We start from the raw sequence: 112903 nt of genomic DNA, 5'->3' as shown, positions 1-112903 counted from the left end.
GTGGTGCGGCCCGGAAAAGGAAAGGCCCATGACTGGAAATCCAGAGGCTCCGCGGTTTCCGGGAACTCGGTGCGACCACCGCTTCCGGGATCGGCTCGACGCGCTGGGCTTCCGCCGATTCCGTTGACCCACCATAAGAGCCGACGTATCGTGATTATGAGGAAAGCAGACAATTCGATCAGGGAAAAACGTGCCGGAACGTCGCGCCTTGCCCTGATTTGCGCGGAAACGCCGGATGTTTCTCCCGTCGCCCCCCGGCACTTGCCGAACAGCTTGCCGGCGGCGGGCCGCTCGCCATGCACGGCGTGCAGATCACGCCGACGGCGCTGGTCAGGCCGGCCAACATCCCGCCCTTCGGCTCATGGTTCGTCGACTTCGACGGCTATTTCGAAGACCCCGAGGTTGAAGCTCATGTCGGCGACGTCGAGGTCTGGCATCCCTGCGAGGGCCGTGCCGGCTATTACGAGCAGATACCGGGCGGCGGTTACCTGCCGCCTTTCTATCCGCCCGACTTTCCGCCCCCGGCGGCGTGCCTGCCGAGCAAAAGCAACGGATTCCTCGACAGCAGAATCCGGCGCGCAACAGCATATTTAACTAACCATTCGCACACCAAGACCCCGCCGGAGCAATCCGGCGGGGTCTTGGTGCCGACATCTGACGCCATCGCGCCAGGAACAACCGGCTTCCCCTTTTCGGGATCATGGTCTAGCAGTCGACCCAGACGATGCGCCCGCAACCACGGGCGCCTGGAAAGGCCGGATCATGAGCAAAAAAACCCTGATCGCGCCATCGGTGCTTGCGTCGGATTTTTCGAAGCTCGGCGACGAGGTCGAGGCGGTGGCGGCGGCCGGCGCCGACTGGATCCATCTCGACGTCATGGACGGGCATTTCGTGCCCAACATCACTTTCGGCCCACCGGTGATCAAGGCGATTCGCAACCGCACCAAGGCCTTCTTCGACTGCCATCTGATGATAGCGCCGGCCGACCCCTATCTGGGGGCTTTCGCCGAAGCCGGCTGCGACGGCATGACAGTGCATGCCGAGGCCGGGCCGCATCTCGACCGTTCGCTGCAGACGATCAGGAACCTCGGCAAGAAGGCCGGCGTGTCGCTCAATCCGGCGACGCCGGAATCGGCGGTCGAATATGTGCTCGACCGGCTCGATCTGATCCTGATCATGACCGTCAATCCGGGTTTTGGCGGCCAAGCCTTCATTCCGGGAGTCGTCGACAAGGTGAAGCGGGTGAAGGCGCTGATCGGCAATCGGCCGATCCGGATCGAGATCGACGGCGGCATCTCGCCGCAAACGGCACCTTTGGTCACCGCCGCCGGCGCCAGCGTGCTGGTCGCCGGTGCAGCCATCTTCAAGGGCGGCAGCGTTGAAGCCTATCGGGGGAACATCGAGGCGATCAGGACAGCGGCCGACCGGGCGGCCCGCTGACGCTGCCGGCGTCATTACCAGAACGCGTCGTCTCGTCAGCCGGTCAGGAATTCGTTGGCCGACGCCGGTGCGCTTGTGCTCGTGACATACGGTCCCCCAGTCAAAAATGTCTTTGTCCATTTTTGGGCAAGTTTATTGGCATAACAGAAACTACATCCATATTCTCTGTCTCACCCTGATGCCTCTTCGGACCTTCCCGCAGGGCTCCTCTCCGACGGTCGGATCGATGAACCGCAGCCCTTTCTTCGCTGACCTGCTGAACACCATCGCCGATCGCGGCCGGATGATGCTGAACCTCGTTCGCGGTGACGAGCCGGTCTCGGCCGACAGCCTGGGGCGTCTGTGCGCCCGTCTGCTTTCCAGCCAGGGCGAGGCATCGGGCGTCGCCTATGCCCGGGAAATCCTTGAGCGCTGGCGCACCCTCGGCGCCGACGGAAGGCTGGCTTTCCTGCATGTGCTGCGCGATCGCTTCGGCACCGATCATGCCAAGCTTGCCGCCGCGGTGGATGCCTATCGCGCCGCGCCCGACGATCGCTCGGCACTTACCCTGCATGATGCCGCCGAACCGGCAAGACAGGAGCTTCTGCGCCGCCTGAACCTGGCGCCCGGCGGCATCGAGACGCTGGTGCGCATGCGCCAGGATCTGCTTGCCCGGCTGCCCACATCGCCCGATCTCGCCATCGTCGATGCCGACTTCACGCACCTCCTGTCGTCATGGTTCAACCGCGGCTTCCTGGTGCTGCGGCGGATCGACTGGTCGACGCCAGCCAACATTCTGGAAAAAATCATCCGCTACGAGGCGGTGCACGCCATCCACACCTGGGACGATCTGCGCCGTCGGATCGAACCCGACGACCGGCTCTGCTATGCGTTCTTTCATCCACAGCTCGGTGACGAGCCGCTGATCTTCGTCGAGGTCGCGCTCACCCGGGCGATGCCGACGACAATCGCCGAGCTGCTTGCCGACGAGCGGCCGCTGGTGCAGCCACGGCAGGCCACGACGGCAGTGTTCTATTCCATCTCCAACTGCCAGGAGGGCTTGCGCGGCATCTCGTTCGGCAACTTCCTGATCAAGCAGGTGGTCGAGGACCTGCGCCGCGACCTTCCCGGCCTGACCGATTTCGTCACACTGTCCCCGGTGCCGGGCTTTGCCCGCTGGCTGGCCGAGCAGGCCGAAACCATCCCCTCCGCCGCCGAAGTGCTGGACCTCGTCGCCAACCAGGGTTGGCACGCGGATGCTGCCATGCGCGACCGCGTGGGCCAGGCCCTGCTTCCTCTTGCGGCACAGTATTTCCTCGAAGCCCGCACCGCCTCCGGCAAGGTGATCGATCCGGTCGCCCGGTTTCATCTCGGCAATGGCGCGCGGCTGGAGCGCATCGACCTTTTCGGCGACCTGTCGCCCCGCGCCTTACGTCAGGCGCATGGCCTGATGGTCAATTATCGCTACAAGCTCGACGATATCGAGAAGAACCACGAGCTGTACGCCGCCAGGAACGATGTGGCGGCCGCGCCCGCTGTGCGCCGCCTGCTGCCGAAACCGGCGAGACCGGCCGCACCGCCGCTTCCGGCGGCTGCCCAGACTCGGAGGGATGCATGACCAACCATTTGTTCGACGCTTTCCGCGCCGGGATGCCGGCGCCCGAGCGTCTGTTGATGGAGACGGATGACGGGCGCTCGATCTCCTATGGCGATATGCTGGCGCAGTCCGCGCAACTGGCACATGCGCTTCTGCAATTGGGCGTCGAACCCGGCGACCGCGTCGCCGTCCAGGTCGAGAAGAGCGCCGAGGCCATTCTCCTCTATCTCGCTTGCCTGCGCGCCGGCACGGTCTTCCTGCCGCTCAACACCGCCTACACGCTGACCGAGCTCGACTACTTCTTCGGCGATGCCGAGCCGCGGCTGGTCGTCTGCGATCCGGCACGGGCAGCCGATATCGGGGCCTTGGCGGAGAGATCGGGCGCTATCGCAGTCACGCTCGGTGGCAATGGCGAAGGCTCGCTGATGGATCAGGCCTCGCGGCGGTCTTCGGACTTTTGCGACGTGGTGCGCGGGCCGGACGATCTTGCGGCGATCCTGTACACGTCGGGGACCACCGGCCGCTCGAAAGGCGCCATGCTCAGCCATGAGAACCTCGCCTCGAATGCGCGGGTTCTGGTCGACCAGTGGCGCTTCACTGCCGCAGACGTCTTGATCCACGCGCTGCCGATCTTCCACACGCATGGCCTCTTCGTCGCCACCAACGTCATCCTGATGGCCGGCGCCTCGATGCTGTTCGAAACCAGGTTCGACCCGGCCCGCATCGTCTCGCTGCTGCCGCGAGCCACGGCGCTGATGGGCGTGCCGACCTTGTATGTGCGCCTGTTGCAGCAGGACGGCTTGAACCGGCAAGCGGCGAAAAACATCCGCCTGTTCGTTTCCGGATCGGCGCCGCTGCTGGCCGAGACGCACAAGGCCTGGCGCGAGCGCACCGGCCATTCGATCATCGAGCGCTACGGCATGACCGAGACCAACATGAACACGTCGAACCCCTATGATGGCGAGCGGCGCGCCGGCACGGTCGGCTTCCCCTTACCCGGCGTCGCGCTGCGCATCGCCGACCCCGACAGCGGCGAAACACTTGCCCAGGGCGAGGTCGGCATGATCGAGGTGAAGGGCCCCAATGTCTTCGGCGGCTATTGGCGCATGCCGGAAAAGACCAAGGCGGAATTCCGTGATGACGGCTTCTTCATCACCGGGGATCTCGGCCTGATCGACGCCGACGGCTATGTCCACATCGTCGGGCGCGGCAAGGATCTGATCATTTCCGGCGGCTACAACATCTATCCGAAGGAGGTCGAGAGCGAGATCGACGCGCTGCCCGGCGTCGCCGAAAGCGCTGTCATCGGCGTTGCCCATCCGGATTTCGGCGAGGGCGTCACCGCGATCGTGGTGCGGACGCCGGCCTCGACCATCACCGCTGCCGAGATCGTCGGCGCCATCGCCGGGCGGCTGGCGAAATTCAAGCACCCGAAGCAGGTGATCTTCGTCGACGAACTGCCGCGCAACACGATGGGCAAGGTGCAGAAGAACCTGCTGCGCGAAACCTACAAGGACCTCTACGCTCCGGCCAAAGCCGGCTGACGTTAAGGTTACACCCAGTTGGCGCCGACCCCGAAAACCCTGTCGCCTTCTATCCAGACGCCCCTGACGTCCAACTCGTCCGACAGCGCAACGATATCGGCGGCGGTGCCGTTGGCGAACCGCCCGAGCCGGTGCGACTGACCGATCGCCTGCGCCGGATAGAACGAAGCCATGCGCAGCGCTTCCGAAAGGTCCAGTCCGACAATGCGGTGGACGAAGCGCACGGCGGAGATCATGTCGAGATCGGCGCCGGCCAGCGTCCCGTCGCCAAGCCGCAGGCTGCCGTCCTTGCGGTAGACGGTGCGGCCGTTCAGCGTGAACGAGGTCATGTCGGTGCCGATCGTCGCCATGGCGTCGGTGACCAGGAAAATTTTTGCCGGACCCTGCTTGGCGCGCAGCGCGATGGCCATGGTGGCGGGATCGACATGGATGCCGTCGGCGATGATGCCGGCAAACAACGTGTCCGTATCGATGGCAGCACCCGCCAACCCCGGCTCACGATTGCCGATCTGGCTCATCGCGTTAAACAGATGGGTGACCATTGTTGCGCCGGCATCGGCGAACGCGCGCGCCTTGGCATAGCCGGTGTCGGAATGGCCGAGGCTGACGACGATGCCGGCCTCGGCGAGCGCCGAAACGCGTACGGTGTCGACGGATTCCGGCGCGATCGTGGTCAACAGTACCGGCAGAGTTTTCCGCGTCGCAATCAGCATCGCCTGGTCGGAATCCAGCATCGGCCGGATCAGCGCCGGATCATGCGCGCCCTTGCGGGCGATCGACAAATGCGGGCCTTCGAGATGCAGGCCCAAAAAGCCAGGCACCTTTTGCTTTCCGGCCTCCGCTCCGGCGGCAACCGCCGCCGCGGTGATCTCAGGCGTGTCGGTGATCAGCGTCGGCAACAGCGCGGTCGTGCCGAACGGCGCGTGCGCCCGGCAGATGGTTTCGATCGAGGCGACATCAGGATGGTCGTTGAGCATGACCCCGCCGCCGCCATTAACCTGCAGGTCGACGAAGCCCGGCGCAAGCATGCCGCCGCCGGTTTCGATACGCTCGACACCGGATGGAACGGCGCCGACGGCAACGATGGCTTCGACGAGGCCGTCACGCACGACAAGCGCGGCATTGTCGTGCCAGTCGTCGCCGTCGAAGATCCGGGCCCCAGTCAGGGCAAAACGGTCGCTCATATGGTTTCCGTCACCTTGCGCAGATTGGGCGGCGTGTCCGGATCGAGGCCGCGATGGCGGGCAAAGGCCTCGACGAAGCCATAGAAGGACACGATCAGCGCCAGCGGGTCGGTCAGCGGATGGCCGGTGGCGACATGCGGCAGGTGCTGAGCGCTTTTCGCCTTGTCCGAGGTCACAAAGACGGCCGCGCCCTTGGCCGCCAGGCTGTCGGCGGCCTCGGCAACCGACGGCTCGGAAGCATCGCGGGCGGCGAGCGCCAGCACCGGGAAATCAGGCCCGACCAGTGCCAGCGGGCCATGCATCACTTCGGCAGCACTATAGGCCTCGGCGTGCATGGCACAGGTTTCCTTGAACTTAAGCGCTGCTTCATTGGCGATCGCAGCGGACGGACCGCGACCTAGGATGAACAGCGATTTCGGCGTCTCAAGGGCGCTGGCCAGCGCCATCCAGTCGCAGGCGATCGCCTTGCGGAAATGTTCCGGCAAATGGGCGAGCGCCGCCAGCAACTTGTCGTCGCCGGTGCTATGCGCCATCAAAGCGAGGCCGGCGACGGCCGAATTGACGAAGGTCTTCGTCGCGGCGACGCTGCGTTCCGGGCCGGCCAGAATGTCGATCGCATAATCGGAGGCCCGCGCCAGCGGCGAATCGGCGGTGTTGGTGATGGCGACGGTCAGCGAACCGCCGGCTCTCGCGGCCTGCGCCATGGCGACGATGTCCGGGCTCTTGCCCGACTGCGAGATCGCCAGGCAAGCCGAGCCGCCGAGCTTGAGCTTGGCGCCATAGATCGAGGCGATCGATGGGCCGACCGAAGCGACGGCGAGGCTGGCGGTCAGCTCCACCGCATACTTCATGAAGGTGGCGGCATGGTCGGAGGAGCCGCGCGCCACGGTGACGACGAACTGCGGATCGCGCTCGCGAATGCCGCGCCCGGCCTCCGTCAGCACCGCTGCCGAGCCGTCGAGCAGGCGCGCGGTGGCCTCCGGGATCTCCTCGATCTCGCGCCGCATATGGGTGTCACCCTTTTGGCTGCTCGTCGCGCTCATGGCCGGCCCTCTTCGCCCGGCCCGCTCAGCCGGAGTTCGGCGACGAAATCATAGGCGTCGCCTCTGTAGATGGAGCGGGTGAATTCGATAACCTTGCCGCTCGCCAGATAGGAAATACGCTCGATGTGCAGCCCGGCAATGCCTGGCGGCACTTCGAGCAGGCGCGCGTCGTCGTCGCCGAGATTGGCCGCGGAGATGCGCTGCACCGCCCGCACCGGCCGGAAGCCGGTCGTTTCCAGCGCCGCATAGAGCGACGACCCAATTCCCGCCGGGTCCGGCAGCACGCTGGCCGACAGTGCGGCGCGTTCGATCGCCAGCGGCGTATCGTTGGCGATGCGCAGGCGCGCTACGCGTGCCACCAGCTCGTTCGACGACAGGCCAAGCACCATCATCTCGTCCGGCGAGGGCGCATAGAGGCCGCGATCGAGCCAGGCTGAACGGACAGCCATGCCGCGCCGCGCCATGTCCTCGGTGAAGGACGTCAGCCGCGACAGCGACTGCTCGACGCGCTCCATACGCGGCGCGACGAAGGTGCCGGAGCCGTGGCGCTGGACGAGGATGCCGCCCTTGACTAGGTCCTGAACCGCCTTGCGCACGGTGACGCGCGAAATGTCCGCCATGCTGGCGATGTCGCGCTCGGAAGGCAGCGCGTCGCCCGGTCCGATCAGGCCGCGATTGACCGCGTCCTCGATGCTCTTCCTGAGCTGCAGATAAAGCGGTGCGCCGCTTTGCGCCGAGTGTTTCAGGGTCGCGAAGATCTGGTCGGCGGCTTCGCTCATCGTGCCCCCTCCGCAGTCATCGAGAAGACACGAACCGCCATCTGCACCGCGCCGCCCAGCGCATCGTCGAGCGGCGGCTTCAGCAGCGCCCGGTAGCGCGCCGACAGGCGTGGTGCATAGAGCGGCGCCAGTCCGCCGAGCAAGCAGAGCGGATCGTTGCTGCCGAGATCGAGCACGCCAAGTGCGGCCTCGACATCGGCGACCGCCTTGTCGAGGATCCAGTTGGCGACGACATCGCCCTTTTCGGCATGCTCGAAGACCTTGGGCGCGAAGCCGCCGAAATCGCCCGGCTTGGCGTTGGTGGTGAACTCGACCAAATCCTCGGGATTGTTGCGGAAGATGGTGAGTATGGCCTGTGTCAGCCGCGATCCCTGGCGAATGCCGTCATAGGCGAGCAGCGTCTGTTCGAGCAGGTCGCGGCCGATGCGGGCGCCGCTGCCCTGGTCGCCGACCTGGAATCCCCACCCGCCGATGGCGCGCGACTTGCCTTGTCTGCGCGCCATGTAGGCGGTGCCGGTGCCGAGGATGGCCATGGCGCCGTCACCGGAGCCGACCGCGCCTTCCAGGGCGATCTCGGCGTCGGTCTCGACACGGCTGATGCTGAACGGCAGGATTGCTTCGAGCTGCTGCCTGTAGGTGCCGACATTGGCGCCGGCGAGGCCGAGGATGGCCGGGGTTTGCGGGATCATTTCGGGGTCTTGTCCGGCGGCGACAAAGGCCTGTTTTGCCGCCTCGACGATGTTGGCCCTGGCGCCGGTTAGATCGGTGCGGATGTTGGCCGCACCACTCTTGGCGCGGCCGACGACGGTGCCGTCCACTGTTGCAAGGGCCGCCCTGCAGCTGGTGCCGCCGCCATCGATGCCAAGCACGAAATTCACGCGATTTCTCCTCCCGGCGGATAATACCAATAAAATACCAATAGCCAAGGATTAATTTCCGTTTCAAAAAGATTAAGCCGCATCTGGTTGAAAAACCTGCGTATTTTGCCCGAAAGCCAATTCCGAGGCAGGGAAATCGCTAATGCGTGTGGACAAGTGGTATTTTTTTGGTATGGTTTTCTGGATTGGAGGAAAGCGGATGGCCGAAACGCGCACCGAAGCGCTTCACCAGAATGCCGAGGGGCTGGACATCCAGGCCCCGGACGCCATCCTTTCCTCTTTGGCCAATGCGCAGATCGAGGCCGCCAAGGCGGTGCACGGCGCCATTTCTGCCATCGCCAAAGCAGCCGAAATCATCGCCAGCCGGCTGAACAACGGCGGCAAGCTCGCTTACGCGGCAGCCGGCAGCTCGGGCCTGATGGCGCTGGCCGATGCGCTGGAGCTGCCGGGTACATTCGGCATTCAGCGCGACCGTATCGCCATCCTGATTGCCGGTGGCGACGATGCCTTCAAGACACTGGCCGGCGGACCGGAGGACGACACCGACGACGCCTCGGCAGCGGTTGCCGCTGCCGGCATCGGCGACGGCGACTGCCTGATCGCGGTCTCGGCCAGCGGCTCGACACCCTATGCGGTCAGAGCGATCGAGGACGCCAGGCGCCGCGGCGCGGCAACCATCGCCATCGCCAATAACAAGGATGCGCCGCTGCTTCGGCTGGCCGATATCGCCATATTGCTCGAGACACCGCCGGAGCTGATCGCCGGCTCGACGCGCATGGGCGCCGGCACTGCCCAGAAGGTCGCGCTCAACATGCTGTCGACGCTGGCCGCCATCCATCTTGGCCATGTGCATGACGGCTACATGGTCAACCTCATGGCCGACAACATCAAGCTGCGCGACCGCGCCGCACGCATCGTCGCCGCCATCAGCGGGCGCGACAGGGACGATGCGGCGCGCCTGCTCGAGGAGAGCGGCGGCGGCGTCAAGACCGCCATTCTGCTCGCCGCCGGCGCCGCCAGCGCCGATGCGGCCGAGAAGATACTGGAAGGGACCGGCCAGAAGCTGCGCCCGGCGCTTTCCGCGATCGAGGGGAGCATGGGGCAGAAAGCCTCTGTTCTCAAAGCCGAACCTGAAAAAGGTCAACAGGGAGACTGAGCATGACAACGAAACTACTGACGGCACTTCTTCTCGGCACCAGCATTCTCGGCTCCGCCGGAATGGGTTATGCCCAAGACGTAACGCTCAATATCGAAAGCTGGCGCGGCGACGACCTCGCCATCTGGAAGGACAAGTTGATCCCGGCTTTTGAGGCCAAGAACCCGGGCATCAAGGTGGTGTTCGCGCCTTCGGCGCCGACCGAATATGACGCCGCGCTCGGCGCCAAGCTCGCCGCCGGCTCGGCGGGCGACCTGATCACCTGCCGCCCGTTCGACAAGTCCCTGGAACTCTTCAAGAAGGGCAACCTCGCCGATATTTCGACGCTGCCCGGCATGGAGAATTTTTCCGACGTCGCCAAGGCCGCCTGGCAGACCGACGACGGCAAGGCCAGCTTCTGCGTGCCGATGGCTTCCGTCATCCACGGCTTCATCTACAACAAGGACGCCTTCGACCAGCTCGGCATCAAGGTGCCGACGACGAACGAGGAGTTCTACGCCGCGCTCGACAAGATCAAGGCCGACGGCACCTACATCCCGATGGCGATGGGCACCAAGGATCTCTGGGAAGCCGCGACCATGGGCTACCAGAACATCGGCCCGAACTACTGGAAGGGCGAAGAAGGCCGTTTGGCGCTGATCAAGGGCGAGCAGAAGCTGACCGACCCGCAGTGGGTAGCGCCGTTTGCCGAACTCGCCAAGTGGAAGCCCTATCTCGGCGACGGCTTCGAGGCGCAGACCTATCCTGACAGCCAGAACCTATTCACGCTCGGCCGTGCCGCCATCTACCCGGCCGGCTCTTGGGAGATCGCGCTGTTCAACACCCAGGCTCAGTTCAAGATGGGCGCATTCCCGCCGCCGGTGCAGAAGGCCGGCGACACCTGCTACATCTCCGACCATACCGACATCGGCATGGGCCTCAATGCGGCCTCGAAGAACGCGGATGCGGCCAAGACCTTCCTGACATGGGTCGCCTCGCCGGATTTCGCCACCATCTACGCCAACGCGCTGCCGGGCTTCTTCAGCCTGAACAACACCCCGGTGAAGATGGAAGACCCACTGGCCCAGGAATTCGTTTCCTGGCGCGACAAGTGCAAGCCGACGATCCGTTCGACCTACCAGATCCTGGGGCGCGGTACGCCGAACCTCGAGAACGAGACGTGGGTTGAATCGGCCAACGTCATCAACGGCACGGTCACGCCGGAAGCTGCCGCCAAGAAGCTGCAGGACGGCCTGGACAGCTGGTACAAGCCGGCGAAGTAAGAGCCAAGGCAGAGCGCTGCGATCTCCCCCCTTGAGGGGGAGATGTCGCCGAAAGCGACAGAGGGGGTTGGTGGAGGCAGGCTGCGACCTGATCGTTGCTGGAAAGCACGGTCGATACCACGATGGCGCACTGCCTTGGCCGACCCCACCCGCCTCGCTCCGCGAGGCACCCTCCCCTCAAGGGGGAGGGATGCGCCGCGCACCTTGGCGGCAATTGCAAGAACCTGATCGGCGGGGACCGAACGCATGGCCGCAGCACCGAAACGACCGTTCCGCTGGCATATCGTCGTCTTCCTGGCGCCGGCGGTGCTGGTCTATACGGCGATCATGATCCTGCCTCTGGCCGGCACGCTGCAGCTCGCGCTGTTCCGCAACATCAACCAGTCCCAGCTTTTCGTCGGGCTGGACAACTTCCGCACGCTGTTCGGCGACCCTAACTGGTCCGTGGGCTTCTGGAATGCGCTGAGGAACAATGTCTGGTTCTTCATCATCCACATGGTAGTGCAGAACCCGATCGGTGTGCTTCTGGCGGCGCTGCTGTCCAGCCCGAGGCTGAGATTCTCGGCGTTCTACCGTACGGCGATCTTCGTCCCCACGATCCTGTCCTTCGTCATCGTTGGCTTCGCCTGGAAGCTGATCCTGTCGCCGCTGTGGGGCGTGGCGCCGAATCTGATGGATCTTGTCGGCCTGAAAAGCCTGTTCACGCCGTGGCTGGGCAAGGAGCAATATGCGCTAACCACGCTCAGCCTGATCTCCGTGTGGCAGTTCGTCGGCATCCCGATGATGCTGATCTATGCGGCATTGCTGTCCATTCCCGACGAGGTGATCGAAGCGGCCGAATGCGACGGCGTCACCGGCATGTCTCAGTTCTGGAAGATCAAGCTGCCGCTGATCCTGCCGTCGATCGGCATCATCTCGATCCTGACCTTCGTCGGCAATTTCAACGCCTTCGACCTGATCTACACGGCGCAAGGCGCGCTGGCCGGGCCGAACTATTCGACCGATATCCTCGGCACCTTCCTCTACCGCGCCTTCTTCGGTTTCCAGCTGCAGGTCGGCGATCCCAATATGGGCGCGGCGATCGCCACGATGATGTTCCTGATCATCCTTGGCGGCGTCTGCGTCTACCTGTTCCTCGTCCAGACGCGCCTGCGTCGCTACCAGTTCTGAGGCGCCAGACATGAGCACGGCAACCAGCTCCCTGCCCCGCACCATCGGCGCCCATGCGGTGCTGTTGACCTACACGGTGATCGCGCTGTTTCCGGTGATCATCGTCATCGTCAATTCGTTCAAGTCGCGCGCGGCGATCTTCGGCGCGCCGCTGGCGCCGCCGACCCCGAAAACCTTCGACCTCATCGGCTACACCACCGTGATCGGCCAGGGCGATTTCATCCACTATTTCCAGAACAGCCTTGTCGTCACCGTCGCTTCGCTGTTCTTCGTGCTGCTGTTCGGCGCGATGGCCGCGTTCGCGCTGTCGGAATACCGCTTCCGCGGCAATTCGCTGATGGGACTCTACCTGGCGCTCGGCATCATGATCCCGATCCGCCTCGGCACCGTCGCCATCCTGCAGCTGATGGTGGCGAGCGGGCTGGTCAACACGCTGACGGCGCTGATCCTGGTTTATACGGCGCAAGGCCTGCCACTCGCCGTCTTCATCCTGTCGGAATTCATGAAGCAGGTGTCCGACGATCTGAAGAATGCCGGGCGCATCGACGGCCTGTCAGAATACACCATCTTCTTCCGGCTGGTGCTGCCGCTGGTCCGGCCATCGATGGCGACGGTCGCGGTCTTCACCATGATCCCGATCTGGAACGATCTGTGGTTCCCGTTGATCCTGGCGCCGTCGGAGGAGACCAAGACGGTGACGCTCGGCGCCCAGCTATTTCTCGGCCAGTTCGTCACCAACTGGAACGCTATCTTGGCCGCACTGTCGCTGGCGATCATGCCGGTGCTGATCCTCTACGTCATCTTCTCGCGGCAACTGATCCGCGGCATTACTTCGGGAGCGGTCAAGTGAGCGCCGAAAAACCTCTTCGCGTCGTCGTTGCCGGGCTTGGCAATATGGGCCGCAGCCATGCGCTGGCCTATCACACCAATCCGGGGTTTGAGATCGCGGCGATGATCAACCGTTCGGACGTGCCGCTGCCGGCCGGGCTTTCCGCGTATGATATCAGGCGTTCCTTTGACGAGGCGTTGCGCGACGAGAGGCCCGACGTCGCCTGCATCGCCACCTATTCCGACAGCCATGCCGACTATGCGGTGAAGGCGTTCGAGGCGGGCTGCCATGTCTTCGTCGAAAAGCCGCTGGCGACGACAGTGGCGGATGCGAAACGCGTGGTCGGGGCAGCCAAGGCCAACGGCAAAAAGCTGGTGATCGGCTACATCCTGCGCCATCACCCGTCCTGGATCAGGCTGATCGCCGAGGCGCGCAAGCTGGGTGGTCCTTACGTGTTCCGCATGAACCTCAACCAGCAATCCTCAGGCCATAGCTGGGAGACGCACAAGCAGTTGATGCAGACGACGTCGCCGATCGTCGATTGCGGCGTCCACTATCTCGACGTGATGCTGCAGATCACCGACGCCAGGCCGGTCGAGGTGCGCGGCATGGGGCTGAGGCTGACCGACGAGATTGCGCCCTCGATGTATAATTACGGTCATCTGCAGGTGCTGTTCGACGACGGTTCGGTCGGCTGGTACGAGGCCGGCTGGGGGCCGATGATCTCGGAAACCGCGTTCTTCGTGAAGGATGTGATCTCGCCCAATGGCTGCGTGTCGATCGTCATGAAAGAGGGTGTCAAATCCGACGACATCGACACCCACACCAAGACCTCGACCATCCGCCTGCACAGCGCGGCGACCGGCGCGGACGGCAAGTTCGCCAAAGCGGATGAGCTGCTGTCGATGGAGGGCGAACCCGGCCATCAGGATCTCTGCGACCGCGAACAGGCTTTTCTGCTCAAGGCGATCCGCCAGGATCTGGATCTGACCCGCCATATGGACGACGCAGTGAAGTCGCTCGCCGTCTGCCTTGCCGCCGACGAGAGCGTGCGCGGCGGCACCCCAATCAGACTCTAGACCAGTCAAACTCTAGAACAGGGACGAAGCCGTGGGCTCGCTGAATATCGAGAATGTGAAGAAGGCCTTTGGGCCGGTCGAGGTGCTGAAGGGCATCAACCTCGAAGTGACCGATGGCGAATTCGTCGTCTTCGTCGGCCCCTCCGGCTGTGGCAAGTCGACGCTGCTCAGGGTCATCGCCGGGCTGGAGGATTCGACCTCGGGCCGCGTGGTCATCGACGGCGCGGACGTCTCCGCAACCCCGCCGGCCAAACGCGGCATCGCCATGGTGTTCCAGACCTACGCGCTCTACCCGCACCTGACGGTGAAGAACAATATGGGCCTCGGCCTCAAGCAGGCGGGCACGCCGGCGGCCGAGATCGACCGCCGCATTGGCATCGCCTCCTCGATGCTGTCGCTGGAACCCTATCTCTCGAGGCGTCCGGCCGAGCTGTCAGGCGGCCAGCGCCAGCGCGTCGCCATCGGCCGCGCCGTGGTGCGCGAGCCCAAGCTTTTCCTGTTCGACGAGCCTTTGTCGAACCTCGATGCAGCACTGCGCGTCAACACCAGGCTGGAGATCGCGCAATTGCACCGCCGGCTGAAGGCGACGATGATCTATGTCACCCACGACCAGGTCGAGGCGATGACGCTGGCCGACAAGATCGTCGTGCTCAACGCCGGAAAAATCGAGCAGATCGGCGGGCCGATGGAGCTTTATAATTCGCCGGCAAATGAATTCGTCGCCGGCTTCATCGGCTCACCAAAGATGAATTTCGTCGACGGCGCCAGGCTTGGCGAGACGGCCAAGACCATCGGCGTCCGTCCAGAGCACCTGACGGTCGATGCGAAATCTGGCGCCTGGAAAGGCACGGTCGTCCATGCCGAGCATCTTGGCGCCGACACCAACCTCTATCTCGACTGCGAGAAGGCCGGGCTGATCACCGTGCGCATCTTCGGCGTCTACAACGCCGAAACGGGAGCCACGCTTTATGCGACGCCGGATCCGGCAAAGACGTACCGGTTCGGGGCGGATGGGAAGGTGTTGAAGTAGCTGGTGCCGACTCCCCTTCTCCCCTTGTGGGAGAAGGTGGCCGAGCGAAGCTCGGTCGGATGAGGGGTGTTGGAAGGATCGCTACGCTGAAGGCGTAAGCGACTAAAATCCTTCGGTGTTCTCGCCACGTATCTTCCAGCACCCCTCATCCGTCTCGGCGCTGCGCGCCGATCTTCCTTCTCCCACAAGGGGAGAAGGAAGACCCCTATACGTCCGCCTTGAACGTCTGCCTCTGCATGCCCAGCCCTTCGATGCCGAGCTCGACGACGTCGCCGGGCTTCAGGAACACTGGCGGCTTCATGCCGAGGCCGACGCCGGGCGGCGTGCCGGTCGAGATGATGTCGCCCGGATGCAGCGACATGAACTGGCTGAGATAGGAAACCAGATAGGCGACGCCATAGACCATGGTCTTGGTCGAGCCGTTCTGCATCGTCTTGCCGTTGACTTTCAGCCACATCGGGATGTTCTGCGGGTCTTTCACTTCGTCCTTGGTCACCAGCCACGGGCCGATCGGCCCGAAGGTGTCGCAGGACTTGCCCTTAGTCCATTGGCCCTGACGCTCGGCCTGGAAGGCGCGTTCGGAAACGTCGTGCGCGACGCAGTAGCCGGCGACATAGTCCAGCGCCTCGGCCTCGGTGACATATTTCGCGGTCTTGCCGATAACCACGCCTAGCTCGACCTCCCAATCGGTCTTCACAGAGCCGCGCGGGATCAGCACGTCGTCGTCCGGTCCAACGATGGCCGAGCTCGCCTTCATGAAGATGATCGGCTCCGGCGGCACCGTGGCGCCGGTCTCGGCGGCATGGTCGGAATAGTTCAGGCCGATGCAGATGAACTTGCCGGTCCCGGCGACGCAGGCGCCGATCCGCGGCTTGCCGGGAACCGCCGGCAGCGATTTCGGATCGAGCTTCGACAATGTCTCAAGCGATGCCGGGTCGAGCGCCTTGCCGGCAATGTCGGTGACATGGGCGGAGAGGTCACGGATCGTCCCATCCGCATCGAGCAGGCCGGGGCGTTCGCTCCCCGCCTCGCCATAGCGCAGCAGTTTCATTACAATTTCTCTCCTTGATTGAGGTGAGCTTAAATCGACCAGCCACCGTCGATATTATAAGCCTGCCCCGACGTATAGGTGGCGCCGGCCAGATAGACGGCGAGATCGGCGATTTCCTCGGGCGTGCCAAGGCGGCCCATCGGCTGGCGGGCGATGAAGGCAGCGCGGGCCGCCTCGTAGTCGCCCTGCGCATGCATGCGGTCCTGCAGCGACGGGCTTTCGACCGTGCCGGGGCAGATGGCGTTGCAGCGAATGCCCTTGCCGACATAATCGGCGGCAATCGATTTGGTCAGGCCGATGACGGCCGCCTTGGTCAGGCCGTAGACGAAGCGGTTGGGCACGCCCTTGGTCGAGCCCGCCAACGACGCCATGTTGATGATCGAGCCGTCGCCGCGCTCCAGCATGCCGGGCAGCACGGCGCGGATGGTGCGGACCATCGAGCGGACATTGAGATCCAAAGCAAAGTCGAGATCGGCGTCCTTCATCTCGAGGATCGAGCCCGAATGGACGAAGCCGGCGCAGTTGAACAGCACGTCGACGGCGCCGATCTCGGCGAAGGCCGAGGTCACGGCCTCGTCGTTCAGCACGTCGAGCTTGCGGGTCCTGATGCCAGCCGTCTTGCCGAGTTCGGCGAGCATCACCTCGTTGATGTCGGTGGCGTGGACAACAGCGCCCGCCCTGGCGAAAGCCAGCGCGCTCGCCCGGCCGATGCCCTGTGCCGCCGCCGTGACGACAACGATCTTGCCTGCCAGATCCGCCATGCTTTTCTCCTCTGTGGCCGCCAGGGTTTTACCGGCACGCGGCCAAGGCGCAATGTGCCAGATAGGCACTCCCATGCCGCCTGTATTCCTGTTCGCTTAGGGGCAAATGTTTTTTCTCGGTAAAGAACATCATTTCTGTCGTCAAGCCCGAACGCTTCTCGTCCGACGCCGCGCGAATGGCGACCGTTCAGTCGCCGTAGGGCACCCAGACGTTCTTGACCTCGACGGCACGGCGCAGGAAGGCATCGCCGGCGGCCTCGGTCGACGCCCAGTCGAGGCTGCGGCCGTTGCCGGTCCAGACGCGCTTGAGATTGCCGACAGAGTCGGCTTCGGTCTTGGCGCAGGTCTCGGCATCGGCGAACACCCAGAGCCCGTCGACATCGTCGTGCCTGGCCAGCACGCCGGTGAGCTCGGCGGTGCGGCCGGTGACGATGTTGATGGCGCCGGCCGGAACGTCGGAATATTCGATGATCTGATAGAGATCGGTGGTAAGCAGCGGATATTTTTCGGATGGCACCGCGACGACGGTGTTGCCCATGGCGAGCGCCGGCGCCGCCAGCGAGATCAGGCCGAGCAGGGGCGCATTGTCGGGTGCCACGATGCCGACGACGCCGACCGGCTCATGCAGTGCCAAAGTGACGGCGCGGGCCGGCGGCTGGTGGACGCGGCCCTCGAACTTGTCGGCCAAGCCGGCATAGAGGAACAGCCGCTCGATCGACTGGTCGACCTCTTCGCGCGCCGCCTTGGCGGTGGCGCCGGTGAGCTCAGTGAGACGCGCCGCAAACTCGTCGGCACGGCCGGACAGGTTTTCGGCCAGATAGTAAAGCACCTGGCTGCGATTGTAGGCGGTCGCCTCCGGCCAGCCCTTGCAGGCACGTGCAGCCGCGACGGCGTCGCGGATATCCTTGCGGCTGCCGAGACCGACCTCGCCGGCAAGCTTGCCCTTGGCGGTGGCGACGGCAAGCGAATAATTGCCGTCCGGCCTGACCTGCTTGCCGCCGATGAACAGCTTTGCCGTGCGATCGATAGTGTCGCCATTCGACCGCTCGACCGACTGGGCAGCAGCCACTGCCGGCTTGATGGCCGGGCCGAGCGGCAGTTTTGCCGAGAGATATTCGAACATGCCCTCGCGCCCGCCTTCGCGGCCAAAACCGCTCTCGCGGTAGCCGCCGAAGCCGCAGGCGGCGTCGAACATGTTGGTGCCGTTGACCCAGACGACGCCGGCCTTCAATTGCGGCGCGACGTGCAGCGCAAGGTTGACATTGTCGCTCCACACCGAGGCGGCCAGGCCGTAGCGCGTGTTGTTGGCGAGCTCGATCGCTTCCTCGGTGTTGCGGAAGGTCATGGTCGCCAGCACCGGGCCGAACACCTCCTCCTGCGCCAGGATGTTGGCCGGCGAAACGCCTGTCGCCAGCGTCGGCAGGTGATAATAGCCGGAAGTCGGCAGCGCCACGTCCGGCTGCCAGCAGACGGCGCCCTGTTTGGCGCCTTCGGCGACCAGGCCCTTGACGCGATGGAGCTGGGTCAGGTCGACCAGCGGGCCGATATCGGTGTTCTTGTCGAGCGGGCTGCCGACGCGCAGCCGGCTCATCCGCGTCTTGACCTTGGCGATGAAGGCTTCGGCGACGCCTTCCTGCACCAAAAGGCGCGAGCCGGCACAGCAGACCTGGCCCTGGTTGAACCAGATGCCGTCGACCAGTCCCTCGACGGCGCTGTCGAGATCGGCGTCCTCGAAGACGACGAAGGCCGACTTGCCGCCAAGTTCCAGCGACAATTTCTTGCCCGACCCGGCAGTGGCTTTGCGGATGATCTTGCCGACCTCGGACGAGCCGGTGAAGGCGATCTTCTGGATGCCGGGATGATTAACGATTGCCGCACCCGCCTCCGGCCCGCCGTGGACGATGTTGACGACGCCCTTCGGCACGCCTGATCGTTCGCAGATCTCGGCGAACAGGATGGCGGTGAGCGGGGTGAACTCGGCCGGCTTGAGCACCACGGTGCAGCCGGCGGCCAGCGCCGGCGCGATCTTCCAGGCCAGCATCAAGAGCGGGAAATTCCACGGGATGATCTGGCCGACGACGCCGACGCCCTTCTGATCCGGAAAATCCTTGTCCAGCGCCTGCGCCCAGCCGGCATGGTGGATGAAATGGCGGATGGCCAGCGGCACGTCGATGTCGCGGCTTTCGCGGATCGGTTTGCCGTTGTCGATCGATTCCAGCACCGCGAACAGCCGCTGGTGGCGCTGCATGGCGCGACCGATGGCGTAGAGCGCTTTGGCTCGGCTGTAGCCGGAGCTGGCGCTCCATCTAGGCAGCGCTTTTGTGGCGGCCGAAACCGCCGCACCGATATCGGCAGCACCGGCATCCGAGACCTTGGCCAGCAATTTGCCGGACGCGGGATCGCTGGTGTCGAAGGTCTTGCCGCCGCCGGCCGCCTTCCAGTCGCCGTCGATGAACAGCGCTTTGGAAAAATCGCGCGCGGCGAGCCACGCGTCGGCCTCGTAGCGGGCCTCCGGCGCCGGGCCGTAGTCCATGGCGTGATAGCGTTCGAGAATGTTCATGGAGCGCTCCTCTTCAGCGAGGCAGGCGATCCTTCGCGCCCCCCTCTGTCCTGCCGGACATCTCCCCCACAAGGAGGGAGATCGGACTTCATGTTTGGCTTCGGCCATCCTGCAACGTCAGCAGTTGGCGAAATCGCCGATGACAGCCAATCTCCCCACAAGTGGGGGAGATGTCCGGCAGGACAGAGGGGGGCGCGAAGGAACTCGACATTCAAAGCTAGGTCCGCCTCACGCCATCGCGTGGCGATGATTGGCCGAATAGTGGCCGGTCAGATGGTGTTCGAGCTGGCGCTCGATGTCGGTCAAAAGGCTCGACGCGCCGAAGCGGAACAGGTCCGGCTCCAGCCATCGCCGTCCCAGCTCTTCCTTCATCAGCACCAGCCAATCGAGCGACGCCTTTGCCGTGGATATGCCGCCGGCCGGCTTGAAGCCGATGAGATAGCCGGTCTCCTCGAAATAGGCGCGGATGGCGCGCACCATGGCAAGGCCGACGGGCAATGTCGCGTTTACGCTTTCCTTGCCGGTCGAGGTTTTGATGAAATCGGCGCCCGCCATCATCGCCACCATCGACGCCAGCATGACGTTGCGCAGCGTGGCAAGATCGCCGGTACCGAGAATGACCTTGAGATGCGCCTCGCCGCAGGCGGCGCGCATCGCAACGATCTCGTTATAGAGTTCCTGCCATTTCGCTCCGAATACCAGGCCGCGCGGAATGACGACGTCGATCTCGTCGGCGCCATCGCTCACCGAAGCTTCGATCTCCTGCAGGCGCGTCGACAGCGGGGTGAGGCCGTGCGGGAAAGCGGTAGATACGGCGGCGACATGGATACCGCTGCCGCGCAGCGCATCGACGGCGGTGGCGACGAACGGATGATAGACGCAGACCGCCGCCGGGCGGATCTTTTCACCTGTAATGCCGAGGCCTTCGACGATGTCGCGGCGGAACGGATTGACCGCCTTGGCGCAGAGCCGGCGCACCCGCTCGTCGGTGTCGTTCGAATTCAGCGTGGTCAGGTCCATGCAGGCGACGGCGCGCAGCAGCCAGGCGGCCTGGTTGTCGGCCTTGATCGAGCGTCGTTTGGTCAGACTGGCGACACGCCGTTCCAGCGCCGAGCGGTTGACGCTGCGCATCGATTCCATGAAGCCGAGATCGAGCTTCATGCCGGGGTTGCGGACAATGCCGTGCGCTTGCGACACCGGCGCGTTGGCGGCAGTGCGCGCCGGCAGCGGCGTGACCTTGGGCGCGCCCAACCTGTCGGCACCGAGACCGGCCTCGCGGATTGTGCTGCTCATCTCCTGCCCCTTTGTTCAGCGACGTCCACCGAGAATAGCCCGCGAAGCAGCGCTTCACGAGTCCTTCAAGCGGTCATAGTTGAAAAAGGCCGCGAAAGCAGCAGATTTTTGACCGTATGGTCAAACCCGCTTGAGGCGGGCGCCGAAGCGCCCCGCCGTCTCAGCCGACAAACGCGCGCTCGACGACGAAGCTTGCCGGATGATGCAGCGAGCCTTCCTGGAAGCCGAGGCTTTCGGCCAGCTCCTTGACATCCCTAAGCATATGCATCGAGCCGCAGATCATGATGCGGTCGGTCTCCGGATCGAGCTTGTCGATGCCGAGATCGGCATAGAACTTTCCCGAGCCGATCAGCGCGGTGATGCGGCCCATGCGCTCGGAGCTTTCACGCGTCGTCGAATTGTAGAGCGTGACGCGGCCGCCGGTCAGCTCGCCGATCAGCGGATCGTTCTCCAGCTCTGCAACCAGCTGCTGGCCGTAGGTGAGTTCGGCATTGTCGCGGCAGGTGTGGGTCAGGATCACCTGCTCGAATTTTTCATAGGTGTCGGGATCGCGCAGCAGGCTGGCGAAGGGCGCGATGCCGGTGCCGGTCGAGATCATGAACAGGCGCTTGGCCGGGGTCAGCGCGTCGACCACCAGCGTGCCGGTCGATTTTTGCCGCATGATGACGGTGTCGCCGACCGCGATTTTTTGCAGCTGCGAGGTCAGCGGGCCGTCCGGCACCTTGATCGAAAAAAATTCCAGCTCGTCGTCCCAGGCAGGGCTGGCGATCGAATAGGCGCGGAACACCGGCTTCTCGGCGTTGGGCAGGCCGATCATGACGAACTCGCCGGAGCGGAAACGCAGCGACTGCGACCGGGTGATGCGGAACGAAAACAGCCGGTCGGTGTAGTGCTTCACCGAGACGACGGTTTCGGCATAGACATTGGCCGGAATTGGGAACTGCTGCGGCCGGGCGCCGGCGGTGTTGAGCGTTGATATGGTGTTCATCAAACCTAACCTTCTGGCCAACCCGAGGGCGCTGACGCCAAACCTTCTCCTGCGCGCCCGAACCGATCAGGTCCCGGCGTGCCCGTTTGCACGGTAAGCTCTTGTGTCCCGAATTTATTAGTATACAAATGATATTTGCGTCAAGACGCCAGCGTGAAACACCTTTCCAAACTGACACATATCGGTAGTCCTGATATTTCGGGTTTCGACAATGAAAGAGAATTTTTCGGCGCAGACGCTGGATTCCCTCGGCAGCGTCGTCGCCGGCATCGATGTCGGCGGAACCTTTACCGACCTGCTTCTGATCGACGGCCGGGGCGGCGGCAAGGTGCATATCGCCAAGACCCCGACCACTACCGACAACCAGGCCTTCGGCGTCGTTTCGGCGCTCGGTGCCACCGGTTTCCCCATCCGCGGCATCGACCTCATCGTGCACGGCACGACGACCACCACCAATGCGGTGCTGGAACGCCGGCTGGCCAAGACCGGCATGGTCACCACGCGCGGCTTTCGCGACGTGATCGAGCTTGGCCGGCGGACACGGCCGCAGCCCTATGGCATGACAGGCAGCTTCGTCCCGATCATTCCGCGCAATCTGCGGCTTGAAGTGTCGGAGCGCGTCGAAGCCTCGGGCGCAGTGCGCATCCCGCTCGACGAAGCCGAGATGCGCGCGGCGATTTCCCAGTTGATCGAGGCCGGCTGCGAATCCCTCGTCATCCATTTCCTGCATTCCTACGCCAACCCGGCGCATGAGCGGCGCGCCGCCGAGATCGCCGCCGAGCTTTGGCCGAATAGCTACATCACGACAGGCCATGCGCTGCTGTCGGAAGCGCGCGAATTCGAGCGCGGTGTCACCGCTTCGGTCAACGCCTCGGTGCAGCCGATCCTCGAACGCTATGTCGAACGGCTGCGCAAGGAATTGGGATCAAAAGGCTACGCCCGCGACTTCCTGATCATGAACGGCAATGGCGGCATGATCTCGGCCCGCTTTGTCACACGCGAGTCAGCCAAGACCGTCATGTCCGGCCCGGCCTCCGGTGTCATCGCCGCCGCCTATACGGGAAAACGCGCCGGCTTCAAAAACCTGGTCACCTACGACATGGGCGGCACCTCGACCGACGTGGCGCTGATCCGCAATGCCGAACCGGCGGTGTCGAACGAGATCGAGATCGAATATGCGATGCCGATCCATGTGCCGATGGTGGCGGTGCATACGGTCGGCGCCGGCGGCGGCTCGATCGCCCGCGTCGATGCGGCCGGCCTGATCCAGATCGGCCCGGAAAGCGCCGGCGCCAATCCCGGCCCGATCTGCTACGGGCGCGGCGGCAGCGAGCCAACCATCACCGACGCCAATCTGGTGCTCGGCCGGCTGGCGCCGAAAAAGCTGCTCGCCGTCGAAAATCCGGTCACCGTCGAACACGTCACCAGCATATTCGAGGACAGGATCGGCCGACCCACCGGCCTGTCCGGCGTCGAGGCGGCGGGCGCGGTGCTGCGGCTCGGCAACATCAAGATGGCCGGCGCCATCCGCATGGTCTCGGTGTCGCGCGGCCACGACCCTCGCGATTTCGCGCTGTTCGCCTTCGGCGGCGCCGGGCCCCTGCATGCGACGGCGCTGGCGCGCGAGCTCGGTCTGCCCAAAGTGCTGGTGCCGGCGCGGCCGGGCATCACCAATGCGCTCGGTTGCGTCGTCGCCGATCTCAGGCACGATTTCGTCAACACGGTCAACCAGCCGGTGGCCGGTCTTGATGAAACCCAGATTCACACTATATTGGAACGGCACCGAAACGAAGGCGAAGAGCTGATCGGCAAGGAAGCGGTGAAGCCGGAGACGATCCGCGTCACGCATTCCGCCGACATGCAGTTCGTCGGCCAGACCCACATCATCAACGTGCCGCTGCCTTCGTCCGCGGTGACACGTGAAACATTGCAGCAACTGTTTGAAAAGGCCTATTTCGGCCGCTTCAAGGTCGAGCTGCCGGAAATCCGCGCCAATCTGGTCAACCTCAACACCTCGGTGACCGGCGTGCGGCCGGCGATCGATCTGTCGCGATTGATCGACCCGGCAGGGCGCGCCGAAACGCTGGCCGACGCGCGGCGCGAAATCCGGCCGGTTTGGTATGGCGGGCGCTGGCACGACACGCCGGTCTACAGCAGGGAGAAGCTGCCGCTCGACGCGGTCATCGAGGGGCCAGCGATCCTCGAACAGATGGACGCGACCACCGTGCTCGAGCCCGGCGACCGGGCGCGCTCGGACGCCGACGGCAACATCATCATCGACATCGGTGAGGCCTGAAATGGCAAAACTCGACACCATTACGCTTTCGGTCATCCAGGCGGCGCTGCAGCAGGTCTGCGACGAGATGGACCTGACCTTTTCGCGCGCCGCTTTTTCGCCCGTCATCGCCGAGGCCAATGACCGCTCCGACGGCATCTATTCGGCGGTCGATGGTTCGCTGATCGCGCAAGGCAGCCAGGGCCTGCCGGTGTTCGTCGGCGTCATGCAGTATTCGACCAAAACGGTAATCGAGATGATCGCCGACGGACGCTGCCTGCCGCCCGAGCCAGGCGATATCTACATCGTCAACGATCCCTATCTCGGCGGCACCCATCTGATGGATGTGCGCTTCGCCATGCCAGTCTACAGGGACGGCAGAATTTTCTGCTGGCTGTCGAACACCGGCCACTGGCCCGACATCGGCGGCTCGGTGCCGGGCGGCTTTTCCGCCTCGGCAACGGCGGTCGAACAGGAAGGCTTGCGGCTGCCGCCGGTGAAATTGTTCAAGAAGGGCGTGCTCGACCCTGAGATCTACGCCATCATCTGCTCGAACATCAGGGTTGCCGACCAGCGCATCGGCGACATCCGTGCACAGGCGGCGGCACTGCTGATCGGCCAGGACCGGCTGAACGGAATCCTGGATCGTTACGGAGATGAAACAGTCGTCGAGGCGATCGCCGAACTGCGGCGCCGCGCCGCCGAGCAGATGCGCGCCAACATATCGGCCATTCCCGACGGCATTTATCGCTCAAAAGCTTTCGTCGATTCCGACGGGGTGGTCAATGAGCCGCTGACCATCGCGCTTGCGGTGGAGAAACAGGGCGACACGCTCACTTTCGACTTCTCCGGCTCGTCAAAACCCTGCGCCGGGCCGATGAACAGCGTTCTGGCGACGACGTTGTCCTCGGTCTATCTCGCCATGCGCCATATTTTCCCTGACGTGCCGATCAGTGCCGGCGCCTTCGAGCCGCTGATCGTCAAGCGGCCGGAAGGCACTTTCCTCGACGCCAAATATCCGCGCCCGGTATCGGGCTGCGCGGCCGAGGTTTCGCAGCGCATCGCCGAGGCGGTGTTCGCGGCCATGGTGCAGGCACTGCCCGACAAGGTGACGGCGGCTCCGGCCGGCTCCAGCGGCAATTTCGCGCTCGGCGGCAACGACCCGGCCCGCGGCCGCGATTACGTCATGTACCAGATCTCCGGCGGCGGCTATGGCGGCAACGCCGATCATGACGGCCTGAGCAACGGCTGCTCGACCATCGGCATCTCCAAATCGCCGCCGGTCGAGATCATGGAGCAGGCGTTTCCGGTGCTCTATCGTCATTATGCCCTGCGCGAAGGCTCGGGCGGCGCCGGCAGGCATCGCGGCGGTTTCGGGCTCGCCTATGAGGTCGAGATCCTGCGCGGCGACGCCCGCGCCTCCTTCGTCATGGACCATGGCCGTTTCGGCCCGCAGGGCGCGCTCGGCGGCAAGGACGGCGCGGTCAACACGGTGACCGTTTTTCGCGACGGCAGAGAACATGTGCCGCCGCACCTCTCCAAGGAGCAGGACATCGCCCTGAAGGCCGGCGACCGCGTGCGCGTCGGCACGCCGGGCGGCGGCGGCTATGGCGATCCCCTGGCGCGCGACCCGGAACTGGTGCTGAGGGATATCAGGCTGGGGTACTATACGCCCGAGGACGCTGGCGAAAAATTTGGTGTCTCCCTGTCGACGGATGGGCTGGCGATCGACCGGGCGGCGACGGACGAGAAACGCGCCCACCGCTGAGATAGGACGAATTCTCGGCGAGGCCCCTCGCGCAACCAGACGCAACCAGGGCACTTTCCCGACCCTCACTTTCCCGCTTGACTGACCCGCCGTACCGAATACGCTAATGGAGAAAATACCGGCACTGATCGCCGGGCGGCAAAAATGCCTCGTATGCCTCGCCTTCCGCGGCGGCGGCTGCGGGGCATTGTTATTTTGGGGATCTGCTTGGGACGGCGTATCGAAATCGGCATCCTTTACTCGCGGTCGGGCAACTACCAACTGCTGTCCGAATCCTGCCGTTCGGGTGCGATGACGGCCATCGCCGATGTCAACGCCGATCCCGCCATCCCGATCGAATTCGTTCCGGTGGAGCGCGACCCTCAAGGCAACATCGACGGCTACGCGACGGGCTGCGCCGACATTCTCGCCAACAGCGGCGCGCGCCACATCATTGGCTGCATCACGTCATGGAGCCGCAAGGAGGTCATTCCGATCCTCGAGCGCGCCGGCGGCACGCTCTGGTACGCCTGCCCCTATGAGGGCTTCGAAGCGAACGAGCATGTCGTCTACATGCACGCTTGCCCGAACCAGCATCTCGTCCCGCTGCTGGCTCATGTCGTGCCGCGCTTCGGCGCTAATGGCTTCCTGCTCGGCTCCAACTATATCTGGGGCTGGGAGACCAACCGTGTCGCCCGCGACCTGATCGCCGACGCCGGCGGCAAGGTTTTGGGCGAGCGCTATCTGCCGCTCGGCGAGGCCGATGTCTCCAGGCTGATCGCCGAGATCCAGGCGACCCGGCCGGATTTCGTCCTGAACAACCTGATCGGCTCCTCGTCCTACGCCTTCATCGCTGCCTATGCCGAACTTGCCGCACGCGACCCGCACTTCAGCCCGGAGCGCTGCCCGATCCTGTCCTGCAATCTGACCGAATGCGAGTTGCCGGCGCTCAACGAGGCGGGCAATGGCCACCTTTCCGTCGGACCGTATTTTCACGACATCTCGGCTGCGGATCGCCAGGGCAATTCGGCACCGTCCATCATGCCTGCCTCGTCCTTCGAGGCGGCGGCCTATGCCTCGGTGCGGACGCTTGCCGAAATCCTCGCCCGCAATCCGAGCGCACAATGGCCGGACCTTCCCCAGGCTTTTGCCGGAACCTCGTTTCGAACGCCGCTGGGCGACATCTCCATCGATCCGCAAACCCAGCACGCCGCCTTGCCAGTGCAGATCGGGCGCATCGAGGGGACCGCGTTCAAGACTGTCACGGTGACCAAGGGTGTCGCGCCCGATCCCTATCTGTCCCGCTATGACCGGACCGAGACGTTCGGCCGCTCACGTTTGAGGGTGGTGTCGTGAGCAAGGTCCCGCGCATCCCGAATCTCGGCGGCGCCAGGGCCTTTGTCCTGCATCGCCCGCATCCGACCGTGCAGGCGATCACGCGGCAATTGTCGGCCATCGGCCTCGAGACGATCGGCTGCTGGCCGGAACTGCCGGCCGAGGCGCTGGCGGCGGATTTCGTCTTCTTCGATGCCGATCTCGGCTTCGACGAACAATTCCCGTGGACGCCAGGCGAAGCGCCGATGCCGCTGGTCGCGCTGATCGGCTCCGAAGCGCCAGGCCGTATCGAGTGGGCGCTGTCGCACAAGGCCGACGCCCAGTTGCTGAAGCCCGTCGGCAATGCCGGCGTCTACAGCGCCCTTTTGATCGCACGGCAGAGTTTCGAGGCCCGCAAGCATTTGGCAAGCGAGATCGCCTCGCTGCGCCAACGCGTCGCCGAGCGGCAGACCATCGTGCGTGCCGTGGAAGCCCTGTCGAAGGGCGCCGAGGACGGCCGCGCCTATGCGCAACTGCGGTCGCTGGCGATGAGCTGGCAGATCAGCGTCGAGGAGGCCGCGCGCAGGATCGTGGCGATGACGGAAGAAGCCGGCGATGACCAGTCCCATCGCGCCTGATCTCCAAGCAACCGGGCGCATGCCGGTCAAGCCACGCGCCGGCGTCTGGCGGCGGCTGATAAAACGCCCTCTGGCATCGATCGGCCTGGTGATCGTTGCCGTCGTCGTGGCCGGCGCCATTTTGGCGCCGTGGCTGACGGGCTACGATCCGAACGAGCAGATGTTCGACGGGCTGACGCTTGAAGGCGCGCCCTTGCCGCCGAATGCCAGCTTCTGGCTGGGCACGGATCTGCTCGGCCGCGATCTGCTGACCCGCATTCTTTTCGGCGCGCGCACCTCGCTGATCATCGGCATCGTCGCCAACGGCGTGGCGCTTGTGATCGGCACGCTGGTCGGCGTCACCGCGGGCTATTTCCGTGGCTGGATCGGCAGCGCGCTGATGCGCTTCACCGATCTGATGATGGCCTTTCCGGCGCTGCTGCTCGCCATCTGCCTGGCGGCGGTGCTCCAGCCGAGCCTGTGGATCGTCGCCATGGTGATCGCACTGGTGAACTGGGTGCAGACCGCGCGGGTCATCTACACCGAGACCAGCTCGCTGGCCGAGCGCGAGTTCATCGATGCCGAGCGCTCCATCGGGGCCAGCGCGCCACGCATTCTGTTTCGCCATATCCTTCCGCATCTGCTGCCGACTATCATCGTCTGGGGGACGCTCGGCATCTCGACCACCGTGCTGCTCGAAGCGACGCTCAGCTATCTCGGCATCGGCGTGCAGCCGCCGACCGCATCCTGGGGCAACATCATTTTCGAGAACCAGACCTATTTCCAGGCAGCGCCCTGGCTGGTCTTCTTTCCGGGTGCGGCGATCCTGGCGCTGGCGCTGGCCTTCAACCTCATCGGCGATGCGCTGCGCGACATCCTCGATCCGACGCAAAGGGGCCGGGAATGATCGCCTATCTCGGCCGCCGCGTTATCCAGTCCGTGCTCATCCTGCTCGGCGTCTCGCTGATCACCTTTGCGCTGCTCTATCTGCTGCCCGCCGACCCCGTCCGCCAGATCGCCGGGCGCAGCGCCACACCCGAGACAGTCGAGAGCATCCGCCGGCAACTCGGTCTCGATCAGCCCTTCTTCATCCAGTACTGGCACTATCTGACAAGCCTGCTCAGCGGCGATCTCGGGCGCTCCTACATCCAACGTTCCGAGGTCACGGAGCTCATCGTCTCGCGGCTGCCGGCAAGCCTGCTGCTGATGGTCGGCGCCATCCTTTGCGAGCTGGCGATCGGCCTGACGATGGGCCTGCTTGCCGCCGTCAGGCGCGGCACCGCCACCGACCAGACACTGATGGTCGCGTCCTTTGTCGGCGTCTCGGCGCCGCAATTCGTCGTCGGCCTGCTGCTCCTCTATGTGTTCGCCGTGCGGCTCGGCTGGTTTCCGATCGGCGGCTACGGCACCTGGCGCCATTTGGTGCTGCCCTCGCTGACCATGGGGATCCTCGGCGCCGGCTGGTACGCCCGCATGATGCGCTCGTCGATGATTGACGTGCTGTGCCAGGACTATATGCGGACCGCCCGCGCCAAGGGTCTTGCGCGCGGCGCCATCATATTCCGCCATGCACTGCCCAACGCCATCCTGCCGGTCATCGCCATGATCGGCATCGACATCGGCATCTTCATGGGCGGCATCGTGGTGGTTGAAAGCGTGTTCGGCTGGCCCGGCATCGGCCAGCTTGCGTGGCAGGCCATCCAGCGCGTCGACATTCCGATCATCATGGGTGTCACCCTGGTTTCGGCCTTCGCCATCGTGCTCGGCAATCTCCTGGCCGACACCGTCGCACCGTTCATCGATCCGCGCATCAAGCTCAGATGAAAACCAAAAAAGACCGATAACAACCAGAGAAAGGGAACATGAGATGAAGAAATTATTGACCTCCACCGTTGCGGTATCGGCACTCGCGCTGATGCTCGGCATGACAAGCGTACGCGCCGAAGACGCCGTCGATCCGAACGCCAAGCAGGGTGGCGCGATCACCATCACCTACAAGGACGACGTCGCCACGCTCGATCCGGCCATCGGCTATGACTGGCAGAACTGGTCGATGATCAAGAGCCTGTTTGACGGGCTGATGGACTACGAGCCGGGCACCACCAATCTGCGGCCCGACCTCGCCGAGAGCTACGAGATTGCGCCCGACGGCAAGACCGTCACCTTCAAGCTGCGCCAAGGGGTGAAGTTCCACAATGGCCGCGAGATGACCGCCGACGACGTGAAATATTCGCTCGACCGCGTCACCAATCCGAAGACCCAGAGCCCGGGCGCCGGCTTCTTCGGCTCGATCAAGGGCCATGACGATGTCGCTGCCGGCAAGGCGGAAAGCTTGTCGGGCGTCACCGTCGTCGATCCCTACACGATCAAGTTCGAACTGACCCGGCCCGACGCCACCTTCCTGCATGTCATGGCCATCAATTTCTCGCATGTCGTGCCGAAGGAGGAGGTCGAGAAATACGGCGCGGATTTTGGCAAGCATCCGGTCGGCACCGGGGCTTTCAAGTTCGCCGAATGGACGCTCGGCCAGCGCGTCGTCTTCGAGCGCAACCCGGATTACTGGCACAAGGGCCTGCCGTATCTCGACAAGATCAGCTTCGAGATCGGCCAGGAGCCGATCGTGGCGCTGCTGCGGCTGCAGAAGGGCGAGATCGACGTGCTCGGCGACGTTATTCCGCCGGCCAAGTTCCAGGAGGTGATGGCCGATCCCGAGCAGAAGGCCCGTGTCGTCGAGGGCGGCCAGTTGCACACCGGCTACATCACCATGAACACCACCATGGCGCCCTTCGACAATGTGAAGGTGCGGCAAGCGGTCAACATGGCGATCAACAAGGACCGTATCGTCCAGCTGATCAACAACCGCGCGGTGCCGGCCAACCAGCCGCTGCCGCCGTCGATGCCCGGCTATGACAAGGAATTCAAGGGCTATCCCTATGACGTGGCCAAGGCCAAGGCTTTGCTTGCCGAGGCCGGTCATCCCGATGGTTTCGACACGCAGCTGTTCGCCATGAACACCGATCCCAACCCGCGCATCGCCCAGGCAATCCAGCAGGACCTGGCGGCAGTCGGCATCAAGGCCAGCATCCAGTCGCTCGCGCAGGCCAATGTCATCGCAGCCGGCGGCGACAAGGCCGGCGCGCCGATGATCTGGTCCGGCGGCATGGCCTGGATCGCCGATTTCCCCGATCCGTCGAACTTCTACGGGCCGATCCTCGGCTGCGCCGGCGCGGTTCCGGGCGGCTGGAACTGGTCGTGGTACTGCAACAAGGATCTCGACGCCAAGGCGGCGGAGGCCGACTCGATCGTCGATCCGGCCAAATCAGGCGAACGTGCCAAGATGTGGAGCGCGATCTACCGCAAGATCATGGAAGACGCGCCCTGGGCGCCGGTCTTCAACGAGCAGCGCTTCACCATGAAATCGGCTCGGATGGGCGGCGCCGACAATCTCTACGTCGACCCCGTCCATATCCCGATCAACTACGACAATGTGTATGTGACCGATGTGCAATAACTGCGACTACACCATCCACGGGCGCCATCACCATTTCGGCTGGGACAATTCCTTTGTCCCGACTGAGCGGGTGGCGCCCGGTTCGACGATCGAGTTCCAGTGCCTCGATGCGTCGGGTGGCCAGCTGACGCTGGACAGCACTGTGGACGACGTCGCTTTGCTCGACTTCGCCAAGGTGAACCCCGTCACCGGGCCCATCTTCGTCGAAGGTGCCGAGCCGGGCGACGCACTGAAGATCACAATTGAGGCGTTCAAGCCGTCGGGCTTCGGTTGGACGGCGAACATTCCGGGGTTCGGCCTGCTCGCCGACGACTTCCCGGAGCCGGCGCTGAACATCTGGAAATACGACGCCGCCTCGCTCGAACCGGCGCTGTTCGGCAGACAAGCCCGCGTGCCCCTGAAACCGTTTGCCGGCACCATCGGCAACGCGCCGGCTGAAATGGGCCTCCACTCGGTGGTGCCGCCAAGGCGCGTCGGCGGCAATCTCGACATCCGCGATCTCGCAGCCGGCACCACGCTCTATCTGCCGGTGGAGGTGGCGGGTGCGCTGTTTTCGGTTGGCGACACGCATGCCGCGCAGGGCGACGGCGAAGTGTGCGGCACGGCGATCGAAAGCCCGATGGATGTCGTGCTCAAGCTCGACCTGGTCAAAAATGCACAGCTGAAGATGCCGCGCTTCACCACGCCGGGTCCGGTGACGCGCCATCTCGACGCCAAGGGCTATGAGGTGACGACCGGCATCGGACCGGACCTGATGACCGGCGCCAGAGAAGCGGTCTCGCAGATGATCGACCTGCTTGCCGGCCGCTACGGAATGGACCCGGTGGACGCCTACATGCTGGTTTCGGTCTGCGGCGATCTCCGGATCAGCGAGATCGTCGACATGCCGAACTGGGTGGTGTCGTTCTACTTCCCGCGCTGCGTCTTCGAATGAGCAAAGGCGCAGGCAATACGCGGACCGGGGCTGCCGGTCCGGCCGCTTCGATCACGGCCGGAGCGGTGCTGGAAATCTCCGGCCTGACCGTCAGCGTGCGTGGCGAAGACGGCGAGCGGCCGGTGGTATCAGACCTATCGCTGACGCTTGCGCGCGGCGAGACGCTTTGCATCGCCGGCGAATCCGGTTCCGGCAAATCGATGACCGCGCTGGCGATCATGCAGCTCTTGCCGCAGCCTGCCGCCCGCATATCGTCAGGCAAGATCCGGCTTCGCGATATGGATCGGGGCGACATCGATCTGGCGGGGCTCGATGAGCGCCGGATGCGCCGCATTCGCGGCGACCGCATCGCGATGATCTTCCAGGAGCCGATGACATCCCTCAATCCCGTGCTGTCGATCGGCCGGCAACTGGTCGAATCCATCGAGGCGCATACCGATCTCTCCCGCGCCGAGGCGCGCCGGCGCGCCATCGAGGCGCTGAAGGCCGTCCGCATCTCGGAAGCCGAAAGCCGGCTAAAGCAGTTTCCGCACGAACTGTCCGGCGGCATGCGCCAGCGCGTGATGATCGCCATGGCGCTGGCGCTGAAACCGGATGTGCTGATCGCCGACGAGCCGACGACGGCGCTCGACGTCACCGTGCAAGGCGAGGTGCTGGAACTGCTGCGCGATCTGCAGCGCGAACACGGCACCAGCATCATCCTCATCACCCACGACATGGGCGTGGTCGCCGAAATGGCCGATCGCGTCGTCATCATGCGGCACGGCCGCATGGTCGAGGAAGGAAAAGCCGCCGATATTTTTGCTCGTCCGCAGGCCGACTACACGCGCGAACTGCTCGCCGCCGTGCCGCGCATCGGAACCGGCGCCGGCCGCCGGAGTTCCGTCGAAGCGGAAATGCCCGGAAGCGTGGCGGTGGTCCACGATCTGCATGTCCATTTCGACCTGCGCGGTGGCTTCTTCGGCCAAGTGAACCGCCGTGTCCACGCCGTCGAAGGCATCAGCTTTTCGATCGCGCCGCACGAGACGCTGGCGCTGGTCGGCGAATCCGGCTGCGGCAAGTCGACCACAGCCAAGGCGCTGGCGGGGCTTGTGCCCTACCACGGCGATATCGTGATCGGCGGGCGCAATCTGGCAGGCCTTGGCCGTGACCAGCGCAAGGCGGTTCGCCGCGACGTGCAGATGATTTTCCAGGATCCCTATGCCTCGCTCGACCCGCGCATGCGCGTCGGCGACCTCGTTGCCGAGCCGCTGTTGATTCATGGCATCGCCTCGAAGGAAGAGCGCAGCCAGCTTGTGGCGGCGCTGTTCGAACGCGTCGGCCTGTCGGCCGACCAGATGGAGCTTTATCCGCACGAATTCTCGGGCGGCCAGCGCCAGCGCATCTGCATCGCGCGCGCTCTGGCACTCAGGCCCAAGCTCATCATCGCCGACGAAAGCGTTTCGGCGCTCGACGTGTCGGTGCAGGCCCGCGTGCTCGACCTGTTGAAGGAACTGCAGCGCGAATTCGCCATCGCCTATCTGTTCATCTCGCACGACATGGCGGTGGTCGAGAACATTTCCGATCGTGTCGCCGTCATGTATCTCGGCCAGATCGTCGAAATGGGCACCCGCGACCAGGTCTTTTCGAACCCGCGCCATCCCTACACGAAGCGTTTGATCGAGGCCGTGCCGGTGCCCGATCCGGCAAAGCGCCGGCCGCGTTTCGCGCGTCTCGATCAGGAGATCCCGAGCCCGACCCGAAAAATCGGCGAAGATCCGCCGAAACTGGCCCTGAAGGATCTTGGCAACGGTCATCTCGTTGCTGTTTCCTAACACCAGCGCTGTCACCTCAAACCTGATCCGCGATCGGCCGGTATTGGTCGGGCCGGCGATATCTGGCGAAATCGAAATTCACCTTGCGGCAGACGGCGATCAGGTCGAGATCGGCGCGATGGACGATCACCTCGTCGTCGAGCGACATCGCCTGCGCCGCGTCGCTGCGCTCCTTGCTCCGCCCCAGGAGGATGACGAAGCGATAGGCGTTTCCGCCAATCGCCAAGGTATACAACGCACGCACATGTAACCTGCGCCGGCCGTCGCCGAGGCGCCGATTCAGCGTCACCAATGTCACCGTGAAGCCGGCGAGGATGCCGGCGTCGTCACCTACAGCGACCATGGCTATTCCTCGGGCAAGCTGCTGGCGACCGCGCATCTGCGGCTGCCGTTCACGCAGATCGGAACGGTGCTCAGCATCGACATCGAAGGCGCGCCGACACGCGCGGTGGTGTCTGCGATGCCGTTCTTCGACCCTGACGGGGTGAGGCTGAGGGCTTAGTTCCTCGACACAGTAGTTTGGCAGGTCGAGCCGATCGGCAGCGAACGTCGATGATTCCTGTCAGTGGCAGGTCGCAAACATCTAGGATTAGCCGAAGCACCCCTCTCTTCGTCATCCCAGGGCGGAGCAAGGAGCGAAGCGACGCGCGCAGACCCTGGGATCCATGCCGTTACCTCGCGGCAGTGCTCCGGCGGACCAGAATCGAACGCTACCACCCCGTTCCGCGAAAAAGCTCGAACCACTCTGGATTGGCCTTCTCGATCAGCTCGATCTTCCATTGGCGCGGCCAACGCTTCAGCGACTTCTCGCGCTGGATAGCATCGCGAATGTCGAAATGTTCTTCGTACCAGACCAGACGCTGCACGCCGTAGCGGCTCGTGAAGCGCGAGCCTTCGCCAGATTTGTGCTCCGGCATGCGGCGGCCAAGATCATTGGTGACACCGATATAGATCGTGCCGCGCTTCTGGCTCGCGGTCATATAGGCATAGCCGGTCATGGAGGGAGGGTAGCTCGCACCGTTGCGAATACAAGCACCGTTCTGAGCCGCTGCATTCTTCGGCTGAGGTAACGGAATGGATCCCAGGGTCTGCGCCGCGTCGCTTCGCTCCTTGATCCGCCCTGGGATGACGAAGTCGTGGTGACTTATGCCCAATCGCCAGCGTCAGAGATGGCGGCTGGAGGCCGGCCGACGACCGTCCCAGGCGCTTTCAGGCTCGGTCTAAGAACCAAATCCTCTGTGCAGAGGAACTAGGTTCGAAGCCCTGTGATCTTAACGCAATAACGGAACAGCGAACGTCAGCGCCTGTCACCTTAAACCTGATCCGCGATCAGCCGATATTGGTCGGGCCGGCGATATCTGGCGAAATCGAAATTCACCTTGCGGCAGACGGCGATGAGGTCGAGATCGGCGCGATGGACGATCACCTCGTCGTCGAGCGATATCGCCTGCGCTGCGATTTCGCCGGTCGGTGCGATGATGCAGGAGCCGCCGATCAAGGCCTGGCCGTCCTCGACGCCGGCCTTGGCCGCTGCCGCGACCCAGACCGTGTTCTGATAGGCGCCGGCCTGCATCGGCAGATGGTTGTGGAACATGCGCAGATGCGCCAGCGCCGGCGCCTCATCGAGCAGCAGCGGCGTGTTGTAGCCGATCAGGACAATTTCGGCGCCGTTGAGGCAGAGCATGCGGTAGGTCTCCGGCCAGCGCCGGTCGTTGCAGATGGCCATGCCGACGCGCACGCCGCGATAGACGAAGACCGGAAAGCCGAGATTGCCGGGCTCGAAATAACGTCGCTCGAGATGCACGGTCGTGCCCGGTTCCGGCTCACTTGATCCCGGCACATGGATTTTGCGATAGCGCCCGACAAGCTTGCCGTCCTGCCCGACCAGATCCATCGTATTGAAGCGGCCCCCGTCGACGCGCGTCAGCTCGGCATATCCGAGCGCGAAGCCTATCTTGAGCCGCGCCGCGGTGTCGTAAAGGCGCTGCGTCTGCGGGCCCGGCATGGCGGGCTCGAAGAACGCCTCGATCTCGGCCTGGTCGTCGATCCGCCAGCGCGGAAAGAAGGTTGTCAGCGCCAGTTCGGGAAACACCGCGATTTCAGCGCCGGCGGCCGCCGCTCTTTCCAGAAGCGCGACCAGCCGGTCCACCGTTTCGGACCGTTGCGCGCTTTTCTGTATCGGGCCGGTCTGGCAGACCGCGATGGTCAGGTCTCGAGCCATGGCGTCGTCTCCCCAATAGATCGCAGTTCAGGCTGCAGCGGTCACCATGATCTCGACGCGATAGCCGTCGCCGGCGAGCCGGGCTTCGACCGTTGCCCGCACCGGCATGGCGCTTTTGTCGATCCAGGCATCCCAGGCGGCGTTCATCTTGTCGAAGTCGGCAATGTCGCGCAGCCATACCCGTGGCGCTCAGGATCCTGGTCTTGTCGCTGCCGGCCTTCGCCAGATAGGCGTCGATCTTGGCGAGCACGTCGCGCGTCTGCTGCGTGGTGTCGCCGGACAGATCATCGGCCGTCATGCCGGCCAGATAGACAATGCCCCAGATAGACAATGCCATGTGGCTGAGCACGCGGCAGAAGCGTGGGCCATTCTCGAAGCGTTCGGTCCTTGCTCACGATGCTTTTTCCTCCGGCGCGGATGTCGCCCCGATCCGGCCAGGCGCAAGATCACCCGGCTCGATGCCTTGGCGCAACAGTTCATCCGGCAAGCGTCCGGTGCGGATCAGATCGCGACATGCCCTGGCCAGCGCCGGCGATGTCTTGATGCCGTAGCCGCCCTGGCCCGCCAGCCAGAAAAAACCCTCGGCCTTGGCGTCGAAGCCGACCACCGGCGAGGCGTCGCTGACAAAGCTGCGCAGGCCCGCCCATTGATGTTCTATCCGGCGCACGTCGATCGTCGTCGCCCGCTGCAGCCGATCGACGCCGACGGCGACGTCGAAATCGTCGGGATAAGCGTCCATCGGCTCGCTTGGGGTCGCATCTGCCGGCGAGACGAAAATCCGGCCGGCGTCCGGCTTGAAGTAGAATTCCTCGCCGACATCGTTGACCAGCGGCCAGCCGGCAATGGAGACGCCATCCGGTGCTGCGACATGGAACGCAGTGCGGCGCTTCGGCACCAGACCGATCGGCGCAATTTTGGCCAACGCAGCGATCCTGTCCGCCCAGGCGCCGGCCGCATTGACGAGGATGGGCGCGGCGAACAGTCCCTGGCTCGTCTGCAGGATCCAGCGATCCTTGTGCCGCTCGATCGCGTCGACGCCTGCATTGGTGACGATCCGGCCGCCGCGCTTGCGCGCAGTGCGCAGGAAACCCTGATGAAGCTCGTTGACGTCGATCTCGCGACAGCCGGGTTCGACGATCGCACCGGCGACATAATCGGCTCGCAGCACCGGCACGCGGGCCAACGCCTCTTCGGGGCTGACCCGATGGATCGACGGCACAAATTGGCGGGCCTTTTCGAGTTCCTCTTCAAGCCGGCCCAGCTGGTCCTGGCGCGCGATGGTCAGCATGCCACGCGGGAGCATCAACGGATGATCGCAAAAGCCCTCGGGCGGCGCTTCGAGAAAAGACCGGCTGGCGATCGCCAGCCGTCGGATGACGGCGTTGCCGTAATTCTCCGTAAAACTCGCGGCCGACCGGCCGGTGGAATGGTAGCCGCAATGGCTTTCGCGCTCGAGCAGGATGACCGACGAGACCGCCGCCAGCTCATAGGCCGCACTCGCTCCGGCAATGCCGCCGCCGATGATCGCGATCTCGGCTTCCTGGATCGAGGCGCTGTCGGGAGACTTCATCGTCAATAGCCGCGCATTGGATCGACAACGCCGAGCAGCTTTTCGCCGCGCCGATAGCGGCTGAGATTGTCTGCGAACATATCCAGCGCTTTCTCCTCCCAGCCTTCATAGACCGACGAGCAATGCGGCGTGACGATCACGTTCTCATACCGCCAAAGTGGGTGATCCGCCGGCAGCGGCTCGGTCGAAAAGACATCGAGCGCGGCGCCTTTGATGCGGCCGCCGTCGAGCGCCGACAGCAGTGCTGCCTCATCGACGACGCCGCCACGCGAAACGTCGATGAGCACCGCCGACGGCTTCATCGCGGCAAACGCCGCAGCGCCGATCAGCCCGCGCGTCGCCTCCAGCAGCGGCACGCAACAGGTGATGAAGTCGGCCCGGCCCCAAAGCCCCGGCAATGCCTCGATGCCGTGAACCTCGTCGACATCGGCGGTTGGCCTGGGATGCGCACGCACGCCGAGCGTCGTCAGCCCCAGGGCCTTGGCGCGCCGGGCCAATGCCTGCCCGGTCCTGCCGAGGCCGAGCAGCAGCAAGGTCTTGCCCTGGATCGGCTCGACCGCCCCAGTGATCCATGTCCGCGCGCGCTGATGCCTGGCGAAATTTCGAAGACCCAGCGAGAACGACAGCATCGCCCCCAGTGCGTACTCGGCCATCATATCGGCCGCGACACCGGTGGCGTTCGTCACCGTCACTTTTTCGGGGTTCCAGGGACCCAAATGATCCGTCCCCGACCCGCCGACCGACACCCATTTCACCGTCGGGCTTTCCAGGAGAGCGGAACGCGGAAAGCGCGCGGTGCCGTCGAAGCGCACCGAGTAGACGATCTCGGCCTTTGTCTCTTCTATCAAGGCGGCCAGGCCGGCGTAGCTGTCACAAGGATAGACCGACAGCCCCGGATGCTTGTCCCGCAACAGCTTCATCGCCACCGCCGGCGCGTTGGTGTGGAGGATTACGGCAGGGCCGGCTGTCATCGTCACGATTGAGGACCAATGCGTGGCGCTGCTCCTGCCGAGATACGCCGATGCACGCCATCCAGGCTTTCTGCGAAGGCATCGAAGACATTCCGTGCCGTGAGCTCGCGCAAAATCTGTTCGTTGAGCCCGCCGCGTGTTGCATAGTCTTGCGCCAGATCCATGAAGCCCGTATCCGGCGTCGTCTCCGGTGCGTTTGCCAGCGCTTTGAAAATGGTGACGATATAGTCGCGCGCTTGCGCGTCGGCGACGCCATGCTCTTTCAGCCAGCCATGGATCGTATCGAGATATTTGAAATAGCTGGCAAATGACGCGGTGACGACGCTCAGCGCGTCGAACTCGCTCGGATCATCGACCTCGATCACCTTTCCCAGCCGGCCGAAAAACGCCGCCATGCGCCGATCGGGCGGGCAGATGATTGTCGCCCCCTGCCTGTGAGCGATCATCGGCATGGGAAGAGCTTTCGTCACGTGCTCCACAGGAGCGATCAACGTGGCTATTTCCTCCCGCGACAGGGTGGCGATCAAGCTTACGACGTGATGGTCCCGACGAAACCGCAATCCTGTAAGCACCTCATGCGCAATCTGCGGCCAAACCGCCAGCATGACAGTATCGCAACTGTCGAGGACGGCCTGATTATCCGGTGCAACGCGTACATCGCGGTAGCGAAGCGCCAGGCTGGCAGCGATTTCTTGATTACGGGGCGACAGGAGCACCGTTACGGAATTGTCCGCGGCGGATTTAAGTCCGGTGACAATCGCGGCTGTGAGCGCGCCTGTGCCGATGAAGCCGAGTTTCATTTGAAATCCCTAAGCGTTGGTTCTGGATCGTCGTCAGCCGACAAAATAGTACCAGCTCGGCATGATTTTGGGATCAGAGCACGCGATCGGCTTTCCTGCGACGTCAGAGCCACCGCCGCACGCTTTGCTTGTAGTCGCGATAGGCATCGCCGAACCGCCGCTCGAGGTAGGCCTCCTCGCGGGCGACGACGCCGTAGCGGATCAGGATCGCAAGCGGCAGCGTCAGGACAAGGATCCAAATATTCTGCGCGGCCACGCCGATGCCGCCATAGATGAGGAACATGCCAAGATAGATCGGATTGCGCGTCCAGCCGTGGATGCCGGTCGTCACCAGCACGCGCGTCGGCTCATTCGTGGGCACCGGCGTCTCCGCGCGCATGAAATTGCGAATGCCCGCTGCGAAAAGCGCAAAACCGATCGCGATCAGCGAGCCGCCGATGATCCAGGTGACCAGCCCCGGAATCGGGAACGGCAAGCGCAGCAGGCGATCCAGCACGAAGCCAATCAGGAAAGCAGCAAGAAAGAGCAGCGGCGGTCTCGCGATGACGCCTGCGGTTCCGCTGTCGGTTTGCCCAGCCATTTCCATGTCTGCTCCCGCAGATGCTGGAGGGCTATGAAGCCCATAGCCCCTAGAGATGACAATCAAGGTGTCATTCTAGAAGTTGACAACAGCGGTGTCAATCGCAGAACTTGGCACAGACAGGAGGAACGGAAGCGATGGCGTCGGCACGACACGGGACTGAGGTGGTCCGAGGGGCGGATCCCATCGTTGACGGCAAGGCCGAGGCGATCGCCGAGCTGATGCTCGAAGTGGCCCAGTGCTTCTTCAGGATACGGGCTCTCGGCCAGAAGACAGGGCTCATCACCAGTTGGGGCGGCGGTGCGTTCGGCTTCATGCGAAGTCTGGCGCTGCTTGGCCCGCTCACCGTGCCGCAGATCGCCCAGATGCGGCCCACCAGCCGTCAGCGCATGCAGCGGCTGGCGGATGAGCTTGCGGCCGAGGGGCTGGTCGAATTCATCGACAATCCGAAGCACCGGCGCTCGAAGCTCGTGCAGCTGACGCCCAAAGGCGCCGCGCGCTACGGCGAGCTGAACGCTCAGCTCTTGGCGATCGCCTCGACCATGGGCGTCGCTCTCGACGAAGCGGACATCCGCAAGACCGCCGGGATCGTGCGGCAGCTGAGCGACGATGTGAAAGTGCGGTCGGAGCAGCTGTCGTAGCGCTGGCGCAAAAGCGGCGCCGCGCCATTGATGGGAATCCTGCTTGAGCGCCTCCCCGGCCTCGTGCCGTTTCAGCCTGGATGCGCTTGGCTGTTGCCACGTTCGTCCGGGCCCGTCGGCGAACAGTTGTCGACCGGAACCTCTGCGGAACTGAGGCGTTCGAACCGCAGGAGCTGAGAGCTGCACCTGCAATTTGCAAAGAGTACCGCAATGGCTCAGAAAGCGAAGATAACGACAGGCACCAACGCCCGGCCGCGCAACGAAACCATAGGCCAATCCGGCGAACCGGACGACAGCAGCCGGCCGCTTGAAGTCGACGAGACCGCCGCCCGGTTGCGAGGCAAGCTGCAAGGCAAACCCGAGCAACTTGGGGAAACCAATGTGGACGAAGTCCCGCCAGGCATTCCTGGCGCTGGCGAGCATATGTGTCACCGCTGCGCCGGGACAGGCATGATCGACGGCCGCACCTGCCCCGAATGCGGCGGAACCGGAAAGGTGACGACGCCGACAGGCGGCGGCTGAGGCGATCAAGACAGCGATCACGTTTCGCGGCACCCTCGATCACTGAAGCGCCAAGGGGCCGATGGCAATTGCGCGGATCAGATCGCCGGCACCCACTTCCAGAACACGCCCTCCATCCTTTCGGGGTAGTATTTGAACTCGCATTCGAAGCGCCATCCGTAAGTCTTGGCGGCCGCCAGTGCTTCCTTGCTGACCGGGTTCATGCCCGTTCCCGGCGCGAACCAGTCCTCCAGCAAGTCGTCGGGCACGTAGGCGCCGATCCTCAAAGGCAGCTTTTCGAGGACGACATCCATTTCGTCAGGTGCGGGCAATGGGGTCTCTCCTTCAAGATCTAACTACGAACAAATCATTCGAGGCCGATCGGGTTCCGGACCATCGGTTCGCTATCTCGTAGGCCGCGGCGAAGCGGAGCAGTAGCCGTCGAACTCGCGGGCGGGTGCGTGACACCCAACCGAGAAGATGTGGACATCATCCGTCAGTGCCTCGACGCTGCGGAAACCCAGGCCCTTGTTACCGATGCCTTCGCCGATCTCCTTGTCACTCGTCGCGATGTTGCGGATCACCTCGTGAACGGACGACCCTTGTTCGCGATGAGGAGCTCGCCGCGGTTCGGGCCTTCGATGACAAGGCGGATCGCGATCTCGCCCTCGTCGTCGGGGGCGTCACGGGAAAGATAATCGCCTGGTTCGCCACTTCACCCGATGGTCCGTCTGAATCAGCCCATATCGTTACGTGTATCGCACGCGCCTGGCGGTCAAGAGCGGTGACGCCAAGTCGCCCTCTGGCGCATCGGCAACATCCCCCGTCCGAAGCCGAGGAACGTTACTACGCCATGCTGCGAGAGCCCGCATTCAAATTGGCAATCCTCTATACTGCCTGGTAATGGCGCTCTCGGCAGCATTCGCCTCATCCCGTCCTTAGAGATGAGGATCCCCATTCTCTGAATGGAGAAAATGGCCAGTGATCAACCTGCAGCCGCATGGGCGCGTGAGCGAACTCTCGGTTTTTTGCAATTGATCGGCGGTTCGGCCGTTAGGCGATCATGGACCAGGAAATGCTTCCTCCCTGACCACTTTTCAACTATTCGTTCATGGAATGGACCTAAGCAACCTTTGATGGTCCGGCGGTGGGGGAGGGTAATGAACGGCACGCACTATAGCGGCTTAAACGGATTCGTATTTCTGGGCCGGGAGGCGAAGCGGCGCTTCGTGAAGCCGATAGGTCAGGTGAATTTCTGGACGTACCTTGTTCTGGCGATCTTCTCGCTGGGCGGACTTCCGATCTACATCGAATGGTTTCGCATGACGAATTCGCCCGCGCACAATGTGGACGGCGTCAAGCTCGCCCTGTTTACTGTTTTTCCGGCAATCATGGGCGCCTCGGCGGTGCAATTGGTTTTGGACAAGGACAACTCACCGATTCGGATGGCTGGCCTCGGGTCGCTCGTATTGTGTTTTGTTGTGACCTTTACACTTATCGCAAATATCTTCAGCATCCCGGATAAGTGGTCAATAATCACCGGCATCCTCTTTTGTCTCCTTGCTGTCCTTACGTGGTGGGTAGCCAACGGGCTTGACCCAATTTTCGAGGATACGATCCGCCCCGACGATTCTGTAGGCGGCGACGTGAAAGCAAAGCTCGATGGCGACCTTAACGGCATCAAGGCTTAGGGGAAGAGCGATGACAACGTACCCTTTGACAGTGCCCGCTATGCGCGTCGATCAGCCGATGGGCGCGTTTTTCGCAACTGTGCTCACGGCGCGTACGCTTCTCGAGGTCGCTTTCACCGACCTGCTGGTCGCGGAGCGGCGGCCGGGCACCGACACCTACGAAGTGGACGGCACGCAAAGGCTGCAACAGCCTAAAAGGCTGGACGCCATTGCGGAATATATCGGCCGCTCCGATTCAGCATTCCCGAACTCTATCATCCTGGCCGCCAACTACCGTCCCGATGGCTACATCGAGGGTGACCCCGAGGACGAGAACAAGGAAGCCGAACAGGAAACCAAAAGATGGCGGGTGGAAGAGGGGGCGGACGGGTGCCTGCGTTTGACCATACCGTCGGCAGAGAAGCTCGCTGCTGTGATCGATGGCCAGCATCGGCTGTTCGCGTTTGCTCGTTCTACGAGCGAGCGGAGGGACGCGGAGCTGCTGTGCGCTGTCTACCTAGATCTTCCCAAGCCCATCCAGGCGCAGCTGTTCGCGACCATCAACTCCACGCAAAAGCCTGTCGACAAGAGCCTTACGTATGAACTCTTCGGCTACAATGTCGAAGACGAACCGGCATCGTTCTGGAGCCCGGACAAGCTTGCGGTATTCATGACGCGCCGGTTGGGGGCAGACCCTGCGTCGCCATTGAACGACAGGATCGTGGTCGCTCCCGAGAACGACTTCGCGTCGGTCAAAGCCCTTGCAGGCTCCCCCTGGAAAGTTTCAACCGCTGTTGTCGTACAGGGCATATTGCGGCTGATATCTACGAACTCGAAGCGCGACTCCAATCTGCTGCTGACACCCCGCAGGGAGCGCCGCAGCCTCGTAGGCGTGCGCGCAGACAAGTCACCCCTACGGACCCTGTATGTCGAAGGCAATGACCTTCTGATCTATACGATCGTCCTTAACTTCGTAATCGCCGCTGACAACCTTTTCTGGAAAACGGCCGCGCCGGACTCTTTCATCAGAAAGACTGTCGGCGTTCAGGCGCTGTTCGACATTTTGCGGCTGATAGGGATGGAGGCGTACATGGCAAAGGATGTTTCGGTACAGGCATTCGAGAATCGTCTGCGTCCGGCGGCGCATGTCAATTTCGCTCTGGACAGGTTCAAGAACGCCTCTGGCTCCGGCCGTAGCTTTATCCGCAAAGTGTTGGCGGCAAATCTTGGTCTGCCGGCCGACCTGGCAGACGAGGATCGCCAGGCCTTTGTGACTTGAAGTTGCCGTCTGTCCTATGAACGGCGCGTGATCGTCGGAGGATGAACTAGCGGTGTGCCGGGTTCATCTCGATGTCGGTGCTGAAATCAAAGAGGACCCATTCGGCAATCTCCGAAACCAAGGTGGTCGCAGTTGGACGGGCGGCTGACTTTCGGCCTTCGCATGCGTTTTGATTGCCTCACGTAAGCGTGCGGCAGTCTCTCGACAAGTCCTGCCACAGTGAAACACGCTCCGAGGTCCGGCACGGTCGTCATTTTCAGTCGGACGATACGCCCCTTCAGAATGCAGGTTCGATGGGCGGCTGTCGCCGCCCATCGTCACCCTGAAGCGTTCCCGCCGCCCAGCTCGATCAGGAACCAGAGAACGTTCCCGTTTTCACCGGACGAAACCAGCCGGTGGCCGTCTGCCGTCGCAAAATGCGGAATATCTATCTTGGCCAGTGGGTCTGTGCATTCGACCAGAATTTGCGCACCGGCAGGAAGGGACTTCGCCGCCCTCCTTGACCGGATGACCGGGAGCGGACAATTGAGGCGGCGCGTATCGATGACGATGGGTTCAGAAGACATTGCTGAAGAAGCGCTCAAATCATGGCCTCCACGTCCATTAGCGACAGGTAGAAGCCATGTCCGCGTTCAAGTTCCTCACCAGGGCGCTTGATTAGCATATCGCCCCTGCCAAGTAGGTCCTGCGCGCCCGTGTCGTCCAGAATGATTTGCGACTCCGAACTTTTCTGCACCGTGAGCGCGATGCGCGAGGGGATGTTGCTGCGGATCAGTCCGCTAAAGGTCTTCGCGTCCGGCCGCTGTGTGGCAAGCACCAGATGGATGCCCGCGGCTCTGGCCGCCTGCGCAAGCCGCACGATCTTTGATTCGACCGTGCGGTCTTGGATGATAAGGTCAGCCAACTCGTCGATGAAAGCGACGATAAACGGAAAGCCCCCCGCTTTGCGGCGCGCGTCAAGGACGTTGTTAACGCCGAACGCCTTCATCTGCGCATAGCGATTGTCCATCTCCACAACGAGGGCGTCTATCGCGGTCCGGGCCTCCGTGATTCCCGACGCCACGTCATCGTTCCAAAGGTATTTGCTGCCACTGTAGACCGGAAACTCGACCTGCTTGGGATCGATCAGGCAAAGCCGCAGCGTATCGGGGCTGTGCCGCGAGATCAGGGAAACGATCAGCCCGTGCATACACACGCTCTTGCCCTGCCCGGTCGCACCGCCCACCAGCAGATGCGGAGCGGCGGCCAGATCGAAGTGAATGACCCGCCCGGTCACGCCCTGACCGGGGAAAACCTCCAGCGTCGACTCGCTGCGGGGAACACTGTTGAGTGCTGCTTCTAGCTCCCGTCGACCTGCGTTGATCCATGATACCCGTGGACGCGGGATATCGAGCGCGACGGTGCGCGCCTCGTCCGAAGGTCCGAGTGTCGGCATCATGTTCTGAAGGTTCAGCGCCAGTGCGAGGCGTTCGAGGCCTTTTCGCAGCCGGTCGAGCTGATTTACATCCCGCAGTAGCACGCGGTACCGCGAAACGCGCGGACCATGAACAACGCCTTTGACTTCGGCGTTGACGCCGATGTCGCCGAGCGCTTTGACGAGCTGCTTGGAGATATCCTCGGAAGGCGCCGGCGGAGCGGCATCCGCGCCCGGCCGGGCATGAATTTCTGATTTCGTCGCCGGCAGGTCGGCGCGCCTGTTCAGCAACATGCTGATGAAGGCGTCATAATCCTCGTTTACGTCCTGCCAATCGTTCATCAGCAGCGTAGCGCCGCGATGCCAATGGCCCCGGATGGCCGCTCTGAAGCTATCCATGCTGTCAACAGGCGTACCGCCGTGCATGACAGCATGGGTGGCGAGCAGTCCAACCCACGTCGCTACGTCATTCTGCGTGAAGAGAGATGTGGCAGGGATTTCCAACCCCTTGGCATCGACCGCATCCTCGGAGAGCGGTCCTCCTGAAAGCGAGCGTCCGATAGCGAGGCGAGCGACGTTGGCCTTGGTAGATAGGCCGAGCCCTTCCATAAGGGCTTTGGTCTTCCCGTCTGCGTTGGCGCTGGTCCGAAAGCGGGATGACATAATCTGCTGGACCGTGAGCGCGTTCATTCGGCGGCTTCCACGAAATAGCGGTCTTCGCGGGCGCTGGTGCGCCCAACCCCGTCGCCCACGTCGGTATGGTCCAGAAGGTAGGTCTTTGCGACATGCTTAGAGATGCGACGGTGAAACTCCGCGTCGATTTCCTTGTCCTGGCTGAGCAGGATGACTTGCCTGCTCTCGTCGCTCGTCCAGAACTGTAAAATGTTGTGCCGGTGACGGCTATCGAGGCGGCCGAGTGGCGTATCGACCACCAGCGGCGCATTGATACCTGACACTTTGGCGAGCCCTGCGATTAGGGCCGTGGCGAATATCTGGTTCTCTCCGGCAGAGCGGTCAAAGGTGATCGGCCTGCCGGACTTGCCGAGTATCTGGGACGTGCCATCATTAGAGATGAAGATTCTGGAAACCTGATCCTTGTGAGCGAGTTGGCGGTAGACTTGGGTCATCGAAGACGCCAGCTGCTTCACCTTCAGGGGGAACAGCGCCGGAATCAGGTCCTCGATAACCCTGCGGATGCGGTCTGACTTTTTGATGACCGAGCGCGCTGGTGAGGAGTCGTCCAGCTTCTTGCGTTCGCGCTCATAGTCCGCTCGCTGTGTCACCACTTGCGTTTCGAGGCCGGTCCTGCGGCGCTCGTCGGCGCGGATTTCTTCGTCCACACTGTCGATTTTCTGCTGCAGGTCCTTCAATTGCTGGGTCAGTGCGGCCAGCGTGCCGTCCCTGTCGATCCCCTCCAGCTTCGATATCTTTCGCCCCAGGTCGTCAATGCGCTGCGTCAGCTGCGCGTGTTCGGACAGAAGGTCCTGTATCTCGCGCTGACTGACCGCGATGGAATCGAGATATTCCAGCATCTTGGACCGCTCGGGGGGCGTCAGGTAAGAGTGGATGATCTTTTCGGCGCAATCGTCCGGAGGTGGGTAGAAAAGGCAGGCCCAGGCGGCATCGAGCCGCGCGTTGAGCGCCGCTGTCTGCTCGTCCGACAGCGGTGGCTGGATCAACGGGCTTGCCTGGCTTTCAAGCGCCGCGCGGAACTCGTTCTTGCGGGGCTCAAGCGCCTGCTTCTCGCCTTCCCACTTGAAATAGCGGAGTTCAGCCTCCAACTGGCTACGAAGTGTTTCAAGGATGTTCTTTGACGCCAAGTGAAACGGCAGGCGTCCGGACAGGATTTCCTCCTGGTCCCGCATATTCTCGCGCAGCGAGGCGCGATATTGCTCCCGTTCCTCGACCAATTCCTTGTAGGTCGCGGTATCGCCCCCGCCCCCACCCGCCGATGTCACCCGCTCAAGCAGCGACTGGAATTCGTCGGCCAGCAACCGCTTCTGGTCCTTCGCGACATCAATCTGATGCGCAATGTCCTGCTCCTGCTGCTCGTTGTCGCGCAGGGTACGCTCAAGCTGAGCAAGCCGTTCTTCATCCACCGTCACTACGCCCTGGCGCCGGGAATTCTCGAATTGGCGAAGGCGGTCGGAAAGCGAGCGCAGCAGCACGACACCGAGCAAGCCCTCCAGCCCCTGCTTGACCTGTTCGATGCGGCTCTGGTCGGCGAGCTTCTTCACTTCCTCGCCGTCAAAGAAAAAGAACGGCGCGATGTGGGCGGGGACGAATAAGTCATCCAGCATGTCCGCAAGGTGGAAGCCGTTCTTGCCGTCCGAGCGGGGCATGTCCGGTACGTTGCGCGTGATCGTGCGGACGGTGGCCTCTTCATCGGTCCAGCTGCCGTTGCTGCGGAAGTACCATTTCCGCGTGATCTCGATCGCCTTGGCCTTGCTGCGGTTCACGGTCACGCGCACGAGCATTGTGTCGCGGCCGTCGCGGAGAGCCTCGCCGTTGAAGGCCTTTTCAAGAAATGTTGGATAGCCCCGCACGTCGTCGGTCTTCAGCCCAGCACGCGCCAAATGCGCCATGGCATCTTTGCCATACAGGCAGAGGTAAAGAGCCTCGAGGACAGAAGTTTTTCCATAACCATTCATGCCGCCAATCAGGACGACATTCTTGCCGTTGTTAGGCTCCGGAAACGTGAACTCCTGGTGCTGGTACGACTTGAAGCACGTGAGTTCTATCTTGGAAATCCACATTGGGCCGCCCCCCTAGCCTCCTTAATCCATGCGTCCGAGTATCTCTTCAATGCGTGGATAGATCCCCGAGGCGCGCTCTTGATGCTGGCGTTCCCGCTGGAGGCTGACGAGTTCGGTCAACACGTCTACCGGCACGTTGTGCTGTTCGCATACGCGCTCAAGGATTGAGCGCGCGTCCTCATCGACCCAAAGGGGCAGATCGCTTAGCGAATTCTCTGTCGTGTTCGTGTCAGACATTGGCGAGGCTCCCGCTGTTCTGCAATTCATCCGCCCAAATCTGCCGAATCTGGCGAATCTCCGTTTCCTGGATGAGTACGCCGTCAAAATTCTCCTGAACCTGCATAAGCCTGTCAAATATCTCTTTGCGGGCGGCGATGGTGAAGGGTCCCGGGATGTGCTTGCCATTGGCATCGAACGACAGGCGCCCATTGCGCCTGAAGGCCTGGCGCATGTCGGTGCGATTGCGAATGGACTTCAGCCAGTCGCGGAATTCGATCAGCGGCTGGTACGACAGCATCCCGGCGTCGACGAACCCTTGAAGGCTTTTATCCTTCTCGACGACGGTGCAGGTCCAGCAGCCGAACCGGCTATTTGACGTTCCACAGCCAGGCGCTTCGTCCGCCGAGAGGACGACCGGGCACTCGCCACCCTCGGAGTCGCGGTAAAGCCGGATAAGGGAGGTGTGATTGCCTCCCCAGGGCGCATGGGTGGTGCCGAGGATTTCCCATACCTCGTCGACGGCAAGGTCCAGGATGGGTCGGAAGATAAAAGCCCCAGGCAGACGGTCGTGCTCCGAGAGATTCTCGCCGCGCACGTTGGGGCGGCGGTCGATGGAGCGCTGTCTGCTCTGGCTTTCGTCGCGTCGGACACCAAGGACGACGATGGCTGCGCCCGACGCGGAAACCTGCCGTTTGATATAACCGCTGGTCGGCTGAATTTTTAGCCGGTCGGTGCACCAGCGCATAGTCATATTCGGGCTGGGATAGCCTTTCCCGATCAGCAGGACCCAGAACGTCTTGTCGGGGTCCGGATACGTCCGGGCGACGGTGATCGGCAAGCCGAGCGCGGCGGCAGCGTCGTCCATCTGCTTCGTGACGGCGTTGAGATGCGACATAACAAGGGGTGATTCGACCTGCGTGTCGTTGGATACGATGTGAATGGGCCGCGTCCGCTGCGAGGGTGGAATCTCAAGCAGCATTTCGAAGATGGCGTGGGCGACAAGGGTGCTGTCCTTGCCTCCGGAGAAGCCGACAATCCAGGGAAAACGCTGCGAAGCGGAAAGGTATTCTTGTTTGACGTGATCGATCACGCCGCGCCAGATTTCATCTACGGATCGTGGCAAAGGCTGTTGATGCAGCGCAAAATTCATTCACAAAGCTCTTCCGATTTAACATCGCGCGGCCCTGAAGCCCATCGAATCCGATTGGTCCATGTTCCGGTTTTCGCCAGGAATAGCAAGGACAAGGTGCATGGCCCCCTGCTAAAGTTAACAGGAGATCGGAGCCAGCAAGGGCGGTGGCTTGTTGCCATAGTGGTCCGTCGCGTAATTTTTTCGCGGCGGCTGTCGCAACTATTCAAGGTCACCCTGATACGCGAGATCTTGGCTCTATGAAGGATGATCGCGGACTAATTGTCCGGCTGTGGCAATAGGGCAACTGCTGCGAGGGAGCATGCCTCGGTGGACGAATTGTGGGTCAATCCACATTTGCGTTCGTTGCTTGCCCGAAGAGGCTCTCTGTGGGAACTCTTGATCGGCTCATCGGCTCTTTGTAAGCATTTGATTTTAATGGCGCACCCGACAGGATTCGAACCTGTGACCTCTGCCTTCGGAGGGCAGCGCTCTATCCAGCTGAGCTACGGGTGCCTTCAGGATCGAGATCCGGAAAACGAACCAGCCGGGTAACCGGCCAGCCACGGCTTCTTAGCGGAAGCCGGCGCAGGCTTCAACGGGCAAGTGGCAGGCGGCAGGGCTGCGAACTCGGAATAACGCATTTTTCGAATTGCTCATTCCACGGAGGCCCACGATCTGGAGCCTGCCATGACCCCGCGAAGGTGCGAGAAGCAAACCCGCAGGCCGGCAAACCTGCGGTTGTGTCGGACCTATGAAGAATGGCGCCGAAGCCTGAAATGAAAAACCCGCCTCGGCGGGCGGGCGCAAATCAGCACTATGAATAAATTCCTAGCATAATTGCCGTCACCTGTCAAGTTGAAACCACTGATCAAGAGCTTGCCCCATCACTGCCGAACGCCACCCCTCACTGCTCCCCGGCATACAGCAATCTTGTCGTCGTGTTCGATGCCGGCGACAGGTTGCGCTGGATCAGCGCCTCGACGTGGTCGTTGCGCCGGCGCGCGCTGTCGGCGCCCATTACGACGAGGATGAGCCGGCGGCCGTCGGCATCGTAGGAGGTGACGATGTTGAAGCCTGAGGCTCTGATATAGCCGGTTTTGATGCCGTTGACGCCGCGGACGCGGCCGAGCATGTCGTTGTGGCCGCGCACCAGCCTGCCCCGAAACATGAAGTCGCTTTCGGAGAAATAGTGGAAATGCTGCGGGAAGCGGGCGCGCAGCGCCGTGCCGAGCACCGCCATGTCGCGTGCCGTCGTCAGCTGGCCGGCGTCCGGCAGGCCCGACGCGTTGCGGAAGACGGTGCTGCGCATGCCGATCTGGCGCGCTTTGGCGGTCATCATCGCGGCAAACGCCTGTTCGCTGCCGCCGAGATATTCGGCGACGGCGACCGCCACGTCATTGGCCGATTTGACGGTGATCGCCCGGATCGCCGAGTCGACATCGATCGTCTCGCCGCGCCTGAAGCGCAGCTTGGTCGGCGGCTGCCTGGCGGCGTTGTCCGACACCGGGATCGGCGTCGTCTTGCTGACGCGGCCCTGGTCCAGCGCCTCGAACAGCAGGTAGAGCGTCATCATCTTGGTCAGCGACGCCGGATAGCGCGGCGCCGTCGAGTTGGCCTCGAACAGCGTCTTGCCGCTTTTGCCGTCGATGACAACAGCCGCATATTTCTGCGCCGGCGCCGGCACCGCCAGCATGGTCTCCGTCGGCGTCGTCGCGCAGCCGGCGACCAGCACCAGCAGCGCAAACGCCGCGACAAATCTTTGGATGAGCGGAAAGAGGCGCGGGTGGGACACTGTTCTGAAGGTAAGCCGTTGCTGAAACGAATGGGAAACTAGCCTAACCCGATTGCCCCGTCTATTTCGTTAACACCGTTCTTCAGGGCAATCGCTTCAGGTTTGAATTCGCCCCGCCCCCGGGCATTTGCGTTGCCCCTCACCTGCCTGCCGGCATCCTCTCCCCGTAGAACGGGGAGAGGGGCGCTGTCATCGACGGTTTCGCCAATCACCGGCGTTTGCAAAAAGGGCGCCGGCATTGCGGCCAGCTTCTTTCTCCCCGTTTACGGGGAGAAATGCCCGGCAGGGCAATGAGGGGCAGCGCCGCCAGCCGGCAATGATAGCTCCCACAGGGTGCTTCGGCGTCTCTCACGTGAAATACCGGGTCTGCGCTTGCGTAACCGGCACCGAGCGGGTTTGCTGGCGCCGGCAGAATCAGCAGGTGCGCCATGGATACGCTCACGATCAAGGCAAAGGGCATTTCGGTAACGGTCGATCTCACCGTCGGCCATCTCGCCGACATGACGGTCGATATCGACGGGCGCCGGCTAAAACCGCTGCATCGCGCGCCGTGGATCGACGAGCCGCGCGCGACGCTGCCGCAGGACCTGCCGGCCGGCACCGTTCGCCTGTCCGGCGATTTTCTCTGCGCGCCGTTTTCGCGCAGCGATGTCGAGGAAGCACCCTTGCATGGCTGGCCGGCCAACAGCCGCTGGGATGTCGTCGCCTCCGAGGCGACTGCCGATGGCTGGCGGGCCGTTTTCAGGCTGCAGCACAAGGTCGTGGGCGCAACGGTCGACAAGATCCTCACCCTGCGCGACGACCATCCCTTTCTCTACCAGGAACATGTCTTTTCCGGCGGTTCGGGCGCGATTTCCGTCGCCCATCATCCGATGACGGTGATGACGGACGGCGGCAAGCTCGCCTTTTCGCCGAAGCGGTTTGCGGCAACGCCGGACGACCCGCTCGAGCCCGATCCGGCCCGCGGCCGTTTCCGCTTCGCCTATCCCGCGCGTTCCGCCGACCTGACGCGTTTTCCCGCCGCCGATGGCGGCACGCTCGACCTGACCGACTATCGCATGGATCTCGAGCGCGAGGACTTCGTCACGCTGGTCGAGGCCGACCATGGCGGGCCGGGCTGGACCGCACTGGCGCGAAAAGCGGAAGCCGATCTCGTTGTGGTGCTGAAGAACCCGGCCGAACTGCCGGTCACCATGCTGTGGATCAGCAATGGCGGTCGCGACTACCCGCCGTGGAGCGGCCGCCATCGCGGCGTGCTCGGCATCGAGGACGGCCGCACGGCGCTCGGCCATGCCGCATCGCTGGCTGACAACTGGCTGAAGCGGGAAGGGGTGGAGACCGCCTTTGCCCTCGGCGAAGGCCGCAATGTCTCGTTCCGCCACGTCATCGGTGCCCTGCCCTCATCCGGCGGCGAGCCGCCGCGCGACATCGCCACCGAGCAGGGGCATATGCGCATTGCGGCGGCTGACGGTTCGACGCGGGAAGTCGCCTTCGACGGCGATTTCCTGAGGATTGGTCGATCCGTCCCGGTTTGAGCGTTCGGCTCCCCACCTCTTCGTCATCCCAGGGCGGAGCAGGAGCGAAGCGACGTCGCGGAGACCCTGGGATCCATGCCGTGACATCAGCCGAGGAACGCGGCGGAATAGAATAAAAGCGCTCTGTAGCGATCCTTCGCGCCCCCCTCTGTCCTGCCCTCTTTGCCCAAACTTGGCATCTCCCCCACTTGGGGGGAGATCGGCAGCTTCGCGGACAGCGTCCTTTTTGCAAGGTTGGTGGTTGGCGAAATCAGTGATGAAGGCCAATCTCCCTCCTTGTGGGGGAGATGTCCGGCAGGACAGAGGGGGGCGCTGTCCCTCCGCGATCAAAGGTTCTGCACCGCAGCAGCGCCCCTATGTCACGGCATGGATCCTGGGGTCTGCGACTGCGTCGCTTCGCTCCTTGCTCCGCCCCAGGATGACGAAGGGAGGATCGTTTCGGCCAATCTCGAAGCTTTGCGATCTGCCAACGGACGGTCAATCCGGGATTTGAAATTCCCGCGAACTATCGCCAAGATGCGATCCAAACACCCAGCCAGAAAGGCTCCGATGTCCGAGATTGCTCATCTCGCCGCCACCATCTTCAAGCGCGCCGGCAAGGCGCGGCGTTTTGTCGTTGCCATCGCCGGTCCTCCGGGGGCCGGCAAGTCGACGCTTTCGGCCCGCCTGCATGAACTGCTGCCGGAAGGTGCGGCGGAAATCGTGCCCATGGACGGCTTCCATTACGACGATGCCGTGCTCGAGCAGCGCGGCCTGCGCGCGCGCAAGGGCGCTCCGGAGACCTTTGACTTTGCCGGCTTCGAAACCTTGCTGAAGCGCATCCGCGCGGCCGAGCCCGACATCGCCATTCCGGTGTTCGACCGCAGCATGGAGCTGTCGCGCGCGGCCGCTTCGATCATCGCCGCCGACACCAAGTTCATCCTGGTCGAAGGCAATTATCTCCTGCTTGACGAAGAACCCTGGTCGCGGCTGGCGCCGCTGTTCGATTTCTCGATCTTCGTCGATGTGCCGCGCGCCGAGCTCGAGCGCCGGCTGCTCGAGCGATGGCACGAGCATGGCCGCTCCGACGAGGACGCCCGCGCCTGGATCGCCTACAACGACATGCCCAACATCGACCGCGTGCTTGCCCGCCGCCGCCCCGCCGATCTGGTGATCGGCGATCACGCCTGATTTGCGGGACAGCCCGCGCCGGAACCTTAGGACTTTCCGGCCGTTATGTCAGATACGGCAATGATGCTGACATGAGGAAAACTGTCCGATGGCAACTCCGATGGCAACTCCGATGGCAACCAAGGCAAGAAAGCCTGCGCCCGGCAAGGGCAGGGCAACTCGATCAAAGGCAACTGAATCAAAGGCAACTGAATCAAAGACGGGCGCTGGCCCGGCGGTCGCCGCCCGCTCCAAGGATGCGGCAAAGCCCACCTTTGGCAAGGCAGCACCGAAGAAAGTGACACCGACCGCAGCCAAGGCCACGGCAAAACCCACCAAGCCCAGGAAATCGGCAACCGGCGGCTCGATGGTAGACAGCGCAATGCGCACGGCCAAAACGACGGCCAATGTCGCAGCGGGTGCGGTTGTCGCCACCGCCAGGGGCGCTGCGTCCCTTGCCGCTTCCGTCATGGGCAAGGGCGGCTCAAAACCCAAAACCAAGGCAAAATAGGCCTAGCCGCTTCTCGGCGGCTGCAGCCGATTGAGCTAGCCCCGAGGGGGGATGGTGAGACCCTTTTGCACCGCCGGCCGGGCAAGGCCGCGTTCTAGCCATGTCGCGACATTGCGAAAGTCGTCGAAGCCGACCAGCTCCCTTGCCTCGTAAAAACCTATCAAATTGCGCACCCAGCCCAGCATTGAGATATCGGCGATGGTGTAGTCGTCGTCCATGATCCAGCTGCGGCCCTTCAGCCTCGTCTCGAGCACACCGATCAGCCGCCGCGATTCGTCGCGATAGCGCGCCAGCGGCCGCTTGTCGGCGATCTCGCGTCCGGCGAATTTGTGGAAGAAGCCGACCTGCCCGAAGATCGGCCCGATCGAGGCCATCTGGAAGAACACCCACTGGATCGTTTCGTAACGCCGCACCGGGTCGGCCGGGACCAGCCTGCCGGTCTTGTCTGAGAGATAGAGCAGGATGGCGCCGGATTCGAACAGCCCGATCGGCCTGCCGCCCGGGCCGTCCGGATCGATCATCGCCGGGATCTTGCCGTTGGGGTTCAGCGACAGGAATTCCGGCGTCCAGCTTTCTTTCTTGCCGATGTTCACCGCATGCGCCTCGTATGGCAGGCCGAGTTCCTCCAGCGCGATCGACACCTTCACCCCGTTCGGGGTCGGGAACGAATAGAGCTGGATGCGGTCGGGATGGCTGGCCGGCCAGCGCGTGGCGATCGGAAAGGCGGACAGGTCGGTCATCGAAACTCCTGGGCGGGATTTTTCGCGCGTGCGTGGCGAGTGGCAAGAGCTTCGCCCTATCGGGATGATCCGGTTGCGGTCAGACCGCCTTGAACGCCAGCACCGCATTGGTGCCGCCGAAGGCGAAGCCGTTGCTGATCGCCGCGCGCACCTTGCGCTCGCGCGCCACATTCGGCGTAATGTCGAGATCGCAATCGGCGTCGGTTTCGCGAAAATTGGCCGTTGGCGGCACGATGCCTTCGCGGATCGCCATCACGCAGGCGATCAGCTCCAGCGCGCCCGACGCGCCGAGACAGTGGGCGTGCATCGATTTGGTCGAGGAGATCGAAAGCCTGGAGGCATGATCGCCGAAGACGCGCTTGATCGCCGCCGTCTCGATCTGGTCGTTGGCCTTGGTGCCGGTGCCATGCGCATTGATATAGTCGATGTCTTCCGGGTTGAGCCTGGCATCGACGAGGCAGAAGCGCATCGCCGCCTCCGGCCCTTCGATGGTCGGCGCGACGATGTCGGAGGCATCGCCGGAAAGGCCGGCGCCGGCAATTTCGGCAAGTATAGTGGCGCCGCGCGCCATGGCATGCTCGTAGGTTTCCAGCACAACCATGCCGGCGCCTTCGCCGAGCACCAGGCCCTGCCGATCGGCCGAAAACGGCCGGCACGTGTCGGGCGCCAGTACCCGCAGCGCCTCCCAACCTTTCAGAATACCCCAGACCAGCGGCGCATCGGTGCCGCCGGCGAGCATGACATCGGCGCGGCCGAGCCTGATCTGGTCGACCGCCGAGGCAATGGCGTGGTTGGACGAGGAGCAGGCCGAGGTGATGCCGAAGACCGGCCCGCGCAGGCCGAGATTCATGCTGACATGGCCGGCCGCAGCGCCCGGCATCACTTTCGGCACGGTGAAGATGCCGGTGCGATTCTTGCCTTCGAGCAGGATGGCGCGATAGCTCTCTTCGATCGCCTCCCAGCCGCAGACGCCGACGCCGACGATGGCGCCCATCCGGTAGGTGTTGGCTGCGTGCGGGTTCAGCCCGGCTTGTTGCGCGGCCTCCCGCGCGGCGATCGTCGCCAAAAGGGTGAAGCGGTCCATCGAGACGACCTGCTTGCGGTCGATGCCGTGATCGGGAAGCGTCCTGATTTCGCAGCCGACCCTGATTTTCAGGTCATGCAGCTCCGAATTGACGATCGGGCCGATGGCCGAGCGGCCGGCGCGCATCTCGCCCCAGATCGCCGGCACATTGGTGCCGAGCCCGCATAAGCCGCCGATGCCGGTAATGACGACGCGCTTGTGCATTCAGTCAGGCTTTTTTCGCGATCAGCGCGCGAACCGCCTCGACCATGTCGCCGACGTTCTTCAGGTTGCTCCAAGCATCGACCGTATTCATCTCGATTTCGATGCCATACTGTTCCTCGAGGTCGAAGATGATCTCCGTCAGTTCCAGCGAATGAATGCCAAGTGAGGTCAGTTCGGTGCTGGTGGTGATTTCTTCGCCACCGGGCTCGGCATGAGCTTTGATCTTCGCGATGATGTCCGTTGCCAGCTGGTCAGCCATTCGGTTCCTTCCCCAACCTTGTCGTTTCTCGACGCCGACTGATCGGCGCCTCTTTTTCCCCAGGCTCAAATCGTCATCATCGCCTTTTATCCCGCCTGGCGCTGTGTGACCGTACCAAGACGGCTCCTCTATAGAAACCGAAACGTTGTCAGGCAACAAGCTATATGTCGACAAAGCCGGCTGTGTGGTCTGGATTTGAGGTTCCTACGACTTTGATGGCACCGGCGGTTAGGAACCTCAAATCCAAACCACACCAGAATCCTATAAGTTGCCAGCGCATGACCCCGGAAACCGGAATCGGTTTCCGGAAAGGATCACGCGCCAACTGGAAAGTGCTGGAGCGTCCTTTGCGCGTCCGAGGGGACGCGCGGCGCTCCAGTGTGGCTTTGAATCCGAAATTCGTTCATTACGCTGCTCCAAAGTGATGCGAATTTCGGATTCAAACCATATGAGTGTGGTTATCGTTAGCGCCATGGATATGATCGAACGTGGCCTGACCTTTGTGCCGCCGGCCCAGCGCGTCGCCGGAATGGCGCGGCTTGCCTGCGACAGGAATGGCGGCCGCACGCGGCTTCGGCGGCTTTATCAGGATGGGTCCGCCAAGATCCGCATGCCGGCTGTCTCGGCCGATCCGCTCGAAGCCGTGCTGATCAACACCGCCGGCGGGCTGACCGGCGGCGACCGCCTCGGCTGGGAGGTCGATGTCGGCGCCGGCGCCTGCGCCAGCATAACCACCCAGGCCTGCGAGAAGATCTACCGCGCCGCAGCCGATCGCGCCGAGGTGCAGGTGAAGCTGACCGTCGGCGCCGGCGGCCGCATCGCCTGGCTGCCGCAGGAAACCATCGTCTTCGATCGATCGGCCTTCGCCCGCAGGCTCGAGCTGGAGCTTGCCGCCGGTGCCGAGGCGCTGGTGCTCGAGGCGACCGTCTTCGGCCGCCTCGCCATGGGCGAACGCGCGGCGCACGGCAATTTCCATGACCGCTGGCGCGTAAGTCAGGACGGAGCGCTCGTTCATGCCGAGGATTTCCGCATCGGGCCCGGCATTGCCGCCATTCTGGGCCGTTCGGCCGTGGCCGGCGGCGCCATCGCCATGGCGACGGTGCTGATGATCTCGCCGCGGGTGGAGGCTTTGCTCGATCCGGCCCGGGAGATCATCGGCGGCCAGGGCGACGCCAGCGTCTGGAGCGTGAAGAAATCTGGCAAGCTTCTTGCGAGGCTGTTTGCCGAGGACGGCTACCAGCTCCGCAAGCGGCTGGTTCCGCTCGTCGAATTGCTCAACGGACGGGCGGGTCTGCCCAAATTATGGTCACTCTGATTCCGATTACGCTATTCCAGGGAAACGCATGAACCTGACGCCAAGGGAAAAGGACAAGCTGCTCATCGCCATGGCGGCGATTGTGGCGCGCAAGCGGCTCGAACGCGGCGTCAAGCTCAATCACCCGGAGGCGATCGCGCTGATCACCGACTTCGTCGTCGAGGGCGCCCGCGACGGCCGCCAGGTCGCCGAGCTGATGGAGGCCGGCGCCCACGTCGTCACCCGCGCACAGGTGATGGAGGGCATCGCCGAGATGATCCACGACGTCCAGGTCGAGGCGACGTTTCCCGACGGCACCAAGCTGGTGACGGTGCACGAACCGATAAGGTGAGGAGAGGAAGATGCTTGAACTGCGTCCCAACTGCGAATGCTGCGACAAGGACCTGCCGCCTGAGGCGACGGATGCGCTGATCTGCACCTTCGAGTGTACCTTCTGCGCCGATTGCGCGGTAAACGTGCTGGGCGGGGTCTGCCCGAATTGCGGCGGCAATTTTTCAGCGCGCCCGATCCGTCCGGCAGCGATGCTGAACAAATATCCCGCCTCGACAAAGCGCGTCCTCAAGGCCGAAGGCTGCGGCCCGGCCCGCAACGCCGCGTGACGGCACGATCCTGACAACGGAAGGCATATTGATGGTTCCCGCAACGATCAAACGCACGTCGCTCTCGGCGATCCTGCTTCTCGCCGCCGCGATGCCCGCACATGCCCATGTCGGCATCGGCACGACCGCGTCCTTGTCAGCCGGCTTCATGCATCCGCTCTCCGGGCTCGACCACATGGCGGTGATGATCGCGGTCGGGTTGTGGGCGGCGCTCAGCGGCGGCAAGGCGGTTGTCGCCTGGCCGCTCGCCTTCGTCGGCGTCATGCTGGCGGGCGGCGCGCTCGGCATGCTGCAGGTGCCGGTGCCGTTCGTCGAACCGGGCATACTGGCGTCCGTCGTCGCGCTGGGACTGCTCGTCGCCGTTGCGATCGATCTTCCGGTCTCGGCCGGCGTCGCCATCATCGGCCTGTTCGCGCTGTTCCACGGTCACGCCCATGGCACCGAGGTGCCTGAAAACGCCGGCGGGCTCGGCTATATGGCCGGCTTTGCCGTCGCCACCGCGCTGCTCCATGCCGCCGGCCTCGCTGCCGGCCTCGGCCTCGGCATCAGAGTCCCGGGCCTTGCCCGCGCCGCTGGCGGCGTCTGTGCTGCCGTTGGTGCCGGCCTCGTCTTCGGCGTCTTGTGAGGCTGGCGATGATCCCGGGCGAAATCATCACGGCAGGCGGCGAGATCGAACTGAACAAGGGCCAGCCGACAATCACCATGAAAGTGGCCAACAGCGGCGACCGGCCGATCCAGGTCGGCAGCCACTATCACTTCTTCGAGACCAATGAGGGGCTGAAATTCGATCGCGACAAGGCGCGGGGCATGCGCCTCGACATCGCTGCCGGCACGGCGATGCGCTTCGAGCCCGGCCAGCAGCGCGACGTCACCTTGGTGCCGCTCGGCGGCAAGCGCGAGGTCTACGGGTTCCAGCAGAAGATCATGGGCGCGCTGTGAGATCCAAGGCGTCGAGCAGTTTCGGCTCAACTGGGCGGCTTGGCCGCCGCGTAGATGACGACCTTGCCAGGATCATCGAATTCCACGGCGAGAACGTCTTCGGTCTGCACGCGTCGAGAGTCGATGGCGTTGAACAGCAATGCGTTCGCCTCGATCTCCTCGCGCAGTTCCGCAATGTCGTCCTGATGCTGCTCGACCTTGGTTTCTATCGCCGGCGGCAGACCGCCTTCCGTGCGCGCTGCGTCGGTAAGGAACACGATGTCGACTTTGTCGAGCTTGGATGTTTTGCGCACCGTACCGATGTTTTCACGCGTCCGCTCGATCGCCGTGGCGACTTTGCCGGCTTCGACAGCCGTGTTGGTCTCTTCCTGGCCGACGTCCGAGCCGATGATCTTGTTGACCGTATCCGGGCCTTCCAGACCCTGTGCATTCAGCGCGGCCTGGGGAACGCTCGCCGCGAGAAAGGCAGTTGCGGCGACCATATGCAGCCATCTGGTGTCGGGGGAGGTGGTGATCGCCATCGCTCGCTCTCAGAGCCTCTTTCGAGGCTCGTTTCTACGCCAAAAAGTCGAAACGTATTCTGCCCTGCGAAGGTTCCCTCCCCGATGCGGCAGGCCGGCCTTGTGCCGGCCCGCCACAGCGTATCGTCAGCTCGCTTTCTTGGTGATCAAGGTCAGCGCGCCATTGGTGTCCATGCTGGCGGCGATCACTTGCGCCGAGGTGAGTCCTTTGGCTTCGAGCGCGGATTTGACCTGGGGGGTCGCGTCGATCGAGCTGCGCAATTTCTGCAGGCCGTCCTCGCCGCGCTTGGCGATCACTTCGTTGACCTTCGTCTGCGTTTCCTCCGGCAGTTCCTCGATGTCGACGACGTTGACGGTCTGAATCGCCGGCGCTTGCGGCTGAGCGCCGGGCGCCGCGGGAGCGGGCGAAGCCGGCGGCTCGCTGGGTTGCGGCGCCGGCTGTTGCTGGGCGCTGGCAGCGGTCGCGAGCAGCAGGGTGGCGGCGGCTGCGAGACTTATCGTTTTGCGCATGGATCTTCCTTTCCATCGGTTGGCAAACGGTCGTTTTGGGGTGACCCGGCCACCTCAAACGTTAAATGGGATCGGAAGGTGTCGCTCAGCGGGTCATTGCGTGACCATAGGATGGCGACAATGTGCGACCGGGCTTCGACCGGCTGTATTGGGACGTATTTCGGGAGCAATCGCTGATGGCTAGAATCACCCGCGCCGCCTATGCGCAGATGTACGGCCCGACCGTCGGCGACAAGGTGCGGCTTGCCGATACCGAGCTGTTCATCGAGGTCGAGAAAGATTTCACCCTTCATGGCGAAGAGGTGAAATTCGGCGGCGGCAAGGTCATCCGCGACGGCATGGGCCAGAGCCAGGTGTCCCGCGCCCAAGGCGCGGTCGACACCGTGATCACCAATGCGCTGGTCGTCGATGCATCAGACGGCATCTTCAAGGCCGATATCGGCCTTAGGGATGGACGCATTGCCGCGATCGGCAAGGCCGGCAATCCGGACATGCAAAACGGCGTCACCATCATCATCGGTCCCGGCACCGAGATCATCGCCGGCGAAGGCAAGATCCTCACCGCCGGCGGCTTCGACGCGCATATCCACTTCATCTGCCCGCAGCAGATCGAGGAGGCGCTGATGTCAGGCATCACCACCATGCTCGGCGGCGGCACCGGACCGGCGCATGGCACGCTGGCGACGACGTGCACGCCTGGGCCGTGGCATCTGGCGCGCATGATCCAGTCCTTCGACGCCTTCCCAATGAACATCGGCCTGTCGGGCAAGGGCAACGCGTCCTTGCCGGCCGCGCTTGAAGAGATGGTGCTGGGCGGTGCCTGCTCGCTGAAGTTGCACGAGGACTGGGGCACGACACCAGCGGCAATCGACTGCTGCCTGTCGGTCGCCGACAACTATGACGTGCAGGTGATGATCCACACCGACACGCTGAACGAATCCGGCTTTGTCGAGAACACGGTGGCGGCGATCAACGGCCGCACCATCCACGCCTTCCACACCGAAGGCGCCGGCGGCGGCCATGCGCCCGACATCATCAAGGTTTGCGGCCTGCCCAACGTCATCCCGTCGTCGACCAATCCGACCCGGCCCTACACCGTCAACACGCTGGCCGAGCATCTCGACATGCTGATGGTCTGCCATCATCTGTCGCCGTCTATCCCCGAAGACATCGCCTTTGCCGAAAGCCGCATCCGCAAGGAGACCATCGCCGCCGAAGACATTTTGCACGACATCGGCGCCTTCTCGATCATCTCGTCCGACAGCCAGGCCATGGGCCGCGTCGGCGAAGTGGCGATCCGCACCTGGCAGACCGCCGACAAGATGAAGCGCCAGCGTGGTTCGCTGCCGCAGGAAACCGGCGACAACGACAATTTCCGCGTCCGCCGCTACATCGCCAAATACACGATCAACCCGGCCATCGCGCATGGCCTGTCGAACGAGATCGGCTCGGTGGCGGTCGGCAAGCGCGCCGACCTGGTGCTGTGGAACCCTGCCTTTTTCGGCGTCAAGCCCGACATGGTGCTGATCGGCGGCATGATCGCCGCCGCCCCGATGGGCGATCCCAACGCCTCGATCCCGACACCGCAGCCGATGCACTACCGGCCGATGTTCGGTGCCTATGGCAAGGCGATGACAAACTCATCGGTGACCTTTGTCTCGAAAGCCGCGCTCGATGCCGGCCTGCGCGGCCGGCTCGGCGTCGACAAGCAGATGGTCGCCGTCGACAACACCCGCGGCGGCATCGGCAAGCAGTCGATGGTGCTCAACGACGCCACCCCGCATGTCGAAGTCGACCCCGAAACCTACGAGGTGCGCGCCGACGGCGAATTGCTCACCTGCGAACCGGCCACGGTGCTGCCGATGGCGCAGAGGTACTTTTTGTTCTGATCCATCGGGCGCTATAGCTGACGTAGAACGTGCCGCACCGGGCCATGGACCAGAAACTCCCTTACGCCCACGACATCTTCCCGCACATCCGCATCGTCATGGGCATGGTGATCGGCCTTGGCGTCACGCGTCATCCTGCGGCTCTTCGACACGATCGTTTGACCACAGCGGGTCCTTTCTGACGCGCAAAGGACGCTGTAGAAACTTGAATTCGGGGCATGCGCCGGCATTGGGCCGATGTTCGGGATGGTCTAGGCTTTTTGGAAAGGCAGTTTTTACATGAAGCTCGACATCCGCACAGATTTCATCAAATTCCCGCGTGCCGTCTCGGTGCTCGCCGCCGACGAGGCGGCACCGGTCACCCCATATGATCGTGCCGTGCTGGCCCATGACGAGCGGCATCTACGCCGCCGCGCCATCGAAACGGCCCGTAGCGACAAGGTGCTGGTCGACCTGCCCGAGCCGGTTGCCTTGAACGATGGCGACCGGCTGGTGCTGGAGGATGGCCGCCAAATCGAGATCATTGCGGCCGAGGAACCGCTCTACGATATCCGTGCCTTAAGCCCGGTTCATCTCACCGAACTCGCTTGGCATATCGGCAACCGCCATCTTGCCGCCGCCATAGAGGCGGAACGAATCCTGATCCTGCGCGATCACGTCATCAAGGCGATGCTGGAAGGGCTGGGTGCGACGGTAAGCGACGTTTCCGAGCCGTTCAAGCCGGTGCGCGGCGCCTATTCCGGGCACGGCGGCCATGGCCATGCTCATGCCGAGGCGCATGCGCACAGCCATGCTGAGGCGCATTCCCACGTCCATGGCGAGTCGCATTCCCAAAGCCACTCGCACGACCATGACTGACCAGCCTTCCAACCTCGCTTTGTTGCGGCTGATGGCCTGGCTGTCGCCTGCATTCCCGGTCGGCAGTTTTTCCTACAGCCATGGTCTCGAGCAAGCCGTGCATGCCGGGCTGGTTGCCAATCGCAAAGACCTCGCCGCATGGCTGGAGACGCTGGTCGAGCTTGGTTCGGGCTGGAACGACGCGGTGCTGTTTGCCGAAAGCTGGCGGCGCGCCCGCCAGGCTGGCGATCTCGCCGAAATCGCCGCACTCGCCGAGGCTTTGGCCGGCTCGCGCGAGCGCCATGCCGAGACCATGCTGCAGGGTGCCGCCTTCCTGAAGGCGGCATCGGCCTGGCCGTGTCAGGTGCTGGACCGTCTGCCGGCCGAGTGCGCCTATTGCGTCGCCGTCGGCGCCGTTTCTGGCGGCAACGCCATTGCCCTGCAGGACGCGCTAGCCGCCTTCCTGCAGACCTTTTTCTCCAACCTCGTCCAGGCCGCGATCCGGCTCGGCGTCGTCGGCCAGACCGGCGCCACCGCGCTGCTCGCCGGTTTCGAGCCGCTGACGCTCGGCGTCGCCGCCCGTGCTGCCGGCTCGACGCTGGATGATCTCGGCGGCTGCGCGTTCGTCTCGGACGTCATGGCGATGAAGCACGAGACGCAATATTCGCGGCTGTTCCGCTCATGATCGTTCTCGCTTTCGCCCTCTCGCTGGTCCTGCTGCTGATCACCGCACTGCATGTCTATTGGGGTATTGGCGGGATCTGGCCGGGCAGGGACGCTGCCTCCTGCGCCCGCGCGGTGGTCGGCTTCCGTGGCGTCGACGAAATGCCAGCGCCCTTCGCCAGCTTTGCCGTTGCTGCCTGTCTCGGCCTGGCGACACTGTGGCCGATGGCGCTCGAAGGCATGTTTGCCACACCCTTTCCCAAAGCAGGGCTCGCCGCGACAGCGCTGCTCATCGCGCTGGTCTTCCTGGGGCGCGGCATTGCCGGCTTCACGCCGTGGTGGCGCCGGCTGGCGCCCGAACAGCCCTTCGCCCGGCTCGATGTCAGCTATTATTCGCCGCTGTGCCTTTTGATCGGGCTCGGCTTCGCCGTCCTTGCCATCACGGAGTTCGCTAGATGACACAAGCCAATGGTCCCCTTCGCATCGGCATCGGCGGTCCCGTCGGCTCCGGCAAGACGACGCTCACCGAAAAGCTCTGCAAGGCGCTGCGCGACGAGTTCTCCATCGCCGTGGTCACCAACGATATCTACACCAGGGAAGATGCCATGATGCTGGCCCGGCTTCAGGCGCTGCCCGAGGATCGCATCATCGGCGTCGAAACCGGCGGCTGCCCGCACACCGCCATCCGCGAGGACGCCTCGATCAATCTGCAGGCGATCGCCGAGATGACCAAAAAATTCCCGGATCTCGACATCGTCTTCATCGAATCGGGCGGCGACAATCTTGCCGCCACGTTTTCCCCCGACCTCGCTGATCTGACGCTCTACGTCATCTCCGTCTGCCAAGGCGAGGAAATCCCGCGCAAGGGCGGGCCGGCGATCACCCGGTCCGATTTCCTGGTCATCAACAAGAGCGATCTCGCCCCTTATGTGAACGTCAACCTCGATGTCATGGAGAGCGATGCCGCCCGCATGCGCGGCAAGCGGCCGTTCGGCTTCACCGATCTGTCGCGCGGCAAGGGGCTGCAGGAAGTGATCGATTTCATAATCGAGCATGGCGGGCTGCGCGCCGGTGCCGCCAGAAGCACTGCGGCGTGAGGCAAAGCGCTCGTCTGCACCAAACGAAACCGGTTGCGCGCATCCGCGGCGCGCGGCATCCTTGTTTCTTTCACGGAGGTTTTCGATGAGCATCGCCCGCTTGCAGAAGGAAATGCTGACCAACCTGCCCTTCTACGAGGAGCGCGTCGATCTGGCTTGCGCCTTCCGCTGGACGGCGCGGCTCAACATGCATGAAGCCGTGGCCAATCATTTCTCGCTGGCCGTCAACGATGACGGCTCGCAATTCCTGATGAATCCCAACCAGGTGCATTTCTCACGCATCAAGGCGAGCGACCTGCTGCTGATCGACGCCAACGATCCCGATACGCTCTCCGGCCCGAATGCACCCGACCCGACGGCATGGGGCCTGCATGGCGCCATCCATCGTAATGTGCGTCATGCGCGCTGCGTCATGCATGTGCACTCGATCCACGCCACGGTGCTCGCTTCGCTCGCCGACTCGACGTTGCCGCCGATCGACCAGAACTCGGCGATCTTCTTCAACCGTCACGTCGTCGATGGCCATTATGGCGGGCTCGCCTTCGAGGAAGAGGGCGAACGCTGCTCACAGCTGCTTACCGATCCGAAGGTCAAGGTAATGGTCATGGGCAACCATGGCGTGCTGGTCATCGGCGATAGCGTCGCCGACACCTTCAACCGCATGTTCTATTTCGAACGCGCCGCCGAGACCTACATAAAGGCGCTGTGGACCGGCCGACCGCTGCGGGTCCTGTCGGACGAAATCGCGGAGAAGGCAGCAACGGAGCAGGAAGATTATCCCGGCCAGGCCGAGCGGCACCTTTCCGAATTGAAGGCGATCCTCGACGAGCAGGAGCCGGTTTACCGGAACTGATGCCTAAAGGCCCAGCTCAGCCCGCAACTCGTCGGCGCTGTTGATGACGATCGCGCCCGGCGGCCCTTCCATAGGCACTTCCGGCCAGAAGATCGTCCTCATCCCCGCCGCCAATCCCGCCGTGACGCCGGTCACGCTGTCGTCGACGGCCACGGCATCGGCCGGATCGACATCGGCCAGCCATGCGGCGCGCAGGAACGGCTCGGCATGCGGCTTGCCTTCGCGCACGTCGTTGCGGCTGACCGTCTTCATGCCGGGATAGAAAAGACCGACCATGCGCAGATTGGCGTCGACGACCAGCCGGTCGGAATTGGACACCACCGCTTGCGCCACGCCAAGCGCGCGCAGCTCGTTGAAGATCTCGATCGCGCCGGGGCGCGGCTTCAGCGTCTCGGCCATCGGCAAATAGTGGTCGTATTTGCGCACGATCCAGTCATCGAAGGGCAGGTCGAGGCCGAACTCGTCGCGCAGCATCTCGTAGACCGGCCATGCGGCAATGCCGAGCACCCGCTCATGCAGGTCGGCCGGCGCCGCGATGCCGACGCTGTGCAGCGCCGCAATCAGCGCCGCCTCGTGCAATGGCTCGCTGTCGACCAGCGTGCCGTCCATGTCCCAGAAAACCGCTTTCGGCGTCATGCGAGGCTCCTTTGTCCGAATCCCTTAAAGGGTTTGCGTCGGGAGATAAACCGCCGCGCCGACATTGCCGGACTCATGAATTGCCGGACTTCAAAAACTGCTTGGCTACGATCATCCCCTGGAAACACCACAGGCACCTTGAGTACCTACCTAAGCAATTGCTCTGTCGGTAGGCAATTGCGCCCAAGCGCATTTCGCCGTAAAAGTAAGGCGCTCCGTCTCGATTGTCGGGGCAGGGAGGCAGCAAGTTGAATTCCCGGCAGGACAGCGGCAGCAACAGGCTGGACGACGCGGCGCGCGCCGGCTGGCTCTATTATGTCGCAGGGAACACGCAAGACCAGATCGCCTCGACGCTCGGCATCTCACGACAGACGGCGCAGCGGCTGGTGTCGCTGGCGGTGTCGGAAGGGCTTATCAAGGTCCGTGTCGACCACCCGATCGCCAATTGCCTCGACCTCGCGGCCCGGCTGAAATCGCGCTTCGCGCTCGATCTGGTCGAGGTGGTGCCGAGCGATCCCGCTTCCTCCTCCACCATCGGCGTCGCCGTGGCGGCGGCTGCCGAAATCGAAAGACGGTTGCGCTCGCCGACGCCGATCGTCATGGCGATCGGCACCGGCCGCACGTTGAAGGCGGCGATCGAGCAGCTGCCGCCGATGGAATGTCCGCAGCACAAGGTGGTGTCGCTGACTGGTAACATCTCGCCCGACGGTTCGGCCGCTTTCTACAACGTCATCTTCACCATGGCCGACAGGGTCAAGGCGCGCTCCTTCCCAATGCCGTTGCCGGTCATCGCCTCCTCGCCGGAAGAGCGCGAGATGCTGCTCAGCCAACCGATGATCCAACCGACGCTAGCACTTGCCGCGGAGGCCGACGTCACCTTCGTCGGCATCGGCGATCTCGGCCCCAAGGCGCCGCTTTACGAGGACGGCTTCATTTCGCAAAGTGAACTGAGGGCGCTGCAAAAAGCGGGCGGCGTCGCTGAGATCGTCGGCTGGGTGTTCGATCGCGAAGGCCGGATGATCGAGGGCATCACCAATGACAGAGTGTCCTCGGCATCTTTGCCGTCGCGTGAAAAATCGCTGGTGATCGCGCTCGCCATGGGCGAGCGGAAACTACCGGGCATCCTTGCGGCTGTAAACCGGCGGCTGGTCAACGGTCTCATCACCGACGAGCAGACCGCCGCCGCCTTGCTGGCCACCAGCTGATTTGCGATAAGTCCAGCAAGGCTATTTGCGCCGGCCGTAAGGATCGTTGCCGTCGAGGAAACCCATGTCGCGCTGCAGATGCGGCGGCAATTCCCTGATGTCGAGATAAGCCCGTTTTCTGGCTCCGTGCCGTGCCAATCCACGCGCCAGCCGCAAAAACCAGTCTCGGCCTGGCGTCAGAAATAGCTTTTCCTGTACAATGGTCATGATCGTCAGCCTTCGTTATTTCTGGACGAGAGTAATCGTCGACCTCAAATATCGGCTGGATCGGGCCTTGCTGCCAATCAAACGTCGATCACGGCCCATAAGGAGCGCTTATGCCTGAACTCAAGTCACGGCAGGTCTCCCAGCTCCCTCCGCTTCAGGCGATCCGGGTGTTCGAGGCGGTGGCGCGGCATCTTTCCTTCACCAAGGCCGCCGGCGAGCTCGGCATGACGCAGGCGGCGGCGAGCTATCAGATCAAGCTTCTGGAGGAGCGCGTCGGAGCGCCTTTGTTCCTGCGCCGGCCAAGGCAGATCGTGTTGACCGAGGCCGGGCAACGCATGGCGCCTGCGGTCAGCGAGGCGTTCGCCCTGTTGGGTGGAGCCTATGCCGCGGCGCGCAGCGGCGCCGATGGGATGCTTTGCGTCTCGACGCTGCTGACCTTTGCCTCGAACTGGCTGGCGCAGCATCTCGGCTCGTTCCAGGTCGCGCATCCGTCGCTGGCCGTGCGTCTCGATACATCGAACCGCCTCGTCGATTTCGCCCGCGAGGACATCGACATCGCCATCCGTTCGGGCGGCGGAAACTGGCCGGGCGTGGAGGTGCACAAGCTTTTCAATGCGGACTTCACGCCGATGCTGAGCCCGAAACTCGCGGCGACCATCGGCGGGGTGAAGGAGCCGGCCGACCTGTTGCGCCTGCCGATCCTCGATCCCGGCGACATCTGGTGGCGGGACTGGTTTATCGCCGCCGGCCTGCCGGTCGAGGAACTGGCCAAGCGCCCCGGCTCCAGCATGGGGGCGCAGGCCTATGAGGCAAACGCCGCGATTGCCGGGCAGGGCGTGGCGATTGTGACGGCCGCTCTCTTCAAGGCCGAGCTTGCCGATGGCCGCCTGATCCAGCCTTTCGATCTGGTCGGCGACGACGGCCACGCCTACTGGCTGGTCTATCCCCAGGCGCGGCGCAACGTGCCGAAGATCCGCGCTTTTCGCGAATGGATCCTGGCTGAGATTGCCGGCCAGTAGGTCGGCAATTGTCCAATCAAGTGGGCGCCGAAATCCGGCATTTCGCGTGTGCGGATAGCCATCCCACTGTTCTTCAAATACCCCCGAACGCGTCTCGAACCGGATGCCGCACGAGCTTTCGTGCTGCGCTGCAGCAACGAATCCGGCTTGACATAAATCACGCAAGGTGAGTAATTGCTCACAGCCAAAGCAAATGCTCAGCTTGGTCTATGGGAGGAATTTGATGAAACTTCGCACGCTCACCCTGGGTCTGTTGTCGGCCAGCACCCTCGCGTTCGCCGCGCATGCCGAATCCATCACCATCGCCACCGTCAACAATGGCGATATGGTCCGCATGCAGACGCTGACCGACGATTTCACCGCAAAAAATCCCGACATCCAGCTGCAGTGGGTCACGCTCGAGGAAAACGTGCTGCGCGAGCGCGTCACCACCGACATCGCCACCAAGGGCGGCCAGTACGACGTGATGACCATCGGCACTTACGAGGTTCCGATCTGGGCCAAGCAGAACTGGCTGCTGCCGCTCGACAAGCTCGGCGACGATTACGACGTCAAGGACATCATCCCGGCCATCGCCAACGGCCTGACGGTCGACGGCAAGCTTTATGCAGCACCGTTCTATGGCGAAAGCTCGTTCGTCATGTACCGCAAGGACCTGATGGAGAAGGCCGGGCTGACCATGCCCGACGCGCCGACCTGGGACTTCGTCAAGCAGGCCGCCGAGAAGATGACCGATCGCGCCAATGGCGTGAACGGCGTCTGCCTGCGCGGCAAGGCCGGCTGGGGCGAGAACATGGCCTTCCTGACCGCCATGTCGAACTCCTTCGGCGCACGCTGGTTCGATGAGAACTGGAAGCCGCAGTTCGACCAGCCCGAGTGGAAGAACACGCTGCAGTTCTATGTCGACCTGATGAAGGCCAATGGCCCGGAGGGCGCATCTTCGAACGGCTTCAACGAAAACCTGGCGCTGTTCCAGCAGGGCAAATGCGGCATGTGGATCGACGCCACCGTCGCTGCCTCCTTCGTCTCCGACCCGAAGAACTCGACGGTCGCCGACAAGGTCGGTTATGCGCTGGCGCCCGACAATGGCCTGGGCAAGCGCGGCAACTGGCTGTGGGCCTGGTCGCTGGCCATTCCCGCCGGCACGCAAAAGGCTGACGCGGCTCAGAAGTTCGTAGCCTGGGCAACCAGCAAGGGCTATCTCGAGCTGGTCGCATCGAAGGAAGGTTGGGCCAATGTTCCGCCCGGAACGCGCACCTCGCTCTACGCCAACCCCGAATACCAGAAGGCGGCGCCGTTCGCCAAGATGACGCTGGACTCGATCAACGCCGCCGATCCGACGCACCCGACCGTCAAACCGGTACCCTATGTCGGCGTCCAGTTCGTCGCCATCCCTGAGTTCCAGGGCCTTGGCACCACCGTCGGCCAGCTGTTCTCGGCCGCACTCGCCGGCCAGACCAGCGTCGACGACGCTCTGAAGCAGGCCCAGGACGCCGCCACCGCAACGATGACCGAGGGCGGATATATCCAGTAGGCTCCTCCCGGTGCCGAACGCCGGTTGCCCATCATGGCCGGCAGGGGCCGTCCGAATCCCAGTTCGGGCGGCCACTTCACAACACTGAAAAAATTGGCTGACCTTTGAAGGGTGACCGTCATGGCTACTCAGCAGACCCGTTCGCTTGCCCGCTTCATGATGGCGCCATCCGTGGTGCTGCTGTTCGTCTGGATGATCGTTCCGCTGGCATTCACCCTGTGGTTCTCCTTCCAGCAGTACAATCCGCTCAACCCGATCCGCGACGGCTTTGTCGGCTTCTCGAACTACGCCCTATTCTATTCCAATCCCGCATTCCTGCAGTCGATCCTCAACACGCTTATCCTGGTTGGCAGCGTACTTCTGATTACGGTGATCGGCGGTATCCTGCTGGCGCTGCTGATCGATCAGCCGATGTGGGGACAGGGCATCGTCCGCATCCTCGTCATCTCGCCGTTCTTCGTCATGCCACCGGTCGCCGCGCTGGTGTGGAAGAACATGATCATGCATCCGCAATACGGCGTCTTTGCCGACATTGCGCGCTTCTTCGGCGGACAGCCGATCGACTGGTTTGGCCAATATCCGATGCTGGCGATCATCATCATCGTCGCCTGGCAATGGCTGCCGTTTGCGACGCTGATCCTGTTGACGTCCCTGCAATCGCTCGACGGCGAGCAGAAGGAAGCCGCCGAGATGGACGGCGCCGGTTTTGTCAGCCGCTTCATCTATCTGACGCTGCCGCATATGTCGCGCGCCATCACCGTGGTCCTCCTGATCCAGACGATCTTCCTTCTGTCGGTCTATGCCGAGATCCTCGTCACCACCAATGGCGGCCCGGGTTACGCCTCCACCAACCTGCCCTTCCTCGTCTACCAGAAGGCACTGCTGGAGTTCAAAATCGGCCAGGCATCCGCCGGCGGCATCATCGCCGTCATTCTCGCTAACATCGTCGCCTTCTTCGCCATGCGCGCGGTCGGCAAGAACCTGGACAAATAAGGGAGGAAACGATGGCACGTGCAGTCAGCACCCAACACAAGACGATTGCGACCGCGGCCGCCTGGATCGTCGCCCTGCTGATCTTCTTCCCGATCCTCTATACGATCATCACCTCGTTCAAGTCGGAGCAGGAGGCCATCCAGGGCTTCAACCTGTTTCCGTCGGGAACCACGGAGAGCTATACCGCGGTCGAGGCGCAGAGCGGCTACTTCAAGTTCTTTCTCAACTCCGTGTTCCTGTCGGTCGGCTCGACTATCCTGGCTTTGCTCGTCGCCATACCGGCGGCATGGTCGATGGCGTTCTCGCCGGGCAAGTGGACCAAGGACATCCTGATGTGGATGCTTTCCACCAAAATGATGCCGGCCGTTGCCGTGCTGTTCCCGATCTACCTGATCTTCCGCGATACCGGATTGCTCGACAGCCGCATCGGTCTGATGATCATGCTGATGCTGATCAACCTGCCGATCGTGGTGTGGATGCTCTACACCTACTTCCGCGAAATCCCGGGCGAGATCCTGGAAGCGGCGCGCATGGATGGCGCATCGCTCTGGAACGAGATCGTCTATGTGCTGACGCCGATGGCTGTGCCGGGCATCGCCTCGACAATGCTGCTCAACATCATCCTGGCATGGAACGAGGCGTTCTGGACGATCCGGCTGACCACCACCGAGGCCGCCCCGCTCACCGCCTTCATCAGTTCCTTCTCAAGCCCTCAAGGGTTGTTCTGGGCCAAGCTGTCGGCGGCCTCGACGCTGGCGATCGCGCCGATCCTGATCATGGGCTGGTTCAGCCAGAAGCAGCTGGTGCGCGGCCTGACATTTGGTGCCGTGAAGTAGCGACGTTGCTCGAAGCATCTGGCGAAAAATAACCCCTCGGGGAGGAAACCATGGGAAACATCACGCTCAAGCACGTCTCCAAGTCGTTCGGGTCGACGATCATCATTCCGGGCATCGACCTGGTCATCGAGAACGGCGAGTTCGTTGTCTTCGTCGGCCCGTCAGGCTGCGGCAAGTCCACGCTGCTGCGACTGATCGCCGGGTTGGAGGATACCACCGCCGGCACCATCAACATCGACGGCCGCGACGTCACCGGCGAGGCGCCAGCCAAGCGCAAGCTGGCCATGGTGTTCCAGTCCTATGCGCTCTACCCGCACATGACGGTGGCCAAGAACATCGCCTTCCCGCTGAAGATGGCGGGAGAGGACCAGGCGACCATCGATCGGAAGGTGAAGGACGCGGCGCGCATCCTGAACCTCACCAACTATCTCGATCGCCGCCCCGGCCAGCTCTCCGGCGGTCAGCGCCAGCGCGTCGCCATCGGCCGCGCCATCGTACGGCAGCCATCGGCTTTCCTGTTCGACGAACCTTTGTCCAACCTCGACGCAGCACTGCGCGGCACCATGCGGCTGGAGATCAGCGAGCTGCATCATCAGCTCAAGACGACGATGATCTACGTCACCCACGACCAGGTCGAGGCGATGACCATGGCCGACAAGATCGTCGTGCTCAATGCCGGCAACATCGAACAGGTCGGCTCGCCGATGGAGCTCTACAAGACGCCGAAGAACCTGTTCGTCGCCGGCTTCATCGGTTCGCCCAAGATGAACCTGATCGAAGGCGCGCCGGCGGCCAAACATGGCGCCAAGACCGTCGGCATCCGTCCCGAGCATATGAACATCTCGAAGACTTCAGGCGAATGGAAAGCCACGGTCGGCGTCGCCGAGCATCTCGGCTCCGACACGCTTTTGCACGTGCAGGCCGACGGTGTCGGACCGCTGACGGTGCGCGCCGACGGCGAACTGGCCGCCCATCACGGCGACACGATCTATCTGACGCCAGACAAGACCAAGCTGCACCGCTTCGGCGCCGATGGAAAGGCGATGATGCAATGAGGCTGAAGGGTAAATCGGCGCTGATCACCGGGTCGGCGCGCGGCATCGGCAGGGCGTTCGCCGAAGCCTATGTCCGCGAGGGCGCCATGGTCGCCATCGGCGACATCAATCTCGAAGCCGCCGAAAAGACCGCTTCGGAGATCGGCGGCAACGCTTACGCCGTGAAACTGGACGTCACCGACCTCGCTTCGATCGAGGCGGCGGTCAAGGCGGTCGAGACAAGGGCCGACCGGCTGGATATTCTGATCAACAACGCCGCTCTGTTCGACCTGGCGCCGATCGTCGAGATCACCAAGGCGAGCTACGACAGATTGTTTTCCGTCAATGTCGCGGGCACGCTGTTCATGCTGCAGGCCGCCGCCCGCTCGATGATCGCGGCTGGTCGGGGCGGCAAGATCATCAACATGGCGAGCCAGGCCGGGCGCCGCGGCGAGGCGCTGGTCGCCGTCTATTGCGCTACCAAGGCCGCCGTTATCTCGCTCACTCAGTCGGCGGGACTCGACCTGATCAAGCACCGCATCAACGTCAACGCCATCGCGCCGGGCGTCGTCGACGGCGAGCACTGGGACCATGTCGATGCCCTGTTCGCCAAATACGAGAACCGGCCGAAGGGCGAGAAGAAGAGGCTGGTCGGCGAAGCCGTGCCCTATGGCCGCATGGGCACTGCGCAAGACCTCACCGGCATGGCGGTGTTCCTGGCCAGCGACGACGCCGAATACATCGTCGCCCAGACCTACAATGTCGATGGCGGCCAGTGGATGAGTTGAGGGGGCGAAGGCGCTCTTCTCCCCGTCTCCTCCACCGGGGGGAAGAGCCGTCCCGCTAAAGGGTAAAGCAGATGACCGTGAAACTCTCTTCTTCCATCCTCGCCAAGCTTCCGCCTGAGGTCGCCGGCCCGAAATATGATCGCGCGGCGCTCAAGGCCGGTATCGTCCATTTCGGGGTCGGCAACTTCCATCGCTCGCATCAGGCCGTCTATCTCGACGACCTGTTCAATGCGGGCCTCGGCCACGACTGGGCAATTGTCGGCGCCGGCGTCTTCGAGGGCGAAAAGGTCGGCCGCGGCAAGTTGCAGGAACAGGACTGGCTGACCACCGTGGTCGAGCAGGATGCTGGCCACATGAGCGTCCGCGTCACCGGTGTCATGATCGACTTCCTGATGCCGGGCGCCGCGGCCGCGATCATAGAACGGCTTGCCGATCCGGCGATAAGGATCGTTTCACTGACCATAACCGAGGGTGGCTACTTCATCGACCCGGCGTCGGGCGTGTTCAACCCGACCCATCCCGACATCGTCGCCGATGCGCAGCCGGAAGCAACGCCGAAAACTGTCTTCGGCATCATTCTTGCCGGGCTGATGCGCCGCCGCGACGACGGCATCGTGCCCTTCACGATCATGTCCTGCGACAACATCCCTCACAACGGCCATGTCACCGCTGATGGCGTCATCGGCCTCGCCCGGCTGATTGACGAGAACCTGGCGACCTGGGTGAGCGATAACGTTGCCTTTCCCAACGGCATGGTCGACCGCATCACGCCGGCCACCACTGACCGCGAGCGTGGCATTCTCTCGAGCGCATTCGGGCTCGACGACAACTGGCCGGTATTCTGCGAACCGTTCAGGCAATGGGTGCTCGAGGATCGTTTCACCAACGGCCGCCCGCTGCTGGAAAAGGTCGGCGTACAGTTCGTCAGTGATGTCGCGCCCTACGAGTTGATGAAGATCCGCATCCTCAATGGCGGTCATGCGACCATCGCCTATCCGGCCGGGCTGATGGACATCCATTTCGTCCACGAGGCAATGCAGGAGCCGCTGGTGCGCGGCTTTCTCGACAGGCTGGAGCACGACGAGATCATCCCGACCGTGCCGCCGGTGCCGGACACCGTGCTGGAAGACTATTATCAACTCATTGAGCACCGCTTCTCCAATCCGAAGATCGGCGACACCATCCGCAGGCTCTGCCTCGACGGCTCCAACCGGCAGCCGAAATTCATCATCCCGACCATCGCCGACCGGTTGAAGGCCGGCAAGGGCGTCGCCGGCCTGGCGCTGGAATCGGCGCTGTGGTGCCGCTACTGCTTCGGCACCACAGATAGCGGCGTCGTCATCGAACCCAATGATCCGAGCTGGGACCGGCTGCAGACGACAGCCAGGGCGGCAAAGGATACGCCTGCCGCCTGGCTGGCCATGGAAGACATCTATGGCGATGTTGGCCGCTCGGCGCCGTTTGTCGAGGCCTTTGCCCATGCGCTCGAGGCGCTCTGGGCCGATGGTGCGCGTGCGACACTGACGCGCTATCTCGCCGGCAATCTCTAAGATCGGCTCAATGCCCATGACGCCTGACCTGGTCATTTTCGACTGCGACGGCGTGCTGGTCGACAGCGAGGGGCTGTCCGTTTCGGCGCTGCTTAGCATGATCACGCTCGCCGGCGGCAGTGTCAGCGAGGACGCCGCCTATGAGCATTTCCTCGGCAAGAGCATGAACAACGTCCGCGAAATTCTCGGCCGCGACTTCGGACTTGATATCACCGACCAGCACCTGAGCGAGATGCGCGTCGAGCTGATGCGCAAATTTCGCGAGGAGCTGAAACCGATTCCCGGGATCGGGCAGGTTCTGCCGAGGCTCGCCATGCCATGCTGCGTTGCTTCCTCCGGCACGCTGGACCGCATCCGCTATGCGCTCGACGTCACCGGGCTGCTCGGGCTGCTCGAGCCGCATCTGTTCAGCGCCGCCATGGTGGCGCGGGGCAAGCCGGCGCCGGACCTTTTTCTCCATGCAGCCGCCAACATGGGAGCGATCCCGCAAAATTGTCTCGTCGTCGAGGACAGCCCCGCCGGCGTCGCGGCGGCACGGGCGGCGGGCATGCGCGTCCTTGCCTTCACCGGCGGCTCGCACGCGGGCAACCCGGCACTGAAAGCGCGGCTTGCGTCGAGTGAACCGGACTTTATATTCGCTGACATGCTGCAATTGCCCGATCTGATTGCAGGCCTGGGAGCGAGAGCAAGAACACCTTGACGAAAAGTTTCGTTTGCGCGGTCGATGTCGGCACCGGGAGCGCCCGTGCGGGCATTCTCGACACCGGAGGCACCTTGCTCGGCCGCGCCGAGCACCCGATCGTCATGAACCGGCCGAAGGCCGATCACGCCGAGCACGATTCGCAGGATATCTGGTCGGCGGTCTGTATTGCCGTGCGCGCGGCCCGCGAAAAAGCCGGCGTGGCAGCGGAGGATATCGTTGGCGTCTCCTTCGACGCCACTTGCTCGCTGGTGGTGCGGGGCAGGGATGGTGGCCAGCTCAGCGTCTCGGTGTCGGGCGACAGGCGCTGGGACACCATCGTCTGGCTCGATCACCGCGCCATTGCCGAGGCCGATGAATGCACCGAAAGCCGCCATGCCGTGCTCGACTATATCGGCGGCGTCATGTCGCCCGAAATGGAGACGCCGAAGCTGATGTGGCTGAAGCGCAACCTGCCCGGGACATGGAACGAAGCCGGCTATCTATTCGACCTAGCCGACTTTCTCAGTTGGAAGGCGACCGGTTCGCTCGCCCGCTCGCAATGCACGCTGACCGCCAAATGGACCTATCTGGCGCATGAAGAGACCGGCTGGCGGCACGACTTCTTCGAAGCGGTCGGGCTCGGCGATCTCTTCGAGCATGGCAATCTGCCTGACAAGGCCAGCCCGGTGGGCGCCGATCTCGGCCGGCTGAGTGCGGAAGCTGCGGCTGAGCTTGGCCTGACCGAAAAATGCCGGGTCGGCGCCGGCGTCATCGACGCCTACGCCGGCGCGCTCGGCGTGCTCGGCGGCTTTGCCGGCGATGAAACCAACATCGGCCGGCATCTGGCGCTGATCGCCGGCACCTCGAGCTGCGTCATGGCGATGTCGCCCGACCCGCAACCCTTTGCCGGCGTCTGGGGCCCGTATTATGGCGCAGCGCTGCCCAGCCTTTGGCTGTCGGAAGGCGGCCAGTCGGCCACCGGCGCGCTGCTCGATCACATCATCCGCTGGCACGGCGCCGGCGGTGAGCCGGATGCCGCCATGCACGCCAGGATCGCTCGGCGCGTTGCCGAACTGCGCACCGTCGAGGGCGAGAACCTTGCCGGAAGGCTGTATTTGCTTCCGGATTTCCACGGCAACCGCTCGCCGCTCGCCGACCCGCATGCCGTCGGCGTCATCAGCGGGCTGACGCTGGATTCCTCCTTCGACAGCTTGTGCAAGCTCTATTGGCGTACCGCCGTAAGCATTGCGCTAGGCGTGCGGCATGTGCTGGAAGCCCTGAACGAGAACGGCTATCTGATCGACACGCTGCATGTCACCGGCGGCCACACCAAGAACCCGCTGCTGATGGAGCTTTATGCCGACGCCACCGGCTGCACGGTGGTCGAGCCGCTGGCCGACGAGGCGGTGCTGCTCGGCACCGGCATGATCGCCGCCACCGCCGCCGGCCTTTTTCCCGATTTGAACGCCGCCTGTGTCGCCATGCAGCAAGGCGGCAAGACGCGAGAGCCCAATTCGGCGGCCGCCGGCCGGTTCGACCGCGACTATCGTGTGTTTTTGGAGATGCACCGGCAGAGGCAGGCGCTGGACGCAATCAGATAGACGCGAACAAGCCTTTAAAGCGTCTGCTATCTCTGGTTCCAGCGCCGGATAATTGGTTCGCTAATGTCGTGCTCATAGCCGAGTACGCTTGTGCTGGCGGTATCCAGCACGAACAGAGCTCCATTTTGCGGCGGCAGGCCGAGCCAGCGCGTAGCCAGCACCCGCAGGAAATGAGAGCTTGAAAACACCAGGACATTGCCGTTGACGCCACGCAGCTCGTCGATGATCCGATCCGCCCTTGCGCCGACGTCCTCTGCCGCCTCGCCATCAGGGCAGCGGTCGCGAAACAGACGCCAGCCGGGGCGTTCGATGAGGATCTGCTTTGTGGTCAGCCCCTCGTAAGCGCCGTAATCCCATTCCGCCAGATCGGCCTTCTTCACGCCGGCCGAACCGAAGCCGGCCAGCGTACAAGTCTTGAAGGCGCGCTGCGACGGGCTCGACCAGACAGCCTGGAACGAAAGGCCCTGCAACCGCTCAGCGACCCGCCCGGCGGCCTCCTCGCCGGCAGGCGTCAGCGGTATGTCGGTCAGGCCGGTGTGCTTTCCGGAGGCGCTCCATTCCGTCTCGCCATGCCGAACCAGATAGATTTCGGGAAACGCGCTCATCCGCATGCCTTTCGATGGAATCTGATATCATGCCTGCTCTTCAGGTCAGTCAGCGACGCAACCATAGCGGCTTCTGCGCTCTCTCCAAACAAGCGGGAATGAGACCGTACGCGCTGGCTCAACTCTTTCCTCTGAGTCAGCCTCTTGCCATAGCTGCCCATTTCGTAGACAAGCCGGGCTGTTAATGCGGAATCCGGGCCGATCACGGCTATTTTCCGCGCTGAGACGCGGCTTCCGGCCTTTTTGCCGACGCGCCGCAATCGGATAGGCGAAAAATGTCTGCGATCGAAGCCGGCGCTCGCGCGCCGGAAAATCTTTGGCGTCAGGAAATCAGGGCGACGCTGGCGCTCGCCTGGCCGATGGTGCTCACCAATCTCGGCCAGACCGCGATGACCGCCACCGATGTCATGATGATGGGGCGGCTGGGTCCGGACACATTGGCCAGCGGCGCGCTCGGCGCCAACCTCTATTTCATGCCGCTGATCTTCGGGCTCGGCCTGATGCTGGCGACCTCGCCGATGATCGCCACGGAACTCGGCCGCCGTCGCCATTCCGTGCGCGATCTGCGCCGCACCGTGCGGCAGGGCCTGTGGCTGGCGATCCTCATCTCAATCCCGATCTGGATATTTCTCTGGTACGGCGAGGCCGTGTTGCTGGCCATGGGTCAGGAACCGGCGCTGGCACATCAGGCCGGCATCTATCTGCGCTGGCTCGAATGGGCGGTGCTGCCCTTCTACGGCTATATCGTCCTGCGCTCGTTTATCTCGGCGCTGGAGCGGCCGGGTTGGGCGCTGGTCATCGTCTTCGTTGCCGTCGCCTGCAATGTCTTCTTCAACTGGGTGTTCATGTTCGGCAATCTCGGCGCTCCTTCGATGGGCATCGCCGGCTCCGGCCTCGCCACCACGCTGTCCAGCACGCTGATGTTCGTCGGCATGGCGGCGGTGGTGATGCTTGAGCCGAAGTTTCGCCGCTACCAGCTGTTCGGGCGCTTCTGGCGGGCCGACTGGCCGCGCTTCAAGGGCCTGCTGCGGCTCGGCCTGCCGATCGCCGGCCTGCTCGCCTTCGAGGTGACGATCTTCAACGCGGCAGCCCTTCTCATGGGGCTGATCGACGCTGCCTCGCTTGCAGCGCATGCCATCGCCATCCAGATCGCCTCGATCAGCTTCATGGTGCCGCTCGGCCTCAACCAGGCGGCGACGGTGCGTGTCGGGCTCGCCCATGGCGCCGGCAATCCGGAAGGGGTTTCCCGCGCCGGCTGGACCGCCTTTGTCATCGGCGTCTCGTTCATGGCGCTGATGGGGCTGGTGATGATCCTGTGGCCGCAGCTGCTGATCAGCGCCTTCATCGATCTTGGTGAACCGGCCAATGCCAGGGTGATCGGGCTTGCCGTGTCGTTCCTGGCCTTTGCCGCGCTGTTCCAGATTTTCGACGGCGCGCAGGCGGTTGCCGCCGGCATGTTGCGCGGCCTGCACGACACCAAGGTGCCGATGATCTATGCAGCGATCGGCTATTGGGGTATCGGCCTGCCGCTCGGCGTGCTGCTGGCCTTCTATTCCGGGCTCGACGGCGTCGGCATCTGGATCGGCCTGTCGTTGGGGTTGGCGGTGGTGGCGGCGCTGCTTCTGGCCCGCTGGCTGCGGCGCGACAGGATCGCGCCGCCGCTCTCCTTTGGGCATTGAAGCAGAATCCCGACGGTCGACCGGTGCGGCTCAGCGGGCCGCGGCGCGTTCAAGCCTGCGTGCATATTGCGTCAGCGGAAAACACATGACGAAGAAGATCAGCGCCACCAGCCCATAGACGGTGAAGGGTTCGAAGGTCGCATTGTTGATCGCGTTGGATGTCCTGACCAGTTCCTCGAAACCGATGATCGAGGTCAGCGCGGTCGACTTGATCAGCTGCACCAGGAAACCGACAGTCGGCGCACGGGTGATCGAGAACGCCTGCGGCAGGATGATCAGCCGGAGTTCCTGCAGATAGTGGAGGCCGAGACTGGCGCCGGCATCCCACTGGCCGCGCGGCAGCGCATCGACGCCGCCGCGCCAGATCTCGGCGAGATAGGCGCTGGCGAAAAAGGTGAGGCCAAGCGCTGCGGCGGTCCACGGTTCGATGCGCAAGCCCAGCATCGGCAGGCCGAAGAACATCAGGAAGAGCTGCATGAGCAGCGGCGTTCCCTGAAAAAGCGCGATGTATCCCGATGCAAGCCGCTGCGCCCATTTATTCTTGGCGATCCGGAAGAACAGCACGAGCATCCCGACCACGCCGCCGCCGACGAAAGCCGCCAGCGACAGAAGCACCGTCCAGCGCGCGGCGAGCACAAGGTTTCGGACAATATCCCAGAAGGTGAATTCGATCATGACACGCCGGCTCCCAGAGCGCGGCGGCCGCCGCTGACCAGCAGCCGGCGCAGCCCCATCGACAGAAGGAGATACGATCGTCACCACGAAATACGTCTCGAATGCGCGGAAGGTGCGCGCCTGCAGCATGTCGGCCTCGTAGGTCAGTTCGCGCACCGCGATCTGCGACACCACGGCGGACTCCAGCATCATGATGATGATCTGGCTGGTCAGCGCCGGATAGATCACCTTGAGCGCCTGCGGCAGCACGATCTTGACGAACACCTGACGTGGCCTGAGCCCAAGCGCCAGTGCTGCTTCCGTCTGCCCGCGCGGCACCGCGTCGAGCCCGGCGCCGACGATCTCGATCGTGTAGGCCGCCATGTTGAGCGTCATTGCCAGCATGGCGGCCAGCAGCGGATCCAGCCTTATGCCGATGCTGGGCAGCCCGAAGAAGATGAAGAACAGCTGCACCAGGAACGGCGTGTTGCGCATCACCTCGACATAGACGCCGATCGCTCGCTTGAGCAGCAAGGGGCCGTTTCGCCGCCCTGCCGCACCGAGGATGCTGAGGAATGTTCCCGCGAGCGTGGTCACGGCGATCAACAGGATCGTCATGGCCGCCCCGCGCGCGATCGCACCTGTCGCATCGGCAAGCCAGCCGAAGTCGAGGCTGTAGCCCATGATAGGTCCTTACCCCCGGAGATCAATCCTTGAGGTTGTCGGGATTGAGCGGTGTTTTGAGCCAGGCTTTCGAGCTTTCGTCCAGCTTGCCGTCGGCCAGCATCTTGGCGACCGCGTCGTTGACCGCTTGCTTCAGGCGGTCCTCGTTCTTGTTGAGGCCGATATGCGAGGGCGAGGTGAGAAGCTGGAACTTCTGTTCCGGCTTCAGTGCCTCCTGGCGGGCGAGCACCTGGGCGCCGACATCGTTGCCGACGACCATCAGCTGGGTCTGACCCGAGATGAAGGCCTGGATGACGGAGTTGTAGTTGTCGAAACGGCGGATGTCGGCCGAGGCGGGTGCTGCCTCGGTCAGTGACGTATCTTCCAGCGTGCCGCGGTTGACGGCGATCGACTTGTCGGCGAGGTCGTCCTTGCCTTCGACCTTGAGCGCGGCCGGGCCGATGACGGCGATATAGTAGGGTGCGTAGGCGGCGGCGAAATCGATCACCTGCTCGCGTTCCTTGGAGTAGCCGACGCTCATCAGGATATCGACGCGCTTGTCGGTAAGATACGGGATGCGGTTCTGCCCGGTCACGCTGACCAAGTTGAGCTTGACCTTGAGCTGGTCGGCGATGAACTGCGCCACGTCGATGTCATAGCCCTTGATGCTCATATCGGCACTGGCCGAGGAGAAGGGCGGAAAGTCGGAGAAAATGCCGACATTGATCGCGCCGGCCGTGGTGATGTCGTCGAGCGCGTCGGCATTGGCGGCCTGGGTGGCAAGTCCGAGGCCGGCGAGCAGCAGCACGCCGGCGATGGATGATTTGAGCTTCATGTGAAGTGCCATTGTCGTTCCCCTGCTGGAAGCTTGTTTGTTTTGAAAGCGGCCGCCGGCTCCAGCGCGGCGCTCGCCTTGGAAGTGCGTTAAGCTCCCTTGCCTGAGATCGCCGGGCTGAACACCATCAGGCTGAGGATCTCGAACAGCACCTGCGCACCGGCATGGGCGGTGTTGGTGGTCGTGTCATACTGCGGCGCCACCTCGACGACGTCGCCGCCGACGATGTTGAGCCCTTTGAGGCCGCGCAAAAGTTCAAGCACTTCCCGCGTCGTTAGCCCGCCTACTTCCGGCGTGCCGGTGCCCGGCGCAAAGGCCGGGTCGATGCTGTCGATGTCGAAGGACACATAGGTCGGGCCATCGCCGACGATCTGGCGCGCCTTCGCGATGATGGCGGGTATGCCGAGGCCGGTCACCTCTTCGGCATGCACCACGGTCATCCCGGATTCGTAGGTGAACTCCCAAAGATACTCGGCCGAGCCGCGGATACCGATCTGGATTGTGCGCGACGGATCCAGCACCCCGTCCAGCACCGCGTTGCGGAACGGCCCGCCATGGTGGAACTTGGTCATGTCGAACAGGCCGCTGGTGTCGCAGTGGGCGTCGATATGGATCATGCCGACCGGCGCCTTTTTGCCGACCGCCTTCAGGATCGGATGGCTGATCGAGTGATCGCCGCCGACCGAAAGCGGAATGACGCCGGCGTCGACGATCTGGTTCGTCCGGCGCTCGATGTCGTCATGGCTGGTCTCCAGCCGGTAGCGGCTCTGGAACGGCACGTCGCCGATGTCGGCCACCTTCAGCTCGTGTGTCGGCGCGCATTCCAGCACGTGGTTGTAGGGGCCGATGCGCTCGATGGCGCGCAGCGCCCTGGGCCCGAAGCGGGCGCCCGGCCGGTTGGTGACGCCAAGGTCCATCGGCACGCCGATCATCGCCACCTGCAGATCGCCGAAATCAGGATTGTCGGCGGCTATTTCCCGGTAAGGCGCGCTAAGGAAGGTCGGAATGCCGGAATAGGGCGCCAGCCGTGTGCCGCTCTTGGAAAAGATCTTGTCGGCGACACGCCGGAATTTCGGGTCGAACATCTCGCCGCCATGGCTTTCGCCATATTTGCGGCGCAACGCTTCGAGCTTGCCGCGATCATAACCCATGTCGGTCCTCCATGGCTGGTGCAGAGCGGCCATCAATGACGGTCGCCATCCTGTCGGCTGCCTGCGGATTTCACGTCTTGATGCTGTTCGACCCAAAGTGTCTTGCAGCTGCATTGAAAAATCAATTGATATTGTTAGGGTCTTTGCTGTGAGAAAATCTCACATTAATGTTGAGCACGATCTTATCCGAAAACCGGGTTCCACTTTTCGGGATCGTGCTCGTTTGAGGCTCCGATGGCCAAGCGTCTGCCTCCCCTGAATCCATTGCGCGCCTTCGAGGCAACGGCGCGCCATGCCTCGCTGACCAAGGCGGCGGCTGAGCTGAACGTCACCCACGGCGCCATCAGTCATCAGATCAAGGCGCTCGAACAGTCGCTTGGCGTCAAGCTGTTCGAGCGCGCCGGTCAGCGGGTGAAGCTGACGCCGCACGGCGCCGAATTGCTGCCGGCGGTGTCCACCGCTTTCGACGGCATCGCTGCCGCCACGCAGCGCATGACGAGGCCGGCGAGCACCGGCGCCCTCTCGGTGTCCTGCGTGCCGGCGCTGCTGCTGCTGTGGATGATCCCGCGGCTTGGCAGCTTCACCTCGCAATATCCCGATATCAGGCTGACGCTGATCCCATCCAACGACGCCAAGGACATCCGCGCGCCGCATATCGACGTCTGCGTGCATTATGGCGACGGCAGCTGGACCGATTGCTGGATGCGCAAATGGTCAGGCCTCGAACTGTTCCCGGTGGTCAGCCCGACGCTGATCAACAACCGTCCGATCCGCACCGTGCGCGATCTCGCCGATCACGTCTTCCTGCATGGCGACGACGGCCGCGAGTGGCACACCTGGCTCGCCGCCGCCGACGCACTGGATCTGGAGCGCGGCCGCCGACACCATCTCGGCGACGCGCGCATGGCGAGCGAGGCCGCTGTTCACGGCCATGGCGTGGCGCTCGGCGATACGGTGACCGCAAGCGGACTGCTCGCCAGGGGATTGCTCGTCGCGCCGTTCAGCCTGTCGGTGCCGGCGGTCGACGATTTCTACGTCGTCTGCCGCAACGAGATGAGGTCGGCGCCGATCGTGCAGCTGTTCATCGACTGGCTGTTTGCCGAGAAAGAACAGGCCGACGGCCGCGCCGATGCGCCGGTTGCGGGCCGGATCGGCATCCGCAGGAAGCGCCCGGCGCTGCGAGTGATCGGCGCCAAGACGGCGTCCTGAGGCTGCGATTGCCGAAGTCCTGCACTTGCCGCAGGGTTTTCTTTTTGTCGGGCCAGCTCGCAAAGCGGGAGGCGCTTTCAAAAATTCAATGCTAAGAGGCATTCCGCAGGAAGCGAGCAGCGAAGGCGGCATCGAGACATGACTAAGACCGATATAGCGCGGCGCGTCTACAACCACACCTGGAAACTAGACCCGATCGTCCGCAGTCTGCTCGACACCGATTTCTACAAGCTGTTGATGCTGCAGATGATTTGGGGCATGTACCCCAAGATCGACACCACCTTCTCGCTGATCAACCGCACCACCTCGGTTCGCCTTGCCGAGGAGATCGACGAGGCGGAACTGCGCGATCAGCTCGACCATGCCCGCACCTTGCGCTTCTCGAAGAAGGAGATGATCTGGCTCGGCGGCAACACCTTTTATGGCCGCAAGCAGATCTTTGAACCGGAATTCCTCGCCTGGCTCGAGCATTTCCAGCTGCCGGAATACGAGCTCTCCAAGCGCGATGGCCAGTACGAGCTCACTTTCAGCGGTCCGTGGATGTACACGACGCTGTGGGAGATCCCGGCACTGGCAATTATCAATGAACTTCGATCTCGCGCGGCCATGCGGGCGTTCGGGCCCTTCGCGCTCGACGTGCTCTATGCCCGCGCCAAGGCCAAGATGTGGGCCAAGACCGAGCGGTTGAAGGCGCTGCCCGATATCCGCATTTCGGATTTCGGCACCCGCCGCCGCCATTCGTTCCTGTGGCAGCGCTGGTGCGTCGAAGCGCTCAAGGAAGGCATCGGCGAGGCTTTCACCGGCACCTCCAACGTGCTTTTGGCCATGGACAACGACCTTGAGGCGCTCGGCACCAACGCGCATGAACTGCCGATGGTGTTCGCCGCGCTCGCCAATTCGGAAAAGGAATTGAAACAGTCGCCCTACAAGGTGCTGGAGGACTGGCAGCGCTACTATGGCGGCAATTTGCTGATCGTGCTGCCGGACACCTTCGGCACCTCGGCGTTCCTGCGTGACGTGCCGGACTGGGTCGCCGACTGGACCGGCTTCCGCCCCGACAGCGCGCCGCCGATCGAAGGCGGGGAGAAGATACTTTCCTGGTGGCGTGAAAAGGGCAAGGACCCAAGGCAGAAGCTGCTCATCTTCTCCGACGGGCTCGAGGTCGAGACCATCGAGGAAACCTACCGCCACTTCCGCGGCAAGGTGCGCATGTCCTTCGGCTGGGGCACCAACCTGACCAATGATTTCGAAGGCTGCGCGCCGACCGACACCAACCGGCTCGACGCCATCTCGCTGGTCTGCAAGGTAATCGAGGCCAATGGCCGCCCGGCGGTCAAGCTCGCCGACAATCCCGCCAAGGCCACCGGCGACGAGAAAGAGATCGAACGCTATTTGCGTATATTTGGCGAGAAAGACCGCGTGGAGCAGCTGGTCAAGGTGTGAGGGGCGAGGGAACTCTTGGATAGCATGAGTTCCTTCGCCGTAGTGCGCTGCCGGTTGGCAATAGCAATACCCTTTGCGGCTTCATTGATCCTCCTCGCGCCCACCCCCGCCTTCGCCCATGCCTCTGACCGCGGCCACGTCCTGCTTCTGCCCACCGGCTACTACGTCGCCGGCGGTGCGCTCGCGGTCGCCGCCAGTTTCCTTGTCCTGGCGCTGCTGCCGTCAGACTTTCCTGCCCGCGTCTGGCGGCGGCGCCTGCCGCTTTTCGCATTCGGCGACGGCGCGCGGGCAGTCGTCAGCCTGATATCCTTTGCTGGCTTTGCAATTCTTATTGCGGCCGGCCTGTTCGGCAGCCGCGATCCGCTCTCCAACCCGCTGCCCCTGGCGATCTGGACGCTGCTCTGGGTTAGCCTGGTTTTGCTGCAGGGACTGTTCGGCAATCTCTGGTCATGGCTCAACCCCTGGTACGGGCCCTGGCGTGTCATTTCCCGCCTGTTCGGCAATCGCAAGACATGGCGACCGCCTGCGTGGCTCGGTTGCTGGCCGGCTTTCGTGCTGTTCTTCGCCTTCGCCTGGTTCGAGCTGATCGACCCGGCGCCCGACGATCCGGCGCGGCTCGCCTGGGCCGCCGGTTTCTATTGGCTGCTGAGTTTTGCCGCCATGCTAGTGTTCGGCTACCGCGACTGGAGCCGGCGAGGCGAGTTCCTGGCCGTCTTCTTCGCCATGATTGCACGATTCGCCCTCCTTGAGCGCAATGAAGGCAAGCGCAATGAAGTCGAGCGCAATGAAGGCGGCCGGCTCAGTCTCTGCTGGCCGGGCGCCAAGCTCAGCAATGCCGCGCCGCTGTCGCTCAGCGGCAGCGGTTTCCTACTGCTTGCGCTGTCGTCGGTCTCCTTCGACGGCCTGTCGAAAACCTTCTTCTGGCTCGGCCTGTTCGGCATCAACCCGCTGGAGTTTCCTGGGCGCACGGCGGTGATGGGCATCGGCACCTTCGGGCTCGTGCTAACGTTCGTCTTGCTCGCAGCCGCGTTCATCGTTGCCGTTGTCCTTGGCCAGCGTCTTGCCGGCAGCCCGCATTCTCTCGGTGAAGCCGCAGGGCTGCTGGTCTGGTCGATCGTGCCGATCGCGCTCGCATACCATGTCGCGCATTATCTGACCGCACTGCTTGTCGACGGCCAATACGCGGTGGCTGCGCTTTCCGACCCGTTGGCGCTGGGCTGGAACCTGTTCGGCACCGCCGGCATGCAGATCGAAGCCGGCGTCGCCGCCGGCGCGGGCTCGGCATGGTGGCTGTGGAATGTCCAGGCCGGCGTCATCATCGCCGGTCACATGCTGGCCGTGCTCGTCGCGCATGGCCTCGCCTGGCGACTGCACCCGGTTCCCGGCCGCGCCGCGCTCAGCCAGTTTCCGCTCACCGTGCTGATGATCGCCTATACGGTCTTCGGCCTGTGGTTGCTTGCCACGCCGGCGGCCGGATGAGACAAAAGCCCGGCTCAATGGTGTCGATTGAACCTTGGGGAAAGCCCGCTTGCCACGTCAGGGCTTTGATGATTTAGTTTGTACACATGCAATTTCGGCGCTCTTACCAAGAGTGGCCCGCCTCGCTACAGCCATTGGTCAAAACTCAAAAACAAGGGGAACTGCCGTGACCGACAAGAATGGGTTTTTCGATCTCTCCAAAACCGGCCTCACCCGCCGCACGGCGCTGAAGGGCTTGGCCGCGGGCGCCGGCCTCGCCGTCGCGCCTGGGTTCGTGCGCTACAGCCAGGCGCAGAGCTCGGCGCCGATAAAGATCGGCTTCCAGTCCCACCGCACCGGCATCGGCGCCGCGTACGGCCGCTGGTACGAGAGGACCACCGCCGCCGCGGTCAAGGCGATCAACGAAGCCGGCGGCATCAACGGCCGGCCGGTCGAGGTGATTATAGAGGATGACGGCACCGATCCCGGCCGCGGCGCCGAAGTGGTCGGCAAGTTCGCCACCCAGCACAAGACCGACATTGTCTACGGCACGTTGTTTTCGCATGTCGTCATCGGCTCGGCGCCGGCCGCCGGCGAGGCCAAGATGCCTTATTTTGTCGTCAGCGAAGGCCACCACGTCGCCTCGACCAAGCTCAATCGCTACGTCTTCCAGCCCGGCATCACCGACGTGAAGAGCCAGATCCAGGCGATGGCGCCGTGGATCGCGGCGAATGCCGGCAAGAAGGTGACGCAGATATTCCCCGATTTCGCCTTTGGCTATGACCATCGCGACTACCTGCCGCCCGCGCTGAAGGCGCAGGGCGCCGAAGTCATTGCCCAGATCGCCATCCCGCCGACGGAATCGTCCTTCACCAAATATTTTCCGCAGATCCCGGCCGAAACCGAGGTGATCTACCACGTCATGGTCGGCCCGGCGGTGCTCACCTTCGTCAAGGAACTCGGCGAGTTCTATGGCTCCAACCGGCCGCAGCTGTTCGGCTTCATCGATTCGCTCGAAGCCACCGACATCAACAGCCCTGGCCTCGAATTCCTCGACGGCAGCCACTTCTGGGAAGGCTCGCCGCGCTACGCGCAGCCCGATGATTCCGCCGCGCAGAAGGCCTATCGCGCCGCCGTCGGCATCGACGACAATGGTGCCGCCGTCGGCGATCCGAAGGATGTCTCCACCGCCGCGCACATGTTCGGCTGCTGGGAGACGCTCTTTGTCGTCAAGAAGGCGATGGAGGATGCCGGCTACAAGGGTCCGGAAGACCGCGCCAAGCTGGTCGAGGCGACCGAGGCCTTGACCGAGTTCGCCGAAGGCCCCGAGCATCCACAAGGGCCGAAGAGCTTCAACGGCAAGATCCACCAGTGTTTCGGCATCCAGAACATCTCCAAGGTCGAAGGCGGCCGGCTGAACGTCGTCCATAAGACCAAGATCGAGGATGGCCTCTACGAGCCGGAAGGGGATTACACGACCCAGCCGCTGTGAGCTTAGCTGTTTTAGCCGTAGTGCGCTTCGAGCGATCCCCCTCTGTCGTGCTGGACAGTCCGGCAGGACAGAGGCGGGTGCGCTTCGCTCCTGCCTTGGGCGCATAACCGATGGCCTTCGGACCTCATCTTCTCCTCGCTGCCCTCGAAGGCCTCGTCACCTCCGCCGTGCTGGCGCTGACGGCGCTTGGCCTGTCGCTGGTGTTCGGCGTCATGCGCGTCGTCAATGTCGCCCATGGCGAGTTCTTCATGCTGGGCGCGGTGCTTGCCTGGGCGATCTCCGCGGCGATATCGGGCCACCCGGCGCTCGGTTTTCTGGCGGCCCTCGTGCTGGCGCCGCTCATCGTCGGCCTGATCGCGCTCGTCTCCGAACGGCTGGTGCTGCGCCGGCTGAATTACAATCCGGAAGCCACAATCGTCGCCACCATCGGCATGCTCTACATCATCCAGCAACTGGCGCTGACCTTTTATGGCCCGGAGGCACGGCCGGTGGAGCCGCCCTTCAGCTACCGCATTCTTTTGCCGTGGTTCGGCTACTCCGGCTACAAGCTGTCGATCATCGCCGCATCCGCGCTTTTGCTCGTTGCGACGTGGTTCGTGCTGACGCGTACGAAAATCGGCCTCGTCATGCGCGCCACGCAATATGACAGCGAAACGGCGCAGGCCTTCGGCATTCCGGTCGACCGCGTCTATGCCGGCGTCTTCGCGCTCGGCGCTATGCTGGCGGCGGTGGCCGCGGTGCTGATCGTGCCAATCAGCCAGGCGCATTATCTGATGGGGCAGGACCCGCTGCTGCTGTCCTTCATCGTCGTCATCATAGGTGGCCTCGGCTCGCTGCGCGGCACCGTCGTTGCTGCCGTGCTCATCGGCCTGTCGGACGGCATCATCTCGGTGTTCTTCTCGCCGACGCTGGCCAAGATCATCGCAACGCTGCTGGTTGCCATGGTGCTGGTGTTCCGGCCGCAAGGCCTGTTCGGGACGGCATCGCGATGAAGGAGGCTTCACCGGCAAAAGCCTACGCGTTGCATCTGGGCGTCATCGCCCTGCTGTTCGCCCTAAGCTTCGTTCTGCCCGAATATCACCACGGGCTGCTCGCCCGCATCATGGTGCTGGCGGTCTTCGCCATGGGTTACAACATGCTGTTTGGCTATGTCGGGCTGCTCAGCCTCGGCCACGCCATGTTCTTTTCGGCCGGGCTCTACGGAGCAGGCCTTGCCGTCATCCATCTCGGCTGGAGCGTGCCGGCCGCCTTTGCCGCCGGTCTTGCCTGCGGCGCGCTTCTCGCGCTGGTGATCGGTCTGCTGGCGCTGCGCACTTCCGGCGTCGCCTTCATGATCGTCACCATGATGTTCGCGCAAGTGTTCTATCTCATAATCCTCTATTTCGCGGCCTGGACCGGCGGCGACCAAGGCCTGGTCGTGCCGCAGTCAGCGCGTGTGCTTGTCTTAGGCGACACGTCGCTCGGCCTCACCAATCCGACCGTGCGCTACATGAGCGCGCTCGTCCTGTTCTCGATCGTGCTGCTGGTGGCGCTCGTCATCGTCCGCTCCAGGTATGGCCGTGTACTGGTCGCCATTCGCGAAAACGAGGAGCGGACCAAGATGCTCGGCTACGACACGTTTTCCAACAAGCTCGCCGCGGTCGTAGTCTCCGGCACCATCTGCGCGGCTTCGGGCGCCGCCTACGCGCTGCTGTTCGGTTATGTCGGCTCGACCTTCGCCTCGGTGCAATATTCCATCCTACCGCTGCTCTGGGTGCTGCTCGGCGGTGCTGCGACCACGCTCGGTCCGCTGATCGGCACCCTGTTCATGTACTATGTCGTCGATATCACCAGCGGCTACACCTCGGCCTATCTGCTGATCGTCGGCATCGCCCTCATCCTGCTGGTGCTGTTCTTCCCCAGGGGTATTCTCGGCACCGTCCGCCAGCGCTGGCTTGGATGGCTGCCATGATGCCGCTGCTGACGACCAAGGGCCTGTCCCGCAATTTCGGCGGCCTGCGCGCCGTCGACGGTGTCGAATTCGCCCTCATGCCGGGCGAGATTCGCGCCGTCATCGGCCCCAATGGCGCCGGCAAGACCACGTTCGTCAGCCTGGTCAGCGGCCGCATCCGGCCGTCCTCGGGCATGATCGTCTTCGACGGCGCCGACATCACCAGCCTGCCGGCCTACGCCAGGGTCCGCCTTGGCATTGCCTACACCTTCCAGATCACCAGCGTCTTTGCCAACCTCACCGCTTACGACAACGTCGCACTGCCAGTGCAGCGCACGCTGACCGGTGGCCGCTCGAAAGGTGCCGTGCATGCCGGCGTCATGGCGGCGTTGGAGCGCACCGGCCTTGCCGACCGCGCCCACATGCCGGCCGGGCAATTGTCCTATGGCCATCAGCGCCTGCTCGAAGTGGCGATGGGACTCGCGCTAAAACCGCGCCTGCTGATTCTTGACGAGCCGACGCAGGGGCTGGCCGACAGCGAGATCGACAATTTCATCGGGCTGGTGCGCGAGATCGCCACAAGCGCGACTGTGCTTCTGATCGAACACAACATGCCGGTGGTCATGCAGCTTGCCGACCGCATCACCGTCTTCAACGCCGGCAAGATCCTGGCCGAAGGCACGCCCGAGCAGGTCCGTGCCAATGCCGAAGTACAGGACGCCTACCTGGGGACCGCCCCATGACTGAAATACGGTCTGAAGCACTGACCATCTCCGGGCTCGACTGCTTCTACGGCGAGGTCCAGGTGCTCTACGGCCTCGACCTCGTGTTGAACAAGGGCGAGGTGCTTTGCCTGTTTGGCCGCAACGGCGCCGGCAAGACGACGACGCTGAAGGCGATCATGGGCCTCGTTCCCTCACACGCCGGCTCGATCAGGCTCGACGGCAAGGAGTTGACTGGCCTGCTGGCGCATGACGTGCCGAAGGCCGGCGTCGCCTATGTGCCGCAGGGCCGGCGGCTGTTCGCCGAGATGACGGTGGCTGAAAACATCGAGATCGGCCTGATGGTCCGCGGCAAGGGCAAGACGACGCGCGAAAACGTGCTCGACCTTTTTCCGCTGCTGCGCCAGCGGCTCAGACAGCGCTCCGGCACGCTGTCGGGCGGCGAGCAGCAGATGCTGGCTATGGCGCGGGCCCTGTGTCTCGAACCGCAGGTGCTTCTACTCGACGAGCCGACCGAAGGGCTGATGCCGTCGATGATCGCCAGGATCCGTGAGACCGTGTCGAAGCTGCGCAATCTTGGCGTCTCGACGATTCTGGTCGAGCAGCGGGTCGATGCCGTGCTATCCGTCGCCGACCGGGTCTCGTTCATTGAGAACGGTCGCAACCGCGAGACCGTCGATGTCGAGGAGCTCCGCGCCGATCCGTCGGCGGTCCGCCGCTATGTCGGCGTGGGTTGATCAGCCAAAGAACAGAAAACCCGCGATCAGGAATATCGGGATCAGCACCGCGCCCGACCATGCCATGTAGCCGAAGAAGCCCGGCATCTTGACGCCGCGATGTCTGGCAATCGCGTAGACCATGAAGTTCGGCGCATTGCCGATATAGGTGTTGGCGCCCATGAACACCGCGCCGGCCGAGATCGCCGCCAGCGTGGAGGCGAAGGTGGTCATCAGATGCTGTGGATCGCCGCCGGCGAGCTCGAAGAACACCAGATAGGTCGGCGCATTGTCGAGGAAGGATGACAGCGCTCCGGTCATCCAGAAATAAGCGAGGTCGTTTGGCTCGCCCATCGGCGAGCTGACAAGCGAGACCAGCGGTGCCAGCGCGCCGTCGGGGCCGGCCCTGAGAATGGCGATGACCGGCACGATGCAGATGAAGATGCCGGCAAATAGTTTAGCCACCTCGGCGATCGGCTCCCAGTGGAAGTTGTTCGCCTGCCTGTGGCTCTTGGGCGAGACGCCGAGCGAAAGGAAGGCAAGCGCCAGGATGACGGCGTCGCGCACGAGGTTCTGCAACTCGAGGCTCACGCCCGGGACGGAGAAAGCCACGCCCGGCTTCCAAGTCGCGGAAAGCAGGATCGCGCCGATCACACCGGCCAGCAGCGGGACGTTGGGCAGGCCTTGGACGCGTATCTTCGTGTCCGGTGTCGGATCCTTGATCTTCGGCGCGCCAGCCTCGCGGCGATGCAGGATGATGTCCAAGGCCAGGAAGACGGCCAGCACCAAGCCGCCGACGAACAATGTCTCCTGATAGAGATTCGCAGTGGTCCAGAAGAAATCGACGCCGCGCAGAAAGCCGACGAACAGCGGTGGATCGCCGAGCGGCGTCAGCGAGCCGCCGATGTTGGACACCAGGAAAATGAAGAAGATGACGACATGGGCGTTGAACGGCCGGTTGTCGTTGGCGCGCAGGACCGGCCGGATCAGGATCATCGAGGCGCCGGTCGTCCCGATGACCGAGGCGAGCATTGCCCCGATCAACAGCAGTCCGGCATTTACCAGCGGCGTGCCGTGGATGTTGCCGGCGACGAGGATGCCGCCCGAAATGGTGAACAGCGCAAACAGAAGAATGATGAACGACATGTATTCGGTGAGCAGCGCATGCAGTACCGCCTCTGTGGCCGAAGGCATGCCGAACGCTACCGCCAGTGGCACGACTGCAAGAGCCGCCCAGAAGAAGGTGATCTTGCCATAGTGGTGCTCCCAGACATGGTGGAAGAGCAATGGCCCGGTGGCGATCGACAGAAGCAGGCCGGCAAAGGGCAGCGTCCACCACAGCGACATTGTTTCGCCCGGCAACTCGTGGGCCTCGGCTGCAAGCGCTATTCCCGGAAGCAGGGTTACGGCTGCCACCACAGCGCCCGCCGTCAAAGCCGCCGCAAACCGCATAAAGCCCCCTCTGGAATTGTGTCGAATGCGATTGGTGATGTTCAAGCCAGCGTCACGCCGGCATCGCGCATCCGATTCAGCATCGTCTCGACGGACCCGTTGAGATTGATGCCGCGGCAGGCGTCGAGCCGCACTGTTGTGTGGAAGCCCTGCTTGACCGCATCGAGCGCCGAAAAGCCGACACAGAAATCGGTCGCGAGACCAACCAGGGTCAGCGTGTCGATGCCGCGCTCCCTAAGATGGCCGGCAAGACCGGTCGGCGTCGTATGGTCGTTCTCGAAGAAGGCCGAATAGCTGTCGATCGCCGGCCGGAAGCCCTTGCGGATGACCAGTTCGGCCTTGGTCCAGGCGAGGCCGGAGTGAAAGTCCGAGCCTAGGCTGCCCTGGATGCAGTGGTCCGGCCACAGCGTCTGCTGGCCGTAAGGCATCTCGATCGTCTCGAACGGCTTCTTGCCGGGATGACTGGAGGCAAAGCTCGAATGGCCGGCGGGATGCCAGTCCTGCGTCAGCACGACATGTTCGGTCCGCCGGATCAGGTCGTTGACCAGCGGCACGATCTCGTCGCCGCCGGCCACCGCCAGCGCGCCGCCCGGGCAGAAATCGTTCTGCAGGTCGATGATGACAAGCGCTTCGTCGGCCATGGAGCCTCCCTCTTGTTTGTCCGGAGGCATGACCCGAACCGGAAGTCTGCCGAAACGTGGAATCCGGTGTTCGAAGCCAGGCTCCACCGAAAATGCCGCTGACGCGACCGGATGGAGAAACTCGACCAGATGGCCGGCTGCGTCAACCTCCAACGGTATAACAAAATGCATGCCGCCGCGCCGAGGCGGAGAGCGGCCCCAAACTCTGGCTTTGACAAATCTTGCCGGCTTGATATCATTTGCATACGAATGAATTTGACCGGCCCGAGTGCCGGAAGGATCCCTATTTCTGGGAAGGCACAGTGTGATCCGTTACGCGAAACCCACCACCGTCGACGAGGCTCTCGCTTTGCTTGGCGAGGCTTCGTGGCGCATCCTTGCCGGCGGCACCGATTTCTACCCGGCACAAGGGGCCAAGCCTTTCCGCGAGAATGTCCTCGACATCAACGGTCTGGCGGCGCTGCGTGGTATCGCCGAAACCGAGGACCATTGGGTCATCGGTGCGCGCACGACGTGGACTGATCTTGTCCGTCATCCGCTGCCGGCGGCTTTCGATGCGCTGAAGCAGGCGGCGCGTGAAGTCGGGTCCGTGCAGATCCAGAACGTCGCCTCCATCGCCGGCAATCTCTGCAATGCCTCCCCGGCCGCCGATGGCGTGCCGGCTCTGCTCATTCTCGACGCCGAGGTCGAACTGCGCTCGACGGCGATGGTCCGCCATCTGCCGCTGCAAAAGTTCATCCTGGGAAACCGCTGCACGGAACTGCAGCCGGGCGAAATGGTCACCGCCATCCGCGTGCCGAAAAACGCGGCCACCGGGGCGTCGGCTTTCGTAAAACTCGGCGCGCGTCGCTATCTCGTCATTTCCATAGCCATGGCGGCCGCCCGCCTGACCGTTGAGGGCGGCAACGTCGGCAATGCTGCCGTCGCCGTCGGCTCCTGCTCCGTTATCGCCAAGCGTCTCTTGGGCGTCGAAGCAGCCTTGCGGGGGCTCCCGGTCGACCACGCTCTCGCCACCGCGATCCGGTCCGCACCGATGGACGAGCTGTCGCCGATCGGCGATGTCCGCGGCAGCGCCGAATACCGGCTGGACGCCGCGCGTGAGATCGTCGTCCGCGCCGTACTAGATGCCGCGGGCCATATGCCTACGGCAACGGTGGCGGCGGCATGAACCAAGCTCAACCTGACATGACCGAAGCTCAGCCTGGCATCAGCGGAGCTCAGCCTGGCACGAGCATGGAACGCGCCAACATCGCTTTCAAGGTCAACGGCGCCGCCGTTTCTGTCTGCGTGCCGCCGGTTCGCCGTCTCTCTTCGGTGCTGCGCGACGAATTGCACCTGACCGGCACCAAGGTCGGCTGCGACGCCGGCGACTGCGGCGCTTGCACGGTGCTTGTCGATGGCGAACCGGTCTGCGCCTGCCTCATGTCAGCGGCTTCTGCCGCTGGCACCGTGGTGACGACCGTCGAGGGTCTCGCCAACGGCAGATTATCGGCGCTGCAGGCCTCGTTCCTCGATCATGGCGCAGCGCAGTGTGGCATCTGCACACCCGGCCTGCTGATCGCGGCGACCGCACTTCTCGACAGCAAGCCCAACCCAACCGAGGCTGAAACACAGGATGCACTGGGCGGCGTCCTCTGCCGCTGCACCGGCTACCGCAAGATCATCGCTGCGGTGATGAATGCTGGACGGTTCGCGAGCGAACTCTCGACCGACGGCGCTGCCCCCAATCCGCCTGCCGGCACCTTCTCCCCGTATAGTGACGGGGAGAAGGGACAAGCTCCAGCGCCGGCGTCCCCCTCTCCCCGTCTTTCACGGCGTGAGGGTGCGGGGCAGCACCAACCGAAGCGGCTGGATCTCGACTTTGACCGCAGGATGCCAATCTCAGGCCACGCCGTAGGTTCGTCGCCGATCAGGCTCGACGGCCTGCCGAAAGTCACCGGCGGTGAAAAATTCGGCGGCGATTCCTTTCCGGCCGATGCGCTGGCGGTGCAGGTGGTCCGCTCGCCGCATCATCATGCCCGCTTCGCTTTCGGCGATCTCGACGCCTGGATAAAAGCTCATCCCGGCATCGTCGGCGTCTACACCGCTGCCGACATTCCTGGAAAGAACAGCTTCGGCGTCATTGCGCCTTTTGCCGATCAGCCGGCGCTGGCCGAAGTTTTTTCGCGCTTTCGCGGCGAGGCGGTGGCGCTGGTTGCCGGTGAGCGCGAGGCCATGCTCGATCTCGACCTTTCGGATTTCCCTGTTCGTTGGACTGAGTTGCCGCACGTTCTGCAGCCCTGCGAGGCGCAAGCCGGCGGCGCACTACTGATCCACGAAAATAGGCCGGCAAACCTGCTCACCACCGGCTTTGTCGAGCGCGGTGACCCCGAAGCTGCGCTTGCCGGCGCGGCTTTCACGGTTTCCGGCGCCATCGACACGTCCTACGTCGAGCACGCCTATATCGAGCCGGAAGCCGGCCATGCCTATATGGACGGCGACACGCTGGTCGTCGTCGCCTGCACGCAGGCGCCGTACATGGACCGCGACGATGTGGCAAAGGTGCTTGCACTTGCCGTCGACAAGGTGCGCATCGTGCCAACCGCCACCGGCGGCGGCTTCGGCTCGAAACTCGATGTCTCGTTGCAGCCTCTCATCGGCCTAGTCGCCATGAAGACCGGCCGGCCGGCCGCACTCGCCTACACCCGCAATGAATCGATGATCTCGACCACGAAGCGCCATCCCGCTGAGATGAAGGCGACGATCGGCGCCGATGCCGATGGCCGCATCATCGGCATGGTCTTTGCAGGCGATTTCAACACCGGCGCCTATGCGAGCTGGGGTCCGACCGTCGCCAACCGCGTGCCGGTGCATGCCTCCGGTCCCTATGCAACGCCGAACTATCGCGCCGAAGGCCGCGCCATCCACACAAACGGCCCGATCTCCGGCGCCTTCCGCGGCTTCGGCGTGCCGCAGGCGACGATCATGCAGGAGACGCTCTATGACGAGCTGGCCGAAAAGCTTGGGCTGGATCGGCTCGATTTTCGGTTTAAAAACTGTCTTCGGAACGGCTCCGAAACGGTTACGGGCCAGAGGCTGGAATCGGGCGTCGGCATCGCCGAGTGCCTTGAAGCGCTGCGGCCGCATTGGATGCGCGCCCTTGTCGATGCCGAGTTGTTCAACGCCGGCAGCAGCACAAAAAAACGCGGCGTCGGTGTCGCCTCTTGCTGGTATGGCTGCGGCAACACCTCGCTACCCAATCCGTCGACCATCAGGGTCGGCATCTCCGCCTCCGGCGATGTCGTCCTGCATCAGGGTGCGGTTGACATCGGGCAAGGCTCGAACACGGTCATTGCCCAGATCTGCGCCGACGCGCTCGGCCTGCCGCTGGAAAAATTCCGGCTGAAAAGCGCCGACACGGCGATCACGCCGGACGCCGGCAAGACGTCCGCTTCGCGCCAGACCTTCGTGACCGGCAAGGCCGCCGAAAAGGCCGGCCGCGCCTTGCGCGAGACCATGCTGCGCTTTGCCAACGTGTCGGAGAAGGCGGTGATCGCTCTGGACGGCGCAAGCCTGGTCATCCGCGAGGGCGAAGCGACCCGGCATATCGACTTGTCAACGCTGAACGCCGATGCCGATGGCTTCGTTTTCCGCGCCGAGGAAAGCTACGACCCGCCGACATTGCCGCTCGACACCAAGGGTCAGGGCAAGCCTTACGCGGTCTACGGCTACGGCGCACAGATCGCCGAACTGGAAGTCGACCTCAAGCTCGGTACGGTGAAGCTGATCAAGATCACCGCCGCGCATGATGTCGGCAAGGCGATCAATCCGCTGCTCGCCGAAGGCCAGATCGAGGGCGGCATCGCGCAAGGCATCGGCATGGCGCTGATGGAGGAATACATCCCCGGCCGCACCGAGAATCTGCACGACTATCTCATCCCGACCATCGGCGACGTACCGCCGATCGAGACCATCCTGATCGAAATTCCGGATCCGGAAGGACCCTTTGGCGCCAAGGGTCTGGGCGAACACGTGCTGATCCCGACGGCGCCCGCGATACTCAATGCCATCCGTCATGCCACCGGTGTCCTGGTCACCAAAATTCCGGCGACGCCGAGCCGCATCCGCGCGGCGATACGGGACAAGGGGGCACGCCGATGAGCGAGCTGGCCGAACGCTTCGAAACGCATGATCCCGGCGAGAAGCAGGTGGCGGAGAAGATCCGCTGCGATGCCTGCCCTGTGATGTGCTACATATCAGACGGCCGTACCGGCGCCTGTGATCGCTACGGCAATGTCGGCGGCAGGATCGTGCGGATGGATCCGCTGACCATCCTCGACCACGCGACCGAGACCGGTGGCGCGGTCGTGCCGTTTATCGCCGAGGGCGAAGAATGGGACGGCGAACTGGTCAACACGGGCCGCCGCTTCGTCACCGCGATCGGCGCCGGCACCACCTACCCCGACTACAAGCCGGCCCCTTTCATCGTCGGCCAGCAGGTCGAAGGCGTCGATCTCGTCACCGTAGTCACCGAGGGCATCTTCTCCTACTGCGGCGTCAAGGTGAAGATCGATACCGACCGTCATATCGGCCCCGAAACGGCGACGGTGCGTGCCGGAGGCGAGGAGATCGGCCATGTCACGACAGGCGAATACGGTTCGCAGATGCTGTCGCTCGGCGGCGTGCATCATCTGACCGGCGGCTCGAAAGCCGAAGGCCGCGCCACCTGCGATGCGCTGCTTAATCTATGCACCCGCAAGCCGGTCGAACTTGCTATCGATGGCGGTGCCACGGTGATCGTCGAAGCCGGCAAGCCGCCGGTCATCGACGGCAAGCTCGAACACCGCATGCGCGTCGGCTGCGGCTCTGCCACGATCGGCATGTTCGCCACCCAATGGCGCGGCCTGGTCGACGAGGTGGTGGTGGTCGACGACCACATCACCGGCGTCGTCTCCGAGCATCAGGCAGGCAAGGTGCTCGGCTGGCAGGAGACGGGGATAAAAATCATCGGCCGCCGTTCGACCCCGGGCCGCTATTTCAAGGTCTCCGAACCCGGCCTCGGCTGGGGCGGCACCAGCATTTCCGACCCGCTGTCGATCCTAGGCGAATGGAATGCGAAGAAGGGCGCGCGGCCGGGCCTGTCGCTGCTGATGGTCTCGACCACCGGAGAGCAGTTCGCCTATTACGAGCTCGACGACGAGTTGAAGCCGGTGCAGAAACCGTTCCCGGAGCGGCTGCAGAAGTCTGTCGGCCTGATCGAGGACAATTGCGAGCCGGCGCTGTGCACCGTGCTGTTCGTCGGCGGAGCCGGCGGCTCGCTGCGCGCCGGCGTCACTGAGAACCCGGTCAATCTGACCCGCTCCGTGCAAGGCCTGACGACTTATGTGACCGTTGGCGGCGCGCCGGTCTATGTCTGGCCGGGCGGCGGCATCACGCTGATGGTCGACGTCACCCGCGTGCCGGAAAACGCCTTCGGCTATGTGCCGACGCCGGCGCTGGTCGCGCCGATCGAGTTCACCCTGCGCCGCGACGACTATGTCAGGCTCGGCGGCTACGAAGCCGAGATCCGCAGCGTCGATGACATTCTCGTCAAAGGCGGCGAATATCTCAATCCGCGCCGCGGCACGGCTGCGCCGGCCAGCAATCCGTGGCCGCCGCTGGCGCAGTTGCGGCGCGCAGCGGGCAACGGGGTCAAGTGATGAACGGCCCGCAGGCGCATTGGCTTGAGGACGGCAGGCGGCTGCATCTCAATCATGGCCCGATCGACCTGATCATTGAGGCATTCGGCGATGCGAGCGAATGCCGCGCCGCCTATGGCCAGGCGGTGGCGCGGTTTCAAACAATCCTGTCGGAACTCGTCGAAGAGCTGCCTGAACTGCGCCGGCCAGCCTCCTTGCGGCCACGTGCTTTCGCTGGCCCGACGGCGCGGCGCATGGAAGCGGCGGTCAATCCGCTGGCGGAACAATTCATCACACCCATGGCCGCCGTCGCCGGTTCGGTAGCCGACGAAATGCTTGGCGCGCTGCTGGCCGGGCGCCGGCTCGATCGCGCCTACGTCAACAATGGCGGCGACAGCGCGATCCATCTCGGCAACGGCCGGTCCATCACCCTTGCCATTGCCGGGACAGGCCATGGTTTGGCAGACCGCATCACGATCCACGCCGAAGACGGGATCCGCGGCGTCGCGACGAGCGGCTGGCGCGGCCGTTCCTTTTCGCTCGGCATCGCCGACGCCGTCACCGTGCTGGCGCGGACGGGTGCTGAAGCCGATGCCGCCGCGACCCTGATCGCCAACGCCGTCGACCTGCCCGGTCATCCTGCTGTCGAGCGCGTGCCGGCGCGCGCTCTGGCGCCCGACAGCGACCTTGGCGATCGCCGGGTCACCCAAGGCGTCGGCGTGCTTTCATCAGGCGAAATAGCCGCGGCGCTGGACAGCGGACTCGCCGTCGCCGAAGAGTTTCGGGGACACGGCCTGATTGCCGCCTCAGCGCTGTTCCTTGCCGGTCAGGCACGGATCGCCGGTCCCATGGCGCTCACTGCGCCCAGTGAGAAATCAAGGAAGGAAATTGCCCATGTCTGAGTTTGCGATCCGCAAGGTTGCGGTGCTGAGCGAAGAGATATTTCACGAGGGCGGGCCGGTGGCGAAGGTGCCGCGCCGCCGTGCAGCCGCCATGGCGGTGGTGAAGAACCCGTTCGCCGGCCGCTACGTGGAGGATCTGCAGAGCGCCATGGACGATCTGAAGCCGCTCGGGCTGCTGCTTTCCGACAAGCTGATCGCCGCGTTGGGCGGCGACGTGAAGCAGATCGACGGCTACGGCAAGGGCGCCATCGTCGGTATCGCGGGGGAGCTGGAGCATGGTGCGCTGTGGCATGTGCCTGGCGGCTATGCGATGCGCGAACGGCTCGGTGACGCCAAGGCGATCGTGCCATCGGCAAAGAAGGTCGGCGCCTTCGGCTCGCGGCTCGACGTGCCGCTCGGCCATATCAACGCCGCCTATGTGCGGAGCCATTTCGATGCCATGGAGGTCGGCATCAGCGACGGGCCTCGTCCCGACGAGATACTGTTCTGCCTCGCCATGACCTGCGGCCCGCGCGTGCACGACCGCATGGGCGGCCTTGCGGCAAAAGACATCAAGGCTTGGGACGGACTGCGGTGAGCGCCGAGGACGTCAAGCTCAAGCTGGTCGAGGCCGAGGAGCCAGACGAAAACGATTACCGCTTGCAGGAGCAGGTCGGGTTCATCCTGCGCAAGGCGCACCAGCGCCATGTCTCGATCTTCGCCGCGCACATCGCCGACCTGACACCGCCGCAGTTCGCCGCCCTGGCCAAATTGCACGATGTCGGCGAGACCTCGCAGAACCAGCTTGGCAGCCTGATCGCCATGGATGCGGCGACGGTGAAAGGCGTCATCGACCGGCTCAAGGCGCGGGGCCTGGTCGAGCTTTCCAAGCATGAGGTCGACAAAAGGCGCCTGCTGGTCAGTCTGACTGCTGAGGGCCGCAATGCCGTCGAGCGGCTGATCCCGATCGCCCGCGATATCACACAGGAAACGCTGGCGCCGCTTTCCGCCAAGGAGGCCGCCATTTTCATGAAGCTTTTGGCCAAGCTGGCGTGAACACGGCCTTGGTCAGCGCTGCCCCTCACCTGCCTGCCGGCATCCTCTCCCCCTAGAACGGGGAGAGGTACTCGTCATCCACGACTTCGTCTCAGACCCCATTCTCCTTCAGGATCTGGGCGGCATTTTCCTTGGTGATCTTCTGCATCGGAAGCGTGATGGTCTTTTCTCGCCGTTCAGGAACTTGATCGCCTTGCCGCACCCGGCGTCACGTAGGCGAACGTCACCGTTGGCAAGAGCTGCACGCCTTCGATCGAGGGCTGTCGACGCCGAAAAACTTGATGTCTTGCTCGCGACCGGCGTCCTTGGCGGCAAGGTAAGCGCCGTAGCTTGTGGCCGTCGACGAGGGCTCCTGGTTGGCGCTCCGGCCATCTCCCCCACTTTGGGGGTGTTTGGACCGGGCGATCGGCAGCGTCAGCACCGCGCCCACTCACTCCCGCGACGTTGACGACTGGCGAACGCCGTGATGGCGGCAAATCCCCAACCGGGGAGGTGTCCGGCAGGCCAAAGGGGGGCGCGAGGCATCGCTACACAACCGCTTCCAGCCGTGCCGCTGTCAGGCCGCTTCCGACAGCGATTTGTGGGCGTCGCTCAGGATCTCGAAGGATCGCACCCGCGCTGCGTGGTCGAAAATCTGCGCGGTGACCATCAGCTCGTCGGCACCGGTGCGACGGATAAACGCTTCTATGCCTTGCCTGACCGTTTCCGGGGCGCCGACGACGGCGCAGGACAGCGCCTGGCCAAGCATGGTTTTGGCCATCGGATCAAGGTCGCGCTCATATCCCTCGACCGGCGGCGGCAATCGGCCGGGCCGGCCGGTGCGCAGATTGACGAAGGCCTGCTGCAGCGAGGTGAACAGCAGCCGCGCCTCAGCGTCGGAGGGCGCCGCGAACACGTTGAGGCCGAGCATGATATAGGGCTTGTCGAGCTGTTTCGATGGCTGGAAGCGCGAGCGGTAGATCTCCAGTGCGTGGTCGAGTTCGGCCGGTGCGAAATGCGAGGCGAAGGCGTAGGGCAGGCCGAGCATGGCTGCGAGCTGTGCGCCATAGAGGCTTGAGCCCAGGACCCAGATCGGCACCTGCTCGCCCTCGCCGGGTACGGCGCGGATACGCTGACCGTCTTCGGCCGCCTGGAAATAGCCCATCAGCTCGACGACATCCTGCGGGAAACTGTCGGCGCCGGCCTCGAGATTGCGGCGCAGGGCGCGCGCCGTGCCCATGTCGGTGCCCGGCGCCCGGCCGAGGCCGAGGTCGATGCGGCCGGGATGCAATGCGTTAAGCGTGCCGAACTGCTCGGCGATGACCAGCGGCGAATGGTTGGGCAGCATGATGCCGCCGGCGCCGACGCGTATCGTCCTGGTACCGCCTGCGACGTGGGCAATGACGACGGAGGTGGCGGCGCTGGCGATGCCAGGCATGTTGTGATGCTCGGCCAGCCAATAGCGCCTGTATCCCAGCCGCTCGGCATGGCGGGCGAGATCGAGTGAATTGGCGAGCGATTGCGAAGCGTTGCTGCCTTCGACGATCGGCGACAGGTCGAGAACGGAAAGAGCGGTCATGGGCGGGGATCCTATGGACGGGAGGGATGTAGGAAGCGACCGCCAAGGCCGCAAATTCAAAAAATTGAACAGACGCCGCGCGTCCAAGCAGCAGCCGCAAAGGACGCTCTGGCATTTGGGTCCGAGGGATTCCCTCCGGAACTTATCTCGGTTCCCGGATCATACGCCCGCCGCCTTCTCGGTCTCTGAAATCTGTTCGTCCTCAACCGCCGTATGCTGCGCCGCCAGGAAATTGCCGACATGGCTGAGGCCGTCGAAATGATCGCAGAACACCTTGATGACCACCAGCAGCGGCACCGCCATCAGCGCGCCGACGAAGCCCCACAACCAGGACCAGAAGGCAATGGCGATGAGGATCGCCACGGCGTTGATCTCGAGGCGGCGGCCAACCACAGTCGGCGTCACAAACTGGCCTTCGATGACGTCGCACAAAATGACGAATGCTGGCGCCAGCAGCGCATAGGAGATCGTCTCGAAGCTGATCAGCGAGATGACGGTAACCAGCGTGATCGTAATCAGCGCACCGATATAGGGCAGGAAATTAAGCAGAGCCGCTGCCGCGCCCCAGACCTGAGCGTTGGGCACGCCGAGGGCCCACAGGCCGAGCCCGATGACCGTGCCGAGGCTCGCGTTGATGACCGTGACGGTGAGCAGATAGTGCGAGATTTCACGTTCAACGTCGTAGACGACGCGCAGCGCCCGCTTCTTTTCGCTGAGACTGGGGAAGGACTGGACAATCTTCTCATAGAACATCGTGCCGGAGGCGAGCAGGAACAGCGACAGGACGAAGACAATGGTGACGCTGGTGCCGGCCGACAGCACATTGCCGGCGGCTTGCGAGAGAATGCCCGATGGCGCCATGGCCACCCTCTGAACGCCGGGCTCCTGGGAGGTCTGCGTTAGTCCCTCTATCTGACGCGAAATCTCCACGATCCTTTCGAACGGACGACGCAGTTGCGCCAGACGTTCCGCGAGCTGCTGGCCGATCGACGAGGTGTTATTGATGAGGTCGATGACCGGGCCGCTGAGCAAATACCCTGCGACAGCGATGACGCAGAACGACAGCAGCACCAGCAATGTCGCCGACATGGCATCGGGCAAGCCGTGCTTGCGCAGGAAGCGGACGATCGGCGTCAGCGTCAGTGCCAGCAGGAAAGCCAGAATGACCGGCATGAAGAAGGCACGGGCGAAGTAGAGCGCGAAGATCGCCATAAGGATGAAGATGCCAACGAGCAGCGAACGAATCAGATGGGTATCCGCACGCGCCTCGGCGCGGGAATCCGGGCTATCGGCAGCGCCTGCGCCCGAAGCGGCGGGTTCGGCTTTCATTCTGGCCCTCGGCGGCACACCGCGATTGGCGTAGACCGTGGGCGGAAACGCCTTTGCGGCTTCAAAGTTCCGTTAGAGCGACGTGCGTCCACTTGGACGCACAAAGTGCGCTCTGACACTTTTGAATCTACGCATCGTGCTTTCCGAAAATCGATTCCGATTTTCGGGCCGATGCGTTAGCCGGCGTTGATGATGACCTTAGCCCTACGATCTTGCCGACGAATCAGGCGGCCGGCGCTGCCACGGCAGGGATGGCCTTCGCCGTTTCCTTGCGCACGATCGGCGCGACCTTGGTGCCGTAGAGTTCGATCGCCTTCATGATCTTGGCGTGCGCCATGGTGCCGATCGCCATTTGCAGCAGGAAGCGAGCGTTGCCGAATATCCTGTGCTGGGCAACGATCTTTTCGGCCACCTGTTCTGGATTGCCGACGAACAGCGCGCCGTTCGGGCCGCGCGACTGGTCGAAATGTGCCCTCGACGTCGGACCCCAGCCACGCTCGCGGCCAATGCGGTTCATCACCTCGGCCTGCGGCCCATAAAAATCGTCAGCCGCCTGGTCGGTGGTCTCGGCGATGAAGCCGTGGACATTGAGGCTGGTAGCGAGATCAGCCGGATCGCTGCCCGCCCGTTTGGCCGCTTCCCTGTAAATGTCGAACAGCGGCGCGAACCGCGCCGGCGCGCCGCCGATAATGGCCAGCGCCAGCGGCAGGCCGAGCGCGCCGGCCCGCGCGGCGGATTGCGGCGTGCCGCCGATCGCGATCCAGATCGGCAATCTCTCTTGGAACGGGCGGGGGTAGACGCCGCGATCGTTGATCGAAGCGCGCAGCCTGCCCGACCAGGTCACCTTGACGCTGTCGCGTATGGCAAGCAGCAGGTCGAGCTTTTCGGCAAAGAGCTCGTCATAGTCTTCGAGATTGTAGCCGAACAGCGGAAAGGATTCGATGAACGAGCCGCGCCCAGCCATGATCTCGGCCCGACCGCCGGATAGAAGGTCGAGTGTCGAAAACTGCTGGAAGACGCGAACCGGATCGTCGGAGGATAGCACGGTGACCGCGCTGGTCAGCTTTATGCGCCGGGTGCGTTCGGCCGCCGCGGCCAGGGCTACGACCGGCGCTGAAGCCGCATAATCGGGACGGTGATGCTCGCCCAGCCCAAACACGTCGAGGCCGACCTGGTCGGCCAGCTCGATCTCCTCGATCAGGTTGCGCAGCCGCTCATGCGGACCGATGGCACCAGGGCCCGGTTCCGGGCCGACGTCGGCGAAGGTATAGAGACCGAGTTCCATCATGTGTCATCCTGATGTTTTGTTTTTCGCGCTACAGGTAGCGACCAGTCCGCCGCGCCACCAGAGGGGCGGATGGTGAACAGTGCATGTCCGTTTCAGCCGAATTCAGCCGAAAAGGCGTCTCCCGACTGCAACAGCTCAGAATTTCATGGCTGGCATACCGTTTTGGCGCTTGAACTCTGGGTTTTCACGCGTATGTAAGCCTCGCAAATTGACTCCAGGGAAGTGGACTTGGCTATCTATAGGGAAAAAGACGTTTTCGAGCGGCGCAATGCCGCAAACGAGGCAAAGAAGGCGCTTCTTGAGCGCTTCAAGGCAAAGCCGGCAGCAGACGATCCAGCGGTGCTGGCACGACAGGCCGAACGCAAGGCAATCCTCGAAGCTCGTGCGATACGCGAGGCCGAAAAGGCCAGGCTGAAGCAGGAAAAGCTGGCGCGCGAAGCGGCCGAAAAGGCCGAGCGCGAAGCTGCTGCCGAAGCAGCGCGTATTGCTGCGGAAGAAGCGGCGCAGGCGGAAGCGAAGATCCGGGAAGCCGAAGAGAACGAGCGCATCGCTCGTTTGCTTGCCGACGAGGCCGAGCGCAAGGCCAAGCGCGACGCGCGCTATGCGGCGCGCAAGCAGCGCACCGGCAGGACGCCTCCGGGCTTTTCTGCTCGCTAGCGCTCCTACAGCGCGATAGCACCAATCAAATTCAGGGCCGCCTTGCAGCGGCCCTGAAGGCGTTTGTGCTGCGGCCTTGCAGCAAACTAATGCATGTCGCCCAAAAGTGCGCAGCGATTTTGGGACGACGACATGCATAAAACAAGAACTTAAAGCGCGCCGCATGAATCTCTTCAGACGCGACGCGCTTTAGGCCGCGAGTTTCAATCCCATGATGCCGCAGACGATGAGTGCGATGCAGGCCAGCCTGATCGCGGTCGCAGGCTCGCCGAGCAGCCAGATGCCAAGCAGCGCCGTGCCGACGGTGCCGATGCCGGTCCACACCGCATAGGCCGTGCCGACCGGCAGCGTCTTCAGCGCCAGTCCGAGCAAAACGAGACTGACGACCATCGAGACAACCGTCAGGACTGTCGGCAGCGCCCTCGAAAAGCCATCAGTGTATTTGAGGCCGATCGCCCAGCCGATCTCGAACAGACCAGCGAAGAAGAGAAGAATCCAGGACATCGGAACGCTCCATTGGATTGCGGGTCGTCCCGGTCTTCTCGCAAAGCGCGAAGTCGTCTTCGCTGCATTGACATAGAAATTTAGGGTGCCCAATCAACAGCAGCGCCGGCGGCATTTCAGGACCAACCGGTGAATGTCGATTGGCACTGAAATGCCGCCGGTCATGACCTCGCGTCGAAACGCCCAGGCTTACCTGTCCTTGAGCTTGGTCGCTTTGACGGGCGGCGCTTTCAGGGTCGGGGCAGCGGCGGGTTTCTTCGCGTCCTTTTTCGGCTTGCGGGCTTCTTTGCCCGCCTTCATCGCACCTTTAGCCATGATTCGTTTCCTCCATTGTGGCGAGCGAAATGAACCAAGAGAAACGCCCGACCGCAAGAGGCATAATCTTGCGTCGGCGCCAGCCGGCTGACGTCAACCGTTCCTAATTCGCTCGTAAATCGCGCTGGTCCGTGCGATGATCTTTTTTGCACTGCAGCAACAGCCCGTGCCTTCGCCGGGTGATGATCCGGCAGGCCGGTCAGGACGACAATGCGAATCCATATCGGCTGCGAGATGAGCTTCGATTTTCCGCAGGAAACGCCGCTGATCGCGATGCTCAACGTCCACTATTCCCGCGCGTCGGATCTCGAACGGCCGGACTTCCTGATCTCGAACCCACCGGTGCCGATCGAGAGCTACCGGGACAGTTTCGGCAACTGGTGCAACCGTCTTGTCGCCCCGCCGGGTCGCTTCAGCTTCGGCACGGACGCGGTGATCCGCGATACCGGCACTTTCGAGATGGGCGATCTGATGGCCTGGCAGAACGAGGTGCGCGACCTGCCGTCCGACACGCTGCTGTTCCTGCTGCCCAGCCGCTATTGCGAGAGCGACGTGCTGGCGAATGAAGCGTGGCGGCTGTTCGGCCACACGCCGCTCGGCATTCCACGCGTGCAGGCGGTCTGCGACTTCGTCCACAACCACATCATCTTCAATTACGGCAATGCGCGGCCGACGCGCACGGCGGCCGAAGCCTATCGCGAGCAGAGCGGGGTCTGCCGCGACTTCGCCCATCTGGCCGTCGCCTTCTGCCGCGCCTTGAACATCCCGACGCGCTACTGCACCGGGTACATCAGCGACATCGGCCTGCCGAAACCGTGGTCGGACATGGACTTCGCCGCCTGGATGGAGGTCTATCTCGGCGGCCGCTGGCATGCCTTCGATCCGCGCAACAACGCGCCGCGCATCGGCCGCATCCTGATCGCCTCCGGCCGCGATGCAGCCGATGTGCCGCTGACCCATATTTTCGGGCCCGGCACGCTGGCCGGTTTCAAGGTCTGGACGAACGAGATCGTCGAGTAGGCCGTGTGGACAGTTACCGCAACCATAAGACAATAGCCGCGAGAGTGACAACGGCGCGGTAATTGCGGGCGGGTTTCTCGAAGCGGGTTGCGACCCGGCGGAACTGCTTGAGTTTGGAGAAGCAGCACTCAATGTGCTCTGTAAATCCACACGGCATGGAGATCACTTCGTTGAAGTCTCAAATGCGGTCAGACGTTCAAAAACCTAAGAAGCGGCGGGCTTGCTTCGGATGGTTAAGGCCAGGAGCGCCTCCGAAAGTCGTTTCTTCGCCCGCTCGACCCCGTTCTCGTCGATTGCCTCAACATCGAGGAACAAGTCGAGGCCGGTCGCGTGCTCGCTGATGACCTGAGGGCGCTGGGCCAGTTCACCCAGGAGGCCCTCGACTTCGTAGGGGACAACCTCCCGGCTGATCCCCTTCATGGCAATCGGTGCTAACGGACGCGCCCGGACAAGGTCGCGGACGAGCGCGTAAGTCTCATAGCTGAGGCAGATGCCGCCGGGCTCGGCAATCGACTGCAGACGGGCCGCCAAGTTCGCTTCGGCTCCGATGATCGTGTAGTCCATCCGATCATCGGAACCGAAGTTTCCAACATTGCAATAGCCCGTGTTGATGCCCATGCGAGCTTGGAAGGGCCGTTCAACTCCACGGTCACGCCACACCCTGTTCAACTGCTCCAGCCGGCGCTGCATGTCGACAGCCATGCGCAAGCAGGCTCTCGCGTCTTCCTCGACGCCTTGCGTCTCGGGGTCTCCGAAGAACACAAGAAGCGCGTCGCCGATGAACTTGTCGACGGTGGCGCCGTGTTTGAGCGCGATCGTCGACATCTCGGTGAAATACTCGTTGAGGAGAACCGTCAGGTCCTCGGGCTGCAGCCGTTCCACGATCGCGGTGAAATCTTTGACGTCGGAAAAAAAGATCGTGAGCTTCTTGCGCTCGGTCGCGATGGTGACGTCCTTCTGGCCGCTGAAGATGCTTTTGTAAATTTGAGGCGAGAGGTATTTGGCGATCTTCAATGAAATCGCGGCCAGGAAGTCGTTTGCCTCGGAAAGCTCTTTATTGATGCCCTGAACCAAGGCGGACTGACGACGCTGCAGGAGAATGAACGTCAGGCCCGCCGCCGCCGCGAAGCCGAAATATAGGAGCAGATATTTGAAAGCGAGGACGTTCGCAGCGATGGGCTGATTGACTGATATCTCCTGGATCCCTCGGACATCCCCAACCTTCCAGTCCGTCTTGGGGCTGTCCGGGTGTGAGTTATGGCAGGTCACACAGACTTGTCCCATTACAACCGGGGCTGCGGCGCGGACGTGCCGGTCAAACAGCGAACCCGAGACTTCGATGATCGGCTCCCTCGGGTTGGCGCGCAAAGCAAAGATTGCATTCCGCTCGAATGCATCGAGCTGATGGGGGTCGCGACCTTTGAAAGGTAGATCCGAGACGAACCGATATTTGACGGACCCGTCGTGAGCGCTGATGCGCTTGCCGAGTTCGATCGAGAGGGTTGCTGGAATAGGGATCGCGCCTGGCACGTCCCGGTAGTTGTGCGTCGCGGTCACGGCGTCGTCTGCTTGCAGCACGCGTCCCACGACTTCGCTGCCGTAGAATCCGCGCATTTCGTCGATGATCCGGCTGATTTCGCTGGCTTGCGTGCGCAGCATCCGTTCCGATAGGTCTCGCAGGTCGAGCCAGGCTGCGACGGGCAGACCTATAAGGCCGATGACCACTGCCGCTATCAGGAGCGGTCCCATGGTGCGCTGCTGACGCGCAATCTGTTCACCCAGTCCAGCCATTGTGCAAGCGCCCGGCAGTCACTAGCATCTGAATTATAGCTCATTCCCGGCAAGGTACTAGCGTCAGGCTTGGCTCGATGAAAACACGTCAGCCCTACAACGACCGACCGACCTTGAGCGGTTGTTGCTAAGCCCCACCTCACAGCGCACTAGACGGGCAGTGAATCAGTGAAGGGGGTGTCGCAAATGGGGCCCCGAATGCGCTCCGGGATAACGGCTCAGGGTCAGAAGTTCACCTCCGGCAAGGCTGAGACTTCTGCGGCCGGAGAGCGCTTCGGAAAAGAAAGTGTCCCGCGAAGCGTATCCTGCGGCGCCCGGCCAACTGGACTGTTCTCACGCTTGGAGAAGGAACGCTCAAAGCCACTGTCCGACTCTCTAGGGCTTTGGCCTATCGCTTTGAACGACTGGACGGCTCGTGCGTTGTGCTGCGTGTGGAGCTTCGGCGCATGGATCGATAGGCTCACAGCGGATGAAACGATGCGGTACACCATGGCGGCGCATGGCGGGTCCCGAAAGTGATCTACGCGGCGCTCGCCACATACTATGTGTCCAAACGGGCGCACCTCGCTCAAGCATTGCCGAACGAATTTTGGGAGGAATGAAAATGAAGATCGACGGCGGGTGCCATTGCGGCGCCATCACTTACGAGGCGGAAGTCGATCCGGAAAAGACCAGTATCTGCCACTGCACCGATTGCCAGCAACTGACGGGCACGGCCTTCCGCGTGACCGTGCCGGCGCCGGAGGACCACTACCGGATCACCAAGGGCACGCCGAAGATCTACATCAAGACCGCACCGAGCGGTGCCAGGCGCGCCCAGGCTTTTTGCGGCGAGTGCGGTTCGCATCTCTATGCCACGTCGGTCGGCGACGGGCCGAAAGTCTACGGCATCAGGGTCGGCACGGCGCGACAGCGCGAACAACTGATCCCGAGAAAACAGATCTGGCACCGCTCGGCGCTGCACTGGCTGCCGGAATTCGCAGGCACGACGATCGTGGAGGAGCAGTAGCCTCTCAGTCGTCGCCTTCGACCACCCTTAGCCTTAGCTGGCCGGTCTTGGAGTCCGCGACGCGTGCGCCTGCTTCGGCCCTCGCGCCGGTCCCATGTGTCGTCCCGGCCGATCCGGCGTCTTCCTCCGTCGGCTGCGCGCCGAACTCCAGCGCCTCGATCTTCTGGCCGCGCTTGGTCACCTTCGACGTCGAGACGAGGATGTCGTCGATATCCTTCGCCGACTGGCCGAAATGGCTTTGCAGCTTGCGCACCCGCTCGTCGAGGCGCGAGACATCCTCCATCAGCCGGATGACTTCGCCCTGGATCAGATGCGCCTGCTCGCGCATGCGGGCGTCCTTGAGGATCGCCTGGATGACCTGGATCGACAGCATCAGCAGCGACGGCGAGACGATGACTATTCGGGCGCGGTGCGCTTTGTGGACAATCCCCTCGAAATTCTCGTGGATCTCGGCGAATACCGATTCCGACGGAACGAACATAAAGGCGGTGTCCTGCGTCTCGCCCTGGATCAGGTATTTTTCGGAAATATCGCGGACATGCACCTCAATATCGCGCCGGAACGCTTGTGCGGCGACCTTCTGCAAATCGGCGCCTTCGGCGGCACGGATGGCATTCCAGGCTTCCAGCGGAAACTTGGCGTCGATGGCAAGTGCGGGCGCCCCATTCGGCATCTTCACCAGGCAGTCGGGCCGGCTTCCGTTCGACAGGGTCGCCTGGAATTCATAGGCGCCGTGCGGCAGGCCGTCGGCGACGATCGCCTCCATGCGCGACTGGCCGAAGGCGCCGCGCGTCTGCTTGTTGGAGAGGATCGCCTGAAGTTGAACGACCTGGCCGGCGAGCGACTGGATGTTGCCCTGCGCCGTATCGATGACCGCCAGCCGCTCCTGCAGCTTGGCGAGGCTCTCATGCGTCGATTTCGTCTGCTCGGTCATGGTCTGGCCGAGACGGCCGGTCATCGCGTCGAGGCGTTGGCCGATCGACTGTGTGAGTTCGGCCTGCCGCGCCCCGAACACTT

Annotated in this window: 109 protein-coding genes, 1 tRNA gene and 4 pseudogenes (1 of these 114 cut by a window edge); 66 read left to right on the top strand and 48 right to left on the bottom strand. The window is 63.4% G+C overall.

The annotated features are described in order from the left end of the window. Positions 1-245 precede the first annotated feature (245 nt). From CIT31_RS34920 to CIT31_RS04575, 4 genes and pseudogenes are all read left to right on the top strand, one after another. Positions 246-539, top strand: a pseudogene (locus CIT31_RS34920) (hypothetical protein); the annotation flags it as partial. A gap of 223 nt (positions 540-762) precedes the next feature. Further along, complete coding sequence (gene rpe / locus CIT31_RS04585; protein WP_095517605.1) at positions 763-1440, top strand: ribulose-phosphate 3-epimerase; 678 nt, start codon at positions 763-765, stop codon at positions 1438-1440. A gap of 226 nt (positions 1441-1666) precedes the next feature. Further along, complete coding sequence (locus CIT31_RS04580) at positions 1667-3037, top strand: malonyl-CoA decarboxylase (RefSeq protein WP_095517604.1); 1371 nt, start codon at positions 1667-1669, stop codon at positions 3035-3037. Next, positions 3034-4560, top strand: coding sequence for a malonate--CoA ligase (locus CIT31_RS04575; RefSeq protein ID WP_095517603.1), 1527 nt, complete (start codon positions 3034-3036; stop codon positions 4558-4560). The genes CIT31_RS04580 and CIT31_RS04575 overlap by 4 nt, the downstream gene beginning before the upstream one ends. A gap of 8 nt (positions 4561-4568) precedes the next feature. On the opposite strand, the gene nagA is transcribed toward CIT31_RS04575, so the two are convergent. From nagA to CIT31_RS04555, 4 genes are read right to left on the bottom strand one after another with little or no spacing between them, the layout of a single operon-like run. After that, positions 4569-5744 carry an N-acetylglucosamine-6-phosphate deacetylase gene (gene nagA, locus CIT31_RS04570; protein ID WP_095517602.1) on the bottom strand — a complete coding sequence of 392 codons (1176 nt, stop codon included), beginning with the start codon at positions 5742-5744 and terminating at the stop codon, positions 4569-4571. Further along, positions 5741-6751 (bottom strand): SIS domain-containing protein, encoded by a 1011-nt coding sequence (locus tag CIT31_RS04565; protein ID WP_425350563.1) that lies wholly within the window; start codon positions 6749-6751, stop codon positions 5741-5743. Before CIT31_RS04565 ends, nagA begins: the two co-directional genes overlap by 4 nt. A 32-nt stretch (positions 6752-6783) precedes the next feature. Then, positions 6784-7566, bottom strand: coding sequence for a GntR family transcriptional regulator (locus CIT31_RS04560; protein WP_095517600.1), 783 nt, complete (start codon positions 7564-7566; stop codon positions 6784-6786). Continuing rightward, complete coding sequence (locus CIT31_RS04555; RefSeq protein ID WP_095517599.1) at positions 7563-8444, bottom strand: glucosamine kinase nucleotide-binding domain-containing protein; 882 nt, start codon at positions 8442-8444, stop codon at positions 7563-7565. The genes CIT31_RS04560 and CIT31_RS04555 overlap by 4 nt, the downstream gene beginning before the upstream one ends. 199 nt (positions 8445-8643) lie before the next feature. On the opposite strand from CIT31_RS04555, the gene CIT31_RS04550 reads away from it, so the two are divergent. From CIT31_RS04550 to CIT31_RS04525, 6 genes are all read left to right on the top strand, one after another. Further along, entirely contained in the window at positions 8644-9600 is a 957-nt protein-coding gene (locus tag CIT31_RS04550; protein ID WP_095517731.1) for an N-acetylmuramic acid 6-phosphate etherase, read from the top strand. Positions 9601-9602: 2 nt separating this feature from the next. After that, on the top strand, positions 9603-10862 hold the full coding sequence (locus tag CIT31_RS04545) for an ABC transporter substrate-binding protein (protein ID WP_095517598.1): 1260 nt from the start codon (positions 9603-9605) through the stop codon (positions 10860-10862). A 246-nt stretch (positions 10863-11108) separates the two neighbouring features. Beyond that, positions 11109-12032: a carbohydrate ABC transporter permease gene (locus CIT31_RS04540; protein WP_095517597.1), complete on the top strand. Its 924-nt coding sequence runs from the start codon at positions 11109-11111 to the stop codon at positions 12030-12032. Positions 12033-12042: 10 nt separating this feature from the next. After that, entirely contained in the window at positions 12043-12882 is an 840-nt protein-coding gene (locus CIT31_RS04535) for a carbohydrate ABC transporter permease (protein WP_065009951.1), read from the top strand. Further along, positions 12879-13940: a Gfo/Idh/MocA family oxidoreductase gene (locus tag CIT31_RS04530; RefSeq protein ID WP_095517596.1), complete on the top strand. Its 1062-nt coding sequence runs from the start codon at positions 12879-12881 to the stop codon at positions 13938-13940. The genes CIT31_RS04535 and CIT31_RS04530 overlap by 4 nt, the downstream gene beginning before the upstream one ends. A gap of 31 nt (positions 13941-13971) precedes the next feature. Beyond that, positions 13972-14970 carry an ABC transporter ATP-binding protein gene (locus CIT31_RS04525; protein ID WP_095517595.1) on the top strand — a complete coding sequence of 333 codons (999 nt, stop codon included), beginning with the start codon at positions 13972-13974 and terminating at the stop codon, positions 14968-14970. Between the two features lie 205 nt (positions 14971-15175). Here the strand turns inward: CIT31_RS04525 and CIT31_RS04520 are convergent, their stop codons facing one another. The 5 genes from CIT31_RS04520 to CIT31_RS04500 all read right to left on the bottom strand — a co-directional run bounded on the left by CIT31_RS04520 (position 15176) and on the right by CIT31_RS04500 (position 21623). Beyond that, positions 15176-16021, bottom strand: coding sequence for a fumarylacetoacetate hydrolase family protein (locus tag CIT31_RS04520; RefSeq protein ID WP_095517594.1), 846 nt, complete (start codon positions 16019-16021; stop codon positions 15176-15178). Between the two features lie 29 nt (positions 16022-16050). Beyond that, on the bottom strand, positions 16051-16782 hold the full coding sequence (locus CIT31_RS04515; protein WP_095517730.1) for an SDR family oxidoreductase: 732 nt from the start codon (positions 16780-16782) through the stop codon (positions 16051-16053). A gap of 187 nt (positions 16783-16969) precedes the next feature. Continuing rightward, the gene (locus CIT31_RS04510; protein WP_095517593.1) at positions 16970-19342 is read right to left on the bottom strand and encodes an aldehyde dehydrogenase family protein; all 2373 of its coding nucleotides are present in this window, start codon (positions 19340-19342) and stop codon (positions 16970-16972) included. 228 nt (positions 19343-19570) lie between these two features. Continuing rightward, positions 19571-20635, bottom strand: coding sequence for a deoxyribose-phosphate aldolase (deoC, locus tag CIT31_RS04505; RefSeq protein WP_095517592.1), 1065 nt, complete (start codon positions 20633-20635; stop codon positions 19571-19573). 160 nt (positions 20636-20795) lie between these two features. After that, positions 20796-21623: a ferredoxin--NADP reductase gene (locus tag CIT31_RS04500; protein ID WP_095517591.1), complete on the bottom strand. Its 828-nt coding sequence runs from the start codon at positions 21621-21623 to the stop codon at positions 20796-20798. Positions 21624-21834: 211 nt separating this feature from the next. Here CIT31_RS04500 and CIT31_RS04495 point away from each other — a divergent pair, with 211 nt between their 5' ends. From CIT31_RS04495 to CIT31_RS04455, 9 genes are all read left to right on the top strand, one after another. Beyond that, positions 21835-23919 carry a hydantoinase/oxoprolinase family protein gene (locus tag CIT31_RS04495; RefSeq protein ID WP_095517590.1) on the top strand — a complete coding sequence of 695 codons (2085 nt, stop codon included), beginning with the start codon at positions 21835-21837 and terminating at the stop codon, positions 23917-23919. Between the two features lies 1 nt (position 23920). Beyond that, complete coding sequence (locus CIT31_RS04490) at positions 23921-25666, top strand: hydantoinase B/oxoprolinase family protein (RefSeq protein WP_095517589.1); 1746 nt, start codon at positions 23921-23923, stop codon at positions 25664-25666. Positions 25667-25873: 207 nt separating this feature from the next. Continuing rightward, positions 25874-27001 carry a transporter substrate-binding protein gene (locus CIT31_RS04485; RefSeq protein WP_095517588.1) on the top strand — a complete coding sequence of 376 codons (1128 nt, stop codon included), beginning with the start codon at positions 25874-25876 and terminating at the stop codon, positions 26999-27001. Further along, the gene (locus CIT31_RS04480) at positions 26998-27597 is read left to right on the top strand and encodes an ANTAR domain-containing response regulator (protein ID WP_095517587.1); all 600 of its coding nucleotides are present in this window, start codon (positions 26998-27000) and stop codon (positions 27595-27597) included. The genes CIT31_RS04485 and CIT31_RS04480 overlap by 4 nt, the downstream gene beginning before the upstream one ends. Next, positions 27575-28483 (top strand): ABC transporter permease, encoded by a 909-nt coding sequence (locus CIT31_RS04475; RefSeq protein WP_095517586.1) that lies wholly within the window; start codon positions 27575-27577, stop codon positions 28481-28483. The genes CIT31_RS04480 and CIT31_RS04475 overlap by 23 nt, the downstream gene beginning before the upstream one ends. Beyond that, the gene (locus CIT31_RS04470; protein WP_095517585.1) at positions 28480-29400 is read left to right on the top strand and encodes an ABC transporter permease; all 921 of its coding nucleotides are present in this window, start codon (positions 28480-28482) and stop codon (positions 29398-29400) included. The genes CIT31_RS04475 and CIT31_RS04470 overlap by 4 nt, the downstream gene beginning before the upstream one ends. A gap of 43 nt (positions 29401-29443) precedes the next feature. Next, positions 29444-31087 (top strand): ABC transporter substrate-binding protein, encoded by a 1644-nt coding sequence (locus CIT31_RS04465; protein ID WP_095517584.1) that lies wholly within the window; start codon positions 29444-29446, stop codon positions 31085-31087. Then, positions 31077-32021, top strand: a complete 945-nt coding sequence (locus tag CIT31_RS04460) for an acetamidase/formamidase family protein (protein WP_095517583.1) — start codon at positions 31077-31079, stop codon at positions 32019-32021. The genes CIT31_RS04465 and CIT31_RS04460 overlap by 11 nt, the downstream gene beginning before the upstream one ends. Further along, positions 32018-33835: an ABC transporter ATP-binding protein gene (locus tag CIT31_RS04455; protein WP_245316102.1), complete on the top strand. Its 1818-nt coding sequence runs from the start codon at positions 32018-32020 to the stop codon at positions 33833-33835. Before CIT31_RS04460 ends, CIT31_RS04455 begins: the two co-directional genes overlap by 4 nt. Before the next feature lie 16 nt (positions 33836-33851). Here the strand turns inward: CIT31_RS04455 and CIT31_RS34915 are convergent, their stop codons facing one another. Continuing rightward, positions 33852-34178: a hypothetical protein gene (locus CIT31_RS34915; RefSeq protein WP_095517582.1), complete on the bottom strand. Its 327-nt coding sequence runs from the start codon at positions 34176-34178 to the stop codon at positions 33852-33854. Here CIT31_RS34915 and CIT31_RS04445 point away from each other — a divergent pair. Beyond that, positions 34113-34337: a glycine cleavage T C-terminal barrel domain-containing protein gene (locus CIT31_RS04445; protein WP_245316110.1), complete on the top strand. Its 225-nt coding sequence runs from the start codon at positions 34113-34115 to the stop codon at positions 34335-34337. The two genes, CIT31_RS34915 and CIT31_RS04445, sit on opposite strands and share 66 nt — an antisense overlap. A gap of 208 nt (positions 34338-34545) precedes the next feature. Here the strand turns inward: CIT31_RS04445 and CIT31_RS04440 are convergent, their stop codons facing one another. The 7 genes and pseudogenes from CIT31_RS04440 to CIT31_RS04410 form a co-directional block, all read right to left on the bottom strand. Further along, positions 34546-34833 carry a GIY-YIG nuclease family protein gene (locus CIT31_RS04440; protein ID WP_095517581.1) on the bottom strand — a complete coding sequence of 96 codons (288 nt, stop codon included), beginning with the start codon at positions 34831-34833 and terminating at the stop codon, positions 34546-34548. A gap of 314 nt (positions 34834-35147) precedes the next feature. Then, the gene (locus CIT31_RS04435) at positions 35148-36056 is read right to left on the bottom strand and encodes a nitrilase-related carbon-nitrogen hydrolase (protein WP_095517580.1); all 909 of its coding nucleotides are present in this window, start codon (positions 36054-36056) and stop codon (positions 35148-35150) included. A gap of 27 nt (positions 36057-36083) precedes the next feature. After that, positions 36084-36393, bottom strand: a pseudogene (locus CIT31_RS04430) (RidA family protein). 54 nt (positions 36394-36447) lie between these two features. Continuing rightward, entirely contained in the window at positions 36448-37626 is a 1179-nt protein-coding gene (locus CIT31_RS04425) for an NAD(P)/FAD-dependent oxidoreductase (protein WP_095517579.1), read from the bottom strand. 2 nt (positions 37627-37628) lie between these two features. Further along, complete coding sequence (locus CIT31_RS04420) at positions 37629-38597, bottom strand: D-2-hydroxyacid dehydrogenase (RefSeq protein WP_095517578.1); 969 nt, start codon at positions 38595-38597, stop codon at positions 37629-37631. A 2-nt stretch (positions 38598-38599) separates the two neighbouring features. Further along, positions 38600-39397: a pyrroline-5-carboxylate reductase gene (locus CIT31_RS04415; RefSeq protein ID WP_095517577.1), complete on the bottom strand. Its 798-nt coding sequence runs from the start codon at positions 39395-39397 to the stop codon at positions 38600-38602. Between the two features lie 103 nt (positions 39398-39500). After that, positions 39501-39977, bottom strand: a complete 477-nt coding sequence (locus tag CIT31_RS04410; RefSeq protein ID WP_165778343.1) for a methyltransferase family protein — start codon at positions 39975-39977, stop codon at positions 39501-39503. Positions 39978-40114: 137 nt separating this feature from the next. Between CIT31_RS04410 and CIT31_RS04405 the strand changes: the two genes are divergently transcribed. Both CIT31_RS04405 and CIT31_RS04400 read left to right on the top strand, forming a co-directional pair. Then, complete coding sequence (locus tag CIT31_RS04405) at positions 40115-40618, top strand: MarR family winged helix-turn-helix transcriptional regulator (protein WP_108722847.1); 504 nt, start codon at positions 40115-40117, stop codon at positions 40616-40618. Between the two features lie 210 nt (positions 40619-40828). Next, positions 40829-41140 (top strand): hypothetical protein, encoded by a 312-nt coding sequence (locus CIT31_RS04400; RefSeq protein ID WP_095517574.1) that lies wholly within the window; start codon positions 40829-40831, stop codon positions 41138-41140. Between the two features lie 77 nt (positions 41141-41217). On the opposite strand, the gene CIT31_RS04395 is transcribed toward CIT31_RS04400, so the two are convergent. After that, entirely contained in the window at positions 41218-41451 is a 234-nt protein-coding gene (locus CIT31_RS04395; RefSeq protein WP_095517573.1) for a hypothetical protein, read from the bottom strand. An 828-nt stretch (positions 41452-42279) separates the two neighbouring features. Between CIT31_RS04395 and CIT31_RS04385 the strand changes: the two genes are divergently transcribed. Together CIT31_RS04385 and CIT31_RS04380 are read left to right on the top strand one after the other, a co-directional pair. Beyond that, positions 42280-42810, top strand: coding sequence for a hypothetical protein (locus CIT31_RS04385; RefSeq protein WP_133116113.1), 531 nt, complete (start codon positions 42280-42282; stop codon positions 42808-42810). 40 nt (positions 42811-42850) lie between these two features. Beyond that, positions 42851-44068 carry a DGQHR domain-containing protein gene (locus CIT31_RS04380; RefSeq protein WP_245316101.1) on the top strand — a complete coding sequence of 406 codons (1218 nt, stop codon included), beginning with the start codon at positions 42851-42853 and terminating at the stop codon, positions 44066-44068. Positions 44069-44385: 317 nt separating this feature from the next. Here CIT31_RS04380 and CIT31_RS04375 read toward each other — a convergent pair whose 3' ends face one another. From CIT31_RS04375 to CIT31_RS04345, 7 genes are all read right to left on the bottom strand, one after another. After that, positions 44386-44652 (bottom strand): sulfurtransferase TusA family protein, encoded by a 267-nt coding sequence (locus CIT31_RS04375; RefSeq protein WP_245316100.1) that lies wholly within the window; start codon positions 44650-44652, stop codon positions 44386-44388. Then, positions 44649-46172, bottom strand: a complete 1524-nt coding sequence (locus CIT31_RS04370; RefSeq protein ID WP_095517568.1) for an FtsK/SpoIIIE domain-containing protein — start codon at positions 46170-46172, stop codon at positions 44649-44651. Before CIT31_RS04370 ends, CIT31_RS04375 begins: the two co-directional genes overlap by 4 nt. Further along, positions 46169-48238: a DNA sulfur modification protein DndD gene (gene dndD / locus CIT31_RS04365; RefSeq protein ID WP_095517567.1), complete on the bottom strand. Its 2070-nt coding sequence runs from the start codon at positions 48236-48238 to the stop codon at positions 46169-46171. Before dndD ends, CIT31_RS04370 begins: the two co-directional genes overlap by 4 nt. Before the next feature lie 21 nt (positions 48239-48259). Next, a complete protein-coding gene (locus tag CIT31_RS04360) occupies positions 48260-48475 on the bottom strand; it encodes a DNA modification system-associated small protein (RefSeq protein ID WP_095517566.1) in 216 nt (71 codons plus the stop codon). Then, the gene (gene dndC / locus CIT31_RS04355) at positions 48468-49607 is read right to left on the bottom strand and encodes a DNA phosphorothioation system sulfurtransferase DndC (protein WP_095517565.1); all 1140 of its coding nucleotides are present in this window, start codon (positions 49605-49607) and stop codon (positions 48468-48470) included. Before dndC ends, CIT31_RS04360 begins: the two co-directional genes overlap by 8 nt. Before the next feature lie 418 nt (positions 49608-50025). Next, positions 50026-50102, bottom strand: a tRNA-Arg gene (locus tag CIT31_RS04350). Between the two features lie 391 nt (positions 50103-50493). Beyond that, positions 50494-51381, bottom strand: a complete 888-nt coding sequence (locus tag CIT31_RS04345; RefSeq protein ID WP_095517564.1) for a D-alanyl-D-alanine carboxypeptidase family protein — start codon at positions 51379-51381, stop codon at positions 50494-50496. 428 nt (positions 51382-51809) lie between these two features. Between CIT31_RS04345 and CIT31_RS04335 the strand changes: the two genes are divergently transcribed. Further along, the gene (locus tag CIT31_RS04335; RefSeq protein WP_095517563.1) at positions 51810-52916 is read left to right on the top strand and encodes a hypothetical protein; all 1107 of its coding nucleotides are present in this window, start codon (positions 51810-51812) and stop codon (positions 52914-52916) included. A 549-nt stretch (positions 52917-53465) separates the two neighbouring features. Next, entirely contained in the window at positions 53466-54086 is a 621-nt protein-coding gene (locus CIT31_RS04330) for a nucleoside triphosphate hydrolase (protein ID WP_095517728.1), read from the top strand. Between the two features lie 48 nt (positions 54087-54134). Here the strand turns inward: CIT31_RS04330 and CIT31_RS34080 are convergent, their stop codons facing one another. The 4 genes from CIT31_RS34080 to CIT31_RS04310 all read right to left on the bottom strand — a co-directional run bounded on the left by CIT31_RS34080 (position 54135) and on the right by CIT31_RS04310 (position 56863). Beyond that, positions 54135-54536, bottom strand: coding sequence for a hypothetical protein (locus CIT31_RS34080; protein ID WP_165778342.1), 402 nt, complete (start codon positions 54534-54536; stop codon positions 54135-54137). Between the two features lie 75 nt (positions 54537-54611). Then, positions 54612-55316 (bottom strand): glutathione S-transferase family protein, encoded by a 705-nt coding sequence (locus CIT31_RS04320; protein ID WP_095517561.1) that lies wholly within the window; start codon positions 55314-55316, stop codon positions 54612-54614. Between the two features lie 79 nt (positions 55317-55395). Beyond that, positions 55396-56604, bottom strand: coding sequence for a beta-ketoacyl-[acyl-carrier-protein] synthase family protein (locus CIT31_RS04315; RefSeq protein ID WP_095517560.1), 1209 nt, complete (start codon positions 56602-56604; stop codon positions 55396-55398). 4 nt (positions 56605-56608) lie between these two features. Beyond that, positions 56609-56863 (bottom strand): acyl carrier protein, encoded by a 255-nt coding sequence (locus CIT31_RS04310; RefSeq protein ID WP_095491223.1) that lies wholly within the window; start codon positions 56861-56863, stop codon positions 56609-56611. Between the two features lie 472 nt (positions 56864-57335). Here CIT31_RS04310 and CIT31_RS04305 point away from each other — a divergent pair, with 472 nt between their 5' ends. The 5 genes from CIT31_RS04305 to CIT31_RS04285 are packed head-to-tail and all read left to right on the top strand — an operon-like array spanning position 57336 to position 59716. Continuing rightward, the gene (locus tag CIT31_RS04305; RefSeq protein ID WP_095517559.1) at positions 57336-58178 is read left to right on the top strand and encodes an urease accessory protein UreD; all 843 of its coding nucleotides are present in this window, start codon (positions 57336-57338) and stop codon (positions 58176-58178) included. A gap of 28 nt (positions 58179-58206) precedes the next feature. Next, positions 58207-58509: an urease subunit gamma gene (locus CIT31_RS04300; RefSeq protein WP_023801505.1), complete on the top strand. Its 303-nt coding sequence runs from the start codon at positions 58207-58209 to the stop codon at positions 58507-58509. Positions 58510-58519: 10 nt separating this feature from the next. Continuing rightward, on the top strand, positions 58520-58777 hold the full coding sequence (locus tag CIT31_RS04295) for a DUF1272 domain-containing protein (protein WP_095517558.1): 258 nt from the start codon (positions 58520-58522) through the stop codon (positions 58775-58777). A 31-nt stretch (positions 58778-58808) separates the two neighbouring features. Next, complete coding sequence (locus CIT31_RS04290) at positions 58809-59402, top strand: HupE/UreJ family protein (RefSeq protein WP_095517557.1); 594 nt, start codon at positions 58809-58811, stop codon at positions 59400-59402. Between the two features lie 8 nt (positions 59403-59410). Further along, positions 59411-59716, top strand: coding sequence for an urease subunit beta (locus CIT31_RS04285; RefSeq protein ID WP_095517727.1), 306 nt, complete (start codon positions 59411-59413; stop codon positions 59714-59716). Between the two features lie 26 nt (positions 59717-59742). Here the strand turns inward: CIT31_RS04285 and CIT31_RS04280 are convergent, their stop codons facing one another. Then, on the bottom strand, positions 59743-60237 hold the full coding sequence (locus CIT31_RS04280; protein WP_095517556.1) for a hypothetical protein: 495 nt from the start codon (positions 60235-60237) through the stop codon (positions 59743-59745). A gap of 126 nt (positions 60238-60363) precedes the next feature. Next, positions 60364-60747, bottom strand: a complete 384-nt coding sequence (locus CIT31_RS04275) for a hypothetical protein (RefSeq protein WP_095517555.1) — start codon at positions 60745-60747, stop codon at positions 60364-60366. Positions 60748-60923: 176 nt separating this feature from the next. Between CIT31_RS04275 and ureC the strand changes: the two genes are divergently transcribed. The 7 genes from ureC to CIT31_RS04245 all read left to right on the top strand — a co-directional run bounded on the left by ureC (position 60924) and on the right by CIT31_RS04245 (position 66086). After that, positions 60924-62636, top strand: a complete 1713-nt coding sequence (gene ureC / locus CIT31_RS04270; protein WP_095517554.1) for an urease subunit alpha — start codon at positions 60924-60926, stop codon at positions 62634-62636. Between the two features lie 44 nt (positions 62637-62680). After that, a complete protein-coding gene (locus tag CIT31_RS34075) occupies positions 62681-62818 on the top strand; it encodes a hypothetical protein (RefSeq protein WP_165778329.1) in 138 nt (45 codons plus the stop codon). 97 nt (positions 62819-62915) lie between these two features. Next, positions 62916-63494 carry an urease accessory protein UreE gene (gene ureE, locus CIT31_RS04265; RefSeq protein ID WP_095517553.1) on the top strand — a complete coding sequence of 193 codons (579 nt, stop codon included), beginning with the start codon at positions 62916-62918 and terminating at the stop codon, positions 63492-63494. Continuing rightward, entirely contained in the window at positions 63487-64158 is a 672-nt protein-coding gene (locus CIT31_RS04260) for an urease accessory protein UreF (RefSeq protein ID WP_165778341.1), read from the top strand. Before ureE ends, CIT31_RS04260 begins: the two co-directional genes overlap by 8 nt. Continuing rightward, entirely contained in the window at positions 64155-64595 is a 441-nt protein-coding gene (locus CIT31_RS04255; RefSeq protein ID WP_095517551.1) for a DUF3995 domain-containing protein, read from the top strand. The genes CIT31_RS04260 and CIT31_RS04255 overlap by 4 nt, the downstream gene beginning before the upstream one ends. Beyond that, positions 64592-65233, top strand: coding sequence for an urease accessory protein UreG (ureG, locus tag CIT31_RS04250; RefSeq protein ID WP_095517550.1), 642 nt, complete (start codon positions 64592-64594; stop codon positions 65231-65233). Before CIT31_RS04255 ends, ureG begins: the two co-directional genes overlap by 4 nt. Before the next feature lie 85 nt (positions 65234-65318). Further along, entirely contained in the window at positions 65319-66086 is a 768-nt protein-coding gene (locus CIT31_RS04245) for a class II aldolase and adducin N-terminal domain-containing protein (protein WP_029347185.1), read from the top strand. Positions 66087-66089: 3 nt separating this feature from the next. On the opposite strand, the gene CIT31_RS04240 is transcribed toward CIT31_RS04245, so the two are convergent. Continuing rightward, positions 66090-66722: an HAD family hydrolase gene (locus CIT31_RS04240; protein WP_095517549.1), complete on the bottom strand. Its 633-nt coding sequence runs from the start codon at positions 66720-66722 to the stop codon at positions 66090-66092. A gap of 248 nt (positions 66723-66970) precedes the next feature. Between CIT31_RS04240 and CIT31_RS04235 the strand changes: the two genes are divergently transcribed. Then, positions 66971-67927: a sugar-binding transcriptional regulator gene (locus tag CIT31_RS04235; RefSeq protein WP_095517548.1), complete on the top strand. Its 957-nt coding sequence runs from the start codon at positions 66971-66973 to the stop codon at positions 67925-67927. A 21-nt stretch (positions 67928-67948) separates the two neighbouring features. Here CIT31_RS04235 and CIT31_RS04230 read toward each other — a convergent pair whose 3' ends face one another. Beyond that, complete coding sequence (locus CIT31_RS04230) at positions 67949-68134, bottom strand: hypothetical protein (protein ID WP_095517547.1); 186 nt, start codon at positions 68132-68134, stop codon at positions 67949-67951. 110 nt (positions 68135-68244) lie between these two features. On the opposite strand from CIT31_RS04230, the gene gcvA (CIT31_RS04225) reads away from it, so the two are divergent. The 9 genes from gcvA (CIT31_RS04225) (at position 68245) to CIT31_RS04185 (ending at position 78171) form a co-directional block, all read left to right on the top strand. Next, a complete protein-coding gene (gcvA, locus tag CIT31_RS04225) occupies positions 68245-69153 on the top strand; it encodes a transcriptional regulator GcvA (RefSeq protein ID WP_029347193.1) in 909 nt (302 codons plus the stop codon). Positions 69154-69376: 223 nt separating this feature from the next. Further along, positions 69377-70687: an ABC transporter substrate-binding protein gene (locus CIT31_RS04220; protein WP_095517546.1), complete on the top strand. Its 1311-nt coding sequence runs from the start codon at positions 69377-69379 to the stop codon at positions 70685-70687. A gap of 120 nt (positions 70688-70807) precedes the next feature. After that, entirely contained in the window at positions 70808-71680 is an 873-nt protein-coding gene (locus CIT31_RS04215) for a carbohydrate ABC transporter permease (RefSeq protein ID WP_095517545.1), read from the top strand. An 11-nt stretch (positions 71681-71691) separates the two neighbouring features. After that, the gene (locus tag CIT31_RS04210; protein WP_023801521.1) at positions 71692-72516 is read left to right on the top strand and encodes a carbohydrate ABC transporter permease; all 825 of its coding nucleotides are present in this window, start codon (positions 71692-71694) and stop codon (positions 72514-72516) included. A gap of 50 nt (positions 72517-72566) precedes the next feature. Next, entirely contained in the window at positions 72567-73571 is a 1005-nt protein-coding gene (locus tag CIT31_RS04205) for an ABC transporter ATP-binding protein (RefSeq protein ID WP_065011647.1), read from the top strand. Next, positions 73568-74338, top strand: a complete 771-nt coding sequence (locus CIT31_RS04200) for an L-iditol 2-dehydrogenase (protein ID WP_095517544.1) — start codon at positions 73568-73570, stop codon at positions 74336-74338. Before CIT31_RS04205 ends, CIT31_RS04200 begins: the two co-directional genes overlap by 4 nt. A gap of 71 nt (positions 74339-74409) precedes the next feature. Further along, positions 74410-75888, top strand: coding sequence for a mannitol dehydrogenase family protein (locus CIT31_RS04195; RefSeq protein WP_095517543.1), 1479 nt, complete (start codon positions 74410-74412; stop codon positions 75886-75888). A gap of 16 nt (positions 75889-75904) precedes the next feature. Further along, positions 75905-76588 carry an HAD-IA family hydrolase gene (locus CIT31_RS04190; RefSeq protein ID WP_095517542.1) on the top strand — a complete coding sequence of 228 codons (684 nt, stop codon included), beginning with the start codon at positions 75905-75907 and terminating at the stop codon, positions 76586-76588. Then, positions 76585-78171: an FGGY-family carbohydrate kinase gene (locus CIT31_RS04185; protein WP_095517541.1), complete on the top strand. Its 1587-nt coding sequence runs from the start codon at positions 76585-76587 to the stop codon at positions 78169-78171. Before CIT31_RS04190 ends, CIT31_RS04185 begins: the two co-directional genes overlap by 4 nt. Before the next feature lie 26 nt (positions 78172-78197). Here the strand turns inward: CIT31_RS04185 and CIT31_RS04180 are convergent, their stop codons facing one another. Continuing rightward, entirely contained in the window at positions 78198-78776 is a 579-nt protein-coding gene (locus CIT31_RS04180; protein WP_095517540.1) for a histidine phosphatase family protein, read from the bottom strand. 275 nt (positions 78777-79051) lie between these two features. Here CIT31_RS04180 and CIT31_RS04175 point away from each other — a divergent pair, with 275 nt between their 5' ends. Then, on the top strand, positions 79052-80455 hold the full coding sequence (locus tag CIT31_RS04175) for an MATE family efflux transporter (RefSeq protein WP_095517539.1): 1404 nt from the start codon (positions 79052-79054) through the stop codon (positions 80453-80455). A gap of 30 nt (positions 80456-80485) precedes the next feature. Here the strand turns inward: CIT31_RS04175 and CIT31_RS04170 are convergent, their stop codons facing one another. The 4 genes and pseudogenes from CIT31_RS04170 to speB all read right to left on the bottom strand — a co-directional run bounded on the left by CIT31_RS04170 (position 80486) and on the right by speB (position 83758). After that, positions 80486-81130: an amino acid ABC transporter permease gene (locus CIT31_RS04170; RefSeq protein ID WP_029347212.1), complete on the bottom strand. Its 645-nt coding sequence runs from the start codon at positions 81128-81130 to the stop codon at positions 80486-80488. Further along, positions 81127-81793: pseudogene (locus CIT31_RS04165) on the bottom strand (amino acid ABC transporter permease). Before CIT31_RS04165 ends, CIT31_RS04170 begins: the two are co-directional and overlap by 4 nt. Positions 81794-81815: 22 nt before the next feature. Then, positions 81816-82619 carry a transporter substrate-binding domain-containing protein gene (locus tag CIT31_RS04160; protein WP_095517538.1) on the bottom strand — a complete coding sequence of 268 codons (804 nt, stop codon included), beginning with the start codon at positions 82617-82619 and terminating at the stop codon, positions 81816-81818. 77 nt (positions 82620-82696) lie between these two features. Further along, positions 82697-83758: an agmatinase gene (gene speB, locus CIT31_RS04155; protein ID WP_095517537.1), complete on the bottom strand. Its 1062-nt coding sequence runs from the start codon at positions 83756-83758 to the stop codon at positions 82697-82699. Between the two features lie 234 nt (positions 83759-83992). Between speB and gcvA (CIT31_RS04150) the strand changes: the two genes are divergently transcribed. From gcvA (CIT31_RS04150) to CIT31_RS04115, 8 genes are all read left to right on the top strand, one after another. After that, positions 83993-84967, top strand: coding sequence for a transcriptional regulator GcvA (gene gcvA, locus CIT31_RS04150; RefSeq protein WP_095517536.1), 975 nt, complete (start codon positions 83993-83995; stop codon positions 84965-84967). Between the two features lie 138 nt (positions 84968-85105). Further along, positions 85106-86410, top strand: a complete 1305-nt coding sequence (gene pncB / locus CIT31_RS04145) for a nicotinate phosphoribosyltransferase (protein ID WP_095517535.1) — start codon at positions 85106-85108, stop codon at positions 86408-86410. 24 nt (positions 86411-86434) lie between these two features. Continuing rightward, the gene (locus tag CIT31_RS04140; protein WP_095517534.1) at positions 86435-87889 is read left to right on the top strand and encodes a hypothetical protein; all 1455 of its coding nucleotides are present in this window, start codon (positions 86435-86437) and stop codon (positions 87887-87889) included. Positions 87890-88055: 166 nt separating this feature from the next. Then, complete coding sequence (locus tag CIT31_RS04135) at positions 88056-89360, top strand: ABC transporter substrate-binding protein (RefSeq protein ID WP_095517533.1); 1305 nt, start codon at positions 88056-88058, stop codon at positions 89358-89360. Between the two features lie 110 nt (positions 89361-89470). After that, positions 89471-90352 carry a branched-chain amino acid ABC transporter permease gene (locus CIT31_RS04130; protein WP_095517532.1) on the top strand — a complete coding sequence of 294 codons (882 nt, stop codon included), beginning with the start codon at positions 89471-89473 and terminating at the stop codon, positions 90350-90352. Beyond that, positions 90349-91311 carry a branched-chain amino acid ABC transporter permease gene (locus CIT31_RS04125; protein WP_095517531.1) on the top strand — a complete coding sequence of 321 codons (963 nt, stop codon included), beginning with the start codon at positions 90349-90351 and terminating at the stop codon, positions 91309-91311. Before CIT31_RS04130 ends, CIT31_RS04125 begins: the two co-directional genes overlap by 4 nt. Further along, positions 91308-92033, top strand: a complete 726-nt coding sequence (locus CIT31_RS04120) for an ABC transporter ATP-binding protein (protein ID WP_095517726.1) — start codon at positions 91308-91310, stop codon at positions 92031-92033. Before CIT31_RS04125 ends, CIT31_RS04120 begins: the two co-directional genes overlap by 4 nt. Next, positions 92030-92749: an ABC transporter ATP-binding protein gene (locus CIT31_RS04115; RefSeq protein WP_095517530.1), complete on the top strand. Its 720-nt coding sequence runs from the start codon at positions 92030-92032 to the stop codon at positions 92747-92749. The genes CIT31_RS04120 and CIT31_RS04115 overlap by 4 nt, the downstream gene beginning before the upstream one ends. On the opposite strand, the gene CIT31_RS04110 is transcribed toward CIT31_RS04115, so the two are convergent. Both CIT31_RS04110 and pncA read right to left on the bottom strand, forming a co-directional pair. Further along, a complete protein-coding gene (locus CIT31_RS04110) occupies positions 92750-94180 on the bottom strand; it encodes a sodium:proton antiporter (protein WP_095517529.1) in 1431 nt (476 codons plus the stop codon). 41 nt (positions 94181-94221) lie between these two features. Beyond that, positions 94222-94821, bottom strand: coding sequence for a bifunctional nicotinamidase/pyrazinamidase (gene pncA / locus CIT31_RS04105; RefSeq protein ID WP_095517725.1), 600 nt, complete (start codon positions 94819-94821; stop codon positions 94222-94224). Between the two features lie 304 nt (positions 94822-95125). Between pncA and CIT31_RS04100 the strand changes: the two genes are divergently transcribed. The 6 genes from CIT31_RS04100 to CIT31_RS04075 all read left to right on the top strand — a co-directional run bounded on the left by CIT31_RS04100 (position 95126) and on the right by CIT31_RS04075 (position 102415). Then, positions 95126-95989 (top strand): FAD binding domain-containing protein, encoded by an 864-nt coding sequence (locus CIT31_RS04100; protein WP_095517528.1) that lies wholly within the window; start codon positions 95126-95128, stop codon positions 95987-95989. A 65-nt stretch (positions 95990-96054) separates the two neighbouring features. Continuing rightward, positions 96055-98961 (top strand): molybdopterin-dependent oxidoreductase, encoded by a 2907-nt coding sequence (locus CIT31_RS04095; RefSeq protein WP_425350562.1) that lies wholly within the window; start codon positions 96055-96057, stop codon positions 98959-98961. Continuing rightward, positions 98958-100499, top strand: coding sequence for a 6-hydroxynicotinate reductase (locus tag CIT31_RS04090; protein WP_095517527.1), 1542 nt, complete (start codon positions 98958-98960; stop codon positions 100497-100499). Before CIT31_RS04095 ends, CIT31_RS04090 begins: the two co-directional genes overlap by 4 nt. Next, entirely contained in the window at positions 100499-101380 is an 882-nt protein-coding gene (locus CIT31_RS04085) for a UPF0280 family protein (RefSeq protein WP_095517526.1), read from the top strand. The genes CIT31_RS04090 and CIT31_RS04085 overlap by 1 nt, the downstream gene beginning before the upstream one ends. Then, complete coding sequence (locus CIT31_RS04080) at positions 101373-101957, top strand: amino acid synthesis family protein (RefSeq protein WP_029347243.1); 585 nt, start codon at positions 101373-101375, stop codon at positions 101955-101957. Before CIT31_RS04085 ends, CIT31_RS04080 begins: the two co-directional genes overlap by 8 nt. Beyond that, positions 101954-102415, top strand: coding sequence for a MarR family winged helix-turn-helix transcriptional regulator (locus CIT31_RS04075; RefSeq protein WP_029347245.1), 462 nt, complete (start codon positions 101954-101956; stop codon positions 102413-102415). Before CIT31_RS04080 ends, CIT31_RS04075 begins: the two co-directional genes overlap by 4 nt. Positions 102416-102971: 556 nt before the next feature. On the opposite strand, the gene CIT31_RS04065 is transcribed toward CIT31_RS04075, so the two are convergent. The 3 genes from CIT31_RS04065 to CIT31_RS04055 form a co-directional block, all read right to left on the bottom strand. Beyond that, entirely contained in the window at positions 102972-103973 is a 1002-nt protein-coding gene (locus CIT31_RS04065; protein WP_095517525.1) for an LLM class flavin-dependent oxidoreductase, read from the bottom strand. Between the two features lie 159 nt (positions 103974-104132). Continuing rightward, on the bottom strand, positions 104133-105302 hold the full coding sequence (locus CIT31_RS04060) for an AI-2E family transporter (RefSeq protein WP_095517524.1): 1170 nt from the start codon (positions 105300-105302) through the stop codon (positions 104133-104135). A 223-nt stretch (positions 105303-105525) separates the two neighbouring features. Continuing rightward, positions 105526-106587, bottom strand: a complete 1062-nt coding sequence (locus CIT31_RS04055) for an LLM class flavin-dependent oxidoreductase (RefSeq protein WP_095517723.1) — start codon at positions 106585-106587, stop codon at positions 105526-105528. A 231-nt stretch (positions 106588-106818) separates the two neighbouring features. Between CIT31_RS04055 and CIT31_RS04050 the strand changes: the two genes are divergently transcribed. After that, entirely contained in the window at positions 106819-107247 is a 429-nt protein-coding gene (locus tag CIT31_RS04050) for a DUF6481 family protein (RefSeq protein WP_023801556.1), read from the top strand. A 189-nt stretch (positions 107248-107436) separates the two neighbouring features. Here CIT31_RS04050 and sugE read toward each other — a convergent pair whose 3' ends face one another. Beyond that, complete coding sequence (sugE, locus tag CIT31_RS04045) at positions 107437-107751, bottom strand: quaternary ammonium compound efflux SMR transporter SugE (RefSeq protein ID WP_029347254.1); 315 nt, start codon at positions 107749-107751, stop codon at positions 107437-107439. A 189-nt stretch (positions 107752-107940) separates the two neighbouring features. Beyond that, positions 107941-108066 carry a hypothetical protein gene (locus CIT31_RS35680; protein WP_082982715.1) on the bottom strand — a complete coding sequence of 42 codons (126 nt, stop codon included), beginning with the start codon at positions 108064-108066 and terminating at the stop codon, positions 107941-107943. Between the two features lie 210 nt (positions 108067-108276). Between CIT31_RS35680 and CIT31_RS04035 the strand changes: the two genes are divergently transcribed. Then, positions 108277-109086 (top strand): transglutaminase-like domain-containing protein, encoded by an 810-nt coding sequence (locus tag CIT31_RS04035; protein WP_095517523.1) that lies wholly within the window; start codon positions 108277-108279, stop codon positions 109084-109086. Positions 109087-109099: 13 nt separating this feature from the next. Here CIT31_RS04035 and CIT31_RS04030 read toward each other — a convergent pair. Together CIT31_RS04030 and CIT31_RS04025 are read right to left on the bottom strand one after the other, a co-directional pair. Next, positions 109100-109219, bottom strand: a pseudogene (locus tag CIT31_RS04030) (IS5/IS1182 family transposase); the annotation flags it as partial. A 71-nt stretch (positions 109220-109290) separates the two neighbouring features. Continuing rightward, entirely contained in the window at positions 109291-110877 is a 1587-nt protein-coding gene (locus CIT31_RS04025) for an adenylate/guanylate cyclase domain-containing protein (RefSeq protein ID WP_095517522.1), read from the bottom strand. A 604-nt stretch (positions 110878-111481) separates the two neighbouring features. Between CIT31_RS04025 and CIT31_RS04020 the strand changes: the two genes are divergently transcribed. After that, positions 111482-111886, top strand: coding sequence for a GFA family protein (locus CIT31_RS04020; protein WP_029347257.1), 405 nt, complete (start codon positions 111482-111484; stop codon positions 111884-111886). Between the two features lie 4 nt (positions 111887-111890). On the opposite strand, the gene CIT31_RS04015 is transcribed toward CIT31_RS04020, so the two are convergent. Further along, positions 111891-112903 carry the 3' portion of a DNA recombination protein RmuC gene (locus CIT31_RS04015; RefSeq protein ID WP_095517722.1) on the bottom strand. 262 nt of this gene lie beyond the right edge of the window, so only the last 1013 of its 1275 coding nucleotides appear in the window; the start codon falls outside the window, past its right edge; its stop codon occupies positions 111891-111893.

It is taken from the genome of Mesorhizobium wenxiniae (genome assembly GCF_002284535.1).
In the GTDB taxonomy this organism is placed as follows: Bacteria; Pseudomonadota; Alphaproteobacteria; order Rhizobiales; family Rhizobiaceae; genus Mesorhizobium; species Mesorhizobium wenxiniae.
This window is presented reverse-complemented; position numbering and strand designations above follow the sequence as displayed.

Coding starts and splice junctions, on each gene's coding strand:
- rpe (WP_095517605.1), top strand. CDS start 763: ATGAGCAAAAAAACCCTGATCGCGCCATCGGTGCTTGCGTCGGATTTT.
- CIT31_RS04580 (WP_095517604.1), top strand. CDS start 1,667: ATGAACCGCAGCCCTTTCTTCGCTGACCTGCTGAACACCATCGCCGAT.
- CIT31_RS04575 (WP_095517603.1), top strand. CDS start 3,034: ATGACCAACCATTTGTTCGACGCTTTCCGCGCCGGGATGCCGGCGCCC.
- nagA (WP_095517602.1), bottom strand. CDS start 5,744: ATGAGCGACCGTTTTGCCCTGACTGGGGCCCGGATCTTCGACGGCGAC.
- CIT31_RS04565 (WP_425350563.1), bottom strand. CDS start 6,751: ATGCGGCGCGAGATCGAGGAGATCCCGGAGGCCACCGCGCGCCTGCTC.
- CIT31_RS04560 (WP_095517600.1), bottom strand. CDS start 7,566: ATGAGCGAAGCCGCCGACCAGATCTTCGCGACCCTGAAACACTCGGCG.
- CIT31_RS04550 (WP_095517731.1), top strand. CDS start 8,644: ATGGCCGAAACGCGCACCGAAGCGCTTCACCAGAATGCCGAGGGGCTG.
- CIT31_RS04545 (WP_095517598.1), top strand. CDS start 9,603: ATGACAACGAAACTACTGACGGCACTTCTTCTCGGCACCAGCATTCTC.
- CIT31_RS04540 (WP_095517597.1), top strand. CDS start 11,109: ATGGCCGCAGCACCGAAACGACCGTTCCGCTGGCATATCGTCGTCTTC.
- CIT31_RS04535 (WP_065009951.1), top strand. CDS start 12,043: ATGAGCACGGCAACCAGCTCCCTGCCCCGCACCATCGGCGCCCATGCG.
- CIT31_RS04520 (WP_095517594.1), bottom strand. CDS start 16,021: ATGAAACTGCTGCGCTATGGCGAGGCGGGGAGCGAACGCCCCGGCCTG.
- CIT31_RS04515 (WP_095517730.1), bottom strand. CDS start 16,782: ATGGCGGATCTGGCAGGCAAGATCGTTGTCGTCACGGCGGCGGCACAG.
- CIT31_RS04510 (WP_095517593.1), bottom strand. CDS start 19,342: ATGAACATTCTCGAACGCTATCACGCCATGGACTACGGCCCGGCGCCG.
- deoC (WP_095517592.1), bottom strand. CDS start 20,635: ATGAGCAGCACAATCCGCGAGGCCGGTCTCGGTGCCGACAGGTTGGGC.
- CIT31_RS04500 (WP_095517591.1), bottom strand. CDS start 21,623: ATGAACACCATATCAACGCTCAACACCGCCGGCGCCCGGCCGCAGCAG.
- CIT31_RS04495 (WP_095517590.1), top strand. CDS start 21,835: ATGAAAGAGAATTTTTCGGCGCAGACGCTGGATTCCCTCGGCAGCGTC.
- CIT31_RS04490 (WP_095517589.1), top strand. CDS start 23,921: ATGGCAAAACTCGACACCATTACGCTTTCGGTCATCCAGGCGGCGCTG.
- CIT31_RS04475 (WP_095517586.1), top strand. CDS start 27,575: ATGACCAGTCCCATCGCGCCTGATCTCCAAGCAACCGGGCGCATGCCG.
- CIT31_RS04470 (WP_095517585.1), top strand. CDS start 28,480: ATGATCGCCTATCTCGGCCGCCGCGTTATCCAGTCCGTGCTCATCCTG.
- CIT31_RS04465 (WP_095517584.1), top strand. CDS start 29,444: ATGAAGAAATTATTGACCTCCACCGTTGCGGTATCGGCACTCGCGCTG.
- CIT31_RS04460 (WP_095517583.1), top strand. CDS start 31,077: ATGTGCAATAACTGCGACTACACCATCCACGGGCGCCATCACCATTTC.
- CIT31_RS04455 (WP_245316102.1), top strand. CDS start 32,018: ATGAGCAAAGGCGCAGGCAATACGCGGACCGGGGCTGCCGGTCCGGCC.
- CIT31_RS34915 (WP_095517582.1), bottom strand. CDS start 34,178: ATGGTCGCTGTAGGTGACGACGCCGGCATCCTCGCCGGCTTCACGGTG.
- CIT31_RS04440 (WP_095517581.1), bottom strand. CDS start 34,833: ATGACCGGCTATGCCTATATGACCGCGAGCCAGAAGCGCGGCACGATC.
- CIT31_RS04435 (WP_095517580.1), bottom strand. CDS start 36,056: ATGGCTCGAGACCTGACCATCGCGGTCTGCCAGACCGGCCCGATACAG.
- CIT31_RS04425 (WP_095517579.1), bottom strand. CDS start 37,626: ATGAAGTCTCCCGACAGCGCCTCGATCCAGGAAGCCGAGATCGCGATC.
- CIT31_RS04420 (WP_095517578.1), bottom strand. CDS start 38,597: ATGACAGCCGGCCCTGCCGTAATCCTCCACACCAACGCGCCGGCGGTG.
- CIT31_RS04415 (WP_095517577.1), bottom strand. CDS start 39,397: ATGAAACTCGGCTTCATCGGCACAGGCGCGCTCACAGCCGCGATTGTC.
- CIT31_RS04410 (WP_165778343.1), bottom strand. CDS start 39,977: ATGGCTGGGCAAACCGACAGCGGAACCGCAGGCGTCATCGCGAGACCG.
- CIT31_RS04405 (WP_108722847.1), top strand. CDS start 40,115: ATGGCGTCGGCACGACACGGGACTGAGGTGGTCCGAGGGGCGGATCCC.
- CIT31_RS04400 (WP_095517574.1), top strand. CDS start 40,829: ATGGCTCAGAAAGCGAAGATAACGACAGGCACCAACGCCCGGCCGCGC.
- CIT31_RS04385 (WP_133116113.1), top strand. CDS start 42,280: ATGAACGGCACGCACTATAGCGGCTTAAACGGATTCGTATTTCTGGGC.
- CIT31_RS04380 (WP_245316101.1), top strand. CDS start 42,851: ATGCGCGTCGATCAGCCGATGGGCGCGTTTTTCGCAACTGTGCTCACG.
- CIT31_RS04370 (WP_095517568.1), bottom strand. CDS start 46,172: ATGAACGCGCTCACGGTCCAGCAGATTATGTCATCCCGCTTTCGGACC.
- dndD (WP_095517567.1), bottom strand. CDS start 48,238: ATGTGGATTTCCAAGATAGAACTCACGTGCTTCAAGTCGTACCAGCAC.
- CIT31_RS04360 (WP_095517566.1), bottom strand. CDS start 48,475: ATGTCTGACACGAACACGACAGAGAATTCGCTAAGCGATCTGCCCCTT.
- dndC (WP_095517565.1), bottom strand. CDS start 49,607: ATGAATTTTGCGCTGCATCAACAGCCTTTGCCACGATCCGTAGATGAA.
- CIT31_RS04335 (WP_095517563.1), top strand. CDS start 51,810: ATGGATACGCTCACGATCAAGGCAAAGGGCATTTCGGTAACGGTCGAT.
- CIT31_RS04330 (WP_095517728.1), top strand. CDS start 53,466: ATGTCCGAGATTGCTCATCTCGCCGCCACCATCTTCAAGCGCGCCGGC.
- CIT31_RS34080 (WP_165778342.1), bottom strand. CDS start 54,536: ATGACGGAAGCGGCAAGGGACGCAGCGCCCCTGGCGGTGGCGACAACC.
- CIT31_RS04320 (WP_095517561.1), bottom strand. CDS start 55,316: ATGACCGACCTGTCCGCCTTTCCGATCGCCACGCGCTGGCCGGCCAGC.
- CIT31_RS04315 (WP_095517560.1), bottom strand. CDS start 56,604: ATGCACAAGCGCGTCGTCATTACCGGCATCGGCGGCTTATGCGGGCTC.
- CIT31_RS04310 (WP_095491223.1), bottom strand. CDS start 56,863: ATGGCTGACCAGCTGGCAACGGACATCATCGCGAAGATCAAAGCTCAT.
- CIT31_RS04305 (WP_095517559.1), top strand. CDS start 57,336: ATGGATATGATCGAACGTGGCCTGACCTTTGTGCCGCCGGCCCAGCGC.
- CIT31_RS04300 (WP_023801505.1), top strand. CDS start 58,207: ATGAACCTGACGCCAAGGGAAAAGGACAAGCTGCTCATCGCCATGGCG.
- CIT31_RS04295 (WP_095517558.1), top strand. CDS start 58,520: ATGCTTGAACTGCGTCCCAACTGCGAATGCTGCGACAAGGACCTGCCG.
- CIT31_RS04290 (WP_095517557.1), top strand. CDS start 58,809: ATGGTTCCCGCAACGATCAAACGCACGTCGCTCTCGGCGATCCTGCTT.
- CIT31_RS04285 (WP_095517727.1), top strand. CDS start 59,411: ATGATCCCGGGCGAAATCATCACGGCAGGCGGCGAGATCGAACTGAAC.
- CIT31_RS04280 (WP_095517556.1), bottom strand. CDS start 60,237: ATGGCGATCACCACCTCCCCCGACACCAGATGGCTGCATATGGTCGCC.
- CIT31_RS04275 (WP_095517555.1), bottom strand. CDS start 60,747: ATGCGCAAAACGATAAGTCTCGCAGCCGCCGCCACCCTGCTGCTCGCG.
- ureC (WP_095517554.1), top strand. CDS start 60,924: ATGGCTAGAATCACCCGCGCCGCCTATGCGCAGATGTACGGCCCGACC.
- CIT31_RS34075 (WP_165778329.1), top strand. CDS start 62,681: ATGGACCAGAAACTCCCTTACGCCCACGACATCTTCCCGCACATCCGC.
- ureE (WP_095517553.1), top strand. CDS start 62,916: ATGAAGCTCGACATCCGCACAGATTTCATCAAATTCCCGCGTGCCGTC.
- CIT31_RS04260 (WP_165778341.1), top strand. CDS start 63,487: ATGACTGACCAGCCTTCCAACCTCGCTTTGTTGCGGCTGATGGCCTGG.
- CIT31_RS04255 (WP_095517551.1), top strand. CDS start 64,155: ATGATCGTTCTCGCTTTCGCCCTCTCGCTGGTCCTGCTGCTGATCACC.
- ureG (WP_095517550.1), top strand. CDS start 64,592: ATGACACAAGCCAATGGTCCCCTTCGCATCGGCATCGGCGGTCCCGTC.
- CIT31_RS04245 (WP_029347185.1), top strand. CDS start 65,319: ATGAGCATCGCCCGCTTGCAGAAGGAAATGCTGACCAACCTGCCCTTC.
- CIT31_RS04240 (WP_095517549.1), bottom strand. CDS start 66,722: ATGACGCCGAAAGCGGTTTTCTGGGACATGGACGGCACGCTGGTCGAC.
- CIT31_RS04230 (WP_095517547.1), bottom strand. CDS start 68,134: ATGACCATTGTACAGGAAAAGCTATTTCTGACGCCAGGCCGAGACTGG.
- gcvA (WP_029347193.1), top strand. CDS start 68,245: ATGCCTGAACTCAAGTCACGGCAGGTCTCCCAGCTCCCTCCGCTTCAG.
- CIT31_RS04220 (WP_095517546.1), top strand. CDS start 69,377: ATGAAACTTCGCACGCTCACCCTGGGTCTGTTGTCGGCCAGCACCCTC.
- CIT31_RS04215 (WP_095517545.1), top strand. CDS start 70,808: ATGGCTACTCAGCAGACCCGTTCGCTTGCCCGCTTCATGATGGCGCCA.
- CIT31_RS04210 (WP_023801521.1), top strand. CDS start 71,692: ATGGCACGTGCAGTCAGCACCCAACACAAGACGATTGCGACCGCGGCC.
- CIT31_RS04205 (WP_065011647.1), top strand. CDS start 72,567: ATGGGAAACATCACGCTCAAGCACGTCTCCAAGTCGTTCGGGTCGACG.
- CIT31_RS04200 (WP_095517544.1), top strand. CDS start 73,568: ATGAGGCTGAAGGGTAAATCGGCGCTGATCACCGGGTCGGCGCGCGGC.
- CIT31_RS04195 (WP_095517543.1), top strand. CDS start 74,410: ATGACCGTGAAACTCTCTTCTTCCATCCTCGCCAAGCTTCCGCCTGAG.
- CIT31_RS04190 (WP_095517542.1), top strand. CDS start 75,905: ATGACGCCTGACCTGGTCATTTTCGACTGCGACGGCGTGCTGGTCGAC.
- CIT31_RS04180 (WP_095517540.1), bottom strand. CDS start 78,776: ATGAGCGCGTTTCCCGAAATCTATCTGGTTCGGCATGGCGAGACGGAA.
- CIT31_RS04175 (WP_095517539.1), top strand. CDS start 79,052: ATGTCTGCGATCGAAGCCGGCGCTCGCGCGCCGGAAAATCTTTGGCGT.
- CIT31_RS04170 (WP_029347212.1), bottom strand. CDS start 81,130: ATGATCGAATTCACCTTCTGGGATATTGTCCGAAACCTTGTGCTCGCC.
- CIT31_RS04160 (WP_095517538.1), bottom strand. CDS start 82,619: ATGGCACTTCACATGAAGCTCAAATCATCCATCGCCGGCGTGCTGCTG.
- speB (WP_095517537.1), bottom strand. CDS start 83,758: ATGGGTTATGATCGCGGCAAGCTCGAAGCGTTGCGCCGCAAATATGGC.
- gcvA (WP_095517536.1), top strand. CDS start 83,993: ATGGCCAAGCGTCTGCCTCCCCTGAATCCATTGCGCGCCTTCGAGGCA.
- pncB (WP_095517535.1), top strand. CDS start 85,106: ATGACTAAGACCGATATAGCGCGGCGCGTCTACAACCACACCTGGAAA.
- CIT31_RS04140 (WP_095517534.1), top strand. CDS start 86,435: ATGAGTTCCTTCGCCGTAGTGCGCTGCCGGTTGGCAATAGCAATACCC.
- CIT31_RS04130 (WP_095517532.1), top strand. CDS start 89,471: ATGGCCTTCGGACCTCATCTTCTCCTCGCTGCCCTCGAAGGCCTCGTC.
- CIT31_RS04125 (WP_095517531.1), top strand. CDS start 90,349: ATGAAGGAGGCTTCACCGGCAAAAGCCTACGCGTTGCATCTGGGCGTC.
- CIT31_RS04120 (WP_095517726.1), top strand. CDS start 91,308: ATGATGCCGCTGCTGACGACCAAGGGCCTGTCCCGCAATTTCGGCGGC.
- CIT31_RS04115 (WP_095517530.1), top strand. CDS start 92,030: ATGACTGAAATACGGTCTGAAGCACTGACCATCTCCGGGCTCGACTGC.
- CIT31_RS04110 (WP_095517529.1), bottom strand. CDS start 94,180: ATGCGGTTTGCGGCGGCTTTGACGGCGGGCGCTGTGGTGGCAGCCGTA.
- pncA (WP_095517725.1), bottom strand. CDS start 94,821: ATGGCCGACGAAGCGCTTGTCATCATCGACCTGCAGAACGATTTCTGC.
- CIT31_RS04095 (WP_425350562.1), top strand. CDS start 96,055: ATGGAACGCGCCAACATCGCTTTCAAGGTCAACGGCGCCGCCGTTTCT.
- CIT31_RS04090 (WP_095517527.1), top strand. CDS start 98,958: ATGAGCGAGCTGGCCGAACGCTTCGAAACGCATGATCCCGGCGAGAAG.
- CIT31_RS04085 (WP_095517526.1), top strand. CDS start 100,499: ATGAACGGCCCGCAGGCGCATTGGCTTGAGGACGGCAGGCGGCTGCAT.
- CIT31_RS04080 (WP_029347243.1), top strand. CDS start 101,373: ATGTCTGAGTTTGCGATCCGCAAGGTTGCGGTGCTGAGCGAAGAGATA.
- CIT31_RS04065 (WP_095517525.1), bottom strand. CDS start 103,973: ATGACCGCTCTTTCCGTTCTCGACCTGTCGCCGATCGTCGAAGGCAGC.
- CIT31_RS04060 (WP_095517524.1), bottom strand. CDS start 105,302: ATGAAAGCCGAACCCGCCGCTTCGGGCGCAGGCGCTGCCGATAGCCCG.
- CIT31_RS04055 (WP_095517723.1), bottom strand. CDS start 106,587: ATGGAACTCGGTCTCTATACCTTCGCCGACGTCGGCCCGGAACCGGGC.
- sugE (WP_029347254.1), bottom strand. CDS start 107,751: ATGTCCTGGATTCTTCTCTTCTTCGCTGGTCTGTTCGAGATCGGCTGG.
- CIT31_RS35680 (WP_082982715.1), bottom strand. CDS start 108,066: ATGGCTAAAGGTGCGATGAAGGCGGGCAAAGAAGCCCGCAAGCCGAAA.
- CIT31_RS04035 (WP_095517523.1), top strand. CDS start 108,277: ATGCGAATCCATATCGGCTGCGAGATGAGCTTCGATTTTCCGCAGGAA.
- CIT31_RS04025 (WP_095517522.1), bottom strand. CDS start 110,877: ATGGCTGGACTGGGTGAACAGATTGCGCGTCAGCAGCGCACCATGGGA.
- CIT31_RS04020 (WP_029347257.1), top strand. CDS start 111,482: ATGAAGATCGACGGCGGGTGCCATTGCGGCGCCATCACTTACGAGGCG.